The following is a 115,343-nucleotide window of genomic DNA, read 5'->3' on the forward strand; positions in this document are numbered from 1 at the left end:
GGAGAAGCTTAGCAAGCAGCAAGTGAAGAACAACCTTGTCCTAGAGCTAGGTCCCCGGGCCATTGCCCAATACCGCAAATATCACCCGTTCAGGGTGGCGCTGTCCTATACTAACCCCTACCAAACTACCGCTATCCTGAAAATGGAAGTCGAGGTGAACCGCACGGAGGAGCTGAAGGAGTTCACGAATTGGCTGTTATTCCTGGGCGATGACCTTAAGGTGAAGGAAATGCCGGATGAAGTAAGGGAGGAGCTGCAGGCTAGAGTAGATCTTTTTTGTACTTAGGAAGCGCACGGCCCCCTACTGTTGCGTTCGCCGCGACCCATTGTGATCGGTTTTCCGACTACATTTCGCCCGTTCGCCTTCCTGCTGCCCGATGTGATCGGTTTTCCGACTACATTTCGCCCGTTCTTCTTCCTGCTGCCCATTGTGATCGGTTTTCCGACTACATTTAGCCCGTTCTTCTTCCTGCTGCCCAATGTGATCGGTTTTCCGACTACATTTCGCCCGTTCGCCTTCCTGCTGCCCAATGTGATCGGTTCTTCACCTACATGCGGCCCGGCTCCTTCGTAATCGAACTTTCCCATGCCAGTAAAAAGAGCAGCGCCCCCTAACCAGGAGAATCGCTGCTCTACTTCTACTTCTCTCTAATCCTTCGGCTTACAGATTAAGCAGCAAACTCAATACCTTCGCACACTCTGCGCGCGTCGCATTGGCCTGGGGCTTGAGGAATCCGTCCGGAGTCCCCGTGATGAAGCCCAGTGAACCGGCGGCACTCACGGCGTCCTTAGCCCAGCTGTCAATCTTGGCGGCATCGGCAAAAGCAGGCAAGGAACCTGCCGGAGCCTTACTTCCAGAGCGCAGCTCGTAGGCTCTCACAAGCAGCGTTGCCATCTCTTGCCGCGAAATACGCGACTCGGGGGCGAACTTGCCGTTAGAGTCCCCTTTGACGATTCCGGCTGCAAAAGCGGCGGCGACATCGCCCGAATACCACTTGCCGCTGTCTACGTCAGCGAACGAACTCATGCCTTCCTTCAGCCCAAGGGCACGGACGAGCATCGTAACGAATTCGGCCCGGGTCACTTCTCTCTTCGGTGCGAAGCGTCCTTCCCGGTCGCCCTCGATAATATGCTTGGCAGCCATCTCTTTAATCACTGAGTAGGCCCAATCCGCCGGACTCACATCTGCAAAGCTCTTGTCATACTCCAGTACAGCATAATTGCCGGATTGCCGTACCTGTGAAGTCAATACGGACTGTTCTGTGGTTCCGCCTGCATATTCAAGCGTTCCATCGTCTGCGGCCGCATAGACACCTGCAAGCATCGGGTTTCCGTTCTCCTGAACCTTCAAGCGAAGCGTAACAGGTTCAGCGAAGGAGGTCAGCGGAGTCTTCACTCCCTGCTGATTCAGCACAGACAGCCTGAGATTGAACATTTCTCCGGCTGTTCTCAGTTCAGCTTCACTCTTCTTATTAGCCTGAAGTATCCAGGCTGCCTTCTGCTCTGGGGACCTTGGCTCAAGCAGGATAGACATCATCGAGCCCTTCTGCTGCTGTCCTGCCAACGCTTGAAGCTGCTGAGCAACCTTGCCTGGAATCTCTACAGCCACTGTCTTGCCTTCCACCTTCAGTGCGGCTATTCCCTTAAGGGCCGCAGCGTCAGCGGGAATTCTTACTTCGCTCTGCCCTTCAGCTATTGGAATCACAATCTGGTTCTGGGCGTTCACCTTCGGCTCAGTTACAGTCAGAATCTCCGGCTGCGGCGTAGCTTGTGGTGCAGCTGAAGCTTGTGCTGTTGCCAGCGGAGCGGTCCAGCCTGAACCGGAGCCTGTTCCTGGTGCCGTAGTCGGGCTTGGTGCCGGGCTGGCTTCCGCACTTGGTGCAGGATTCTCTTCCGGACTTGTCACCGGCTCCGTTGCCGGAGGCGTTACTGGCTCTGTTACCGGGGGTGTTACAGGCTCCGTTACTGGAGGTGTTACTGGTTCACTCGGTTCACTCGGTTCACTTGGTTCGCTAGGAACCTCAGGTGTAGTTGTGCTATTACGCACGAAGGTCACCTCTTGCAGATAGCCGTAATGATTATCCGAGTCTGTGAGGACTTTGAAGCCCAGCGATGCGCTGCCGTCTTCCCCTATGTGCACATGCTTTAGCGTCAGAGTCCGGGGCTTCAGCCAGGCGCTGCCTGAATAGGTAACCGGCACCGAATACGTCTGCCCCTCGGAGATCACATACATTACCGAACCGGGAGAAGGTTCACCCTTGTCCCCAAAGATTTTGGCCTGGAGGGTATAGGTTCCGGGCGCAAGTCCGGTCATTTCATGAGTAAGGCTGAAGTTAATCGGCTTGTCATCCCCGTAATCGAAGCCGCCTGAAGCATTGCTGTCTCCGAAGGTAGCGGGCTTAGTGCCGCTCAGATACCAGTCGGACTTAGCGCCGTTCACCGTGAGATTATTGGTGCTGACGGCTCCGGCTTTTTTGACAAGCTTGAAATCATCAATATTCCCCCACTTGTCTCCAGCGTATTTCAGATTAGCGCCTAGTGTCAGCGTTCCATCTGTAACTTCAACGGTATCGATGGTTGGATTACTCCATTGCTGCCAGCCTGTGTTGACGAACGGCTGCTTCTGATTGCCCGCAAAAATCTCTGCCGTCTCTTCCCCTCCCCCGCCCGAGACCCAAGCGGATAACTGATAGGTACCATTTTCAAGTCCGATGACCGTCTGGGAGATTTGGAATTCCGCAGCCCCTGAGCTCCAGTAGTGCAGTGCAGCCGAACCGGAATGGGCATCCGACTCCACATTGACCGCCGCGCTATCGCCGCTTACGGTCCAACTATTCAGCCCGTCCTCGAAGCCTGGATTCTGAATGAAGCTTGTGCTTGGCGAGACTGTGATCTCAGTTGAATCTGTAAATCCGCCGTCATACGTAACCGCTGTTACTGTAGAGGTCCCGGCAGCAAGCCCGGAGATGGTTCCTTTATACTTGTCTACCTTGACGATGGCTTCATCAGAGCTGGTGAAGGTTAGCCCCTTATAGGTTGCATTCGCCGGGCTGATCGTTGCCTTAACGCTGCCGGTTCCGCCTACTTCTAGGACAGCGGTCTGCTTCTCTACTTTTACCGACTGAACTGGTACCCGGTTGATTGCCGAAGCACCGTCGATAAAAGCATCCATCGCGAAGGAAGGCTTCCCGTCCGGGTTCCAGGCAGACAGCCCATAGCCGAAATAGACTCCCTCGGGTGCCCAATAGAACACACCTGTTCCCTGGCCTCCAGGTACAGCCTTCACGCCATCCTGCACAGCAACTAGCATGTTGTATACATTATCCACATTCTTGCTCACATCGCCGCCAACCTCGACGACCATGACCTCTTTTCCGTATTTTGCAGCCAGAAGATTCATGTTGGAGGATAGTTCATTAATAGAAGAAGTGTAGATAGAATCCGGGTAATAAGATAACCCGATAATGTCATAATCACTGTCCTTAAGACCCGCCTCGACCAGACCTGCATAGAACGGATCTACACCGGTGTCGGCCCCGTTGGCTCTATGAATAATGATTTTGGTCTCAGGAAAAACAGCCTTGGCCGCATGTGATCCCGCCTGGATCAATTCCACCAGATTCGCAGTATTGCTATAGCTGCCCAGCGGATGCATCATCCCGTTATTAATCTCATTACCAATCTGCACCCACTCGGGGGTTACCCCCGCAGTCTTCAGCGCTTGCATCACCTCTGTGGTATACTCCGAGACATGTGCTTTGAGCTGCTCCAGATTATCACTGGCCCAGGCGGCCGGAGTAACCTGCTTCCCGGGATCGGCCCAGGAATCACTGTAGTGCAGATCAACCATCACCCTGAATCCGAGAGCGCTTACACGGGAGGCCAGCATAACCATCTCTTCAGTGCTGTTATGGCCGTTGATCGGATCATCGGATGGATTGACGAAAGCCCGGAGGCGTATCGAATCGATTCCGTGATCTTTTAGAATCTGGAGCAGGTCCTCTTCGTCTCCCTGATCGTTATAGAATTTGTAGCCCTCAGCTTCCATTTGCGGCAGCCAGCTGACATCTGCGCCCTTGGCGAAGGATTGCGGAATCGGAACCGCTCCAGCTTGTGCCGGTAATCCAAGTGCAGTCAGCGACATGATTAGCATTGTAAAAGTAAGAACCGCTGCAAGCCATCTTGTTCTCTGTTTCAAAATATTACCTCCCTGTGATAGTCTCTCCGTTAGTATAGACGACCGGAAAGGCAACATTGAATTAAGCGAAACAACGAAAACCCATACTTATTCAATTTTTTCACTGAAATGCGCTTACATTTCACTCTGAAAGACGTATAATATTCTCTATGTGAAATGCTATTCACCCTGGAATATAGATAACGGATCATACCAAAGGAGACCTAGAGATGCTGGATTCAAACACTACCCGTCTAATCACCAAAGCGCTGAGCGCAAGCATTGCCAATAAGGAAATCGCCGGTGCGAACTTCATGGTGATTCAGAACGGACAAGAAAGCTGGTATCACGAAGACGGCTATGCCGATATTGAAGCTGGACGCAAAATGTCCAGAGATTCGATCTTCCGCCTCTACTCGATGACGAAGCCGGTTACTGCCGCAGCCGTTATGCTGCTCCTGGAGCGCGGGGAGATCGACCTGTTCGATCCGGTCAGCCAGTACATACCCGGATTTAAAAATCAGAAGGTGGGAAAGAACGGCGAGCTTGTGCCCGTAACTCGTGAGGTTGATATTAACGACCTGCTGAACATGACCTCCGGTCTGGTCTACGGCGGAGCCGACGACCTGGCGGGTCAGTATACGGAGGCGCTGTACCAGGAACTGAACAGCCGCCTGCTTGGCACCAACCCGATGAGCACACTGGAATTCGCCAACAGATTGGGAGAAGGCCCGCTGGCCTTCGAGCCGGGAACCTCCTGGCAGTATGGAACCTCTGCGGATGTTCTAGGTGCATTAGTTGAAGTCGTCAGCGGCATGCGGTACGGCGAATTCCTGCAGCAGGAGATCTTCGGTCCGCTGCAAATGAACGATACCGGCTTTTGGCTGCCCGAAGACAAGAGAGAGCGGCTGGCCTCTGTCTACCAGGATGATGGTGAAGGCGGATTGATACCCTTTTCGGAGAGTCCTCTGGGCGTTAATCATCATATGGACCGGGAGGCAGCTTACGAGGCAGGCGGAGCCGGGCTGGTCTCGACGATTGAGGATGCTGCCAAATTCACCACCATGCTGATCAATCAGGGCAGCTTGAACGGGGTGCAGCTGCTGAAGCCCCGCACCGTTCAGTTTATGACCTCGGCCAGCTTAACCAGCCCGCAGCAGCAAGGCTTCAATCCCTGGCATTCGCTGCAAGGCTACAGCTACGGCAATCAGATGCGCATCCTGACCGATCCGGGTCAAGCCGGAGGGCTCGGCAGCCTGGGAGAATACGGCTGGGACGGCTGGCTGGGCGCTTATTTTGCCAATTGTCCGCTGGAACGCCTAACCATCCTGTTCATGATCCAGAGAAAGGACTCCGGTACCCTGCCCATTACACGCAAGCTGCGGAATATCGTGTTAAGCGCATTTTAAGCGACGAAGCAGTATGGATTCACTAAATTTGAGAAGCTAGAATTAGGTATTTCCAGAAACAGGTGGATTTTCTCCACTTGCTCCTGAACAGAACAGCCCTCTCCAGGGAACAGTTGGAAAAAGGGCACTTAATATACTACGGAGAGTTCAGAATAGAGGGTATGCACCAAATTAGATGGCATTTTTCCACCTAATGCCCTCCAATGCTCAAAAACGTCCAAATTAAGATACGTTTTTCCACCTAAATGTGAGAGATCCACTCCTACCATTTGGCATTTGCCCTGTTGGCGGCAATCACTTCAAGGAAGCGGTCGGGATAATTCGTATGCACTCCGTCTACTCCCCAAGAATAGGCTTTATCCATATTAAGCTGGTAGTTCACCGTGTACGGGATGATCTTGAGCCCCGCCCTCTTCACCTGAGCTACATAAGCGGCGCTGATTCCCTGGAAATTCGGGCTGATTCCTACGGCATAGGTCTTCACGGTATCCAGATAGGACTGAGTCACCCTCGTAGCCGCATAATCATTCCATACCAGCTGGTATAGCGGAATATCCGGGTTAATCGCATGAAGCTTCCGCAGACTGGCTGCGCTGAAGGAGTGAACGGACACCCTTTTGGCGAGATCATATTTCAATATCGTATTATTCAGGATCGCTTCGATCCCGAACTTCGATGCAGGCTCCTTGATTTCGATCATATAGTTGATGTCCTTGCCGAATGTCTCGAATACTTCTTCAAGCGTTGGGACGGTAAGCCCTGTGTATAGATCTCTAGCGAACATCGGGTAGTCCTGATTGAACCAAGAGCCTGCATCGAGCTGCCTGATCTGCTCCAGGGTCATATTTTTCACAAAACCTTTGCCGCTCGTGGTACGGTTAACCGTCTCGTCATGTATCACAACAGGAATCAGGTCCTTGGTCAAATGAATATCGAGCTCAATCGAGTCGGCACCCATCTCACGTGCCAGCTCGAAGGCCGGTATCGTGTTCTCGGGAGCATAACCGGATGCGCCGCGATGGGCAATCGTATAGACTTTGTCCGCCGGCTCGATCATCTCCTTCACCTTCACCCGGATGACCGGAGAATATGCGTACAGTGTGGAGAACAAGGAAATACACAATACAATGTGCACTCCGATAAAATAACCCTTATGTCTGAATATCTTCGTCATGCTGTTGTCCCCATTTGTGTGTGATTATAAAAAGCTCAAGAGAAAAGAACTGGAAAGCGTAATCGTCACTGCGGTGAACGCTCCCAGGCGGGCAGCGGCTCATGCACGAATTCCAGCCAGTATACATGCCGTTCATGCCGCTGCTGTTTATGTTCTGCGTAGTAGAGATATGTCTTCAGATGCTTGACCAGCCGCAACTCCTGCTGCTCAATGCCTGATTCCTCCGCGATCTCTCTATACAGCGCGTCTTCTACACTCTCATCTGGTTCTACCGTTCCTGCGGGGACCTGAACCCCGGCCTCGGCGCATCCCGGTGCGTGAAGACAAGCAGCTTATCGTTATACGTGATGTAGGCCAGGACTTTCCTGTATATCTGCATGATATCCCCCTTCCTGCAAACCCAGACCCTGCCCGGTCAATTATTCTCAAGTCTATCTATCGTATCAGACCTATGTGGTGTAAACAATCCATTGTTCTCGTACCTGAACTAAATACCCGCAGCCGCCATCCAGGCTAGCACACTCTCTCCTCTCGCTTGGTATTCGGAGCAGGAGGAGACGCTCGCTTTTCAGGCCGAAAAAGGCTTACTCTACGGATGGAAAATACCTCCGCAGAGTAAGCCCCAAGGCTGGTACAGATCATAGTAACCGCTAAGCCTGCATACTATCCAGTTCAGCAGATATCCGGTTTCTGGCCGCATCCACCACGCTAAAATCCATCGCGGCAATATAAATTTCCTTTAATTCATCCCGGTGCACCTTGGCCTCTGCCAAAGCGGCTATTGCCGTTTTCATTGTGGCCTTATATTGTGCGCTTATTTCCTCTAGCGGTCCGGCGAGGCGCTCATCCGTTCCCGGTGCAATAACAGCTTCATACGTATCGATGATTACGTCTCCTTCCCGCTCCGGATAATATTCATGCGGGCTGGTGCTGTCAAAGACCGCAAAATCAAGCTCACGCACAATAACCATATCCAGACTGTGGGGATCGAATCCGCAATGATAGATTTCCGTATCAAAGCCCCTCTTCTCTGCCTCAGCAGCGATTTTGCGGAGTATGGTTGATTTGCCTGTTCCGGCCCGGCCTTTGAGGAAGAAGCGTCTGGATAGTCCTTCGGTCAAATTAGGTACAAAGTCAACCGATCCTGCCGGCGTTGCTGCGCCCAAAAACCGGTGCTTCACATCAGCATGCCTCTGAAGCTGCGCTTCGCCAAACAACTGTTCCAGCATCCGGGCCGTTAATTGATCCGCCTGGCCGAAGTCCATATGCTCGAAGTACATCTTTTCCCATTCGTCATGAATGCTCAAGGCCTCCGCAAATCTGCTGTACGCTGCCGCATAGGCATCCGCAGCCTTCCGGTTAAGCTCCTCAATGATCTCCCTTTGACCGATAAGCGCTGCCGAGTCCCACGCTTCCCCCAGGTTCACGTATTCCCGGGCTGCTCCGGGAGCCTTGGGCTCGATCACATGGGGCGCCGTCCCGTCAACAATGCCCACGCCAAGCGCCGGAATAATGACCCCGTCAATGGAATCCTTATCGGATGAACAATGAATCAGCTCAATAGGATATCCCCGCTCCGCCCATTCCGCGCCGATTGCTTTCATCAGCGAGGATTTGCCTGTACCGGGACCGCCTTTCAAGATGAATATCCGCCGGAGTCCTTGAAGATTCGATTCGAACAAACTGAAGTAGCCAAGAGCCGTATTCCCGTCTGCAAAATATCTTAAAATTCCCGCAGCCATACACCCACTTCCTTTCCCGTTGCAGCCTGATAGGCTTATAACCATACAATATGCGTCAGGTATTTGTAAGGTTCCAGCAGCGGCGGAAATTCCGTCCATTCCACGTGAAGATGCTGAAACTAAATGCCCGCAGCCGCCATCCGTGCAAGCACCTTCTCCCCTCTCGCTTCCAGCTCCCCGCCGCTGAACTTTGGAAGTACAAGTTCGGAAACGATATTCCCGTCCCTCGTAAAAAGAACCCTGTCCGCCCTGGCGGCGACTTTCGCATCATGGGTCACAAGCATGATGGCTGTGCCCTCTTGGTTGATGCCTGCCAGCAGCTCCATGATTTCCTCTGCGGTCTTCGAGTTCAGCGCACCGGTTGGCTCATCGGCAAACAGAATCTCCGGCGTATTGATTAGTGCGCGGCAGATCCCGGCCCGCTGGAGCTGCCCGCCAGATACCTCAGTAGTATCCCTGTTTTCCAGCCCGGCAATGCCTGTCTGGATCATTAGGTCTCTCGCTTTTTGCACGAGTTCCACTGTATTCCTCTTGCCGTCCTGCACGGCGGGAAGCATGATATTATCCAGCAGATTCAGATTCCTCAGCATCGTGGGCTGTTGAAAAATAAAGCCCATGCGGGTCCGGCGAAGATCGGCAAGCGCATTTTCCCGGAGCCCGGCTAGTTCCGTATCGCCAAATTTCACGGTTCCCTCAGTAATCTCATCCATGCCGCTGAGTGCGAACAGCAGTGTGGTTTTGCCTGAGCCTGAGGGCCCCATTACGGCAACAAATTCACCTTCTGTTATATCTACGTCTACTCCATTCAATGCCATGGCTTGCTCTGCACCCTTACCGTAAGTTTTCACAATATGGGTACCTGTAATGATGCTGTTCATCTGCTAATCCTCCTTGATATGCCCGGAAATTTGCAAAGCCTGGATGCCGGAACTGCCTAACCTGGTAGCTGCAACGACACAGCCTGCAATCAGCAGGGGCGAAAAAAGATAGACAAACCACGGATTTACCTCGAAATGGAAGGCTGACGCGCCGAAGGACGACACGATCGCCACACCGGCAAGCTCTCCGAGCGTATTTGCCAATAGCGTACCGGTGATGACACCCATCCCCAGCACGGTAACGGAGCGTGTAAGATATTGCCTCCGAATATCCCTGCTAGTTAAGCCTATGGATTTCAAGATGGCAATGCAATAACGGTCCTTCGCCACCAGTAACTTCATGAATAGCGTTGTTACCAGTAGTGTGAGCAGGACGGTTGCCAGAGTTGCGACGATGGATGCCTTTTGTATAGCCTTGCGCATAGGACCAAGCATCTGCCCGATGGTCTCGTCGATCCCGGTAATTTTGGCAAAGGGGAATTGTTCCCGGTACTGTGATATGGCCGCCTGAACACTCTGACGGTCACGGAACGTAACCGCAATTGAGGCGCTTAGAATCTCCCCGTGATTCATCTTGAAATTTGCCTGAGCTGTTCGCCCGCCATTCGTGACATCGGAGTAAATTCCGCACACCTTCAGGTGCTTTTCCGTACCGTCAGCGATAACAACGATTTCATCCCCAACATTCATTTCAAGGTCTTCCGCATTCAGTACCGAGACGGCGATCTCCGCTTCCGCTTGCGGTGCACGGCCTTTGGAGTACGTAACCGGAAAAGCGGAATAGTCCCCGAAGGTCACCCGCAGCTTCTCTGGCGTTCCGTCATCCGTTCTCCTCTCTAGCATCCGGCTGGTGAACATAGCATATTTCTCAACGTTCTTATCTTCCGCCAGCCTGGCTGCAACCTCCGCCGCCTTCCCCGGGACATCCTCCACCTGTGTCCGCAGCACTCCGATATTAAGGTCACTGATGCCCATACCCATATTAGTGATGAAACCGGGTGCAGAGATCGTATTGCTGATATTGTACGGCACAATCATAATGAATGAGGAGATGACGAGCACCATCGTCATGGTGACATACAGCTTCTTACGGGACAGCACATCCTTGATGCCTAGAAAGATATTCCGGGTGAACAGCCTGTTGTAACTCAGCCGGAAGCTTCTGCCCGGTTTCGAGGATTCCCGCGATGCGCCGAACCTCACCGCCTGCGCCGGGGAGATGTTGCGGAAGCGCCGCAGCACACCATTCACATATAGCATGACCACCGCGAAGATGAGCACCGCCCCCGCAAGTCCGCTGAGCAAGCCGGGAAACCGGCTCCCGCTATCACCCATATACAGACGAATATTGTGCATAAAAGGGATCTGGAGCGGCAGAGAAGCCAGAAAACCCAGCACGCAGGCTACACCCGTGATCGCACCGTATTTCGCAAGGTACAGCTTCTTGATCTGTGATACCCGCATCCCGATGGCTTTCAGTACGCCTATTTCCTTGTAATCCTCTTCGATCGTTGCCAGTAGCGTAAAGCGGATACATAAGAAGGCCACGATAATGACCAGCATGCCGATTAACACCAGCACAGCAATCATAATGCCGTCCGTAATGCCGTTAATCATCTTCACCTGATTGTACGTGATCGCAGGCGGACCGTTGGCCGGGAGACCCGCATCCAGATACGCTGTCTCAAAAGCGGGATAGTTAACCCCCTCAGACAGCCGGAATTCAATCAGGTGCTCCAATTGTCCGAACTCACGGACCCTCTCGAAATCCGCCTGGCTGACCAGGAACTTTTTGGAGCTTACCAGTGCCGCGTTCATAGTCGAATCCCGCAAAAACCCCGCAACGTGGAAGGAAATACCGTGGATCGTCAATGTATCTCCTAGTGCTGCGTTCCCTTCCTGCCTGTAATAGACAGGGACATAGATTTCACCGTCTGCCGGATGAATCACCCCGCCGTTTAAGTCCAGCAGATAGTCGAATTTCTTGCCCTGTACGGAAAGACCATTGTCCTGAATGCTTCCTGCAAGCGAATCGTTCCCGATCACTATCTCTGCACCCTCAATATTTAGGAACTCCTGCACCTGATATTCCTCAACACTTCCATTCGTGTCTGCGAAGCGCCGCAACTGGTCCACATCAACGTTTCCTGTATGCATCTGCATGAAATGGAGCGCCTTCGCCGATAGAAGCATGTTATCGATCGCGCCGGACAGATTCACTGTAAGCGATGCGGCGAGCGAGGTTAGCATGGCGGCAACGAGGATGAACGCCATAATCGTGCCGGTAATCAGCTTGCTTTTGCGCAGATCATTTTTAATTAATTTTAGATACATGTCACTCCTCCGTCTATTTGTGACCTTACAGGTTTAACCTTTGGGGAAAATGAGGACGAACTCCTTGGTATAGGGTGAGACTGCGTCTATTACGCTAACTCCCCCGGAATGCTGTTCCATCACCTTGTACACAATAGCCAGTCCTAGCCCAGTTCCACTGCTGGTGGTTCTTGAAGTGTCGCCGGAGACAAACGGATCGAAGAGATTTCCGGTGATGGCCTCCGGGATCGCTGCTCCATTATCGGCAATATGGATTGTAATCCGGCTGGGCTCATCCGCCAGTCCTACGAATAACAGGCTGCCTGACGGGTTATGGCGGATTGCATTAGTCAGCAGATTGCCGATAGCCCGGCTTATTTCCAGCGGGTCTGACATGTAAAACACGGGATGGTCCGGTAATTGCAGCTCTAAGTTCATTTGCTTACTTTCGATTTCACCAAACAGAGTAGCGCAAGATATCCGAAGCAACTCCACAAGGTCAACCATCGTTAAGTTCAACTGGTAACCGGGCGCACCCAGTTTGGAGTAGGCCAGCAGCTGGTCAATCAATTGGTTCATCTGTCCCGATTTCGCTTGGATCGCCAGATGGTATTCCCGCTGTTTGTCCGGTTCCTCAACCAACCCGCCTGCCAAGGCCCCTGCATAGCCTGAAATCGTAGTCATGGGAGTTCTCAGATCATGGGCAATATGCGAGAACAGCTGCATCCGCTCATTCTCCATGCTCATCCGCTGTTCTTCGGCATTCTTCAGCCTTTGGGCCATATAGTTGAACGCATCCCGCATTTCTCCAAATTCCGTTTCCGTCTCAAAATCCAGCCTGGTATTCAAATGGCCCGAGGTCACCGCCTTGAACCCTTCTTCCATCTTCCTTACAGGCTCCATAAGCTTCCTGTTGATCCCGTGCCCGAACAGGACAATCCCTATAAAATACACGGCGGCTGTAATAAGAATCCAGATCACGGACAGCGTGATCTGAAGCGATTCCGTTCCCTTGGCCAGCGGGGAAGAGGCCAGCTCCGCGAAGTTCATCCCGTTCTTCCATGTCAACAGACCGTACAATAGCTCCAGAACCAGGAGCGTCAGCGCAATGCCGAAGGTGTAGCCTATGAATCTGTGCATGATGACTCTTCTGAAGCTGCGCTTGTTCTTCATGGATGCACCTCCAGCCGATACCCTAATCCCCGCACTGTTCCAATGGACACCCTGCTGCCGCCCGGAAGCTTGGCGCGCAGCTTACTGATGGCCACCATCACCGTATTATCATCTACGATAGCCGTCTCCTGCCAGGCCGCTTCATACAGCTGCTGCTTGGTGTATACGCGACCCGGGCTTTGCATAAACAGCTTAATGATGTTAAATTCTGTTGCGGTAAGGTGAATTGTCACGCTGCCCCAGCATAGACCGCAAGCAGAAATATCCAGACACAGCTCCCCTGCCATCAGCATATCCGCTGCGGAATCCGCTGCACCACCGCTATAGCGGCGTAATTGGGCTTTAATTCGTGCCAGTACCTCCAATGGGTCAAACGGCTTAGTCACATAATCATCCGCGCCAAGGTCAAGCCCCAGAATTTTCTCGTGATTCTCTGTCTTGGCACTAACGACGATAATAGGCAGATTGCTGTGCTCTCTCAAGCCCTTAATTAGCTGATAGCCATCAAGCTCAGGCATCATAATGTCGATGACAGCCAGATCAATCCGTGCTGCTTCAGCCTGCTTCAGTGCTTCCCGACCGTTACCGGCCTGGATCACGATATATCCGTCCTTTTCAACATACAGGCGCAACAGCTCCCGGATCTCCTTCTCATCGTCCACAATCAGAATCGTTTGGTTCATCATTTCACCTCTCCTCCCGCCCATCCCTCAGGGCTGTAAGTCCATTATGTTGACCCTACCTTTCAGTTAAACACGGGTAACCTTAACATTGCCTTAAGATTTATCATAGGAAGCGGCTATCCATGCTAAAAAGCGGCATTCCCCATCACCGGATGGTAGAAATGCCGCTTAGCCTATATTCAACTCCCCTTATATTCCCATGAACCGCTCCACACCAGCCGGGTCCATGACGACCATCTGCTTGTTGCCGATCAGCTTGATCAGGCCGGAGTCCTCGAATCGGGAGAACTTCCTGCTGATCGTCTCGCGGGTCACTCCGACATAACTGGCCCGCTCTTCCCGGGACAGCGGGAGGTCGATATGTACGCGTCCGCCGCGCGGCTTGCCGTATTTCTCGCTCAGCTCCATGATCATATACGCGATCCGGATTTCCGGGTCTTTGGTCGCCAGACTTTGCGCCAGATTCTCGGTGTGGGCGAGGCGTTTGGTTACGCTTTTGAGCAGGCGCAGAGAAATGTCGGGATTCTCGGTCATTAGCTGCTCCATATCGCTGCGGGTCAGCAGGCAGATATTGGTGTCTTTCAGCGCATACGCACTGAAGTTGCTAAGCTCGTCGCTGTTGAAGATACTGAGTTCCCCGAAGAAATCCCCGTTCGTCAGGATATGCAGAATCTGTTCCTTCCCTTCGGGCGTAATCTTGGATAACTTCACATGTCCCTGCTGAATAATGTACAGCGTATCGGACGGCGCGCCTTCGAGAATTAGCGGCTGGCCCTTGGTGAATTTGCGGTGCTTAATCATTGCGCTGATCCGGGTAAGATCCTCATCGGTCAGCGCGGCAAAAATCGGTACCTTGCGTGTACAAGGTTCTGCGGCGTGCTGGCAGGAATGCTCTTTCATACCGTTCCCCCTGTAATGTGAAATGTGAAGCCTTAATCCACTAATGAGCAATTGTGTTCTTTTCCTCAACGGGTACGAAATGGCTGGTGTCCTCACCGCAGACCGGACAGACCCAATCTTCCGGCAGATCCTCGAACGCTGTTCCGGCAGCTACATCCTCATCGGGATCGCCTACCGCCGGGTTGTAGATGTAGCCGCAAGGGGTACAGATATACTTTTTCATCATACTCATCTCCTATATTCTTAGTAGTTAATCAGTTCAGAACAGACTGCGTTTCCGCTATAATGTCTTCGATGCTCTTGCCGTCAGCACTCCCGCTCAGCCGGACGCCCTGCTCAACAGCCGCCTTGTAAGCCAGCGAAGCCGCAGCGCCCTGCCAGGACAACGCCCCGACAATGACATGATCCTTCACAAAAATCCGTGTATACGCCCCGTTCTCTTCACCGCATACCGACTCATCGCAATTCCGCTCATCGGTGTTGCCGATGGAGAACAAGGACACCCCAAAAGCATTGAACAAGGTCACTGGAACCGCTCTGCGGTATACACTCCGGGCTTCTGCCATATTGCTCCCTGCAATCCTGCCCTGTTCCATCGCTCCGCCCCACAGTCCTTCCACCAAGCCACCGAACTCGGCAACGTCACCTGCTGCATAGATATCCGGAGCACTTGTCTGCAGATGTTCATCCACAATAATGCCGACGCGGACCTCAATCTCCGATCCGTCAACCAGAGCAGTATTCGGAACGATCCCAATGGAGTAGACCACATGGTCACACGGGAAGCTCGTGCCGTCATTCAGCGTAACCCCGGTGACAACCTCTGTCCCCTCAATGGAAGCCACACCCGCTTGAAGAATCACCTTCACCCCGGATTGTTCAAGGATCTCTTGCAGATGCTTAGAAGAGTAGCTGTCGAGCTGTCTGCCCATCAGGGCAGGTGCGTATTCAACCACAGTTACCTTATACCCTGCTTCGTGAAGCGCCCAGGCGGTCTCAATTCCCTGCACTCCTCCGCCAATGACGGTTACGCGGCTGCCTTCCTTAAGGCTGTTCTTCAGCCGGTCTGCGTCAGCCAGATCCCGGATGCTGTGTACATTGGAAAGTCCGGCACCCTGGATGGTTAATGCGCGGTTCTTCGCCCCCATACAGAGCAGCAGCTTATGGTATTCCACACACTGGCCGCTCTCTGTCTCTATCGTCTGGCGCTCCGGGTGGATAGACACGATGCGGGTGGACGACTGTACGGTGATGCGATTATCGCGGTACCATTTCTCCTTCTTGATCAGAACCTTCTCGCTGTGCAGGTCGGTGAACAGGCCCTTGGTCAGCTTGATCCGGTTATACGGCAGGCCGCTCTCTTCTCCAATGATTGAGATTTCCGAGTCCGCGTCCTGATCGCGGATCGCTTTGGCGGCATGGACGGCGGTTACACCGCCCCCAACGATTACGTAATGCTTCGTCATGTTCGCTTCCTCCTCCCTAGATTGAACTGAGCAGCAGATCCGAGACAAATTCGGTTGCATGCTTAATCTTCTGAACCTTCTCAGGCTCTCTTGGGGAGAATCTTACCCGTACGGGGAACTCCACATGGGTCATGCCGGTGGTTTTGATAACCTCGGAGGTGCTCTGTACAGTCATGTTCGTTCCGTTCAGGTAATCCTGAATCACCTCGATCGCTTCTCCGCTCCAGCCGTAGGAGCCAAACGCCGTGGCAAGCTTACCTTCCAGGTTCATCTCCTGCATGCCCTTCAGCACTTCCTCCAGGTTCCCGATCATATCTGCATACTTCGTGGAGCTGCCGATAAAGACGGCGTCTGCTGATTCGATGCTGTGGAGGATGTCTGCGGTGCTGCTTTTATCTGCGTTCCAGACTTCTGTCTCAATATTGTTCTCCTTCAGGCAATTCTCAATGATCGCGGCCATCTTCTTCGTGCTGTTCTTGATGGTGGTATAGACAATGACAGCCTTCTTGCCCTGGGTGGTCTCCCGGCTCATTGTGGCATACAGCCCGATGAACTTAGGAATGTCCTCGCGGATCAGGAACCCGTGGGAGGGTGCAATCATGCGGATCTCCAGATCCTTCACCGCTTCCAGCAGCGTTCTTACATATCTTCTGTGCGGATGGATAATCGCTGCATAATAGCCTTTGTAATCTTCGGTGATATCGAAGCCTGCTTCATCGCTGAACAGATGCTCAGCTGCCACATGCGTACTGAAAATATCGCAAGGGAACAGGATCTTGTCTTCCACACAGTATGTAATCATCGTCTCTGCGGTGTGGAGGTACGGTGTTTCTTTGAACAGCAGGGTTTTGCCGCCGATATCCAGGGTGTCTCCGTCCTTCACCACCAGGAAGTTGCGGCTGTGCAGCTTATACATCTCCTGCAGCTCCGGTACAGCGATCTCGGTGCAGACAATCGTAGCATTCAGTGCCTGTGCCGCCAGTGCCGCCAGTCCACCGGAGTGGTCAGGCTCAGTATGGTTAATGACGATGTAATGAATATCCATGAGATCAATCATTCCGGCGAGACACTCGGCATATTCGCGGCCGAACTCCATATCTACCGTATCAATGACGGTCGGCTTGCCTGTTTTGAGGAGATAGGAGTTATAGGTGGTGCCTTTGGCGAGAATCAAGCGGTGGAACGGGACTTCACGGTTGTCTATTTTGCCTACCCAGTGGATGCCCTCGGCGATTTGTCTGGTTTGTGTACTCATTTGTGTTAGCCTCCAATATTTGATTGATAATCCTTATCAGCAACCTCATTCTATTACGCCAGCCGCTGCAAAAGGAGGATTCAAATCAAATTTCGGAAGTTTGTGAAAGCTTTCGTTTGGCCTACTTTTAATGTAGCCTAATTCACGGAAGATGTGGTGCGTGTGGTCACAGACGGGGGTAGAAATCTAATTTAAGTGGATTTAAGCAACTGCTATCTAGTTCGTGCTTGTAGGTTTTCGGTTATGGGGACAGCCGTGACTCCAGAGAATGTTTGGCCCTCCGGCCGCTGTTGTCCCAGATTTCTTGATTAAACCGCTAATCGCGGTAGAAATCCGGTGACAAAGGCGGACGATACCGCTCCTACAGTTCCAAAATTCTCCTCCGCCACTTTTCCCTTTTTCGTATATTTTCAAGTTCAATTTATATAGTGTTTGCCTGACAAGGTTGGCATATCAAGTACCTTATCTCCATCGCTATCAAAAAAAAGCCGATCTCTATAAAGATCAGCTCTTTTTGGCTACAAAGGTGATACAATCAGAGGTCAGCTTAACGGGCTGCCCGTTTCTGTTAATCTCAAATGCTAAGGGTTTTACGATCAGCTGCTCTATCTCCCATCCGGCAAACTGCTGTTTCAAAAGGTCAATCATTCTCTCAGTAGACAGATTCACTTCAAACATTGGGTCCAGCTCTTGCTTATTCTCTAGAAGCATTTCCCGGATATTGGACGCGATAATAATGCAATTCGCCCCGCCTGCTCTTGTCCCGGCATTCATTTCACTCAGTTTCTGCTCCAGTACCTGTGCCGACCTCACATGTTCCAATGAAGATACGGCTACGATAATATCATATTCATTTGGTTCAATAGAAAAGTGTTCAATATCAGATAAAATGGGTACAATGTAAGGCTCGACACCGAATTGCTGACTGTAACTCTTCAGCTTGACTATGGCTGATTCCAGCAGGTCTACACATACAACTGTTCCGTTCCTATGCTTAATCGATTCGGCGATCGGAATGCTGTTCCGGCCAACTCCAGCTCCCAGATCCAGTACGTTTATGTATTCTTGATCCTTATATTGATTGATAAGATTAATGACTGTAGTAACGGGTCTATGCAGCCAGGAGCCTGGCTCAAATAAATCGTAAATATCATAACATTGATCATGATATTTCTTCTCTTCGGATCTGATCCTGGCTAATCTGTCCATTTGTCCGCCCCCAAACTTCAAATGCTCCGCCCGAGAAGATTCCAAGGAGCGCAGCCGAGAGAATTGTAACATATCTCTGTAAACTTAGTCAGCAGCAAATCACATCACAACCCTTCATCACCTAGATAGAACAGGTAATAGCATAAAACAAGAGCAGCCCCACATGGGAACTGCTCCTGTCCTTGATAATATTAATTCGCATCAAATTACACTTAATGTCTTATGTTACTTGGCAGGCGCGGGAACACTTTCAGCAGGAACCGGAGCAGGCACTAGCTCCGGAAGCGCCTCTGTGACAGTCCCTTCCTGAGCAGGGACCGGCGCAGGGGCAAGCCCGGAATCAGATTGGACAGCGCTTGCTTTCGGCATCGTTACGGGAGCACTCTCCTCAGGGGCTGCTACAAGCTCAGGCAGCGGCTGGGCAATTATTTCTGCTTGAGCAGATCCTGGAGACTGCTCAGCGGGAACCGTTACAGAATCAGCAGATTCAGCTGGCTCAGCAACAAGTTGTCCTGCTTTATATTCCTGGGCGGGGATGGTGCTGCTCTCGGCAGGCTGGGTTCCAGAACCTTTGGCTGGCTCGGTTATTTTACCTTCGGGCACTTTGGAAGCTGCAATTTCGGAAGCGGCATTGTCAGAAGTAGTATACTCCGAGTCGGCGACTACTTGCGGTGTCATCTTGGAGGCCAATGCCGCCGTAGAGGTGCCGATCCCTGCAATTAACAGGGCTGCGGTAACCGATAGGAAGAGGGTCTGTCTGTTTAGTTTTTTGACGTTAAGCATATGGGTTAATCTCCTTTGTAATTGTTTGCCGTCACCGGATAATGACGCGTAGAACGCTCCGGGTTGGCTGGTTGGGCCTGCCATGACATTCAGTATGGTCCCGCCGTAACGTTTGCGGTCGGCATGAGACATCTCCTGCACCACCTCCTGGTCACAGGTCAGCTCGCTCCAGGTATGAAGCTCATGACGGACCGTATGAACCAGCGGATTGTACCAGTGCAAGGTACGGACGAATAGCAATGCAGCCTTGATCCACAGATCCTTCCGCTTCAGATGAACCAATTCATGGCGCAGGACCATCTCCATATCCAGATTGGCATGACTCTGTATAGGCAAATAGATCGACGGTCTCCATAGACCGGCCAGAAAAGGACTGCGTGCGACAGAACTGTACGCGAGCTTCACGTTACATGTGAGGCCAAGCTCCTCCTTGATGCTCCTTAGCATCTTGGCTGGCTCACTATTCTCCGGTACCATGGTACGGGTACGCTTAAGTACTCTGGTAAACCTGCGGTACGCATATCCTTGCCAGGCGGCAAAAATGATGGCTCCCGTTGCCCAGATCCCTAACAGGATATATGCGGTACTTGCGGTAAGGGCTAGAGCAGGCTGCAGAGATTCCGCTACATACCCGGTTAGCCCCCCATTTTGGGGATTCTGTACACTTGTGGCTACGCGCGGTGCGCTTAGGTGTTGGGATAACCACGGCAGGATCAGAGCGATAGGGATCAAATAAAAGACTAAGGACAGTTTAATGAGTCCGTAACGCCATCGGGCCGGGAAATGTCCGGTGGAGAACCTCCCCAGTGCCTGAATACTGAGTGTAACTACGCTTCCGGCAACGGTTAGCGGGATTAGAATATCGAGTAAGGTCTTCATCGTCATCACCTACTTTTCCGAGAACCATTGCTTCAGCTCGTCAATATCTTGGTCCGACAGCTTGTCGCCGTCATACATGGCAGAGATCAGATTCTTGACCGAACCCTGATACAACCCGTCCAGGACATGCTGAGTCTCCACCAGCTTATAGTCCTCAGGCGAAATGCCGGGCACATATTTGTTCAGCCGCCCATGCCGGGTAGCGGTCAGAAACCTCTTATCTACTAACCGTGACAAAAAGGTAGAGATCGTCTGCGCCTTCCAATCCTTTCCCTTCTGCGCGAACAGGTTCAGCAGCTCCGTTGAAGTAACTGGCGGCGTACTAGCCCAAATGGCTTCCATTAACTCTAATTCTGTATCCGATAGCTTCTGAATCTTGTTCACCGTGAACACCTCTTCATTTCGTTATGCGTCCATAACATTATTACTACACTACGTAGTAGTTATAATCTACTACAAAATGTAGTGGATAGTCAAATGTATAGCTGCAATCCGTCTAGAGATTATCAAATTGAACTGAAGCAGTAAAAGACCGCCGGGAAATCCCGGCAGCCTCCACTAGAATGAAATCACAATCCCATGATTCTGTATATCACTGCTGCGGCTTCTTCACGCGTGGTAAGCCCCTGCGGTTTGTAAGTACCGTCGCCATAACCATTGATAATACCGGTCTGCCGCAGATAGTTCACCGCTTCCAGAGCGTATGCTCCAATTTGTGTATGATCCGCAAAAGCTGCGGTATGGCTGGAAGTCTCCGGCTGCAGTCCGTTCTGACGCATAGCGCGGAACAGCATAACAGCGATCTCCTGGCGGGTAACCGGCTCCATTGCACCGAAGAAGCTCTCGCTTCGCCCGTTAACAACACCTAAAGCCTGAGCCGTAGTAACGGCTTGGTAGTACCAGGCACCTGGAGTGACATCCTTGAACATCCCTTGGTTATTCCCTCCTTGAAGCTCCAGAGCGGATACCAGCAGTTGGATGAATTCTGCCCTGGTGATCTGCCGGTTAGGTTCATATTTGCCCTCTCCTGTACCGCGAACCAGGCCACGGGCAGCCAATGTCTCCAGGATGATGGAGTTACTTGAATCCGTATCGGAGAATTGAATACCTGCATTTGCAGTGCCGTAGAGGCCAAAGTTATGTGTTGTAAATGTAATGCCGCCTGCTCCTGTTACATATTTAGAATGCTTAATCACTTCGGTTTGCCCTCTACCATTGACGGAATAGGCGATAGCTTGATGCTGCGCTTCTCCCGGCTTCAAGTCGTGAGCAACGGATACCTTCATGGATGCAGAACCGCGTAACCTTTCGATTGGCTGTCCATCCACCGTGAGAGAGACCCGGTGCAAGGAATACGTTGTCCATTGCTTATTCATGTCCGCTGGCTGCTGTGAAGCATCTGCAACATGAACGGAAAGTTCCAGTTGCCGGGAATCCTCAGGAATACTATCTACCAGAGAAGCCACGGGAATCGTTAGGGTCACTCCGCCAGCTTGTACTGTAAGCGAGGTTACATGATCCTTCAGCTCTTTAACCGGTAGTTGAAAAGCACTTCCTTTGGTCATAGCATTCTCTGCTGCCAGCTTAAGCACCAGTGCTCCGCTCTGCACACCATCCATGGCTTGCCGGATCTCTCCGTCCCGAAGCTGTGCGTGAATGATTCCATCGGCTCCCGGTTCAGCTTGTACCTGAAGGAGTCCCGGTGAATGAGTAAAGATCTCACTACCTACTGTGCCGGGAGTACCTTCACTGCTTCCGCCGCTGTTATTATTATTGTTGCCGTTATTGCTGCCGGGCGTAGGTTCAGGCGTATCCGTCCCCGCGTTGTCCCCGCTCCGAACCGCATTTACGGTGTAAGTCTTGGAAGTAGTTCCGTCGGCAGCAGTCACTTTGACATCAATCCTGTTGTCTCCTACCTGAAGCCCGCTCCCGCCTGTTACTGTCACGGTGGCCCCGGCATGAGCAGGCGTCCCTGTTACAATCACCTCAGTCTTGGAAAAAGGAAGGTTGATGGTGTAATTCAGCTTATCCTGCTCGAACCCTGAAATATCTGTACCGTCAATACTCAACCGGCTCAAAGCGGCATTGCTGCTCAGCTCCGGCTCTTCTTCCCCGCCGGTATTCATCAGCTGAAAGGTGCGGAAGAGAGTCGGGTCCTTCACACCGCCAATGCCCGAGCCCCATTCGATATAACCCTTGCGGCCTGCTCCGTCATTGTCATTGACCAGCATCGAGAAGCTTAAGACTTCACCCGCCGCTGGCCGGACGGGGCTAACTTCGCTCCAGGGCAGTGCCAGGGCATAGGAGGTTACCTTATTCTGCTCATCTCTGGTCACCTTGAGCGTTCCTGTGGTCAACACTCCGGTGGCTGCCCCCTTCATGGACAACCAGCGGTATATTTGCGGACCCTCCGGCGTCTGAGAGATCCCATATTCATACCAGGACTGGCTGTCTCCTGGCACACCGGGAGCAAGGCTGAACTGGATGCTGTCATTCTGCCAGATATTAATCCCGGAAGCCTTATGAGTGAATACATCATCACGGATATCGGCTGTCAAATATAACTGGTCTTTATCCCAGCGCAGCTGCGCAGTTCCACTGAGATCATCAACACCATTGTAACCCGTCAGTAGAGGCGTTCCGTCCGCAAGATCAATCAGCGCCGGACTGCTTGTATCCGACTGATTCGGCATCCGGTTAATATCTATATTCCGCTTAATGTGGACATCCTCGTAACCCTCCAGATCAACCGTCAGCTCCAGCGGATACTTAACGCCTTCAGCGAATCCCGGCAGTGGAATGGAATAAGGGAATTTGTTGCCCGGTGCGATCCCGGACAACTGCGATTCGCTGCCGCTAATCTGATCTTTGCCTTCACCTACAGTCCAGGTAATCTTCTTAATGACCAGAGGATCTGCGGTGGAACTATTCGTGAATTGAAGCTGAAGCGATAGATCACCGCTGCTTCCATCCTTAATATGCGGTACAATCTTCAGGCCTTCATAATACAGCCGCAGATCATCTACTGGTGCTTCAGGCAGCGTTGCCGGATCAAGTCCGGGACCGTTATATGCTCCGATATTCGGCGGAGCATCCGCTGACACGGCATTGCCCCAGTAATCCAGTCCGCCATTGTCTGCAATAACAGCTCCCGCTCCGAGTGCAGGCGAGTTGTCTCTCAGCTTGTAGCCGTCCACCGTATTCCAGCCGGTGCCGCCGCTGCCTTGGGCGACAAGCAGCGGATTCGCTGTGATGGAATTAGCATTCTCCGGCTCACTTGCAGGATGGTTGCCATACAGCAGATTATGATCGAAGGTACCGTTCACCCCCGGCAGGTTATACCCTCCCTGTCCAAGATTGTAGACCAGATTATTCTTGAAGGAATAGGGAGCATTGATATTGCCGCCGTCATCCCATTCATGGTCGATAATTCGGGTGTTCTGCCCTGCTCCGATATAGATCGTATTATTATAGATTTGTGTATCCGGCGTAACCCCGCCTGCGAAGTTAAAGGTATGCGTCAGATCATTTTGGCTGATGTTGTAGCGTACCACATTATTAGAGGATCCTGTCAGCACCCCCGGAGTCAAGCGCGCATCAACGAAAAGCATGAATCCGCCTTTGTTGCCATGGCTGTAATTGTATTGAACCACACTGTCTATGGTATCAATATCCAGATTGAAGCCCTGCCCGTCGCCCTCCGGCTTGTTCGTGTTGAAGGACTCATTGAACTGTACAACGTTATTCCTGCCCCGGGTCGGCCAGATCGCGGCGGAGCCGTTAAATTCACCCTCCTCGGAATAGTTCCCTCCTTCCTCTGCAATGTTATGTTCAATCAATCCCCCATTCACACCAAAGGTGAGAATGCCGTCGCTGTCCGCCTGCTTGACATAATTCCCGCGGATGGTGACATTGACCGTAGCATAGTCCGTTCCGTTGAACCGCTGATCCCATACCACAATCCCGGTACGACCAATCCGTTCCACCGTGTTGCCTTCGATCCATACCCCGTCGAACTTGTCTGTACCCGTTGTTCCTCCTACATATACGGAGATGCCACCGAACGCATGTGGGCCACCTTCAGCCCCGGATACGGTAGGATAGCGGAAGCTGCTGGATACATCATGAACATAGTTATCCTTAATGTGTATATTTCTTAAGATTCCTCCATTGGCGTTCTCTACCATAATACCTTCACGGTAGACCGTTCCCCTCTCGGAGGCATAGTTGGTAACCTCCAGATCCCGGATCATCCAATTCGAGGCATTGCGTAAATACACGGCCCCGCCGGCCATACCGCCGCCATTAATAACCGGCTTGCTTCCGGTGCCATATGCACCGATAGTGATCAATTTCTCGTCCGTTCCACTGCCTTTGGGATATAATTGTTCGTTCCAGATGCCGCCCTTCTTCAGCAAGATCCGGTCACCGGCCTCAAAGGTAGTCTGATTGACCACGCTAAATGTCTTCCACGCCGTCTCCGGTGTCCGCCCGTCATTACTGTCGCTGCCTGTAAGGGCATCGACGTAATAATCCCCGTCTCCGCCACTGCTTCCGCCGCCTCCCTGCGTTCTATTGGATAAGGAGACCGAGCCTAGCTGCATTTGCCAGGGGGCGGAATCACCGCTTAGTTCGATTTTCAGATAATGAATACCAGGTGGAATAACCTCTGCAGGCGTATAATTGCTCCCTGTCCAAGCTCCATCACCCGTAGACTGGGGAGCATCTTGAACAGCGGGCAGTTCCGCCCAGGCCGAGGCATCCGCTGAACCGTAGAACTTGATGCTTCCGCTGGAGCCGGCAAAGGAATGCAGGCGGGCTTTGAAGGACTGCAGGTTATGCAGATGGTATACGATAAATTCAGCGGCTTCTGCCGTTCTTACCGCCCGGGAAGCATCCCCGCCAAAATAATCGGGATTGCTGGTATCCATGGTCCAGTTATCGCTGTATGCAGAGAGCTGTGAGACATCGTCCAGTTCATCGCTCACCGTTAGCGGAGCTATGGATACATTGGAGAGCTTAAGGCTTCCGAGCTGCGTCATCCAGGTATCGAGATCGCCGCTGACTTCAATCTTCAGGTAATTTACACTATCCGGCAATGCACCTGATGGTGTATACATGGTTCCGTACCAGCCCGAGGCGGTCGCCGCCGGACTGTCATTGACGGCCGGAAGCTCCGTCCAGTCTGCGGCATCCGCTGATCCGTAGAACTTCACTACGGCGGTTGAGCCGGAGAAATAATACGTTTGAAGCGAGAACGACTGGATGCCTGTCATTGGATAGACTGCATATCCGGCATCCATTGAGGTCCTGACCATTCTGTCAGCATCTCCGCTGAAGAACTGAGGGTTGCTGCTGTCAATCACCCAATTCTCCGAGCGTAACTCCTCTGCCGGAAGGGCCGTGAATTCATTGGTCACCGTCTCTTCAGTATGGGCTGAGACGCCCATTGCGGGGAGCATCGCTGTGCAGATCATCACCAGCGCAAGTATGGTTATTGTCAGTTTTTTCAACATTATTGCGTAATTCCTCCTTAGATTGTTATTGAATCGCCTGCTGTGCCAGATCCTCAGCCATTTGCTTATTCCACTCCACGACGGCTTCGGACCGCTTGTGATCCACAAGAGCTCTGAACTTCTGCTGTGCCAGATCCTGTGCAATCTTATCCTTTACCTGATCGAACGGCAGAACTTCAAGGTCAGCTTCGGACAGGCAGTACAGGAGGTGGACAGCCCCGTTCTCTACAATCAAGCTACTCATCTGTCCCTGTGCAAGCTGCTCCGCAGCAAGTAACACCATTGGATTCTCCAGCGCTGCTGTCCGCCGTGAGGTGCTGGTAACGGTTAGCTCGCGGGCATAGACCCCAAGCTTGTCCGCCTGTTCACGGAGAGTTGTTCCGGTAAGTTCGGTTCCGTTCGATTCTGTTCCGGCCAGTACTGTTGCCTGGAGGTCTTTCATTCTGTCCATGGCCCCGCTCTGATCTTTGTATTCGGATTCCGGTCCGTAGGGCAGCGTAACCCATTCCAGACGGATAGTTCCCTGCCTAGAATATTTCGCAGCCAGATTGGCTTCATATTCCAGTCTCTCCTGTTCAGCAGTGATGACGATAGAGCCATTACGGCGCATCGCATCAATCGTTGCATCCTCAAGATTGCTCATGTAATAGCTGTAGTAAGCCTGTCCATCCAGATGCTTAGGACCATACACCACCTCCTTGTTCACTTCCGCCTGACTCCGCCGTATATTCTCGCGCTCCATTCCAATCAGGAATGCCTCAAAGCTGATGTCTGATATCACTCCAGCTTCCTCTGCAAGCTGCAGCTCTGCTTGCTTGGTCAATAGCTGAGTCTGAGCGTCCCTGATCCATCGTTGCAACGGAATCTCGCCGGAATAATCGGTCAACCAGAAGTCCTCAGAATAACCGGCATTATAAGTCTGCATGAAGTAATCGGCAGTAAGCGCCCGGTTCAGCTGAAGATGCCAGTTGAACTCAGCGGTGGTGGCCTCCCGGCCATTGACGATCAGAAGCGGAGGTGCTTCATCGGGCGTTGCCGTGCTTATTGTTCCAATCATCATCAGGCTTCCGGCGATCAATACAGCCAGAGCAGCGGCGAGCATTGTCCTTGTGGAATGAAACCTTTGAGCCATTGCTTGATCTCTCCTCTCTCCGCATTGCTGTTAAGCGCTTTCAACACCTTCGATATTAGACATATTGCTCGTGAAAAGACAGGAGTGAAACCTGCGAAATGGTTTGCCATTTCACGATTTGACAGCAGTGTCTGGTTCTTCCTTCCTTAGCTGGAAGGGTCTATAAGGTAGAACAAAGGCAGCCTGGAAGATCCGGACTGCCTTGACTGGTTCTTATAGCGGGGCAGGCCCCGGAACCATATTGAAGCTTAAGACTCCGCCTCTCATAATCTCGTCATGCGGCAAGGAGTGATGCTCCCATGGCTTACCGTTCCAGTGAACCGATTCACTATATACATTGGCGGGACTATTATTCTCCGCTTCAATGACCCATTGCCGCCCGTTGTCAAGCTGGACGGTAACCTTGTCAAACAGGGGGCTGCCGAGTACGTACTCAGGAATTCCGGGACTTAACGGATACAGGCCGAGGGCACTCCAAATATACCAGGCCCCCATGCTGCCGTTATCCTCATCGCCGGGCAACCCGTCCATCCTGCTGCTGAACTGTCCGGCCATCGTTTTGCGGACCCAGTACTGTGTTGTGGGCAACGCCCCGAGTCTGGAGAATAGATAAGGGATGTGGAAGCTGGGCTGATTGCTGATGGCAAATTGCCCGAGTCCGGCCGAAGCCATCTCCGACATTTCATGAATTTCCTGTCCATAGGAGCCTACTTTGAATACCGGTTCTTCAGCCATTAGCTGGTCCAGCTTGCGGACGAATGCCTGCTCTCCCCCCATCAGTCCGGCCAGCCCTGGGAAGTCATGGGGGACCGCCCAGCTCCCCTGCCAGGCACCGCCCTCACAGAAGGGATCGCCCCATTGCAGAGGATCAAAAGCCTCTTGCCAGGTGCCGTCCTCGTTACGGCCTCTCATGAATCCGACTTCCGGATCAAATAACCGCTTGTAATTCTGCGCACGGCTCATGAAGCGCTCATAGTCGTCCATCTTGCCAAGTGTCCTGGCAATCTGGGCAATACAGAAATCCCCGTATACATAATCGAGTGTATTACTTACACTTTCATGGAACCGGTCATGAGGCAGATAGCCATACTGTAAATATAATTCAAGTCCGCGTCTGCCCAGTCTCTCATCCGCAGCCGGATGGTCTGCGTGCTTCAGCAGGCCCTCATATAGCAGCTCCGCATTGAAGCCCCCGATTCCCTTGACGATGGCATCCGCAGCTGCCGCATCAATCAGTGTCCCGGGCATCGCACTGCGTTCACCCGGAGACAGCCACTTCGGCAGCCAGCCGTTCTCTTCATAAGCCAGCGTCCACGCCTGCATAATCTCGCCCAGTAGAGTTGGGAACAGAACGCTGTACAGCGGGAGGCTCGTACGGTATACATCCCACAGACCGATATCTGAATACATTGGACCTTGGCAAATGCTGCCGTTAAATGGGCTGTAATGGATCTGTTCGCTCTGCTCGTTATATTCATGCCATGTTCTGGGGAACAGGCAGACCCTGTACATGCAGCTGTAAAAGGTGCGGAGATTCTCTTCATCTGCGCTTTCTGCCGTAATCCGGCTGAGCCGCTCTTCCCAGCTTGCCTCTGCTGTGCTTAAGATCTCCCCGAAGCTGCATTCACCAATCTCCCGTTCCAGATTCAGCAGAGCCTGCTCCCCGCTGATGAAGGAGGTACCGCACTTGACCCCTGCAACGCCGGATTCGGGCAGGGCTAATCCTGCATAGGCACCCAGCCGTTCTCCCGTTCCTTCATATGTCCCTAACGGCTGATAATCTCCATTGAAGATGCCCGACTCCTCCATGATCAGGTCTGTATCGAACTGGAAGACGAAATACATGGCGAAGTTATCGGGTACCCCGGCGGTATGGCCTCTGGTATAGCCGGTAATTCTGCGCATCTCCGGCTGGAAGACAAAACGTGACTCCCCCTTCAGGGGCGCTATAATCAGCCTGTTCTGGTGCGGCTCATCATAAGTTATTCTCAGCGCTGCACAGCGTTCGGTGGGCGTCAGCTCCAGCCGGGTCCGGTAACGCTGCAAGTGTACACTGAAATAGTGGGGGGAGACCTGCATCTCCCCCGGTTTGAAGGAGGAGGAGCGTGCGCCAGGGCTGAGCAGCAACGGCCCGCTCTGCGGCAACAGCGTCAGATGTCCATAGTCCCCGATCCAGGGACTGGGCTGATGGGTCAGGCGGATGCCCTCCAGGTGGCGGTGACTGGGATGGAAGAACCAGGTGCCGCCCGCTTCATGGGTTTGCGGGCACCAGGCTGCCATACCGAACGGCATTGCTGTAAGCGGCAGTGTGTTTCCGTTGGAAAACCGGAAATCCGATTCTGTTCCCTGCATGGGATTCACATAATCTAATAACTTCATACCAATACCCTCCTTAAGCCGGATCGCACCGGCCGGCTCTATAATATCTAGCAGTACCTCTGCCGCTCTAAGTTAAGCGGAATACCTGAATATCCCCGGCTTGCATCTGTACAGTCAGGCGGGTTGTTGCAGACTCCTTCCTGTCCGTCGGCCAAATTTCCGCGTGGCCGCCGGTGAACCAGGGTTCGGCTGAGGTATACACAGCACGCAGCTTAATTTCAGTCGTGGTCTCTTCTTGCCCTTCATTGTGCACATATAGAAATGCGCCCCGGTCCGTTCCTTCGCCCCATTCGGATAGATCCGCACGGACTTTACCGCTTGCCTGCACATAAGTCTCCAGCTTCAGCTCCTGCTGCAGCAGATCCCGTACCAGCTGAAGCGTACCGGGATGCTCATCCTTCCAATAGGCAGCCGCAAGCAAGGTGCCTAACCATACAGCGCGTCCGGTGCCGTAATCGGCGCAGGTTAAGGCAGGCATGAGGTCTTCGGTAAATTGGGCCAGCACCTTCACATGTTCTTCCAGCCCGATATCCGATTTGTAATAGGAACCATGAGCCAGATCGCTTGAGGGTAGCTCTCCTTCCCCGATATGCCCCATCACATTCCGCAGCGGGATCGCCGTCCGGGATTCGAAGGCAACCTGATGATAGCTGTGATCCAGATTCTCGGCAGAGTGAATCCAGGTCTCGCGGACGCCGAACACTTGATCGAATCCGTATCCCGGAACGTTATAGCTATGACAGCCATTCTCTGCCTGAAGAGCACCGAAGGAGCATTCCGAGATCAGAATTCCGCCGTTCTCCACCCACACACGCAGGATGGCGCACAAGTTGCGGCTCAGGTAGAGCGGATAAGGCATCCACAGGCAGCGGTATGGCTTCAGTGACTCCTCTGTAACATCAGACTCATGCAGGAACTCAACTTTATAATTAAGCTCATGCAGCAGCTTATGGGCGCCTTGTATGGAGTCGTTGTAGGTATCCAGATGATCATGCGCAGCGAAGTTGGCAATCTGATTCTCCGGGCTGAACAGAATGGCAATCCCGTCCCCGCGGCGTTTGGCCAGCATCAGCTCCCGCTTGTTGCTCTGTACCAGCTTGTTAAGCTGTGCCATGTCCTTGTACCAGGGCGTAGCGCTGCCGTCCAGATAGACACTGCCCCAGGCCGGAGCTTCCTGACCCAATATCTCTGGCCTGTATTGCCAGAACAGATATCCGGTGATGCCGCGGGCAAGCGGGGTCAGAATATGCCGTTTCATCTCCAGAAGATCCGGCTGGCGCGGCTTCATCGCTGTATTGCCCGGCAGCGCGTGAATTTCCGAGTTAATAATCGGTTTGCCCTTGGCAGCCGAGATCAGCAGATCAGCCGACCATGCCGAAGACCCCAGGCTGTTGCCTGTCAGATCACAGGGCTCTGCCAGCTTGAAGTCATCCGAACCGGCCGTAATCATATTGAAGATTGGGGCCGGTACCGTATGAGCCATAACCGGATGCTGCACATCCAGCGACTTCACCACTTGTACCCGCCTCCGCAGCTCCTCCGTCAGGGTGTCCGACATGAACAGCCGCCAATCTATCAGATCGTTGAAGACGCCTTGGCCCCGCGGTGCCTCCACTTCCTCCCAGTCCCCGTAAGTCCGCTGCCACGAATCGTTGAGCGCTTCCAGAGAACCATATTTATGGATCAGCCAGTCGTGAAATGCCGGAATTGAATGTTTGCAATAACAGACCTGGTTGTCAAAAGACAGCTCACGCTTAATCCCCGTGGTCAGCTCCGGCTCATTCCACAAATCCCATACCCAAAGCGCCGGATGATCTTTGAAGGCCTTGACGGTCTCCTCCAGAAAGCGTGCCTTCTCCGCAGCGGCTGGCGCATGATGATAGCAAGGTCCGGGCGCTCCGCCAATCTGGCGGCAGTTAATCGTTCTCGGCTCCAGAATGGAACCGTCGGCCGTGACCATTTTGGAATCCGGATATTTTCTATAGAACCAGGCCGGAGCTACGTCGAAAATCACATTCAAAATGACCTTCAGCCCCTTCCGGTGAGCTATATCCATCAGCTCCTGAATATCATCGAACACGAATGTCCCTTCCCTGGAGACGCTGGACCGCCACTGCACCCAATACTTCACACAATTGAACCCCTGCCCGGCTATATTGCCGAGGTCTTGTTCCCATTGGTCCTTGAAGGGGGTTGGGGAACGGTAATATTGAAACCCGAATGGAATAAATGGATCTTGCATGACGTAACTCCTCCTACAGCGTTCAATTTCGATAGTCTTTCATCTATAAAAGCGCTTACTGCTTATTCACGTTTAAAGTCTATCACAGTGTATTTTACGAAAGTTAGGTTAGAATCCTATGAAACGGTTTGCGATCCTGACCACCTGATTATTTACTGCTACTCTAAAAGACAATTCATGTTTATACTGACTGTAAGACACAGTAAACTACTACGGGGTGAAGCTAATGTTGAAAGCGCTTGTAGTCGATGACGAATACCTGGTACGTATGGGCATCACACAAACTATAGATTGGGCAGAATATGGCGTTGAGATCATTGGAGAGGCCAGCAATGGCGAAGAAGGCCTGGAGCTTGCCCTCCAACACCGCCCGGATGTGATTATTACCGATATTCGCATGCCGTTCATGAATGGTCTGGAGCTTATAGAGCAAATCCGCGAACAGGACATGCTGGTGGGCATTGTCGTCCTTAGCGGCTATGATGAATTTCAATATGCGCAGGCAGCTCTGCGTTATGGCGCTTCCACCTATTTACTGAAGCCCATTAATATAGAAGAACTCGCAGATACGGTACGCTGTGTCGGCACAGAAATTCTGGAGAAGAAGCTGCATTCCAAGCGGTACTCCCAGCTGAACGGGGAAATCGCTTCGATCTCCAAACAATTCTGGCAGGATCTGCTGCACGGCCAATTGCAGGATGAGGCATTCGTCGCCGGTAAGCTGAAGCTGTTGAACCTGGAGCTCGCACATGGAGAAGCTGTCATGCCTCTATCTCTCGCCTTCCCTCCCGACAGTGGCGTGGAGCGGACGGCCGACGCAAAGGGAGCATTGGAGGATGCCGCAGCGGACTTCGTGGAAGCGCATTCTCTGGAGCAGCTCTGCCTCTTCCGGGACAGCCATCTGGAGTGGGTTATGGTACTCAGGACCAGAGATATCAACACTGCCGGTGATTCTGCCCGCAGCTTGGGCAAACAACTGTCCGAATGGAGCCAGCAGCACTTCGGGCAGCCGCTCAGTATAGGTATTGGCAAGCCTGAAGGAGATTGGCACAGGATCTCAGACTCGTACCGGCAGGCTGTTCTTGCCGCACAGCGGGCCTTAACTGGTGTTGAACGCGTGCTGTATGCCGAGGAAGAGGCCGGAATGCGCTGCCGGCGTGAAATCAGGGAAGCGCTCGCTTTTATCCGGGAGCATTATGCCGGGAATATTACTGTTGAGAGAGTTGCTACGGCGGTATTCGTGAGTCCGACCCATCTGATGCATCTGTTCCGCAAGGATCTGAATAAGACCTTCTACGAGTGTCTGACGGAATACCGCATCGAGGAAGCCAAGCGTATGCTGCGTAATCCGATGTACCGGGTCTATGAGGTAGGCAATCAGGTCGGCTTTACCGATTCCAAGTATTTCAGCCAGATCTTCAAAAAAATGACCGGTATCCCGCCAAGTGAATATGCGAAAACCTATGGTTAAGCCGAATTTGGAGAAATGGATGAACTCCCGGCTGCGGCGGTTCAAGATCAAGGGCCGGATTGTGATTGTTCTGTTAGCGGGCTTGTCTCTGCATCTGGTGCTGATGCTGGTTATTTTCAATTTCTACTCCTATACCTATCTGCAAAAAGATTTGTACCGCCATGTCGTTCAGACGCAGCGCCAGATTGGACTGAGTGTGGAGCTGATGGCCGATGACATCCAGATGCTGTTCCTGCGGTTTCTGGTGAACAGCGATATCTATCAGATCATCAATAATGACCACCTCCCGGCGGCAGACAAGGAATTGCGGATTGGAACCATTATTGACGATATGCTGGCCGATAATGACCTGGCAGGCAATGTTATCATCCATACCAATGACAATGTGCTCTATTCTTACCAGACCAAGCAGCAGATGCTGGAGGTACCCGAGGCCTTGTTCATCAAGCGTATTCAGGAGAGCAGCATGCCTGTGGTCGGTGAGATCAAACGCGATGGCGAAGGCAATGCCTACATTCCCTTCGGACAGCAGTTCCGCAACTTCAATACGGGGCAGAATATCGGTGTCGTGATTATTTATGTCAGAGAGTCGGCCTTGGCGGCGCTGTATTCCTCCAGCTTCACAGGCATCGGCTACTCCTTCCTGACGTCCGGCAACCGGATTGTTTCCCATCCGGACAAACGGCTGCTGGGCAATTATCTGGAGGAGAGCGCCCCGCTTCGTCCGGGTAAGGAAGAAGGCTACCGCACCTGGTCGGAGAATGGCAACACTTATATCATTGCGACCTATCCGCTGAATCCCCGGCTGGCGAGCCTTGGGGTCAGCTGGGAATTCACCAGCGTGATCTCCAGCCACAAGCTGTTTGGGGGAATCGTCAAGGGCAACCGCAATGCGCTCCTGTTCGCCAGCGTAACCTTCATTGTGCTCCTCCTGCTGTCCTTCTATCTGGCAGCGCAGATTACCCGCCCGCTGCTGAATTTGAAGAAGAAGCTGGGGCTCTTCGGCAAAAAAGATCTGGCCGCTGTCTATGACCCGCGGGGACAAGTCGATGAGATTAGCCAACTGGAGAACAGCTATTACCAAATGGTGGAGCGGATCAGTCAATTGATGCTGGAGAAGGATGAGGAGAAGGAAAAGCAGCGCAAGGCCGAACTAACTGCGCTTCAGTCGCAGATTAATCCCCATTTTCTATACAACACCTTGGATGCGATTGCCTGGATTGCCCGGCTGAAGAAGCAGCCGGACATTGAACGGCTGATTTCCTCCCTGGCTACCTTTTTTCGGATCAGCCTTCATAAAGGGGACAAGTTCGTCACGGTCGAAGAGGAAATCCGTCTGGTGCAGAGCTTCGTGACGGTCGAACAAATGCGGTTCCCGGATAAGTTCGGAGTTGAATATGAGATGGATGAATCTCTGCAAGGTGTCCGCATATTGAAGCTGATTCTCCAGCCTATTGCCGAGAATGCGATCAAACATGGCATCAGCGAGAAGCGCGGCGCAGGCCGGATCTGGATTAAGGGCGAGCTCCTGGGGGAAGAGATCCGGTTCACGGTGACCGATGACGGCGTCGGATTCGCAAATGGGGCCACACTCAGCCAGGCCAAAGAGGATGTGCTGTTTCAGAGCGGATACGGTCTGCGTAATGTGGACGAACGGATTAAGCTGGAATATGGTCCCCAATACGGACTCAGCATCTCCAGCACTCCCGGGCAAGGCACCACCGTGACCATCCGCTTGAAGAAGGAATTGTCTAAATGATATCAGGGCAGTGCGTTTAAGCGGGATACGAAATCAGATGTCTTTAACGATACGCTTAGAGCGCACTGCTACTTGCTCAGTGATTTTATTGTTTTGAGTTTTGCCCTGCATCATCTGACGAGTGACCGAATGCTGCTCGCTATTCAGGAGATGCGCAGGGTATTGAAACCACACGGACGGATCTGCATCGCGGATTTGATGATTGACGGGGAAGTTAGCACAGTCCATGAAGGTAATGAGGATTATATTCAATTCCCCAAGCTCATTGATTTATTAGAGGATAAAGGTTTAAGAGCCATCCCGCAAAGGATGGCTCTTTTTTAAAAGATATTTTCAAACTACCTTTGTAGATTGCACAATTGCATCAAGACCGCCGAACATTACATGAATATAGCTTCTTGAAACTTAATTTCTAGCTCTGCTAAATGACTTAAAGCTTCACCTATCATAAGCCAATCACTGTTTACCGCCAGCGAGTGGCACCTGCCATACACTTCTGACTGCAACAGCTTAATTTCGGCTAAACCACCATTCTCACCTCGGAAGAATTCGCTAAAGTTCAATGCACGTCTTGCCCCTACCTGAAACGCAAAATGTGTCAAATGACCCAGCAAACTAGGGTTAATATCGCCACCCAGAATATATCTCTTTAACTCTGCTATGGCATCACTTCCTATTAACCAGTTACGTTCCGAGTATTGTCCTTCTATATCGTTATAAACTTGTCTGAAATACCGGATAGCCTCATCGCATATTTCCTGATGATTCGGGTGCTTAACTCGTTTGGGGGCACACCAGTAATGATAGGTCATATCATGTGGATACAATCGGTATTGAAGATGACTTGTTTTACTTGCTTTTATCAAGTCTTCCATTGGAAGCATTGCATAAGGATATCCTGCAGGGTCATGGAGTCTAACCACTCCATTCTCTATCCCAAAAGCCAGCACATAATGATCGCAGCCATGTAGATAACTATGATTAGGCATATATCTTAAATAACCCATATCCAACGGTCCTAGCAATACTGGATGTTGTTTGATTGCAGTTGTAAGTATTCCTTCAATATTTGAACTATCTATGCTTGAATGTTCGGTAATGGTGAATCCCAGTATATCCAGTGCCTTGCTTACTCCGATATGTGGAACTCCGTTCGAAAAGAATACCATGTTGTCCTCTTTGAACCAGAGCGCTCCAAGTCCAACGCCAGACAAGACTTCAATAGATTCCGCGGGTATTCTTTCCCCGACAGTGTCAAGAAGCATGGAAGTGGAATTGGAATAACAATACGCACCATTTCCTATATAGGTAAACATGAATTTATCCTCCTTCCTCAATTGGCAGACAATAATTACATTTCATTTACCGCGTGAAAACATGGAGGAAGATGAAAAAACGCAATAAGCTTATTCGCCAAAGCAAGTAAGCAAATTTGCGTTTCGAAAAATGGAAGTTCTGATATCACTATCATCAAATGAATTAGTGTCCACTAGATTTGTTTCGATATATTCCATGGCACTATTCATCCTAGTCCAACCAATCCATCGTATTCCCTCCCTTCAAGGTAATTTTATCGGAAATAAAAAATGAATACCTTGCAATTTCTGCACGAAAAAGTCAGCAAAAAACTCGCCCCTACTTGCGTTACGGTTCACCGTACTGCATGTGCTTGGATCGAAGCTGAATTTCTTTTGTGTTGCCTACTCCTTCATCGTTGAATTGATCTTCAGGTACAGCTGGTTCAACGGATTCACAATACTGTTGCTCAGCATAGAGATCAGCAGCCAGAACAATATGAATACTGCGATGTTCAATGCCAGCATTATATATTTGAACGCCTGGAGCTCTGCCTTCATGCCGTCCGCAGAGATATAGGTGACAATCTGATCAGCCGAATCGGGCAGCGGGTAGAGCAGAATTAGGCCACCGGCTGTTTCGCGCACCATGAAGTCCGTTTCGTTCAGGCTGCTCTTTCCCGGTGTAGCCAGCGCTGCTCCGATTTCCTGCAGGCGCACCGGAGGCATGTCCGCTGCCATCAGCAGCTTCCCGTCCTCCTTCAGCAGGTAGACCTCATTCTCCCCGTAGATCGAATTCTTGTCTGACAGGTAGAAGCTGTACAGCTTGCCAATCTCCACTTCAAGGGAGAGCAGACCGAGGACCCGTCCTCCCGTTTCCTGAATTTTCACTTCAAGCAGCAGACGGTCACGCAGATCTGTAGGCGCATTCATCAGTTGTTCGCGGTTCAGGACTGTCCAGCGTAAGGTCTGCTCATGATCTCCCAGGAATTGCTGCATTCCCGGGTCCTTCTTGATCTCGGGGAACGGGAGCAGCCCCGACACATTGCTGGAAGAATAAGCCACGCCTGCTTCACCCCAAATGTAAATGCCGAGTATATCACTGCTGGAAGAACGTATCCCTTCCAGTATGGGGGAAATTGCCCCGTCATACGCTGGTTTCTTCAGCGCTTGCTGCACCACCTGATTATTGGAGATCAGCTTGGAGGTCTCTTCCAGCCAGTTCATGAACAGCAGTGTATTCTTATGCTGCTGGCCGGTGTACTGGACAGACAGCTGCCTGAGCATATCCATGCTCCTGTGCTCCATATTGCGGTACAGAATGAAGCTCGAAGCAGAGATATAGACCGTAATGAACAACACCAGGACCAGGCGGATGTTGCGGCCGAACGATCTGAACATAAGGCTTCCCCATCCCCTTCCGGTGTTAGAATAGATCAAGCTGAAATAAGACTAGCAGTTAAAGCCCCTAATGTCGATCTCTATCCGGCCGATGTCACTCTTCTGAACCTCTCCATTGGGCAGAATAACAGTAATGGCTGAGCCGGGTGTCCAGACTGCTTCCATGTGAAACACTTCGATTCCTTCCTCGGTAGTAATCTCCCAGCTCACAGTTATAAGCCCCTGTTCTGTGCTTACGGCTCCGCTGGCGTACTGTAGATCGCCGCAATGAGGCTGCAAAATGATGCCATCTATTTCCTGACGGACCCCCAATATCCCTCTGGTGAATTCAGTAATCGGCAGTGCGCTCCAGGCATGACAGTCGCTTCTGGTGTCCGCAGAGTCGATCTCGGGAAGTGTGGTCAGACCCAGCTCCAGCTGCTTCATCCAGCGTGCCCATAGCCCGAAAGACCGGTCATACATTCCGCTAAGCTCCAGCGCACGGAACAGATAATGGCTCATCGGCAGCGAGAGCTTGGACATCGGCGTATCGGTCAATACCGTTTGCAGCAGAGCCCCTCCCTCCGCAGCAGACACAGTGCCAGCCAGTACTGCCCAGACCTGCGTGTGCTGGCTGAGCTGCACCTTTGGTCCTGCTTCCGGGCTGTCGCGGAAGAACGGACCGTCCGCTTGGCGGCAGTTATCCAATACCGCAGCGTTGACTGCGGCCTTGCGCTGGCGCAGTTCTGCGGCAATCTGTGTCCAGCCGCTCGCTTCCAGCAGCTCGGCCGCTTGTCCCAGTGAAAAAGCATACATTAGACTCATCAGAGTGGCAGGTGCCTCATTCGTGCAATCCGGAGCGCCAAGCGGCCATTCTTCTACCCAGTCGTAATAATTCCAGTACTGGCGCGGAGTCCGATCAACCAGTCCTTCCGGCGTCAAGCGCTGATCGAACCAGTCCAGCACGGACAGCATGGCCGTCCGGTAATGCTTCACCAGCGTCAGATCCCTGAAGACCCTGTAGTGGTCATGAATCATTCCGATCCAGTACAGGGAGAAGGACGGAATGACCTGCGGCAGCACTGAGGGATAGCGGCTTTGCAGCATCCCGTTTGGCAGCTGTGAAGCTCTGTAGTCCTTCATGGCCCTGCGGGCCAGCCTGTCGTCTCCTGACAGCAGGTACGTAAATTCCATCATCAGCCTGGTATCCATTGTGTATTGCAGCTGTTCATAATAGGGAGTGTCCTCATAGGTCTCATGCATACAGCGTTTGAGCGTCCGCACACTCAGCTCCCAGAGACGGTTATAACGTTCATCCGAGCAGTGAAAGCTTCCTTGCAGCTGGAGCGGATATCCGGTCTCCCTGTAGCTGATTCCGGTTATCCTCAGCGGTTCGGTTCCGGCATGAACCTCCAGCCGCATATAACGGAAGGTACGGAACCAGAATGGCTCATACCCTTCGGGCTGGTCTTCTGTACCGTAACCAGCTGGCCGGTAGCTGTCGTAACCACCCCGCAATACCTGCTCCCTCATCTCATCGCGGACGGCTTTGCGGCGGACTTCCTCATCCCCTGTCTCTTCTTCATAGCATTCGGCGTATTGGAGTGTAATGAGACTGCCTCCTCCGCCCTGAAGCTTAAGCTGCAGATAACCTGTGGTCAGCTCGCCTGCATCCAGCTCCAGCCAGAGCTGCTGTCCCGCCTGGACAAGTACACCTTCAGCAGGAGGCCCTTCAATAGAAGGGGCAGTGCTGCTGACTCCATCGCGCAGCTCCAGACGATGCCCGGCCGTGAAGAGGGCCTCTCCCTCCCCGCAGCTGCTGCGCATCAGCTTCCGGAAGCATTGTTCTTGCTCATACAGCAGCGGAACCGGACGCCGTTCCAGCTGCCAGGGGGTCAGTTGACCATAGTCATCCCTTACCGGCTGCACTATCCGGGCAGCACTCCAGGCACTGTCATCATATTCCGGCAGCGTCCAGTCCCGGAGTGCCCTGTCCCCGGCGGCCTCTTCCAATCCGCCCATCCAGCGCATCATCGGGAACGGGCGGAGCCGGTAGCTGAGATCCCGGATAGCTTTCCAGGAAGTATCCGTAGGCAGTTCCTGCACAAGCTGCCCGTCCGCTGTAATCTCCGCTTCTACTAGCAAACCGCCTTGCTCCGAACGCCATACGGATAAAGGACCGTCTTCCCCCATTTCAAAGGGAGCGGTCCCGGCATAATGAACCACTGTAACAGCAATTACATTGATCCCCGGCTGCAGGATACCCTCCAGGCTGAATTCCTCATAATATTGTACATGTTCATGCCCCTTGCAAGGCCCCGCCCATTGGCGCTGGCCATTGACGAACAGCCTGTAGCGGCTGTCTCCGGTAATGGCCACATTCAGACTGTAAGCCTTTCCGGTACCGGCTGGCAGCTCAAACACCCTGCGGAAATATACCCGCTCATGCCGCGCTTCCCTGTCCGTAGTTTCTTGCTCTTCCTGCAGCCAGATCCAGCGGGCGCTCCAGTCTCCCCAATCTTTTGCCGCCATGTTATCCGTATCTCCCTTCACCTTCATATAAACGGCATCGCCGCCCTTCAGAAGGACGGCGCCGGTGCTTGACTGTTTTTTTATTTGACTTTATCGAGATAATCCCGCTGGAATTCTTCCGCCGCCTTATCCAGGATCTTCTGCGGATCTGCATTCTTGTCGGTTAGCACAGATTGCAGCACGACATCCAGCTTCTGATACAATTCCTGGGCATTGATGGGCTCCTCCGCCCGCATCCCCTTACTGCCGTTGTCCATATAATCACGGAACATGTCCAGATTCACGTTGTTGTATTTGTCGAGAATTTTCTGTTCCTCTCCAATACGCTTCTCATCGGTCCAGATCCGCAGCCCGTAAGGGCCGATGATCAGCCCCTGATCGCTGAGTGTCTTCTTCTCGATATCCCAGCCGGTCAGAGCTTCCTCTGAGGATTCGGGTGTGAACCCATAGGTCTTCAGCCATTTGAAGCCGGCATCAATCTGCTCCGGGGTTACATTCGGCGAGAACATATACAGGCCGCCCCCCAGCAGGGTAACAGGTTCTCCGATCGGACCTACAGGAAGTGCTGACATGGCAATATTGTCCTTGGACATCTTGGTCTGCTGCTGGATAACCGGAGGCCAGTCGTTGGTGCCGAAGCTCATCGCAACCTGATCGGTTCCGAGCATACGGAACATGTCATTGGTGACATCCACCAGATTGTTATCGGGCAGCACATTGTATTTCCACTTCAGATCCTTCACATATTGCAGCGCCGCAGCAGCCTCAGGAGAATTGAATACCGCCTGCCATTTGCCGTCAACCTGCTTCTCGAATTCCGCACCGTAAGCCCAGGCAATGTTCATGAACATCCAGCCGCCCTGGCCGCTCTTCGTCGGCAGGAACATTCCGGCTTTGCCGGTCTTTTGCTTGATGATCTGCGCCGTTTCCGCCAGCTCCTCATACGTCTTGGGGAACTTCGGAATCCCCTTGTCATCCAGAAGGCCCGCTTCCTTGAAGAGATTCACATTGTAGAGCATGCCGATGACATAGCCGTCCTTCGGAATCCCGTAATACTTGCCGTCCTTGGTCACCATTTTTAGAAGATCCGGGTTAATGGCCTTGTCATATCCATACTTCTTCATCATGTCCGTGATATCCGCTGCGTAATTAGCTTTGATGATTTTGCTTGTCTCGGTGAAAAAGGTCTCATATACCGTTGGAAGCTGCCCGCTCGCAGCTTTGGGCAGGAACGAGCTGACGTCGTAGCCCCATTCATCCTTGTCCACTGTAATGTTCGGATAATTAGTTTTCATCTTCGCCATGAGCTGTTCATACTGGGCGATCTTGGCTTCCTCATTCGGCTTCGGCCAGTTACTGACCTTAATCGTAACCTGTTTGCCGGCTGCTGCATTTCCGCTCCCGCCTGTTTTCCCTTCATTGGAGCCGCCGCAGCCGGCCAGTCCGGCAGTAAGCAGCAGTGTGAGCGCCAGTGTTGCGGTTAGTTTCTTGGTGTGTGCCATTCTCAATGTAATTCCCCCTAGAATTATTCTTATAGCAATTCTGCATTTTGTAAAGCGCTTTCTTTAATTCTGAAATCATCTTACCATGCGCCCTTTAGAGCGCCCTACGGGGCAAAACTGTGAAATGGTTTGTGATCGGGTGACATTAACCTTTGATGCTGCCGCCGAAGGCTTGCCCATTCATAATGTACCTTTGGAAAAAAATAAACAGCAGAATCGGCGGCAGGATGGCAAACGTCAGGGCAATAAACTGAATGTCCTGCGGTAATGTCGCTTTCAAATTATAGATGGCCACAATGACCGACCAGGTCGATTTATCCTTCAGTACCATGAAGGGCCAAAAGAAATCCTGCCATACACTATTCATTGTAAGGATCGTAATCGTAGCCATGACCGGGCCGCTGAGCGGAAGGATCACCCGGATAAAGATGCCGATGGTGCTCGCCCCGTCTATCTTGGCCGCTTCCAGCAGTGCCTGGGGAATCGAGTCGAAGAAGTTCTTGAAGATCAGTATCACCACCGGATTCACGGCAGCCATGAACCACATCGGCCAGAAGGTATTGGTCAGATTCACATGCAGCAGCGGGAAATCAATCAGGTTCTTGAACAGCGGCACCATTCCCACCGTATTCGGAACCATCATCGTCCATACAATCAGAACGAACAGCAGCGCGCTCCCGCGCGGCTTCAGCTTGGAGAAGAAATACCCGGCCAGCCCGTTAAAGGTAAGACAGAACAGTACAGAACCGGCAGCCAGGTAAGCGGTATTCAGATAGTAACTGAGAAAATTGAACTCCTGCCAGGTCTCCCACAGCTTGCTGAGATCAAAGGTGCGGGGAATCAAGGTAGGCGGAATCGCATAGAACTCCTTAATGTCCTTCAGGCTTGAGACCATAATCCAGACGGGAGGCAGGATACAGACGGCGGCGAGCGCAATCATCAGAAGGAACAAGCTCCAGTACAGCAGGCGCACCCAGGGTGATCTGTATTCAATATTGCCGATAATGCCGTAAGCTTCATTGGTTTTCATGGCTTCTACTCCCTGTTCAATTTCTTATCCAGCCTGAAATAAATAACGGTAAGCACCATCAGGACAAGAAAAGTAATAACCCCCAGCGCCATGGAATGGCCTGCCTCGAAACTGCGGAATGCATAATAGTAGCTTTGCAGCATCAGCGTCATGGAAGCATTATTCGGTCCGCCCTCGGTCATGACCAGCGGTTCGTTGAAGATCTGAAATACCCCGCTGATCTGCAGAATCATCATCAGTCCGATCATGCTGGAAATTTGCGGAAGGGTAATGCTTCTGAAGCGCCGCCATACATTGGCACCGTCGATCGAAGCTGCTTCATACAGATCATGATTGATACTCTGAAGGCTTGCCAGATAGAGCAGCACCGTCCCTCCGAAATTCCGCCAGGTGATCGTGAATATAATCAGCATTATGGTCATCTTCGGGTCCTGAAGCCATTGCTGTACCGGGAAGCCCAAGGCACTCAGCATACTGTTCAGCAAACCGCCCTGCCCGGGCTCAAACAGGAACATCCATAACATGGAAGCCGCAATACCGGGAACCATACTGGGAAAAAAGACGGAGAAGCGGAAAAAGGACTTCCCGTGTCGGAGTTCATTAATCACAACAGCGACTACAATCGGTACGGCAAAGCCGATCAGCAGCGACCAGATCACATACATAAATGAATTGACCAGTGTCTGCTGAAATGCCGAATTCTGAATGACATCCTTGTAGTTCTGCAGTCCGGCAAAGCTTACAGCATTATAACCCTCGGTGTTGAAGAAAGAGAGCACAATCCCCTTGACGAGCGGTTGCCAGGAAAAAAAGAAAAAGACTAACACCGTTGGCACTATTAATATCCAGGAGGACCAATCTCTGAGCAGTCGCCGCAGAGGATTCCCGTTCTTCTTCTTAGCCAATAAAGGCTGTGGTTCAGTGATTCTTCCAATCATGCTCCTGTCCTTCCTTCCTCCCGGAACCGTAATTCACTCCGGTCAGGCGTTGTATAGTTGGTATACCTTCTGTACCGGTTAAGCTGCCTGCTCAGGCTTCAGACAGCCCGGAGCTGATGCACAGCACAGCCGCTTCCGCGCGGAAGGCCTCGCTTGCCGGATTGGGCTGCTCCTCCAGAATGCGGAGAACTGACTGCGGCTCTACACCCGGCTGTGGCACCCGGGAAGGCGAGACCTCGGTCCAGTTCAGTTCGCCCCTCAGCCTGTAGGACAGCCCGTACAGATAATAACCTGCACTTAACGCGTCAGTGGATGGGCTTATCCCCTCCTGCCATGAGCAGACTTCAAGGGGATGCCGCTTGTCCGGCAATCTCCCGGTCGCAAGAGTGATGCGCTTGTTACGGATCACCTGCTTGTTCTGTTCCCATGCCTGCTGGTCCAGGCTCTCCAGCTCCAGCCGGTATTCCATGCCTTGCTCTCCATACAGTGTCCAAGCTACCGGTCTGCCTGCGGGTACTAACTTAGGCGCCTCCAGAAAAACCGGCTGATGGGCCGGGCTAAACCGTTCAGCCTGTTCCCATTCTCCTGCAGCCGGACTGCGTCTGCGGTAATGCACCGTCCCGGTGAAGTCAAGCTCCTGATCCTGCAGCAGAGCCTTCAGGCATAGGGCTGCCTGTTCGTAAAGATCCGTACAGTTGTTATGGCCGTAACGGTAGCCAATCTCATGACGCAGCGGAATGCCATAGCTGCGGACCCGTGCTGCAAAAGCAAAGCTGAACCGGCTTAGAGTGAAGGCATCATGTGTACCGTGATTGATCAGCAGCTTCGTACCGCCCGCCTTCAGCCCTTGCAGGAAGAACCCGGATTCGAGTCCGGCAGTTTCCTTCAGAAGGCCGGAGTCACTTTCACCTGTAAGTGTCCACAGAAGAGTCTCAATTGCTGTGCTTCCTGTCACCGGATGCCGCCAGTTTTGCTTCCAAATATCACGGTAACCGGTGTCCACCTCTGCTACATGCCAGATCAGCGGACAGGCGCCTTCCGCATACTCACGGATAAGTCCGTTTAGGATGAGCGGCGGTGCATAGCACAGTGTGTATCGTACCCGGTAAGGCAGCCGGTGCGGGTTGCCTCCGGCCAGCAGCGCAGTCAATCCGCCGCGCGAACCTCCTACAGCCACTACCTGGTCTGCATCACCGCCATAGAGGTCCTGGGCGCTGGCAATTGCCGCCCCGATCCCTCCATAGATTGAGCCTTGCAGGGAGCGGCTTCCGATGCAGCCTCCGCCGTTCCAGAGAATGCCAACCACGCCTTGTCCCGTGCCGGCCAACGTCTTGCCTATGATCTCCACAAATGAAGGTCCCACGGTACTGAAGGTGTTCTCATTAGCGTCGTAATAACCATTGAACAGCAGCGGATACCTCTTGGCGTTCGCCGGATTCCAATAAGGCGGGAGAATATAGGTAGCCAGGCTATACCGGTTCTCCGAAACCAGCAGCCTGTTGCTGATCAGCTGAAACACAGGTGCATCATATACCAGCGCCCCTTCTTCCCTGGATTCATTAATGAAGACCACAGGATATCCGAAGGTCTTGAGCATACGGTCACTCAAGGATACAGCCACCAAATCATCGACGGCATAGAGACTGTAACGGTCCCCGATGTAATGCTCAAATTGCGGATTTTTCAGTGTTTTCTCCGCTTCTCCATCCCCAAACAGCTCATAATCTTCAGTGTTATATACATAGGGGCTGTCGGCGTCGCTGTTATAGAGCTTTACATGCTCGGAAATAACCTGCTCGCCCGCTTCGTCCATGCGCAGCGTTCCAATGCCGTCTGTTCCTCCATAGCGGAACCTGCCTCCGCCCTCTGCTGAATCGTTATCCCAGTGCGATACTACCGGGAGCATATTGGTAAGCAGCGGGCTGACAAGTACGAACACGCCTTCCGCTGTATTGCTGTTCCCTGCTGCTGATTCAGCTTCAACTTCAACGGTATCTTCATAAAGTGTGGACCACCGTGCATTAAGGTAGGTCACCTCGCCGCTGCGCTGACAGGCCAGCTTTAGAATGGAGCGATGCCGTCTTAGATAGTCCGCCACTGCCCGGCTTACCGGAACGGTAACGGGCTCATGCCCCCTGGCTTGAAGGTACCGGCTTAGCGGTACGAATGGCCCTGGTACAAAACACAATGTTTTACTCACAATTCTCCTGCCCCCCGTCCGGTTTGCTTGTGCCCTGGACAGCCAGGAACGATTTGAACTGAATAACCGGCAGGTCACCGGAGATGCTGTGATTCTCCCCTGCCAGGAATCCTCCCGCCTGTTTCGGCGTACAGGTCATCGTCACCGTTCTTGCCTCACCCGGGAACAAGGTCAGGAACTGCTCGTCTGCTTCCAGCCAGTAGCGGTTCCCCTCCTCTTCCGCATGTACATGCAGCAACGCTTCACTGCCTGTATTAGCTACCATGAAGCAGGCTTGCAGATTCGGCTCTCCAGTAACAGCGGGCAGCCATTTATTCTCCTGGCGCACCTGAAGATGGCCGCCTGTAAGCGCTAACGCTGGTGCGTACAGATGCTCCCTGGCGGTAGAGAATACATATACATTCTGCTGCGGTTCTTCTTCACGATTCATGAAGGACAATCTGACGAAATATAACTGGTCCTCCTGCTCAGGTACTGTGAACTTCAGGGTCCCGGCGCAGACTGCCCGGTCTCTGTCTCCTCGGGTTATGAAGCGCTGCCGGTGCAGGCTCCGGCCTGCCGCATTCAGGACCTCCGCATCAGCTTCACATGATTCCCCTTCCCAGCCATGTACGTATACATCTCCCTGGAAATCAGTGCCGGGTGCGAGCAGCAGACTCCGGTAGTCCAGTGATACATGCAGTGGACGAAAGGCCTGTTTCATCCAGTGGTAAGCCATCTTCGGTTCACCATAATAATCAACCACATTGGTACAGGACACGTTCGGCCAGGGTTCGTTGAGCTGCCAGACAATACTTCCGCTGTTCCGGAACTTGCGCCGCCGGTTGGCCTCCAGCACGAAGCGGATTCCTTCCGCCTGAATCCACTGGCTACAGGCGGAGAATTGTGCCAGGTCTGTCAGACTTCCGAATATTTCTTCATCCCGGCTCAGCGTATCCCACCACTCCCCGTGATGCCTCCAGACTGCACTGTTCTCCATGGAGACCGGCTGGCGGTGCGCTGCGCCCAGGAATTTCTCAAGACTCTTGAGTGAACTCAGACCGTCCACCCCAAATTCACTGTGCAGCAGATTATCGTTGCTGCCATATAGCTCGTAATGATACGGGTTGCCCATGTACTTCCAGTGACCGTGTACATCATGCCCCTGGCCCTTAGTCTCGGTAATATACTCCACCGGACCCGAAGCCGAGGTTGGCAGGAACAGCCGCTGCGGATCATACTGCTCAACGAGTTCCTTCAGCATCGCCAGATTGGAATCGCTTAAGTCCGAAGGCTTATTCGGCTCGCTCATTAATTCATTGCCGCCGCTCCATATCGTCATGGCGACATGATTACGCTTCGCCTTGAGTGCTGAGCGGGCGGACTGGTGCAGCAGCTCAAGGAACTCCGGCTGCTTGGAAGGAATATTGTCAATCCCCGAGCTCGACTGGATGAATTCCTGCCAGACCATAATGCCGTTCGCATCGCATAGGTCGTAGAAGACCTGCTTCTCAATGATCCCGCCGCCCCATACCCGGACAAGATTGACATGAGCCGCCTTCATGAGACGGACCATAAGCTGATACTGTTCGGCAGTTACATTTCCGTAGAGATGATCCAGCGGGGTCATATTCACCCCTTTCATGTAGATCCTGCGGCCGTTGATGACCACTGTATAGGGCAGCGCATTGTCAGGACTGTCAACATTGCGGATATAGTCAAGCTTGCGGATGCCGGTTCTGATAACCCGCGTATCCAGCTCCTTCCCGGCTTCATCCAGCAGCTTCAGTTCAAGACTGTAGAGCGGCTGCGCTCCGTAACCGTTCGGATACCATAGCTCAGGTTCAGGAATATCCAGCGTGGTCTTGAGCACCGCTCCAGCACAGACGGGATGCGTCTGCAGCAGCAGCAGATTACCTCCGGGATCAGAGCAGGTGATATTCGCCGCCAGTGTCCGGGCAGGCTCTGCTCCAGCCGTGGATGGGACGGCTGCCTGTATTTCAATACTGCCAACCACCTGAGTGCTGCCGTCCTCTTCAACCTCAGCATCGGTTGTGATGGACATTTCGCCCCACGAATAATCCTCATGTATCCTTAGCAGCACATCATCCCAGATTCCAACGTTAACCAGCCGGGTAGAGAAATCCCACTTATAATTGAAACGGCTCTTCTGTGTGAAGGTGGCCGATGTTTTGCCGATTTGCCCCATTTCATCGGGCGCCTGCTTCAGAAGCACGGAGATCTCAAGCTTCTCCCGAACGGATAGCAGCTCTGTAACATCGAACACAGCCGGATCAAACATTCCCTTATGCTCTCCAAGCAGGATATGATCAGCGTATACCGCTGCTTCATAATCGAGTCCCAGAAAGACCAGCTCAACTCGGGACCCCTTCAACTCCGGTCGTTTCAAGGTCATACGGTACACCCACCAGCGATTCTCTACCCATTCGCAGCTCAAGCTGTTCAAGTCCTCATAGGGATTGGCAATCCAGCCCTGTCTGTAGAGATCATAATGAACTCCCCCCGGCACCGTTGCCGGCATCCAGCCGGTCACCCCCATTAATTCCTGGCCTAGCTCCATGCTTGTACCCTTCAGCGGCACCCAAGGCCAGTATCCTTTGACTTCCCAGTTCAATTCGTTCAACAGAATTTCTCTCATCGCTTCTTCCGTTCCCCCAGACCCTGGTAATTTGGCGCTGCCTCTAACCAAGAACGGCTCTGGCGCCAGCCCGTTAATGCGCTTACAATCCATAATTCCTGCCGTTTCATTACCAATGATAGCACCGCGCTCCCGAATCCGAAGGCCCCCATATCTGTGAAATCGTTTGTAAATCTGCTCAATTGCGGATGAACCTACAACTTCTTATATTCACACGCAAAAAATGCCCCCAAACTGCATGAGAGCATTTCTCTTTTATCCTTATATCCTTACATTATGAGGTCATTCAGTTAACCGACTTATCATATTGCAAGTAGACGACATGCGTCTGGAGGTATTCGTTCAAGCCGTGCTTGCCGTCAGCGCCGCCGATGCCGGATTTTCTCCAGCCTGCATGGAAGCCCTGCATCGCTTCGAAATTCTCGCGGTTGATGTACGTCTCCCCGTATTTCAGCCGCTTGATTACTTTCATGGCGACATTCAGATTCTGGGTGTACAGCGATGAGGTTAAGCCAAATTCACTGTCATTGGCGAGTGCAATCGCCTCATCCAAGGTTGAGAATGAGATGACAGGAATAACCGGACCGAAAATCTCATCCTGCACAATCTCCATCTCATTCGTAGCGTCTGTGATCACTGTCGGCTCGAAGAAGCTGCCGGTTCCTTCTACCTTTTTACCGCCCAGGGCAATCTTAGCCCCTTCTTGAACAGCCCGGTCCACCTTCTGCTGTACCGATTCCTGCGCGGCCTTGTTGATGAGCGGTCCCATCTGGATGTCGGTGTCCTTGAGCGGGTCTCCGTACTTCACGGCCTTCATCGCTTCAACCAGCCGCGTAGTGAACTCCTCCTTGATATCTTCATGGACATAGACACGCTCCGCACAGTTACAGACCTGGCCTGTATTAATGACCCGGGAAGCCACAATCGCCTGAACAGCCAGCTCCAGATCGGCATCCTTCATGACAATGGCAGGCGCTTTGCCGCCCAGCTCCAAGCTGACCTTGATGATATTCTCAGCCGCCGCCTCCATAACCTTCTGCCCTGCCGGTACGCTGCCTGTAAGACTAACCATGCCTACCTTGGCATTACTGGACAGCTCGTTGCCCACTTCCGCACCTCTGCCAGTAATAAGGTTGAATACCCCCTTAGGCAATCCGGACTGATCCACGATCCGGCTGAACGCCATGGCATTGTTCGGGGATTCCGCGCTGGGCTTCACGACAATCGTGTTGCCGGTGATGAGCGCCGGGGCCATTTTTCTCGCGATCAGGAAGAACGGGAAGTTCCAGGGCAGAATGCCTGTGGTGACGCCAATCGCTCTTTTGAATACAAAAATATGCTCATTATCACGGTCGCTCTGCACGATCTCCCCTTCATAACGCCGTGCCCATTCCGCCATATAGTCCAAATAATCCGCAGTGAAATGAACCTCTACGGTGGATAATTCCAGGGTCTTGCCGACTTCCTCCGAGATCAGCCTGGCGATGCTGTCCGCCTCTGCCCGAATACCGTCAGCAATCGCATGCAAATACTTTCCGCGCTCTACCGCCGGAGTCTCTTCCCACGCTGCCTGGGCCTGCTCTGCTGCATCAATGGCACGTATGACATCATTCCTTGTAGCCTTGGGAACCTGTGAGATCACTTCATCGGTTGCCGGATTGGTAACATCCATCCACTCTTTGCCTTCGGATTCCGTAAATTGGCCGTCGATATACATCAAATGCTTGGTCACTGTTTCTCCCCCTCAAGGTAGATTATTCCATTTTTCCAATTACCCAATCATAGTGTAAACGCTATCAATATTTATTGTCAATAAGTTTCACATTTTTTATTTGTTTTTGTGTTGTTTTTCATTGACTTGTTGAGTTAAGCTGTGAATATAGGTTTTCATTGATGGGAGGGGTAGGAGTGCGAATCAGTATTTTTTCTACTTGTTTGGTAGACCTTATGAGCCCAAATGTCGGGATTGCCATGGTGGAGGTCCTGGAGCGGCTTGGCTGCGAGATCGATTATCCCGCATCACAGGTCTGCTGCGGCCAGCCCACTTACAATAGCGGTTATCTGCAAGAATCCAAGCTTGCTATGCAGAACATGATGCTGGCCTTCGAGGCTTCGGATTATGTTGTAGGTCCCTCCGGCTCCTGCATTGCTATGTTTCATGAATATCCGAAGATCTTCAGCGGTGACCCCGATTGGGAATTGAAAGCGGTTACTCTAAAAGAAAAATCCTATGAACTTACCCAGTTCATTGTCAAAGTACTGGGGGTGACCGATGTGGGTGCAACTCTCGAAGGCACCGCAACCTACCATCGTTCCTGTCATATGACCAGACTTCTCGGAGAGAAGGAAACCCCCTTCCAGCTGCTGGAGCAGGTGAAGGGACTGAAGCTTGAGCCGCTCAAGAACAGCGATAACTGCTGCGGGTTCGGTGGAACCTTTGCGGTGAAGATGCCTGAAATCTCGGAGCAGATGGTGGATGAGAAATGCGGCTGTGTCATGGATACGGGAGCGGATATTCTAATCAGTGCAGACATGGGCTGTCTGCTGAATATCGGGGGACGCCTGTCACGTAAGGGTGAGCCTGTAAGGATCATGCATATTGCAGAGGTATTGAATCAACATCAGCCTGTAGTTAGCAAAGGGGGAAGCCGGACTTGAGCCTGCAGACGGATTCACGTAATTTCAAAGAACGGACGACGGATGGCCTTGGGGATTCCTTCATGCGCAGTGCCGTGGGTTCGGCGCAGGACAGTCTCAAGACAAGACGGCTGTCTGCGGCCACTGCGCTCGGTGACTGGGAGCAGTGGCGGAATGTAGGCCAGCTTATCCGCCAGCACACTCTGGAGAATCTGGATTATTATCTGGAGCAGCTTGCCGCAAATATTGAGCGACAGGGCGGGCATATCTATTTTGCAGCGACCAAAGAAGAAGCCAGCTCTTATATCCGGGATGTTATTGTGCGCAAACAAGCCACGAAGATCGTCAAATCGAAATCCATGGTCACGGAAGAAATAGAGCTGAACCGCGTTCTGCTTGAAGCAGGCTGTGAGCTGACGGAGACGGATCTTGGAGAATATATCCTGCAGATGGATGACTGGGACCCTCCCTCCCATATCGTAGCCCCCGCTCTGCATAAAGACCGGGAGCAGGTCAGGCGCGTCTTCGCGGAGAAGCTCGGATATACAGGCGATGAAACTCCGGAGAATCTGGCCGGATTTGCCCGCACGGTCCTGCGGCAGAAGTTCCTGGAAGCGGAGGTCGGAATTACAGGCTGCAACTTCGCCATAGCCAATCTCGGAGCGATTAATCTCGTCACCAATGAGGGTAATGGCGATCTTACGGCTGCCATTCCCAAGACGCATATCGCGGTAATGGGCATGGAGCGGATTGTGCCGACTCTGGAGGAGATGGAGGTACTGGATAATCTGCTCTGCCGCAGCGCCGTCGGACAGAAACTAACCAGCTATATCACAGTAATGGGACCCTCCTCCGCCGGTGAGACAGACGGCCCTGAGGAATTCCATCTGGTAGTCGTCGATAACGGGCGGTCCGATATTCTCGGAAGTGAATTCAATGAAGCGCTGCAGTGTATCCGCTGCGGTGCCTGCCTGAATGTCTGTCCGGTCTACCGCCATATCGGCGGCCATGCTTACGGATCGATCTATCCGGGGCCGATTGGGGCGGTCATCACCCCGCTGCTTGGCGGTTATGACGATTATAAGGAGCTGCCGTATGCTTCCAGCCTGTGCGGGGCGTGTACAGATGTCTGTCCGGTAAAAATCCCGCTGCATGAGCAGCTAATTATGCACCGCCAGAATATTGTGAAGCAGAAGAGGACCGGCGCTGCCGACCGGATCCAGATGAAGGCCGCCGCCAAGCTACTCTCTTCCCCTGCCCTGTTCGGCAAAACCCTGCGGTTCGCCCACTCTGCAAGCCGGATGATGAGCAAGCAGGGCCGTATTGTAAGAGGACCAGCCTTGCTTCAGGGCTGGATTCGTTCCCGCGACCTGAAGCAGCCCGTCAAGCAGAAGGACAGCTTCCGGGCATGGCTGGAGCAACGGAAAGGAGGCGCAGAGCAATGACAGCAACCACCAACACGAGCACGAACAGAAACACGAATAAGGAGGCTTTTCTGAATACGATTGCCGCCAAGCTGGGCCGGGAACGGAGGACTGAGGTTCAGCGTCCTGCAATCCGGGAGTTCATTCCTGACAGCTACGGCCCGCTTACTACGGACGATCTGGTGGAGATTCTTAAGGAACAGTGCTTCTTCATCCACACCCAGGTAATTGAATCGACACGGGAGCTGTTGCAGAGAACGTTAGATGATCTGATAGAGGCAAATGGCGGCGGGAACGTGATGACTTCCGGTGATCCCCGGTTCAGGGAGTACGGACTGGCTTTCCCGGATGCTGCCGTATGGGAAGAAGCTGCGGGACGGGCGGAGAATATCAGGCGTGCTGAATCGGCGAATACAGCCATAGTCTTCGCCGACTGTGCACTTGCGGAATCTGGAACGGTTGTTCTGGAGAGCCGCCCCGATCAGGGCCGGTCGCTCCATTTCCTGCCCGCCCATTATATTGCGGTGGTTGAACGTGAGAAGCTGGTGCTCCGCTCCACGGATGCCGCCGCAGCGCTTAACTGGAGAATTCAGGACGGGGAACCGGTGGGTTCATCGATTAACTTCATCTCCGGTCCCTCCAATTCCGCCGATATCGAAATGAAGCTTGTCGTCGGGGTGCATGGGCCGCTGAGGGCTACTTATGTGCTTATTTAGAACGAATTCTGTCCCTTAAGGACGGTATAGCAGCGATTCTACACGTAGTCCGTGACGTCAAATTCTCTATCCTTGTAATAGAATTTCCGGTCTTCCTCCGTGATCTCACGGACAATTCTGCACGGGCTGCCTACGGCGATCACATTATCCGGGATATCCTTGGTCACTACGCTCCCCGCTCCGATAACTACATTATTCCCGATGGTTACCCCCGGATTCACAATGACATTGCCGCCGATCCACACATTGTTGCCGATGGTGATGGCAATCCCGTATTCATAGCCTGAATTCCGGGAATCGGGATGGACAGGATGTCCTGCTGTGTAAAGCGATACATTCGGAGCGAACATGACATTCTCGCCGATGACCACCTTGCCTACATCGAGAATCGTACAGTTGAAATTGGCATAGAAATTATTCCCTACAGTGATATTCGATCCATAATCGCAGCGGAAAGGAGTCTCAATATGCACAAGCTCCCCCGTCTTGCCGAAAAGCTTGCGGATCAGCCCGTCTCTCTCCTCATGAGCGTCTGGAGAAAGTGAATTGAGCTGGTGAACCAGCAGCCTGGCGGCTGTCCGTTCTTCGGTTAATCCGTCCAGCCATGCTTTATAGGGTAATCCTGCAAGCATTCTATCTTTTTGATTCATTAGATTCATAGGTGATTCCTGCCTTCTCTTAGTGTTGTGTGTTCATGGGGTAGGTCCAAAAGGCTTCCTGCCCGAAGCGGAGCTGAATCTCCTCCGCCGTCAGCACCTGATTGCCGACAAGCTCCGCCGCCTGGAATTGCGAACGGTGTGCCTGGATAGAAGCCATCTTCTTGTCCAAGTATGCGGTGACATCGACATGCACATCCGATAGTCCGATATGCTCCTCATGGCCGATGGAGAAGGCGCAACAGTGGACAACCGGCCGATCAGCGGCAGGCAGGCGGTGGACTGCCCGGATAACCGCTGCTCCGGTAGCATCGTGATCCGGATGCACGCTGTAGCCGGGATAGAAAGTAATCACTAGGGACGGCGTCAGCTCCCGAAGCAGGGACAGCATCGTATCCTCCAGCAGGCGCGGGTCGTCGAACTCGATCATTTTATCGTGGAAGCCCATCATTCTTAAGTCCTGTATCCCGATAGCTTGACAGGAAGCACGCAGCTCCTCCCGGCGGATCTCCGGCAAGGTTACCCGGTTCGCGAATGGAGGAATCCCCATATTCCGGCCCATCTCGCCCAGCGTCAGGCAGGCATAGGTTACTTCTGAGCCTTGCTCAATATACTTCGCCAGTGTGCCAGCCGCTGTAAAAGCCTCATCGTCAGGATGCGGGAACACCACCAGTATGCGCTTGTGTTCTGTAATCTGTGTGTCGTTCATAGGTTCATTCCTCCCGGTGACATTATAGCTTAGCGAAATATTCGATAACAACCTCGCGGAAAATCAGGCCCGCCTGTGAAATATAGCGGTTCTTATGCCATAACAAGGCGATTTCCCTGACCAGTCCCTCGTCTTCCAGCGGAATCAGACGGATATGATCCTGCGCATTCCTCGCCGTACCCGGGATGAAGGCTAAGCCGATTCCGGCTTCCACCATGTCAATCAAGCGGGCCGGTTCGTCTCCCTCATACACATAGCGTGGCAGGAATCCTGAAGCCTGGCAGACGGAATCCACCAAATCTCGAATCCCGTAACCTTGTTTGACACCCACAAACCACTCATTCTTAAGCTCTATCAAGGCGAGGCTCTTGCGCTCCGCCAGAGGGTGAGCGGCTGGAACGGCAAGGTAGATGTGATCGTTACAGACCACCTGACATTCCAGCTCTTCCCCTCTGACCGGAGGAGAGGACAAGCAGAAATCAACTTCTCCCCTCTGAAGAAGGGGAATCATCTCCTGCATGGGCAGCATTTGTACGTGAAAATGGATATCCGGCAGCTTGAGGCGAAACTCCCGGAGAATACCGGGCAAGGTACTCGCGGTGTTTACCGCTAATTCAAGGTTGCTGGACTCCAGGCTGGACAGGTCCTTAAGCTCCTGCCTCCCCTGCTCCAATTCGAACAGCGCCTTCTCTGCACGCTGCAGAAATCTGCGTCCCGGCTCGTTCAACCGCAGCTTCCTCCCGCTCCGGTCGAACAATGGAACTCCGAGATCCTCCTCAAGCCGCTGAATGGTCTTGCTCAGTGAGGATTGGGTAACATGCAGCCTGTGTGCAGCCTCGGTCATATGCTCCAGGCGGGCAACCGCGATGAAATACTGCAATTGAAGAAGCTCCATATCCCGCCTCCATTCATTCCCTCAAGTCTATGAAATCATAACATGAAATGCGTTGGAGTAAATAACTCATATCCTGTACGATAACTGTACAGCACTTGAGGGGGAATAACAATGAATGCACGCAACTGGTGGTTAATGATATCCGTTGGGCTGGGAATCATGCTTAACCCGCTTAACTCTTCGATGGTAGCTGTGGCAATCCCCAGGTTACAGCATGTGTTCGGGCTTGAGTTCACTGTGGTTTCCTGGATCATTTTCTCGTTCTATATTGGCAGCGCTGTTGCCCAGCCTGTCATGGGCAGAGCCAGCGATATCTTCGGCCGCAGGAGAATATTCCTGGCCGGACTGGTAATCGTCTTCGCAGCCTCCCTGCTCGCCCCTTGGTCTCCGGGCTTCGGGGGACTCGTTGTTCTGCGGATTATCCAATCTATCGGAACCAGTATGGTGGTGGCTGTAGGGATGGCTATCATCCGGGTGAATATTACAGACAAGCAAGCCTCTGCTCTGTCCGTGCTGTCGATGTTTACATCAGGAGCGGCAGCGGCAGGACCGTTCATCGGCGGGGTCTTGATCCATGTGTGGGGCTGGTCTTCCATCTTCTACATCAACCTGCCGTTTGTAATGGCCAGCTTCCTGTTAGCCTGGAGAACCATCCCGCAAGATAAGCCGTCCGCAGCCTTATTACCCAAGCCGTCCTTGCGGCAATGGATGAGCCGGATGGATGTGCCTGGAATCCTGCTGTTCACTGTGGGGCTGGTGGCTGTACTTGGACAGATGCTGTCGGCCAAGTCCTCCGGTCATGTCACCCTATTCAATGTAATCATCGGCCTGTCCGGGTTCATCCTGCTTGCGGTCTTCGTAAGGCATGAGTTAAGAACAGCCATGCCCTTCATTCCTCTGCGTACCTTCGCCGGGTATCCCGGGCTGATCCGTGTCAATGTCGAATTCATGCTGGTTAATCTATTATTTTATTCCGTCTTCTTCGGTCTTCCATCTTATTTGCAGCTCGTTCGTCAGGTCAGTGAATTCCACACCGGGCTTCTGATGTTAAGTCTGGGGCTATGCTCACTCGCCGTTTCTCCAATCGCCGGAAGATGGATCAATGCCTCAGGGCCCCGGCCCGCGCAGGCAGGTTCGGCAATCCTCATGACCATCGGGTCGCTATGGATCGTGATGCTGAATCCGGCATCGCCTGTAATCAGCATCATCCTGGCCCTGGCTGCCTTCGGAATCAGCAACGGACTGAACAACGTCGCCATGCAAGCCGCCTTGTTCAACCACTCGCCAAAAGAGATCATCGGGGTAACCTCCGGCTTATTCAGCACCTCCAGATATTTCGGGACGATCCTCTCCTCCCTGCTCATCGGAATCATTATGGGCGACCAGTTCAGCTTCAGCGGATTCCGGCTGCTGGGAATGATCCTCACCGTGATTGCCCTGTGTCTGCTGTTCATGTCCCGGCGGCGTTCCCGCAAGACCAAAGACTCCCATCACAGTCTTGATGACCGCTAGGGAGCGCTTGGAAGACGAGTCTTACCCCACTGAAAAATCTAGGCTTCGTCCAAAAGCTGCTGCAGCTTGTCTGCAACGGCTTCACTGTCCGGGTATATTGTAGCAGCGCAGGTAAGAATGCGTATTGCTCCCTCCCGGTGACCGCCATAACTTAAGGTATCAGCAATCCGCATAAATTCAAAATCCGCTTCATAATACTTATCCTGCTCTAAGCGCCGGATACGCTGGTATTCGTTAATGGCCTCACCTGCGCCGCTCGTGACAACAGTCTTGGCAAGATGATGTACCATCGACAGCTTAAGCTGGCGTACCTCCATGCCCAGCAGCAGATCCAGAATAGGACGGGTCACACTGCCCAGCCACACATGGTCACAGTTGGTCATTACAGAGATGCCGAGATTCTCATCCGGCAGCAGAATAAGCTCACTAAGGAATCCGGTATCCCAGCCGGAATGCGAGAGTATCCGTGAGCCATTATAGTGGCCCAGGAACCAGCCCAGCCCCACAGCTTCATGCTCCGGCCCCCAGCCTGTAGCCATAGTAGGGTTCCACATCTGATCATAACTGCCGGGCTGTAAGGCGTTATATCTATCCTTAGCTTTGCCCTGACCGAGCTGCATCAGCATATATTGGCACATCTCCTGCGCATTGGTATACAGTGTGGAGCTGGGAGCATGCGCTCTATTGTAAGGGAACACTTCACTAACGTATGGCCCGTACCCTGCAGAGTTCCTCAGCACATGGGGCGCAGCCAGCACCTGTTCAACCTCTATTTTCAGAAAAGAACTCGTGCTCATCCCAGCAGGCTCCAGAAGATGCTGCCGCATATACTCCTCGAAGCTGAGGCCGCTAACCTTGGCAATCAGATCTCCAAGAATTTCATAAGCGATATTACTGTATGCAAAATGAGTACCCGGATCACTCAACAGGCCGAGATGGCAGATTCCTCTGACATACCTCTCAAGACTCTCTTCATCATATTCAGGCCGGTCCCAGGCATAATCCTCCTCATCCGGCATCCCGGAGGTGTGATTCAACAATTGTCTGACCGTAATCTGATGATAGCGTTCATCATTCATTTTGAAATATGGAAGATAGCACACTATAGGTGAGTCCAGCTCTACCTGCCCACGCTCTGCCAATTGCATCACAGCCGTAACTACGAAGGTCTTGGAGACGGATGCCTGGTGAAAAAGAGTGCTGTTAACCACTGGCTCCCCTGTAGACACATTAGCGCTGCCATACTCTCCTGTAAAAAGAATCTTGTCCTCACTAACGATCCCCACCTGCAATCCGGTAAACGGTCCATTCTCTATAAAGCGGGTCAGCATCGTGTGAAGCTCTTGTACTCTGCTCTGATATGTATTCATTCTGGTTCCCCCAGTTCTTATATGTACTGGATCAATATAACATCCGGGGAGCATACAGAATGTGTAAAAAACAGCTTAATCCGAACTTTACTCAGCCTACCCCTCAACCACATCGGCCCGCAGGTCCGTGGCAATCTCAAGGATTACGGGTACAATAGCCTCCGTTGACAAGGCAACGTACAGATCGCCCATATACAGACGGAACGGATACTCCGTCCCCTCATGGCTCCACATGAAAAAATCTCCATCAATCGACATCGTGCTCTCCGCACCTTGTACGGTGTAGACCCCGGAATAGCTGAAGCCCGATTTATCGGCAAAGTATTGCTTGCATTCCTCTAAGGTAAGCGCCTGCTCTGCATTCTCTTCCTGCATGGAACGGGTAATTCGTAAACGCTGGCTCATTGGTGATCCTCCACAATGTTAATATTTAAGCTACTAATCCGTGCGTTAACTCCGTTAACTAATATCGGCCGGGTTGATAATCGCGAGAATCTGGTGGTCCTTCCACACCCCGCGGATCTTCACATTCAGACGGGCAATGCCTTCCTTATGGAAGCCTGCATTCTCCAGCACACGGATGGAGCCGGGATTATCCGGTGAGGCTTCCCCAGTAATCCGGTGGAACTTCAGCTCCTCGAAGGCATAGCGCACGACCTGCTGCACCGCCTCCGTCATATAGCCTTTTCCGTTATAGTCCTTATCCAGACTGTACCCGATCATACAGCTCTGCAGCGGTCCCCGCACCACAAAAGACAGACTGACAGTACCGATAATCCGGCGGTCAGCCTTGTGAATGACCAGGAAGTCGTATCTCTCATCCGCTGCCCTGAACTCTTCATACTGCGCAAGCTTGTCCCGCTGGTACTCCTCTGTATAGAAATCCCCGCTGATCTCCGGAGAATGTTCTTCAAAAAATTCACGGTTACGCAAATACATCGCCGTCAGCTCCGTGGCATCTCCTGCCTCAGGGTAGCGGATGTATACCCGTTGTTCTGTCATCTTTACGCCTCCATTCTTAATTGCAGCACAATGCCGCTTCCTCCGGCTGTTCCTTGCATTCTGGGAACCGGTAGGTCCAGAAGCGTTCCGTACCATACTTGCTGCGGATTGCTGCATCGGTGGGTTTAAGGCTTCCAAGCACCTTCTCCTCCTGGAACTGGGTGCGGTGCGCCAGAATGGAGTTGATTTTGACAGTGATAAAAGGCGTTACATCGATGACTACATCGGCTGCTCCAATCCGCTGCTGATGGCCGTTCGAGAAGGCGACACTATGTACAACGGGACGTTCCGCTGCGGGCAGCCGGGCAATCGTACGGATCACCGCAGCACCAGTAGCATCATGATCCGGATGTACACTGTAGCCGGGGTAGAACGTAATCACCAGCGAAGGGGGAAGCTCCTTTAAGAGCGATTCAATCCTGTGATCCAGAAGCGCCGGGTCTTCGAACTCAATCATTTTGTCATGGAAGCCCAGCATTCTCAGGTCTTGAATTCCAATGGCCTTACAGGAAGCTTCGAGCTCCGCTTGGCGGATGACTGGCAGGGTCGTGCGGTTCGCAATGAGCGGAACGCCCATGTTCCGGCCCATCTCTCCCAGTGTCAGACAGGCATAGGTCACCTCTGCACCTGCTGCAATATACATCGCCAGCGTCCCGGATACGAAGTAGGCTTCATCGTCAGGATGGGGAAGTACCACCAGGATTCTTGCATGGTCTATAGATTTATTATTCATGTCTGCTTACTCCTCCAGTATCATTAAAAAGGGCTCCGGCTAAGCTGCAACGCCACGATCAGCTTGCCCATACTGTCATGTCCGGCCAGAATCAGCCGCTCGTTATCTTGCTCATCCACATGGGTCAGGCCTTCTGCATAGATCCAGCCCTTCTCTGTCTTCAAGCCCACCCGGTAGGGTCCTGTCCCTGAGATGGAGCCGTTCGTGTAACGGATCTCGGCATTGCTGATGAACACCGAGCCCGGGGCACGGGAGCTGTCGAAATGGCTGGCATAGGCTCCGTTTGTAAGTTCAAGATGGATATATAGATCCTCAGAGACGAAATCGTCGATCCGAGTCTGAATAGCTTGGGGTTGAATGAGCTGCATAATGTCCTCCTAGAGTGTAAAAGAATAGCTGGTTCCAGTGCATTTATTATACATGAAAAAAAGAGCCTGCCCAAGGAACTCTAAGAATTCCTTAAGCAAGCCTGGAGATGCTAAGAATTAAAGATTAACTATAGAGAAGACCTTATCATTGATGAAATAGACGTATTGGTCGCCGTACACTACATACCCGTCATAAACTTCGTCCGGGTCTCCCCAGGATAGCAGAAGCTCTGTGATCGTCATGCCGCTGACCGCCCGCTCTTCACGGATGGCTGACCACATTTTATCGCTGATCTTGAACTTCGTTTGCGGATTCTTGAAAAACAGTACCTCTTCGACATACTCACTAGGGTCATCACGAGGTTCAATCTTGAGCGGAACCTCCTGCCCGTTGGCCCGGCGGATGATCATTTCTAAATTACCATTGGCCGGGTTCGGGCGGAAATTGGCGATGGTTGCTTTCTCAAAGTTCTTGAACGGACTATCGCTGATCATGGCGTTCCGGGTCCACACCGTTAGTCCATTATAGTAATACTTCAAATAATCAATATTCTCCATGGTGTACATAGTATTGTCCACAAAATCGTTCAAGTCCAGAACCCACTCGGTTCCGGCTTCATTTTGCATCACAAAGTTCTGGTTGTTGTCATCAACATACTGTACACTTTTCACCCAATGGCTTCCCGGATGTCCATATAAGTAGACCTTTTTGCCAAGCACAATGCCCATCGTTCCAGGCAGCTTGCTGATGGCGTAGAGCATACTGTTGCTCTTATTCTTGCCGTCCTCTGTGCTCCAGACGAACAACGCTATGGCGCTGGAGGCATATTTGCCGTCGATCGCTCCGAGCTTCAGCAGAGTTTTGAAGGCCACGTAATTGGTGCTTTTGTACAAAATAGAGTTATCCTTGTTCAGCTTGGTGCTTCCTTTGCTGCCTGTGAGCGTTACGCCAGTGGCATCTGCCGCCACAGTGAAGCCCGGGATCTGCCCGGCCAGCTTAACCGGCACAAAGGCAGAGCCATTCACAAGTACAGATTTAACTGGCGAAATAAGCAGGTTGCCTTCGACAAACGTAGCAATCTCCGTGTACACCGGTGCGGCTGCGGCCGCTGCCTGTCCGGCGCCTCCCGGATAGACCAGTCCGAGCGCAAGCAGCAGAGTGGTGAGCAGTAATGCAAGTTTTTTCATAGATGTTCTAATTCCTTCCCCCGATGTAAGTTAGGTGTCCCGGCAAGGTGCCGGAATCTTCCAGATCAGTACATTCGACAAGAAGTTAATTATTTCCTCTATATAAAATCACTTATCTGTATTCCTTCAGCCGTTCTCTACTTCGGAATACGGATCACAAATACCGTCGGCTCCCCTTCCCTACTCTCCAGTAGCAGCGTGCCCTCCATCTTCTCTACGTTCTTCTTGGCAATGGACAAGCCCAGACCGGTACCCCCGCTTGCCGTTGTCCGGGATTCATCTCCCCGCACAAACGGATCAAAGATCGTAGTCCACAGCTCCTTCGGAATGCCGACTCCATTGTCCGCAATCTCGATCCTGATCTGTGTATCTTCGGGAATCACGGATACCCGGATGCGCGTCCCTTCGGGATTATAGGCCAGAGCATTAGAAATTAGATTATTAATGACACTGGCGAACAGCTCGGGATCATAACGGGCATAGACCTCTTCTTCGGGCACCTGCACGTGAAGCTCGAATTCTTTTTGCTCAATCTCGCCATAGGTATCAGCAATAATCTCCCGCAGATGGTCGCCCAGCTCAAGGCGCTCTATCCGCAGGATGAAATCCGGTGAGTCTAGCTTAAGCAGATCCAGCATATGCGTAATGAGCTTCGTGACCTGCACGGACTTGGTGTAGATGTAATTCAAATATTTCGTCTGCCGCTCCGGGTCGGTAACGCGTCCTTCGATAAGGGCCTGCGCGTATCCCTGGATGCTGGTAATCGGGGTCTTCAGGTCATGCGACAGATCGACCATCAGACGCTGCTTGCTTTTCTCGGCGAGACGCTTCTCCTCGGTGGTCTTCTCAATCACATCAGCCATGTAGTTGAAGCTGTGGCCGATCCGCAGGAACTCGGTCTCTGCATACAGAGCGATCCGCGTGTTATAATGCCCTTCCATCATACGGTTCAAGCCTAGATTCAGCACCCGCAGCGGCTTCTTGATCCGTCTGGAGACCCAATAGCTGTACACAAAAATCAGCAGCAGAATCAACCCGCTGACCAGGAATACATAAAAGAACACCGAATGATTCAGATAGGAGACCAGAAACTCGTTGTTAATGGAGACATTGATTACATCGCGGGGAATCTTAAGCAACATCCAGGCTGCCCCGCTATCCTGCTCCGTTACGCTCGTAATAGAATAATAAAAGGGCTGGTCGCTGCGGTTCTCCAGTCCCTGAAACAGGCTGTCCTCGTCATAAACCTGAATCTCATCCTGCTTCTCGCCAACAACACGGATCACCCGCTTGCCGGAATCCAGCAGCTCCAGCCAGCCTCCGCTCTTCAGCAGACGTTCGCTCTCCGGTCCTTGGCCCAGCTCCTCCCGGTACGTCCCGGCCTCCACAGATAGATTGGGATCAGGCGTCATCCGCTCCCGGATGACTTGGGCGATATCCTTTTGTACGAACAGGTAGACCACTAACACCAGCATCAGCAGCATACAGTTGAACAGCAGGAAGTCGATGGTCAGCGACGTCTGCAGCGGGCGGTTATCTCTACTTTTCCACGGGTGCTTCAATTTTGTACCCCAATCCCCTGATCGTCTTCAGGTATTCCGGTCTCTTGGAATCTCGTTCGATCTTGTCGCGGATGTTGCTGATGTGCACCATAATGCTGTTGTCCTCGTAGACATAGAAATCTTCCCAGACAGTCTCATAGATCTTCTTGCGTGTAAAAACACGGCCCGGCTGCTGCATCAGCAGCTCCAGGATTTTATATTCGGTTGATGTCAGAGCGACAGCCACCCCGGCCACTTCAACCTGACAGGTACTCCGGTCCAGCGTCAGCCTGCCGAGCACGATCTGCTCACTTGGCTTCTCCTCCTCCGGTGCCTTGGCATCAAACTGATGCACCCGCCGCAGCATGGCCCCGGCACGCGCCACAATCTCCAGCGGATTAAAAGGCTTAGCGATGTAGTCATCCGCTCCAAGCTCCAGCCCCAGGATTTTGTCATGATACTGGCTCTTGGCGGACAGGAACAGTACAGGGAAATGCTCGTGCTCCCGAATCCGCTTCAGCAGCTGCAGCCCGTCCATCCCCGGCATCATAATATCCAGAATTGCCAGGTCAATCTTGTTATTCTGCATCAGCTTCAAGGCTTCAATTCCGTTCTCTGCCGTCAAAATGTTATATTCCTTCTCCAGATACAGCTGCAGAAGCTCAACAATCTCCGATTCGTCATCGGCTATGAGAATGGTATACATGGTGAATCCCCCTCTATCTTGTCATGCAAGCCGCGCTCTTTGTAACTATAGCCTGCCATTCTTAATCCAGTCTAAACCAAATCTAAAGAAAAGATAAAGAATTATTACAACTCAAAGCTTGGCCGTCGCTGCGGTGAACATTTGGACTTCCGGCCGCTGTTGTGTTTGGATTTCCTGAATATAATCGCTACTCGCGGTAGAAATCCAAACACAAAGGCGATCGCATTCGCTCCTCCAGTTCCAAATTTCCCCTCCGCTTCTTTTTGCTTTTCGTTTGTAAAACCTTCTTAATAGTTCCAAAACAAATAAAAGAAAAAGGAACAGCCCGCTCAGCCAATGAATGGCTTAACGGACTGTCCTAATAGTAGAGGTTAGTTTAGGCAGAGCTTAACCGTGAAGCTTCACCTTACACCGTAGGTACGGTTCCCCCGTCAATCACGTACTCAGCACCCGTAATGGATGCTGCCCGGTCGGAAGCGAGGAAGGCTACCAGCTCACCCACCTCCTCAGGGAAGCCGGGACGTCCGATGGGAATGCCGCCCAGCGCGTCCATTACCGACTGCAGTGCACTTTCCACACTGCCTGTTACCTCCGCAATGTTCTCCATCATGGCATCAGCTGCTGTTGTCTGAATGAAGCCCGGTGCGACCCGGTTCACCCGGATGCCCTTCGGAGAGAATTCCTTAGATAAGCTCTTGCTGTAATTGCTTAACGCAGCTTTGGCGGCTGCATAGGGGATGGTCGATTCGATCAGCGGCAGCACTCTTTGAATGGAGGAGATGTGGATGATGACTCCCTTGCCCTGCTCCAGCATGAGCGGGATCAGCCCCCGGTCCAGCCGCACAGCTGCGAGCAGGTTCAGATTCAGCGCATCCATCCAGTGTTCATCGGTCGCGGCCAGGAATCCTCCGGCAGGTGTCGAGCTTCCTCCAATGTTATTCACTAAGATATCAATGCGGCCGAAACGCTCCTTAACCGCAGCAATTACCCGGTCCACTCCTTCTTGCTTGGACAGATCTGCCTGGACGAACAAATCAGAAGCGGGCCCTTCCGTCGGAAGTGTCCGGGCAGTAGTCATAACTTCAGCGCCTGCCGCTGTGAATCGGGCAGCGATAGCCTGTCCCATGCCCTTGGTACCGCCTGTTACCAGGACTCTTTTACCCTCGTATTCTGTCAGCGGGCTAGCATAAGTTATAGCCATCGTTACAGCCTCATTTCATTAGGGATTCCTCAGGTTAGGCTGGAAGTCCAGCCGTCTAAGGTTTATAAGTATATCTTAGACTTGATTAATATGAGCGTCTAATTTATTATTTTCATTAAATTCATTAATAATATTAATATATAAAGGAGGCTGCCTACATGGAGCTTACACAATTGGAGTACTTTCTGACCGTAGCCCGGCTTGAGCATATGACCTCAGCGTCCAAAGCGCTGCGAATTACGCAGCCTGCCTTGAGCCATGCGATATCCAAATTGGAAAGTGAGCTGGGGGTTCCTTTATTCGAGCGTAAGGGCCGCAATGTCCAGTTGAACCGCTATGGGGTTATGTTCAGTTCACGGGTCGAAGAAGCGCTGCGCAGTATCGGGAATGGGGTGCGGGAGATTGAGGAGTCGGCCAATGCGGAGAGCGGAACCGTTCATCTGTCTTATCTGAATATTCTTGGCGTGGACCTGATCCCCTCGCTTATCAGAGACTATCAGGCAGACCATCCGAAGGTACGGTTTGATCTGTATCAGGGGAATCACGGGGATATCGACGAATCGCTGGATAACGGGACCTCGGATATGTTGATTACGTCCAGAGAGACTACGGCGGAGAATAAGGAATGGATGGTAATTCGCAAATTGCCGATTTATATTGTGGTCTCCAGTTCCCACCGGTTCGCCTCGCGTTCCTCGCTGAGTCTGTTCGAGCTGTCGGGTGAGCCGTTTGTAGGACTGAAGACGAATTGCGGACTCAAGAACACCATCACCTCCCTCTTCCAAAATACTAATTTCGAGCTGGCCTCTACCTATTATGCTGAGGATCTGATTACTGTGGCCGGCTTCATCAAAGCCGGGCTCGGCGTATCCGTGCTTCCGCAGACGCTGGGACTGATGCTTGACGGGCTGGTCTGGATTCCCATCCAGGAACCGGGCTGGGAATGGGAGGTGGGCCTGCAATGGCGCCGGGACCATTATCTGTCTCCCGCCTCCAGAAGGTTCATGGAGTATATTCGGCAGAATAGAGAAGTATAAAGAGCTGCCCCAACTAGCCGCTTCACGGCTTTGGGACAGCTCTATTAGGTCATTTTAACGAATCAAAGTCTGAATCTCTTCAATGGTTGCCTGGTACTGGGGCTGGAAATCAGCAGAATTCATATAACCGGCTATGCTGGTCAAGAATTGTCTGCCTTCAGTGGTCCGGCTCACCTTAGCGGCATCCAGTACACACAGCAGCAGATTACCGTTACCTACGCTGCACTCTGTGAGGAAACTTAGCTTGTGATTACGCTCGAAATTATCGATGGTCTGTACGATGGGATTCCAGCTGCGGTCCGCCTCATCCATGATAAGCGATTTGGAATGCTGGGCGATAGTCCACCACGGGTAGGTGGAATGCGCTTCACTCGGGAAATCGCGCAGCACCGGATGCCCGTTATCGATCAGCAGGCCCATCGTACCGATGGGAACCGGCCGGTTCATGCTCTCCGAGATCGAGCGGAACATCGGGTAGCACCAGAAATCCGTGCAATAATAGCCTTCGATTCCGTTCTGAACCGACTCCGGCTCCGGCATCAGCAGCACGTTGCCTCCTTGCTCCAGCAGGGAGACTGCCTCCTCAGACAGCTCTGTGAACACATGGATGCCTTCAACTTCAAGCGGATTATCGCTCTGCTCAGGATATATCCACAAGTCGTAGCTCTTACGGATATCAGTTCCTTGGACCCGGAGCGACAGCTCCGTACGGCTCATCCGGTCAACCGCCGGAAGCTCAATCGCCAGATCACAAATGTCTATGTAGTGGGTTCCGGCAGGAATAAAGGCTCCGGCTGAGCCCGTTGTCCGAACACCCCCTTCAACCGCAAGCTCCCAGTGAAGCTCGATGGCATCCGGCATTCCGCTGCGGAAGCAGCTCAGCTCCACATGGGCCTCGAAGGTCTCACCAGCGCCGTAGTTATACTTGGGGAATCTTGCCAGCAGCACGGCATCATTACAGAAGGTCCGCCACTCTTCCGGGCTAATCAGCCCCTTGGAATCCATGAAGGCATCCAGAACACCTACCAGTGCTGTGCCTTGGCCGCTGAAGTCCTGGAGATCCAGAAGCTGGAATCCGGCAAGCCGGCGGGAACGGAAGGCAGCCTCAAGCTCTTCCTTGTAGCAAGCGACAGCGAGCTGGCCTGAGCTTTTGAAGTATGCATCGGCCAGATGTCCAAGCCCCTTACTCTCCAGCCGTTCGCGGAAGATGACGAAGTTCCCGGCCTTTAGCGGGCCTGTGTATTTGCCGATTTCCTGGAAATCCGGAAACGTAGCATATTGTCCAATCTCATGCGAGATTACCGGAACCTGTGGTATCCATTCGCCGGACTCACTGCCGGATTGTACGGCCTTGGCTTCGGTACCGTACTGGATCAGGATCTCGCCGCCTGCCTCGACGGACACTCCTTCACCATTCCCGAAGCCCGGCGGAACAATCTGATCGTCGTAATCCTTCATTGTACTTGGCAGCGAAGTCTGGACATGGCCAAGCGGAGCATCGCACATGGCATAGGAGCCTCTGAACAGCCTGTCCCGGGTGAAGCGCACACCGCTGAAGAAATCGTCATGCTCCAGCACCTCCGGCACCCATTGATGGTTATTTGAACCTTGGGTGTAGAGCGGACGGTCATCGAACGCTTTATAATCTGCAAGGAAAGAATCAATCCGCTCTTTGCTGCCCCATAACTCATTGCCTAGCGACATCATGACGAAGGAAGGATGATTGCCGAATTCCCGCAGGATGGCGTATCCTTCGCTGATCAGATAGTCCTGCTCAGCCTGATTATGCCCTTCATCGGTATCTACAGTAATGGTTCCCCAGAACGGCAGCTCCGGCTGCATGTAGATCCCGAGCAGATCGGCAGCGGTGAACGCAGCCTCCGGGGGGCAGCAGGTGTGGAAGCGGTAATGATTGATCCCGTAAGACTTGGAGATCCCCAGGATTCGTACCCATTCCTCCACATCGGTCGGAGCATAGCCGGTGAGCGGGAAGATCAGGCCGTCATGCTTGCCGCGCAGAAAAGTCTTTTCCCCATTAATGGTGAACTTGTCCCCCTCAGCCCGGAATGACTTAAGCCCAAAGATCACCTCCTGCCGGTCCACGGTAATTCCATCGCTGCCCTTGAGAACAAGGCTGACAGTATACAGATGGGGAGCGAATTCACTCCACAGCAGCGCATCGGGACCCAGTGCATAGTCTATAGTGAACGGACCCGGTGCGATGATATATTCCTGTTCCTCTGCGGAATGTGTTATCTCACTATTGAAGCTATTAGCAGATACCGCGAGTGTAGCACCTTGCATGCTCTCCAGCGTTGCCGAGATCTGCACCGAACGTGCAGACAGATCAGTCTTCAGCCGGATGCCGCTAATCCGGGCTTCCCCATAGAACTGCAGCTCCATCCGGCCGGTAATTCCGTTCCAGTTGGTCTGGGTGTCCGGCGAGGTCATATGCCCGCCTTTGGTCGGATAGCCGGTGTTGTCCACCCGGATAGTAAGCGTATGACTCCCGGGCTGCAGCTGCGGCAGCTCATATACATGCGGAGTATTCAAGCTGTCGCGGCTACCGATCTCCTGACCGTCCAGCCAGAGGGTGGTAAGCCTTGTACGTTCCAGATATAAGCAGCAGTGCTTACCTGTGAGCTCTTCCGGAATCACAACTTCACTGGAGTACCAGACCGGTCCTTCATAACGGAATTCATCCGTCAGAGCGCCTACCAGAATCTCCTCATTCTTCGGCCCTTTACGGGCGAAGGAGGTAGTTCCCGGCAGCATAATTACATCGGTAAAAGGTAGCACCAGTCCTTGCCCCTTCTCTTCCAGCTGCAGCTTCCATTCGCCTTCAAGGCTGATCTTTGACAGCACAATTATCACTCCTAATCATGGTAATCTCTATACTCTTGCGGCCAGATGCCGCCATGAATCCAGCAGTTCATCACTGTGCATCCAGCCTCCGGCCAAATCCTTAATCAAACGCTCCGGCAGCATTTCCCGGCTTCCTGTTAGTTTCTCCTTAAGCAGGGCTGTTTCCTGCTCCAGCAAAAAGCGCATGCCGGATCATACCGGCACGCGCTCAATGGATGAAGCTGATTCAGTTGTCTACTGAATGGAAATTTTCAAAGCGCACCAACGATAGCATGCGGCACGTAGTGCTCTTCCAGCCGGGCAATCTCTTCAGCTGTCAGCTGAAGGGATAACGCTCCCACCGCATCGGTAATATGCGACAGCTTCGTCGCCCCGATAATCGGCGCAGTGACCGGCTGTTTCTGCAGCAGCCAGGCCAGTGCAACATGGATGCGCGGAACTCCGCGCTCCGCCGCAATGGCAGCTACCTGCTCGACAATCAGGCGGTCCTTATCGGCTGTAGCATCGTATTTGGATCTCTGTACCTGATCCGTTTCCGAGCGCAGCGTAGATTCCGCCCAGTCCCGGGTTAGCCGGCCGGAAGCCAAGGGGCTGTAAGGGATGACCGCAATGCCCTCTTCCTTACAGAGCGGGAGCATCTCACGTTCCTCTTCACGATAGATGAGATTCAGGTGGTTCTGCATGGAGACGAACCGGGTCCAGCCGTTCATATCAGCAACATGCAGCGCCTTCTGGAACTGCCAGGCATACATGGCGGAAGCGCCAATATAGCGGGCTTTTCCCGCCTTCACCACATCATGCAGGGCTTCCATCGTTTCTTCAATCGGCGTAGTATAATCCCAGCGGTGAATCTGGTACAGATCAATGTAATCAGTTCCAAGCCGCTTCAGGCTGTGGTCGATCTCGCTCATAATTGCTTTGCGGGACAAGCCCCCGCCGTTCGGTCCGGTTCGCATAGGGAAGAATACTTTGGTCGCAATCACCACCTCATCCCTGGTAGTCATGTCCTTCAAAGCCCGTCCGAGCATTTCTTCACTCGTGCCGTCAGAATAGACATTGGCCGTATCGAAGAAATTAATGCCCAGGTCCAGTGCAGCACGGATCATCGTCCGGCTCTGCTCTTCATCCAGCACCCAAGGGTGCACCCAGCGCTTGGCATCGCCAAAGCTCATACAGCCCAGGCACAGTCTGGAGACATCAAGGCCGGTGTTGCCCATTTTTGTATATTCCATTCGCTTGTTCCCTGCTTTCCTGAGAATAGTGTAGATTACAGTCTCTCTTATTGTGCAACAGATAATGGATTGGCGTTATCACAATAGTCGCGAATGATTGCCTAATCCTACCGTTCTCATTAACACTCCCGCCGGATATGCCCTATAATGAAACCATATGAAACTAAGGAGGATCTCAAGTGACCGAAGCAATCGCAACGCAAAAGCTTGAGCTGTGCCGGCTGATTGAGCGGCATACCGGCCGGGACGGCGCTCATGAAACGGCCGTGCCTGCACTGCAATTCATCCGTTACTCCCAGGCGAGTGAGCCTGCTTACAGAGTGTATAACCCGTGTTTCTGCTTCATTACCCAAGGCGTGAAGGAGATTATGCTGGCTCAGGAGCATTTTGTATATACCTCTTCTGATTTCCTGGTGGCTTCAATGAACCTGCCGGTAGTGGGACAAGTGATTAAGGCGTCCCCGGAGGTTCCCTATTTAAGCTTCAAAATGGAATTCACGCAAAACCAGATTCTGGAGGTCCTCCATGAATCGCAGCTGCAGATTCTCCCGCGGGAGAATGCCCGGCTTGCCTTATTCGTCGGACACATCGACACGGATCTGCTGGATGCGCTTCTCCGTCTGGCGCGGTTGCTCGATACTCCCAAAGACATCCCGTTCCTTGCCCCTCTATATACTAAGGAAATTCTGTATAAACTGCTGCAGGGACCGTATGGAGTAACGCTGGCCCAGATTGCCATGGAAGGCAGCAGCACTTACCGGATCAGGGAAGCAATTGAACAGATTGTCAGCCATAGCGAACAGGCTCTGCGGATTGACGAGCTGGCCGATATCGCCAATATGAGCGTCTCCGCATTCCACCGCAACTTCAAGGAAGTTACGGCTATGAGCCCGATCCAGTTCCAGAAGCAGCTGCGCCTGCAGGAGGCTCGCCGCCTGTTATTAGCCGAGTCTGCAGATGCAGCCGATGTTGCCTTCCGGGTCGGCTACGAGAGCGCCTCACAGTTCAGCCGGGAATATTCCCGTATGTTTGGCGCTCCCCCGCGGGCCGACATCAAGCGGTTGAAGGAACAATTTGAGCTTCCGGTACAGATTTGATACCTGCTTAGTCGAGTACAACCTGCTTAGTCGCGATATTCGCGCAGAATTCGCGGTCATGCTCCACGAACAGGATCGTCGGGGTATATTCCAGCAGCAGCTCCTCGATCTGCATCCGGGAGATGACATCGATGAAGTTCAGAGGCTCATCCCAGATGTGCAGATGCACCTGCTCGCTGAGGCTGGCGGCAATCAGCACCTTTTTCTTCTGCCCGCCGCTGTACGTGGACAACTCCTTCTCGAATTGCAGCCGCGAGAAATCTAGCTTCCGCAGAATCGATTTGAACAGGCTCTCGTCGATCCCCTGCTCTCTCGCATATTCACTTAGGCTGCCCTTGAGCTGCGAAGTATCCTGGGATACATAAGAGATAGACAACTGGCTGTCCCGCGCGAAGTGGCCGGTATAGCTTATGTCCTCCCCGCAGATCAGCTTCAGAATGCTTGATTTGCCTGAGCCGTTGCTGCCGGAGAGGGAGATCCGGTCCCCCTGTTCCAGAGCGAAGCTAACGCCGGAGCATACTGTTTTGTCCTCATAGCGGATCGAGAGATCCTCCAGCTCCACCAATTGCTGCTTATGATAGGGAAGCTGTGCAATCTTCAGACTGTCCGCGCTCTCCAGATTCCGCAGCAGCTTCGACTTCTCGGCGATGGCGGATTCCTGCCGCTGCTGAATCGACTTGGAACGCTTCATCATCTTGGCGGCCTTGTGGCCGACATAGCCCTTATCCAATTTGTTGCCGGAGCTTCGGGTGCCATTCTTGGATTTCTCGACTTCATGCGCCCAGCCGCCCGTTCTTTTGGCAGAGTCCGACAAGCGCTTGATGTCCTTCCGCAGCTTCTCATCCTCCGCCAACTCGAACTGATCCTGTCTGGACTTGTTCTCCCACCAGCTGCTGAAGTTGCCCTTCTGGATCTCAATATTGGTCTTGTTAATCGACAAGATATGGTCCACACAGTTATCGAGAAAAGCACGGTCATGCGACACCAGAATATACCCGCTCTTCGTACGCAGATAGTCACTGACCAGCTTCCGGCCCTTCGCATCCAGATGGTTCGTCGGCTCGTCTATGAGCAGGAACTGGTTCTCGCGCGCGAACAGAGCGGCCAGCAGCACCTTCGTCTGCTCCCCGTTCGACAGCGATTCAAACGGCCGGTACAGCGTATCCTCGGACACCCGCAGCAGCGACAGCTCGCGCATCAGCTTCCAGTGCTCCATCTCCGGGTCAATCTCCTGCATGACATCCACGGTCAGAGCCGCAGGGTCAGCCACCGCAAACGGGAAATACTCGAAGCCTACCTGTGCGGATATCATCCCGCTGCATTCATATTTGCCGAGCAGCAGATTCAGGAAGGTGGTTTTGCCGCGGCCGTTGCGTCCGGTGAAGCCCAGTTTCCAATCTGTATCCAGCTGAAAGCTAACATTCTCAAAAATATGTTCGTAAGTGCCCTCATAGGCAAAAGTCAGCTTGCTCACATTAATCAAAGACATACACGTATCCTCCTGTATTTACAAAAATAAAAGCTGCAAGAAGGTTCTCCTCCCGCAGCTCAAATAAACACAGCAAATCTGTTCCCCCGGACACTTACCTCCAGGCAGACTTGAATAAGGATATTTGGACCAGAGTGAAAAGAGGCAGACCCTTCCTGCATATCAACCATAAATTGCGCGCCACAAATAACGCTTGTTTATTGGTCACATTACGCAAGAAATGTCCGCACGATACTCTTCAACTCCAATCGCTTAATTAAGTGCATTCTAACACGAGTCTTCCCGGAGATCAACCCGTTAGTCAGATCAGTCCGTGCTTCAGGAAGCAATTATACAGTCCATCGTTCTCAATAGAATCGGTGATATCATCGGCAATTGCTTTGAGCGGCTCGCGGGCATTGCCCATGGCAACCCCCACCTGGACATATTCCAGCATCTCCAGATCATTAAGTCCGTCGCCAATCGCCATACTGTCTTCAAGAGGGATATTCAAATGATGCAGGACATCGGCAATAGCCGCAGCTTTATGAACGCCAGGCATCATCAGCTCCCCGCTGTTCTCCCCGAAGATCGGGATGGAGCACTGAATCGCCGTGAACCGGTCCTGTAATTCCTCCTGAATCTGCTGAAAGGGCAGGCTGCTCTCCAAGAAGCATACTTTGTTGACGTCATCCAGATATAATTCCTCGTCCCCATAAGTAAGTGTTGCGATATAGGGATGGGGCGACAGTCGTTTTCTCTCCCGCGCCTCGGGGTCATTCAGCAAGTCTCCATAGATTCTGCGTTCCAGATGAGGCTGTAAATAGCGGCTGCCGTGAAGCGCCGTATTGGATTCCAGAATGAAATCGACCCCGTTCGCGTTAAAATAATCGATCAAATGCTTCGCATCCTCCGGGGTCACTTTTTTATGATAAAGCATTTCGCCACAGCTCTCCACATATCCGCCAGCCGCTCCAATCAACCCGTCGAACCCGATCTCCCAGATATAATCATAGATTTCAGCCTTGGAGCGTCCGGTGCACAGGTACAGCAAATGCCCGTTCTTCCGTGCCTGCTGGCATGCCTGCACTGCCGATTCCGGGACTATTCCATTCTCCATGAGAAGCGTTCCGTCAATATCGATGAAAATAATCTTGCTGCTGGTCTGATTCATATCCTCTTCTCCCCTTTGTCTAGTCTTCCACTGAACTATAGGTTATGAAATGCGTTCCAAGTCAAGCGTTATTTCATAAGTCCCACCCGATTCATTCAATCCAGATCTGTCCAAATAGATAGGATAGATTGAGCTAATGGGTTTTATGTTTTGGGATGTGCCGTGACTCCAGAGAAGTTTTGGACTTCCGGCCGCTGTTGTCAGCAGATTTCATGATTTATCCCGTTTTTAACGGTAGAAATCCGCAGACAAAGGCGGGCGCTACCGCTCCTCCAGTTCCAAAATTCCCCTCCGCCACTTTTCCCTTAACTTAAATCCTTAAGTTCAATTTATATAGGCGTTGCAGAAAGCATCTTATCCCATTAGGAGGTACATAATGAGAACATTACCAGAAACCTTAGCAAAAACAGCAAGAGCGGTGCTGCTAGGTACAGCTCTGACTCTGGCAGGCGGTACAGTGATTGCAGGCGTTGGTGGACAGCCCGTAGCTGCAGCGTCGGCATCCACAGCTGATGCTCAGGCCGTCTATAACCAATTCCGCAAATATGTCGGCAATCCCGCAAGCCTCGCGCAGGCACGCAAATATCTTATGAACCATATCTCCAAAGTTGGCTCCTGGTACGGCACGGTAATGACCCTTCAATTGGAGAATGCCCAGAAAGCAGAGCTGGAGCGGTTCTCCGAGAAGCTATATACAGATGCTGTGCAAAAGACATTAATGGATGCCGAAATTAACAACGACATGACCTATACGGAGATCCTGAAGCGGGTTAAAGCACCTGCGGTCCGCAAGCTGATTGAAGAGATTTGGGATAAAGGCTATAAGCTGGAGTCCAGCGAAGGCATGTATTATCCGGTTATGCATTATGAAGGCTTCAAGGTCTTCAAGCCCTATGTCAGCAAGGATATCGCCGCGTATATTGATATCATGGCAACGGAGAGCAACAAGCCTTCCACCTTCGATGCGGGTATCGTGATCACTTGGGACGAATTGATCGGCAGAGCTGCCATCATGAGTGATTACGTCCAGGATTATCCGAAGTCGAACCGGACCGCGGCCATCCGCAATGAAATGTCCTATACCGTTCCCTTAGTGCTGCTCGGCTCGGATAAAACCCCAGCCTACGATTATGACACGAATGAACTCGACCCCGAGCTGCGCAGCGCCTACGACCATGCCCTGATGGAGGGTGCAGATGATAACAAAGTGCTGAACATCCTGGTCAAGCTGGTAACGCTTCTGAATACTTTTGGTAATCAAAAGACGCCTGCGGTTGAATCCTACCTGGATCAAGTGGTTAAGCAGTATACCGAGCTGTGAATGGTTACAATTTGAATTGAATGATGCTGGCGGGAGAAAAGCTGGGAGGCTCAACGGGGCACAATGTGATCGGTTTTTCGATTACATTTGGTCACATGCCTACGTAGCGCCCCAATGTGATCGGTTTTTCGATTACATTCGGCCATACGACTACGCAGCGCCCCAATGTGATCGGTTTTTCGATTACATTCGGCCATACGACTACGCAGCGCCCCAATGTGATCGGTTTTTCGATTACATTTGGTCACACGCCTACGCAGCGCCCCAATGTGATCGGTTTTTCGATTACATTCGGCACACGTGCCCTCCAGCGCTCCATTGTAATCGGTTTTTCGCATACATTTGGCCTCGGGCCATCAGACCGCAAAAAGGCTGTCCTTCATCAGAAAGGACAGCCTCTTTGCACATCCGTTACACCAAATCCTCTTCCTGCGCTCCGGTAATTACCGTAACAATGCTTGTGCGCAGTTGATCCGCATTCTTGGCCTGATACGGATCGGCGGCGTAGATTACGGCATCGGCAATATAGCCTTCCGCAATCCGGCCCAGCTCATGGCCGCTTCCGAGAATCCCCGCCGCGTCTTCTGTAGCTGACCGCCAGACCTCCGACCGGCTCAGGCCATAGTCCAGCAGGGTGTCGAATTCCTGCAGGTTGTAGCCATGCAGCGCAGGCGTAGCGTAATCAGTGCCGAAGCCCAGCCGCACCCCTGCCTCTCTGGCATATCCAAGCGCGATGGCGTGTGCATCGGCTGCCCGGGCTGCGCGTTCACAGATGACCGGCGGCAGCCCCAGGACTCCCTGCGGATCGGCGGCGATCCGGTAGATGGAAGTGGTCGGCACGTAAGCTACGCCGGATTCGGCCAGTCTCCCGGCCTGATCCCAGGTCATGAACATCCCGTGCTCAATAGATTCCACACCGGCCTGAATGGACCAGTCAATCGTCACTCCGCCCCAGGTATGCACCAATACCTTCTTCCCGTTCGCATGGGCATGACGGACGATGAAGGCGAAATCCTCCCTAGAGAAGTTCGGCTCCGTAACCTGCTCGGTAGGTGCGCCAAGACCGCCGGTTGCCATGATTTTGACCCAGCCTGCCCCGGTCGCGTAGATCTCCGTCAGGCGGCTCTCCAGATGCTTGATCCCCTTGGCATCGGCAGCTCCCAGCATTTCACTGCTGGTCTCTACCCGCAGCGGCTGCTGGTAATACTTCACGAGATGCCGGATCGTGGCTGGCAGAATACCGCCGGCATCGCGGGCTGTAGTTACCCCCGTCCGCAAGGTAGCGGCGAAGGCCTCCGCCTGCATGACCTCAATCTCGCGGGGGTCCCGGCGGAGCTGGTCGTCATGGTCGAAGTCGGTCCAGGCCAGATGGGTGTGCAGATCCAGAATGCCCGGACTGATCCATAGCTGCTGCTGCCTGGAGCCTTCCGCCTGTTCCGGCTGTGGACCCGCTTCTGCCACTGAGGTGAACCGCCCGTTCGTAATCTCGATATCAAAGCGTTTCTCCGGGGTACCCGCAATATGGATTCCAGTGTACGCCTGAAATTGCGGCTGCTTGAGGATCATTCCGCTTCCCTCCAGATCTGGCGGACGGCCTGCACTGCCGGTTCAGCATCCAGCTTCAGCAGTCTGGCCAGCGTCTGCACCGCTGCTTCGACACTCTCCCGGCTGGCATTCGTTCCGAAATGATTGATCCGCAGCAATTGACCGAATAATTCCCCGTCCCCGGGAGCTACGATACCGACAGGCTGCTTGATCAGCAGAAGCGGCTGCTCGTCAATCCGAACAGTCGTAGTCAGCGTGGAATAATGACTGCTGTCCTTCTGCCAAGGCGCAAGCCCAAGCTCCGTGACCCCTGCGACAGCAGAGGCCGCCGCACGTTCATGCCGCTGGATAACCTGTGACAGTCCCTCTTCGGCAACAGCCTCCAGGGCTTCGATTAGAGCTCTGGCTTCCAGGACCGGGATATTCGGCGGGACGCGGAGTGGCGCTGCTCCGTCCGGGGACGGCTGCAGATCCAGCAAGGACAGAATAGAATTGCGCGGAGCCCGTTCGTTCGACTCCAGGAAGGCCCAGCCGCGGGGAGAAATACTGACCGCGCTGATTCCGTTAGGACCGGCGAGCGCTTTTTGCGCACCCATTACAGCGAAATCCACCGCCCACTCATCCACAGACAGCGCCTCTCCCCCGACAGCCGACACGGAATCCGTTACCGTAATCAGGTCATGCCTGCGGGCCAGCTTGAAGATCTCCTCCGCAGGGTTCGAGCCGCCTGTAACCACCTCTGCCTGCACCAAAGAAATCGCAACCGGCTGATGCTGCTCAATCGCTGCAGCAACCTCCTCTACTGTAACCACCTGGTCGAAGGGAACCTTCACTTCCTTAACGGTAGCCCCGCCGCGCGTAAGCCACTCTCCGAACAAGCTTCCGTAAGGTCCGGTTACTACGTTCAGAATCGTACGTCCCGGCGCTGCAATTCCTGCTGCTACCGCCTCAATGCCTAGAATCGCCTCCCCCGGAATGATTACCGGAGGATGCTGTGTCCCTAATAGCCGGGATAGCTGCTGTGTTAATGTGTCCAGCTCAGATAACGTGAGTGGTACGAATCCTGTAATTTGACGGTTCATATAATCCTCCTGATGGTATGAATGTTCAATATTGCGGCATCTTGGGCACCGCAGTCAATAGCTCCCGGCTGTATTCATGCTGGGGCCGGACGAAGAATTCATCCTTCGAATTCACCTCGACCAGCTGCCCCTGACGCATCACAGCGACGGTATCGCTGACGGCATGAATGACTCCCAGATCATGGGAGATGAACAGCATCGTCAGATTAAGCTCGGCTTGCAGCGTATAGAATAGCTCCAGCACGCTGCGCTGCACCGAGACATCCAGTGCGCTTGTGGGCTCATCAGCGATCAGCAGGCTAGGCTCCACACTAAGCGCGCGGGCAATGGCGATCCGCTGGCGCTGGCCGCCGGAGAATTCATGCGGATATCTGTCCAGAGACTTGGCATCCAGCTGCACCCGGCTAAGCAGCTCCTTACTTCTGCGCTCAACCTGCGACCGCTCTACAATCCGGTGGAACAGCAAGGCTTCCGCCAGAATCTGCCTGACGGTATGCCGGGGATTCAGCGAAGAATCCGGGTTCTGAAAGATCATCTGAATCTGTCTATGCTGTGCCTTACTCCGCTTCTTGCCTAACGGCTCCGCACCCAGCAGAAGCTGTCCTTCATCCGGAGTGATCAGTCCGGCAATGACCCGGGCCAGCGTAGACTTCCCGGAGCCGGACTCGCCGACAAGCCCCAGCGTGGTATGCTGCGCAAGCTCCAGCCGGATCTGATCAAGGGCGGTGAATCCGCCATAACGGACGGTTACATCCTGCACCTGTAGTGCTACTTCCATGAGATCCCGTCTCCTTCCAGCTCCGGCAGAGGGAGCACCGAATCCATTAGCATCTGTGTATACGCCTCAGCCGGATGCCGCAGCAGGCTATGCGTCTCGCCTTGCTCAATGATCCGGCCCTGCTTCATTACAACCAGTCTGGAGCAGAGATTGGCGGCAATCGCCAGGTTGTGGGTCACAAAGACCATAGCGAAGCCCAACTCCTGCTGCAGACTCGTAATCGTATCTATAATCTGGCGCTGAACCGTCACATCCAGCGCCGTAGTCGGCTCATCGCAGAGCAGAATGCCCGGCTTGCAGGCCAGCGCCAGAGCAATGACCACACGCTGGCACTGGCCGCCGGACAGCTGCCCCGGGTAGCGGTCTGTTGTCTTCAGTGAAGCTGGCAGACCGAGCCGTTCAAGCAGCTCCAGGGCGATGCGCCGCGCAGCCTTCAGACTGGTTCTCTGTCTGTAATAGACAACCTCGGTCAGCTGCTTCACTACCGGACAGAGCGGGTCCAGTGCCCCTCTGGGGTCCTGGAACACCATGGCACTGCTTACCTTGCTGCGGACCACTCCCCCGGTCTGCTCCACACCACGCGGAAGCAGGCCGAGAATCGCCCGCAGCGTCAGCGATTTACCGGAGCCGGATTCGCCCACTAGTCCGAGGCTTTCGCCGCGTTCAAGGGAGAAGCTGACGCTGTTCACCAGGATTTCTTTGGAGAGGGCCGCGAGTGTCAACGCTTCAAGTTCAAGTACAGGTTGTGTTGTCATCCTTTTCTCCTCCAGATATCGGCCAGTCCGTCTCCCAGGAGAGACAACGCAATTCCCGTATACACAACTGCGAAGCCGGGAACCGCCGACAGCCACCAGGCTGTAGTAATGAAGGGCTGTCCGTCTGCGATCATCGTTCCCCAATCCGGCGTAGGCGGGGCAATCCCTATTCCCAGATAACCCAGCGTAACAATGGCTACCAGGAGTCCGATCATATCCGTCATCAGCACGACAACGGCTTGCGGCAATACATTCGGCAGAAGATGGCGCAGAAGGATGCGGTATCCGGGCAGACCGAGCGTCTGCGCAGAAGCAATCCATTCCTGCTTCCGGAAGGACGCGCTGAGTCCTCTGACCACACGGGCGAATACAATCCAGCCTACCAGAATGAAGGTAATATAGATTCCGCGCTCCCCTGCTCCGCTGGCGAAGGCCACGATAATGACGATCAGATAGAACGGGAAGGCAATAAAAGTGTCCGTGATCAGCGATATAATTCTATCGGTCCATTTGCCATAGTACCCCGAAATCATGCCCAGCATGACGCCCGTGCAGAACGGAATCATCTCAGCCAGCACCATGATCGTCAGATCCGTCCGTGCGGCATAGATCAATCTGGTAAACAAATCACGGCCAAGCTGGTCGGTACCGAGCCAGTGGGCTGCGGAAGGCGGCTGCAGGAAGGCGCTCAGATTCTGCTCTGTCGGATTGTAGGGACTTAAGTAAGGGATGAATATGGCGAGCAGTATAAGTATAGCGAACATAATGATCCCGATCAGCAAGGACGGGGTGTGAAGTACTCTTCGGAGTCCGCTTGCGGGCTTCCCGAGGTCCGGCAGGGTTGTATCTATCTGTGTAGTATTCATGATTTCCCCTTCGTTCTGGGATCAAGCCACCCGGAGATCATTTCGATTAGCAGACTGATAATTACAACAGCCAGTGCACAATAGAGCGCAATCCCCTGAATCACCGGAAAATCTCTATTCGAGATGGAGGTGAACAGCAGGCTGCCGATGCCCTTGATCCCGAAGACCTGCTCCACAACGAGCGTTCCCCCGATCAGGTAGGACACATTCACTCCCAGCAGCATCAGGGTCGGCAATGCTGAATTGCGCAGCACATGCTTGAACAGGATCACCCTGGACGGGATTCCTGCTGCACGGAGAGTGACAACGAATTCGGATTCCAGCACCTCCAGCATTTGCGCACGCAACGAGCGGACCAGCGTAGGAATCTGTGAAAAAGCAATCGTGACCGCCGGAAGCACCAGACTATGGAGCGTACCCGACCATCCCTCGCCGATTCCCCCTACGGGGAACCAGCCCAGCCGCACACTAAAGAACAGAATGAACAGAATCCCAACCCAGAAGACCGGCATCCCGAGGGTGACCGCTGGAATAATGCGGATCAGATGATCGAGCAGCTTGTCCTTCTGGGTGGCAGCAACCGTTGCCAGCAGAAGGGCTACAATTATCGCAAGCACCGAAGCAATTACAATCAGCAGTAGTGTGACCGGAGCACGCTCTGCAATCAGCTCTCTGGACGAGGTGCCGGCAATAATAGAGTTTCCGGTATCTCCCTGAGTGAACAGCAGCTTCACGAACCGGGTGAACTGATCCCATAAGGAGAGATCCAGTCCCAGTGTGTGGTGCATATTCTTAAGCGCTTCAGGTGTGCTGTATTCACCGAGAATCATTTTGGCGGGGTCGCCGGGTACAATTCGAATCAGGAAAAAGACCGCCGTCATTACGCAGAGGATAACAAGTAAGGCTCTTACAAGGGCTAAGGCCAGCCACTTGTAAGAACCGTTGTTTCCAGCTGCACCGCTCAGGGTCAGCTTGGATTTCATCATTTAGCTAGTCGGACATCTTCCAGACGGATGCTGCCGTTAGGCAGAACCACAAGTCCGTCTACAGAAGACCGCGCGCCGATCAGGATATCCGGATAGTACAGCGGAATGTAAGGAACTTCATCGGCAAGCGTCTGTAAAAGCTCGGTGTAGATGGTAGCCCGTCCTTCACCGTCTGCTGTCTTCTGGCCTTCATATAGCAGCTTGGTTACCTTCTCATTCGTGTAATGCGTCCAGTACGATTTGCTGAAGCCTTCCGGGTCAGTCTGGAACGCCAGGATCGAGTTCGCTTCCGGGGAATCCGCCTGACCGCTGTTCAGCATCGCCGCGAAATCATAAGCGAAGAAGCGTTCACGGAAGGTGGCCAGCTCCACCGATTCAATCTCAATTTTGATCCCGATCGCCTGGCCGGCTGCCTGGATAATCTGGGCTTCCTGGGCCCGGGTGCTGTTGCCGGAAGCCACCAGCAGCTTGGTGGAGAATCCGTCAGGGAAGGCCGATTTGGCCAGCTCTGCCTTGGCAGCCGCCGGATCGAAGCTCAGGGCCTTGATCTTGTCATTGGCATTGTAAGGGATCGTTGACGGCAGCAGCGAAGTCGCCGTCTGCGCATAGCCGAAGGTCAGGGCCTTGGTCAGTCCCTCACGGTCAAGCGCCAGTGCCAGTGCCCGGCGGACATGCACATCGGAGAAGTGCTTATCCAGTGTATTGAAGAAGAGCTGCTCTGTCACCCAGCTGCCGTTCGTTACCACTGTTGTGTCTGCACCATCCTTAATCTCACCCGCATTCTGTAGCGACAGGGCTTCAACTGCATTCACTGCTCCCGCCTTAAGCTGGTTGATGGCTTGGCTGTCGTCCTGGATCAGCTTATAGACAAGCTTGTCAATATAAGGCTGGCCTTCCTTCCAGTAGTTGGTATTCTTGGTGAAGGTGACATCACCTGCCGGGTCCCAGGTCTCAATCACGAACGGCCCGGTGCCTACCGGCTTCTTGAAGAATTCCTCTTCGGTCACTCCGCCGAAGTTATTCGGGATGATCCCGTTCGAGAAGTTCGACAACTCCGAGATGAACGGAGTGTAGGGTTCTTTTAGCGTGATTACAAGTGTCTTCTCATCCTGTGCCTTCACCGTATCCACCTTGGCCGAGATGGCCAGGGGACCGCCAACCTTCAGATGCCGCTGGAGGGAGAATACCGCATCCTCTGCGGTCACCGGCGTACCGTTCGAGAACTTCAGGCCGTCACGGAGTACGAACGTATAAGTTAAGCCGTCTTCGCTAATTGTATGTGAGGCTGCGAGCTGATCCGTAATTTCACCCTTGCTGTCAAAAGCAACCAGTGACTCAAACACTTTATCAATCGCGAATGCGTTATTCGATGTAATCTGGTTATGCAGATCAAACGACGTTACGGAAGCCGGGCGGCCATACACGAAGGTGCCTCCAGTTGCAGGCTCTGTTGTGCTTGCACTTTCTGTTGCCGCTGGAGCCGTACTGGCCTTAGCCCCATTATTGGAATCCGCAGGATTGGCAGACCCGGAGCAGCCGGCAAGCAGCGATACGAACAATACCGCAAGTGTGCCCAGCCCTGCTGTTTTTCTCATAGAAGCTTTTAAATTAATCACGTGTGATCCACCCTTCCTATAAATCATATATGTTTAGTATGGATTGTATTATGGATCAGACCTTCACTTCTGTCAAACAAAAATTCATCCGGCAAGCCGAATTGAATCATAATGTTCCAATGAAGGAAATGTATTCGTAATCATCCGCCCGTTATGGCTCTCTGAAGGCTATAATCATCCAGCTCCAGATCAGGCTCTCTGCCGAGTGCCAGCTTCGCCAGCTGATAAGCGATATACGGCCCCATCGTAAGTCCTGAAGCTCCCAGACCATTGGCCGCAAGGACTCCGCTCCACCCGGGGACAGCCCCTATGACCGGCAGAAATCCCGGAGTGAACGGACGGAAGCCGACCCTCACTTCACTATAGGTACCATCCGCCAGTCCAGGCGCAACTTCCAGCCCTTTAGCCAGAATCTCCTGCATCCCGCCGGCGGTCACTCTGGTATTATATCCTTCTACGTCATTCTCATGAGTAGCTCCGATAACAATCTGCTGCCGGGCAAAAGCGAGCAGATATTGATCGCTTGGCGGGATCACCACCGGCCAGACTTCCGTATCTTGTTGGTCAGATACCTGCAAATGCATGATCTGCCCCTTCTGGTAGCTCACCTTAAAGTCCATGCCCAGCGGCCGGAGCAGCGGGTTCGCCCATGCGCCTGCGCAGATAAGCACTTCATCCGCCGGATAATAGCGTCCCCCTGCGTTGACTCCGGTGACCCGGCCCGGTTCAAAGGCAAGCGCAGCGTCACCGGTAACCATTACCGCACCCTGCTGCTGTGCAGAATGTAGCAGAGCATCCCGCAAAGCGCGGCCATCCACTCTGGCAGCACCGCTGATATGTACCGAGGCGTATCCTTCCGCCAGCAGCGGGAACCGTTCATGGGTCTCCTGAGGGTTAAGCCGCGTAATGACTCCGATCTCCGGGGCATCCGCCAGCCGCAACCGTGCCCGCTCTTCTATTTTGTCGAGCTTGCTCTCATCCGTATGTATACTAAGCGCTCCAACCCGGGCATAACCGGTATTCGCTTCTCCGCCTTGCTCCAGCTGCTGAATCAGCTCAGGGTAGAACCGCGCCCCCGCCTTCGCCAGCCGGTACCAGGCCTGATTGCGCCGCTGCGACAGCCAGGGACAGATGATGCCTGCCGCTGCATCCGTAGCTTGTCCAGGGTCTTGACGGTCTATAATCAGCACCTCTGCGCCCATCACTGCTAACTGGTAGGCTGCCGAGGCTCCGAGAATCCCTGCTCCGATCACGATGACTTTCTTCATCTGTACGTCCTTTCTGGATGTGTACATCCCCTTGTGTTAGTGGATAGGGTTCTGTGCAAGGAATTCAAGAATCGTATCGTTCACCAGGATGGGCTGTTCCCTTAACATATGCGGGCGGTGCCCCGCTCCCTGAACGATCAGCGTCCTTGCATCCGTAAGCAGGGAAGCGAGCTTCACCGTTCTGTCCTCTCCCGCGAACGGATCATGTTCCCCTGAAATTAGCAGTGCCGGGCAGGTTATACTGCCCAGTTGCTCCTCCGTGAGATCCGGGTATCTGATCCAGTCTTGCACCGTTTGCCGCAGATAGTATTGCCAATTCCCCCGATGGGCCTCCTGATGCCTCTCGATCATCTGATTAATGAAGGCTTGCTGCTGATTCGCCAGCAGCTGTTCAGGCTCGTATTCTCCGGCTCCAGCCGGTTCACAGAATCCGCTGGTTCCAATCGTAGTAAGCGTAGCAATCCGTCCCGGATGATTCACCGCCAGGTACAGCCCTACGCCCGCGCCCATACTGTATCCAATAAGATGTGCCTGTTCAATGTTCATCCTATCCATGAATCCGGCGACATCCTCAGCTATTCGTGGAGTAGACCAGTCCAGATCCCGGCAGCGGGTCCTGCCATGCCCTCTAAGATCAGGGAAGTAACAACTGTAATGGCTCTGGAAGTCCAGAACCTGGCTGCTGAAAGCCAGCATGCTGCGGGAATAATGACTGTGCAGGAAGATTACCGGTTCTCCGGTGCCCATCTGTTCATAGAACATTTCAAGATCATGTACCTGTATGTATGGCATAATACCCGCCTCCCTTTGTGAATATGACCATTACCGGACCTTAACGAGCCAGCTTCTCATTCGCACAGCAGTCATTCGGATGCTGTAGGCACTTGAACGATAGTAACTGCACTTTGTACAATAGATTGCTGTAAAAAAGGCTTCGAAATAGCATCTACTGTATTCCGTACAATTGAATGTTGAAAAAAGGCCATTTTTCACCCAAAACACAACATTCCACTGTATGAAATACATTAGAATCTCATTTTACGGTCAGCTCTGCCTTTTCTATTGTAGGAAATACAATCACTTACAGTGTTAAAGCTGATGCAGTACTACTCTCAGCTTACCACAGGTCGTCCATCAGAAGTAGTAACCCTCCCCCCACTCAACAAGTGGAAACGAAACTAAAAACCCCCGGAATACCATTCCGGGGGAAGTTTGCAGCCCATCTCACTACAGATTCAGTTCTTTGATCCGCTCCGCAAGCTTAGGGAATACGCAGAGTGCGTTTTTATAAAAGACGTCTTCATGATAAGCCTCCGGCACCAGGTGCTTCACGAAGGTAATATAAGCGTCCAGCGGGACCAGCGGCCAGTCGGTGCCGAAGACCAGCCGGTCGTATTTCTCGGCGAACACCAGCGCCCGGCGGAAATGGTCGGTATAGGTCTGCTCGGTCAGCAGCCGGTCCACCTTGGCCTGATCGCCGACAATCCAGCCGGATAGATCTGTGTACAGGTTAGGGTTCTTCTCCAGCAGGGCTGCGGTGTCCATCACCCAAGGATCGCCCAGGTGGCAGAGCATGAAGGTAATCTCCCGGTGCTTCAGGAAGGTCTCCTCCATGGACAGCGGATGGGAATACTTCAGCAATCCCTGGTCCGCATAAGTCAATCCGCCATGAATGACCACCGGGAGGCCGTAAGCGGCAGCCAGCTTATAGACCGGATCATAGATCTCATCCCCCACATTGAAGTGGTAATACCCGGCGTACAGCTTGATGCCAACGACATCGGAGCGCTGCAGCGATTGCTCCAGTGCTTCAAGCTGCCCCTCCAGATGAAGGGTGAGCGGGTTAATGCCTACGCAGGTGAACAGATTGTCCGGCAGTGTCTCGCTCAGGTCAAGCAGCATAGGATTCAGCGCAGCGGAATCGGGAAAAGCTCCGGCAACCGTCTCGGTCACTCCCATGCCGACCCCGGCAATGACACCGCTGCGGCGGAACTCCTCCTGGAGTCCCTTGCCGGTATAATCGATATGTGCCAGGGTCTGCGCTGTTTCGTGGAAGGCTGCAATATTGGAATAATGCACATGTGCGTCAATGATTTTCATAGAAGTTTCCTTTCTCTGACTCACTTCTTGAACCGGATGGACAGCAGATCGCCATAAGCCTGCTCAGGTACCTGGAGATCCGAGATCAGATAGAATTGCGGCTTGCTGAACTGCTCTTTGCCATCCTGCAGATGCAGGTACTCTTCCGCATAAGACGTCAATGCGACGGAATTGACTAACAAGGAAGGTGACGGATGCTTAAATGATGTAACTAATGACAGACGCTGCTGGCGTTCCATGGAACCCACTTGCAGGATCCCGTTATGGCTTGCATCCTCTGCCTGTCCCCGGCCTGACTTGTAGGTGAGCTCTTGACCTCTGCTGTTCTTAAGATACGCCCTGCCATCCTGTATGCCGGAGGCGGCAGTATAGAAGGTTGAAGTCTCAAGCTTCAATGGGCATAGCGGGCCGCCTGTATTCTGCTCCACATGTACCGTAGAGGCAAGCACCGGAACGCCCGGCAGCAGCATGTAATATTGATGCAGTACGAGTCCTTTGTATTTATCATTCTTCTGAATGGTGACGCTCATCCGGATACCCGACCAGCGGTTCCCCTTATTATCGGTCAGTTCGGCGAAATCAGCCGTTAACGGCTCCTCCATGAAGCTGCGCAAGGCAATGTCGCCCACACTGGTTACGATTCCGCCTACCCATGGATTCCACCAAGACTTTGCAATCGGCTGCGGAAAAGAAGCTTCAAGCCATTCCTCGCCCTGATGGACCAGCGAGAATAGTCCCGGCGCAAAGTCAGGGCTGGCCTGTATCCGCAGTACCCCGTTGTCTACAGCCAGTACCTGCGCCCCTTCTGCTACAAGTCTCTCCTGCCGGACACGTTCATCCGCGACAGGCAAGACCAGGAAGGATTGATCCTGCACATAACTGTCCATATCCAGATGCAGGGTCAGCACATCCGGGGCAGCGCCTGCCGGTACTGTCAGCGGCAGAGCCGCTTCTCTGAGCTTCTCTTCCTCTTGAACCGTTAACCGCGCTTCCTCCATGCTGCCTGCTTCGGAAGAGATCCGAATCTCACCCACCAGATAGCTCTTCTTCTGCTCCTGAAGGAGAAGCTTAGCCTCTCCAGCCATGAACGGATTCCCGTTATTCAGGCTCAGCTCCAGCTGCTCTGTAGTGGTCAGTTCCTCAGCATTGCTATTACCGCTTTGCAGCGCATAAGCACGGAAATCCTGCCAATGGTCCCAGGTTCCCAGAGCGATCCGCAGCGGCTGCGTTTCCTTCCGCCCGCCGGCGGGAATCCGCCCCAGAGAATGCTCCACAGCATGCATCCACGAGTCCTGAATCAGCTTAAGCTCTGACGGCCAGCTAATCCCTCTGGAGAAGCCTTCATCCGCAGCGAACATCCAGTTCTCCGTGAATTCCTGCGCTTCCCAGTAATCCATGCCGGAGGCTTCAGCCCCTGCGCTCAGATCTATATATTTGCCGCGGTAAGGGATGACGCCTCCATGCAGGTTGAAGCGGAAGCTGTCCCTGAGGAACAGCTCTTCCTCCTGAACGGTAGCCTGCGGGTTGTCGATTCTGAAATAACGGGAGACTATACCGTTGCTGAACAGCTTCACAACCATCGTCAGCAGCAAGCCCTTCCGGATGCCGATCTCATAAGTGGCCTCAAGCACGATAGCCTCTTGATCCCTGGAGATCTTCACATCCAGCGCCGAGAATTTGTTGAATTCATTCGTATACGGCAGTCCAAGCTTCGGATAAGGCAGGTTCATCAGATATTTACGGTTCTGGAAAAAAGTAAGCCAATGGTTCGTTTTGTTCAGAACGGCGGAATAGCGGCCATTGCTGATGATCCAGTCCTTGTCGGTCGGGCCGCCGAAGACCGTCTCTGCTCCGGTGAAGACCAGGCTCAGCTCCTGCTCCAGTATAGCTGAATCCGCTCCTTCTTCTGCACTGCGGATGCTCACCGAATGGTGCCAAATCCCGTACCCGAGCAGCCGGGCCGCTGCGGTAACGGTCCTCCGGCTCTTGGCAGGAACCTCAACGGTGTAATGCTTTTGACTGAACGACAGAATCTCGTCCTCCGGCAGCTCGAAGCTGAACACGGTGTCTGTGCTGTACTCATTCTCCACCGTCACATCCAGCTCCACCTCTTCGCCCGCGAAAAGCGTTCTGTCCGGTACCTGGAGCTTTACCTTGACCGGGAACTTTGGCTTAATGCCCAGCTTGAATACGGCAGGCAGGCCGTTAATGAGCAGTTCTGCCTCCACCACAGGATGGGTCTGATAGAGATCCTGCTCCTCCTCCACCGGATGGATGAAGAAGCGGCCTTCGATCCGCGCCTCGGATTCGATATCCTGAGCAGCCTCCAGCTCCAAGCGGATTTGCGCATTGCTTTTACCGCTAATCTGGAGCGACAAGGGCTTCCCGCTTTTATTAACGGCTTCATAAATGACAGGATATTCCGCTCCAAACGGCAGCTCATGCTGCGCAGGAATCGTTACCTGTATCCGGTAATCCTCCGTCTCAATGAGGCGCAGGCCGCGGCCGGTCCGCTCATATTCCATTTTCAGCGACAGACCGTCCTTCAGCCATTCATATGTAAAATAGTCAAAGCCGTTTTCCCCATGACCGTCAGGCTCCACCTTGATCTCACGGATGCTGTCGTTATACCAGTCTATCTTCTCGAAAAAAGACTTCACCGCTCCGGTCTGAAGCACCGAGGGAATGAAGTTCATCAGATGAGTCGTGTCATCCCGGTTCTCCCAGAAGAACCCGCTTTTCTTATACGTAGGCACCGCCTTGACATTACCGGGCCACGTATAGAGATCCAGCCGCGGCCAGCCCAGCTTAATCGTCTCTTCAATCGAACGCCTTACCAGCCGCTTGCCCACCTTGCGTCCATGGTAATCCGGTCTCACGTTGAGCAGAGCGATATAGAGCGCCCCGGTATCCTCTTTATAGTGAGAGAAGCTGCAATATCCGATGACCTCTGAGCCGCTTACCGCCAGGAACAACTTGAGCATGGGGCTGTTCTCGTGTTCCCGCAGCACGCTTTCCTCTGTCCGGTACGCTCCGTCTCCGCCCCAGCTCTCTGCGCTTCTGTTCCACATCTCGGCAATGGAAGCGGCATGCTTAGCCGGCACATATTCTTCAATCTCGATCTCTTGTAATTCGGGCATTACAGTCATACCTCCTCGGATCGCTATAATTCCTAGCTTCATAGCAATAAATACTACTTGCAGTATATAACAGAACGTTAAGCCGCTGTAAGTTCCTGTTTGATTATAAAAGATTATTACTTAACTCAAGCAAAGGTTAGCCTCGAACCGATCAGATAACCGATCGAGACAAACAGGAGTGACCAGATAAAGGCACCTGCCAGGGTGACCATTAAGTATTTTCGGAAGGACATGGCACTGATGCCCGAGATGTAGCTTGTCACATGCCGGATGCCCGGAACAAAATAAGCGATGAATATCGTCCAGTTGCCGAACCGGAAAAACCAGCGTTTGACATAGGCGAATCTTTTGGGCGTCAGGCCTACCCATTTCCCGTACCGGTCCACGACAGGCTGCCCCACTCTGAGACCGATGGTATAGCTGATCAGCATGCCTGTAATCGAACCTATGAAACAGACCAGAACCGAAAGCGAGAAATCCAGCACCATGGTAGAGGATAGATAGCCAACGAACAGCGTCAGCAGCTCATCGGGAACGGGAAGCCCCACAAGCCCCAGCGCCAGCAGCGCGAATATAGCTATATAACCGTATTGTGAGATCATCTCGATGACCCATGGCATGAACAATCACTTCCTGTTAACGAATTTTTTGAACGAAGGGAACGGAACCCTGCTTATCATCAGTATGGACAACAGTCCCATAATTAAAATGACCATTTCCGGCTTCAGCCGCTCACCTATAAGTGTGGTCATCGACAGAAGCAATCCGGCTGCCGTAATCGGCATGCCCACGAAGCCCTTGGAAGGAGCCGAGATATTGAATCTGGCCAGCCGCAGCGCCCCGCAGATCAGGAATGCGACCGCAGCGACAGGTCCGACCCACTGCACGTTCTCCAGCCGGTATAACAGAATTAGGAAGGCGGGAGCGATGCCAAAAGAAATAATATCCGCCAAAGAGTCCAGTTGTTTGCCGAAATCACTGGTGCAATGCAGCATACGGGCGAGCAGTCCGTCCATTACATCGCATATCGCAGCCAGCAGTATCATTAATAAAGCAAGATCATAACGTTCTTCAATCGTGAATAGCAGGGAAATTGATCCGAAGCCCAGGTTTCCCAGTGTGCACATTGAAGGCAGCCAGCTCCATTTCATGCTGTTCACTCCTTTCCTGACAAGTTAGTAATGGGCGGCTCAGCCTCCAAAGGTTACACTAAAACAGACGCCGTCCGAGGTGTTCATCACTGCATACCGGCAGCCATGCATATCTAAAATCTGCTTCGCAATGGATAATCCGAGTCCGGTCCCGCCCGTCAGACGGCTGCGTGAAGCCTCGATCCGGTAGAACCGCTCCCAGATATGCGCCAGCTGATCCTCGGGGATTCGCTCCCCTTTGTTGTGTATGGTGAACAGCAGCTTCTTGGGTGAACTCTCCAAGGTGACGGTTATCGTACTGCCCTCTTCCGCATGACGGATTGCGTTGGTCAGCAGATTGCTGAGCACCTGTTCAATCCATGTAGCATCCGCATATACGGGCAATTCATTCGCCGGAATAATGACCACATCCAGCTGCTTATTCTGGAGGGAATGCACCAGTTTATCGGTCACCTTCTCCGTCATTTCGCTCAGCATGAAGGAGCTTTTGCGCAGCTTGATCGTGCCGGACTCCAGCCGGGCCAGGTCCAGCATATCTTTTACCAGGAACTCCATCTTGTCGGCCTCTTCGATAATGACCTTGATGTAATGATCCTGCTTGCCGGCGCTCACCCCATCCTCCAGACCCTCGGCGAAGCCCTTGATGATGCTAAGCGGCGTCTTCAGCTCATGGGAGGCACTGGCAAAAAAGTCCTGCTGCATCTGCTCCAGCTTCTTCTTCTGCTCCATCTCCTCCACCAGCTGCTGATTCGTCTCCCGAAGCTCGCCCAGTGCAGTGTCCAGACTTTGGGACAAGGTGAACATGCTTCTGGACAGATTGCCCAGCTCATCCTTCTGGCGGATGGAGGCATGGCCGGTGAAATCGAGCGCTACCATCCGTTTGGCCGTATTATTGAGCTTGATCAAGGGCCGGGTCACCATCTTGGAATAGAACAGCGAGAGGACCAGAATCAGCACGAACCCTCCAAGCCCTAAGTATAAAAAGAACCAGCGCAGCGCTTCATTGGAATCCTTAACATCCTGCAGCGAGGTCACTGAGAACAACAGCTCAATCTCCCCGCTGGCCTGTTTCACGGGCAGAATCATCACGGAATTGCGGATACCGCTCCAGGGAGCCGTCCACTCTTCCTTGACCATATTCAGCTTGCCCAGGCTCTCCAGCTGCCCCGTATTTAACGGGAACCAGTCCTCGATGGCCTCAAAAAGGATGCCCTGGCGCGGGTTCCATATTTTCAGATCCGGCAGGACCAGCTCCGTAATCGTCCCGGTAATGCTTGTGTTGCCCAGCTCCGCCTCTTCGCCTACCGGCTGGAACCCCTGTTTGGTAATCGTGAGCGGGAAATACTGATTGCCGAGGTCATTCTCCCCAGTGACAAGCTCTCCCTGGATGGTAACCCGGTCATTCTCTTTCAAATGGGCCGACCGGAGCATATCCCCGAACTGATTCATGAACAAGGACATGGGGATCACCTGAGTCTGGCCTTTATCGTCAATCAGCTTCATGCGGAACGGATCTTCCGACTTCATACGGCCGTCCAGCTTCAGAATAACCATCTGTGTCTTATTGCGCAGCATGAACCGGACCAGCTCGCGGGAAGTCCGGGTTTTGCCCCAGGCTTCTTTGGTGTAGCTTGTCCCGAAGCTCTTAAGATGCTTCTCCACACGGGACTCTTTCTGCGTCTGGTAGAAGCGGTCGAACAGCAGGAACTGGCTGAGGATTACCATCCCGTAGAAACAGACGAAGAAGATCACGGTCATCACGAACAGCTTGAAGGTAATTCCCCATCTTTTCATTCTTCATCCTCGAATCTGTAGCCGGTTCCAATGACTGTGCGGATGTGGCGGGATTCATACCCCAGCTTGCTGCGCAGTTTCTTGATATGGCTGTCCACGACCCGTGAGTCCCCCTCGAATTCAATTCCCCACACCCGGCTGAGGATGGTATCCCGCGAGACCACATGGCCCTTGTTGCGGATCAGCAGCCACAGGAGATCATATTCCTTCGGGGTTAGCTCGACATCGGCGCCTTCCACCTCTAGACGGTGCGCCATGGTGTTGAAGATGGCCGAGCCGAATCTCACTACACCGGATTCTGGCTGATGTGCGCCTTCCACCCGTTTCATCAACGCGGCAGCCCGGGCCACCAGCACCTTGGGACTGAACGGCTTGGTTACATAATCATCGGCGCCCAGCTCGAAGCCGTGTATTTTGTCATCATCGGCGGATTTGGCGGTCAGCAGAATGATCGGGGTCGCCGATTTCTTACGGATCTCCCGGCATACCTGAAATCCGTCCATTTTGGGCATCATAATATCCAGAATCAGCAGATCCGGCTCCAGCGAATCGAACCACAGGAGCGCGTCCTGCCCATTATCGGCTTCGCGTACCTCCCAGCCGTCCTGTATGAAGTAATCCGACACCAGCTCACGGATACGCAGCTCGTCTTCGACAAGCAATAGCTTTTTGTTCAATGTACTCCCTGCTTTCAACCCGTTTATACCTCTCAGCATAGTCGAGTGTTATGTCCTTTATGTGTCCTGTTGTGAAATTGATTGAAAAATGAGTGATGGAGTATGCGAAATGTTAGCGCTCGGGTGAACGCTGCGCAAACGGAACGTTGTTCCAATCGCTGTTGTGTCCAGATTTTTTCCATTCCCCTTAGCGGTGAAAATCCGGACACAAAGGCGAACGCTCCGCTTTTCCACAATCGTTCCGCCCGCTCCGCTGTTTGAGAGTAGGGTGCGAATGCACCTAAAACATACTGAGAGAGAAAGTGGTCCCACTGAATACAAATCTGAAAGAGAAAGCCTCACTGGACGCCCCACTGAACACCTCGCTTGATACAAATGTTGTATTTTTTGCATGAACTTGATCCGTTTTATCTCAGATAGTGCACATTGTTGTACTTATTGCAGGAATTCGGTTAGATTCACAGCTAAAGAGCACGCATTGTTGTAATTAGTGCAGGAATTTCATCAGCGCGGTGCTGGATCATGCACATTGTTGCATTCTGTGCAGGAATTCCCTCAGACTAATAGCGGCTGAAGCCAAAACGCAAAACAGCGATTCTCTATTAAACGGAGGATCGCTGTCTGCTATTTAATCATCGTACCTTAATCGGCGTGCCTTGGTTACCCGGCTTCAAAGGCTTGCTTGAACTGACTGTTATACAGCTCGGAATATATCCCTTGCAGCGCAAGGAGCTGGCTGTGGCTTCCCTGCTCGGCGATCTGCCCGCCTTGAATGACCAGAATCCGGTCAGCATCCTGAATGGTGCTGAGCCGGTGGGCGATCACGAAGCTGGTGCGGCCCTTCATCAGCGTCCGCATGGCCTGCTGGATATGCATCTCTGTCCGGGTATCCACGCTACTCGTTGCCTCATCCAGAATGAGGATGGCCGGATCGGCCAGGATGGCGCGGGCAATGGTCAATAGCTGGCGCTGGCCGTGGCTCAAGGTGGTCCCGTCCGTGCCCAGCAGCGTATCGAACCCCTGCGGCATCCGCGCAATGAAGCCGCTGACGTTGGCGAGATTTGCGGCCTCTTCCACCTCACGGTCTGTGGCCTCCAGGCGGCCGAACCGGATATTCTCGCGGATGGTTCCCGAGAAGACATGGGCGTCCTGCAGCACCATACCGAGCTGGCGGCGCAGCCCGTTTTTACCCAGCTCCCGGATATCCCTGCCGTCGATCAGCACCTCACCGCCGCTCACTTCATAGAAGCGCGTCAGCAGGTTGACAATGGTCGTCTTCCCCGCTCCGGTCGGCCCGACCAGGGCGATCGTCTCGCCTGGCTGCGCAGTGAAGCTTACACCGTTCAGAATAGGCTCGCCCGGCTTATAGCCGAACACTACATCCCGGAAAACAACTTCCCCGCGAATCCGCTCCAGCTCCTGCGGCTGCTCCCCGCTGTACTCGGATGGCATATCCATCACTTCAAATACGCGCTCCGCTCCGGCGATTGCCGATTGGATCAGATTATACTGGTTCGCAAGGTCGGAGATGGGGCGGCCGAACTGCTTGGCATAATTCAGCATACTGACGATGACTCCCACGGTAACCAGCTCATGATAAGCCATCCAGCCGCCAATGCCGGCAATCAGCGCAAAGTTCAGATTGTTAATCAGGTTCATTACTGGTCCTACCAGACCGGATACAATCTGCGCTTTGATGCTCGCTTTGTTAAGCTTCCCGCTTATTCCGCGGAATCTGGTGACCTCCGCCTGTTCTCTGCGGTATTGCTTAATCACCTTCTGGCCGCTGACCGCTTCTTCAATGAAGCCGTTCAGCTCACCCAGATGCTGCTGCTGATCCTTGAAGTAGATCCGGCTTAAGCCGGTAATCCGGCGGCTCGCCAGTACGACCAGCGGAATGGTTACCAGAGCAACTCCAGTCAACGGCACATTCAGCATCAGCATAATGACCAATGAGCCGCTAAGTGTAATCAGACTGTTCAGCAGCTGGGTTACACTCTGATTCAGCGAGTTCGAGACGTTGTCGATGTCATTAGTTGCACGGCTCATTAGCTCACCGTTAGCATGGGTATCGAAGAAGCTGACCGGCAGCTCCTGGTATTTTGCGAACAGGTCCCGCCGCAACTCATACACCGTGCGCTGCGAGACGGAGGTCATCACATAAGCCTGGACCCAAGAGACGGCGCTGCCCAGCAGATAAATGCCGCCCAGAAGGAGACAGAACCGGACCAGCAGACTATAATCCTGCGGGAGGATCGCGGTATCAATAGCTTTTCCTAGCAGGTAGGGTCCGATCAGGGCGAGAACAGCATTCAGAATCGTGAATACATAGACCATAATCAACCCTGTCCGCTGACGGTTCAGATAGGACCAGATGCGGAGGATGGTTGCCTTGCTATTCTTAGGACGTACCTTGGGGGTTACGCCAACACGGCCGGGAGGCCCGCCGCCTAACACTCCAGGTCCGCTGGGAGCCTGCTCCCTTTTACGTTGACTGGACATAGGGCTCCTCCTCTTCCTTCAGCTGGGAGTGACGGATGTCCCGGTAGATCTCGCTGCCTGCCATCAGCTCGGTATGCGTACCCTGTGCGGCGATCCGGCCGTTCTCCAGAATCAGAATCCGGTCGGCATCCATAATGGAAGACACCCGTTGGGCAATCATAACGACAGTACAATCCTGAAGCTCCGTCTTCAGCAGCAGGCGGATGCTCGCTTCAGTAACCGCATCCAGAGCACTGGTGCTGTCATCCAGGATCAGAATGGCCGGCTTAATTAACAGCGCGCGTGCAATGGACAGACGCTGCTTTTGTCCGCCTGACAGGTTCACCCCGCGTTGTCCGAGCTGCGTGTCGTAGCCTTGCGGCATAGCTGTAATGAATCCATGTGCTTCTGCGGCCACAGCCGCCTGCTCCACTTCTTCATCTGTTGCTTCCGGCCGTCCGTAACGGATATTATCCCTGATACTGCCGCTGAACAGCAGGGACTGCTGCATTACGAAGCCGATCCGGCTCCGCAGATGCTCTAGGCTAATCTCCCGGATGTCTGTTCCGTCGATCAGAACGGCACCGGACAAGACCTCATAGAATCTTGGAATCAGACTAACCAGGGTAGACTTTCCTGCTCCGGTAGCCCCCAGAATAGCGATCGTCTCCCCGGGGCTGGCTGCAAAGCTGATATCCTCCAGCACAAGATTCTCATCCGCGCGGTTATAGGCGAAGGAGACCTTGCTGAATTCAATCCGTCCGAGTGTAATGGCTGCTTGGTCCGCCGCAGGCGCTTCGGTAATTTCACTTGTGGCGGCGAACACTTCGTTCACTCGGTCCCCCGATACCTTGGCCCGTGATACGAAGGCAAGCATCGTGCTCAGCATCATCATCGACATGAGCAATTGAGTAACATAGTTAATGAAAGCAATTAGTTCACCAACGGGCAGCGCCCCGTTCCAGTTCTGTATGCCTCCGAACCAGAGCACGGCAATAATGCTGGCATTCAGAATCAGCATCATCAGCGGCATATTCAGCGCCATCAGGCGGATCGCCCGGATTCCGGTGTCGGTATAGCCTGTATTGGCTGTATTAAACCGCTTCTGCTCATGGTCTCCACGGACGAAGGCCTTGATTACACGAATGCCGGTGAGATTCTCCTGTAGTACATTGCTCACCCCATCCAGCTTCTCCTGCATCCGGGCAAATAACGGAAAAGAGAGCCGGATCAGCACAAATAGCAGGATGAACAGCAGCGGAACCGCAGCGAGCAGGATCAACGCCAGGGACGGGCTGATCCGCACCGCCATGATCAGACTGCCGATCAGCAGCAGCGGTGACCGCACGAAGCTCCGCAGAATCATCTGCACGAAGGTCTGGAGCTGCACCACATCGTTAGTCAGCCGGGTGATCAGCGAGCCGGTCTTCAGCCGGTCCAAATTGCGGTTCGAGAAGGTCTGGATATGCTCAAACAGCTTGATGCGCAGATCATTCCCGAAATTCTGTGAGGCGATACTTGCACATATCGCACAGCCCACACCCCCAATCATCCCGATGACAGCGATTCCAATCATAATGCCGCCTGTTGAAAGGATATGCGATAAATCATTCTTCATCAGGCCTTTATCCACAATGCTGGCCATAAGTGCAGGCTGCAGCAGGTCCATCACTACTTCAACTACCATTAACAGCGGGGCAAGCACGCTCCAGAGGGCGTACGGCTTCATGAAGCCCCTGAGCTTCCACATTCAGTTCACCTTCATCTCATCAGTCGTCGCATCCGTTCGTCCGTTTAGGGTAAATATGTGATTTTATCAGTCATTGGTGTTCTCTGTTTGACAGCAGGCACTTCCGAAGGATACCCTACGGCAAGCACCGCAATAACATCCTGCTCTTCAGGAACGCTTAGCACCTCACGGCCCTTGGCTGTACCGCCGAGTGACGACCAGAACACGCCAGCTCCTGCCTCATGGGCTGCCAGCATGAAATTCTGGATAAAGCAGGACACGGCCATGATGTTCTCTTCACGTTCCATTGTGGTAGCGGCAGATTTGGATAAGACTCCAATCAGCACCGGAGCGCCGCCAAAATCAGTCTTATGGTTCATCGCTGCACGGGTCTGCGGCCCAATGAACAACAGCTCCCACGGCTCATTCATCCGGTGGTTCGGAGCATAGCTGGCAGCCTCCAGCCAAGTATTCAGCTCCTCCTCTTTGATCGGGTCCGGCCGGAAGGCTTTGATCGTTCTTCTCGTTTGAATAGTATCGATGATAGTCATAGGTAGTCCACTCCTTCTGTTGTATTTGTATCCACATGGTAATAAGCATATCTCTTTAGCACGTTAAATTACAATACTTTATAAGTAGATTGGAACATTATGTATATGGTGTTAATGATTTTTTATGCTGAAAGTGAATTGGCTCCTGGGCAAAAACAGCCTTACCCATCTGTCCACTTTTAGCGGCATCCGGTACACGCACGCTGATGCCAGCCCATTGTGTTTGTTTTTCGCCTTCTGCCCTCTCACGAGCGCATTGTAATCGGTTTTTCGATTACATTTGACCATCCGCCCCCTAACCAGCGCAATGTAATCGGTTTTTCGATTACATCTGGCCATCTGCCATCTCACGAGCACATTGTAATCGGTTTTTCGATTACATTTGCCCATCCGCCCCCTAACCAGCGCAATGTAATCGGTTTTTCGATTACATCTGGCCATCTGCCATCTCACGAGCACATTGTAATCGGTTTTTCGATTACATTTGCCCATCCGCCCTCTAACCAGCGCAATGTAATCGGTTTTTCGATTACATCTGGCCATCTGCCATCTCACGAGCACATTGTAATCGGTTTTCCGCATACATTGTGCCTTCACCGGTAGCGTCAAGAAGTTTGTGTAAAAGAGTAGAAGTGCCTCCCCCGGGTTACGGGTTGGGATGTAGTGTTTCTGGGGGAAGGGGGAACCCCGACCCCCAGAAACTGGATTTCTCTGTTACGCCTCTTCCGGTGTGGGCAAAGAGGGGTAGCGTGTTTCGAATAGCACTTTTAGCTTCTTTTTAACGGCATCCACTCCAAAGCCTTGGGCGACCCGCCCTGCATGACGTTCATTGTATTCCAGCATCTCCAGGTACACGATTTTCTCTGCGGCATCCATGTTTGTCAGACTGTTCATCGGTTTCAGACGCTTGCGGATTTCCTTGTTCATCCGCTCGATGGGGTTCGACGTGTAGATCGCTTTACGGATCGACAGCGGATAGTTGTAGAACGTCAGGAGTGTGGATAACTGTTCCTCCCAGGACCTCATTTCCTTCGGATACAGCTTGTTCCACTTCGCTTTGACCGTATCAAAGTTAGCCCGGGCTACCACTTCATCCGGTGCCGTATATATGGTTTTCAACGCCTCCATGACATCGGTTTTGTGCTCCAACCGGATTTTATGGAACGTGGCCCGCACTTTGTGCACTACGCAATGCTGTACATCCGCCTGAGGATAGGTCTCTTTAAACGCCGCATCCAGCCCCGGCAGTCCGTCAAACACACCCAGCAGGACTTCCTGCGCTCCGCGGTCGTACAGGTCTTTGAGTACCTCCCGCCAGCCATTCGAACTCTCTTGGCCACCCACGTAGAACCCGAGAATTTGACGCTGTCCCTCCTCGTCAATTCCCATCGCAAAGTAGACCACTTCACCACGAACCGTGCCCCGTTTCAGCTTCACGTACAGCCCATCTAAATAGATCACAGAGTACCGTTTGCTCAGTGGCCGCTTTTGCCACTGGTGGATATCGTCCAGCACTGTAGCCGTAATATTGCTGACCGTGGTGGGGGAGTAGTGGCTGCCAAACATACTTTCAATGAACCGGGCCACATCCCGCGTACCCATGCCCGATTTATACATTTGGATGACGGCCTCTTCTAACCATCCGTCCCGCCGCTGGTACGGCTCAAACATCTGCGTCTGGAAAAGGCTTTGGCGGTCCCGGGGCACCTGAAGATCCTCGATATGGCCATATTTCGTGTGTAAGTCTCGCGTATAGTAGCCATTGCGACTATTGCTGGCGCCGGCTTCTTCACTCTCCATAAACCCCTGGATTTCGGCGCGCAACAGGCGTTCCATGTTGTCTTTCACAAAATCTTTAACAAGTTTTTCAAATAGATTATTCAGAGAACTTTCGGGTAAAATATTCATTGGTAGGGTTCCTCCTTGGTGGTTTCGCAATCCCGAGGATACCCTACTTTTTTGGTGCCTGACTAGGCTCCAAATCTTGGTACACAACTTACTTTACGCCATCCCTTCACCTACTCGCAGGAGCAAAAACAGCCCAGCAAACTCCGCCTTAGCGGAGCTTCCTGAGCTGTTCTTTTGGAGGAGTTGATCTGTTCATATGTTCATCTGTACTCCGTGCATCCGTTCATCCTAAGCCTGCTCCAGCGCATATTTCCTCATCGTCTGCTGCTTGAAATCATCCCAGGCCGGTGTGGACAGACGGGCTTGCTGCATCAGAGGTTCAAAGGCTTGATAGAGCGCTGCAATCTCGCTGAATGAGCCATCAATCAGCTTCATGAAGGGCAGCTTTTGGACCAGTCTCAACCCTTGGGCGAGCAGTGCCGGGTGCTTCTTCGCCCCGTTAACCAGAGAGGCGGGGTTAACGGGTAAGCCCAGCGTGGAGAGCACGCGGAACCCTTCATCCATTACAGCAACTGCCTGTTTCCAGCGGGCGGAGTCTTTGCTTGCTTTTGCCAAATCAAAATCATAGAGATAAATGACCGACATAACCGGAATAATTGAAACAATGTGACTCAGGAGCCAGGCGTTAATATCCAGCGAATAATCCAGCTTATACTTCGTCTTATGGAAGGCTTCTGCAAGCTTCGTCTTGAACGGAACCTCACCCTCCAGACTGCCCAGTACCATCTTGCCGCCACCGCTTACAACGATCACACGCCCGTCTTCCTCACGCGTCCCGCCGTTTATCTGGAAGCCAAACGCAATATTCTGCGGAATCCGGCTATTCTCCTTGAAGAACTGCTGCATCCCGCGGGTATCCCCGTTATTGCCGACAAGCACAATATTCGTACTTCCGTTGTCCGCCAGAGCCGGCAGCACCGCCGGGAAGTCATTGTATTTCATCACTACGAAGATCAGGTCATAGACATCATCCCTCCGCAGCTCGGATATCACCTTCACCTGATCTACAGTCGTTTTGCGCTGAAAATAATGCCGGAGGACCAGTCCGTCCTTCTGCAATTGGCCCGCCCGCTTCGTTCTGGCCAGCATCGTAACCTCATTCCCGCCCCGCACCAGCACATGTGCCAGATAACTGCCTATCACCCCTGCACCCATCACTAATATTCGCATCCAGTATCCCCTCTCCGCTTCAAACAGTTGTATTGAAATGAACATCTGTTCATTAGGTTAGCAGCGGGGACCCTACTAGCGCAATTGCCAATGGTGCCAAGGATGTCAATTACTGAACAAACCCGTGTAAATTGTACATTACCCGTATCGCTCCTATGCCGCAGAGCCGCTTCATTCCGTGATCTGCGTATGAACGGCCACGATCAGCATATCCATATGCCGGGCATGCCGCAGCAGATATTGGACGAAGCTCGTTATGAACAGGCTGCGCAGGAAGGGTCTGCGGGACTGGCCGATAATCACCTGCGTAGTCTGCATATCATTCATCCGCTGGAGCAGATGCCTGTAGAGATGCTTGCGGCTTCCCGCCTCCGTAATGTCCATTACCCCGCCCAGCCGTTCGGTCAGAGCCCTCAGCGTATCCAGCCGCTTCTGCTCCTCCGCTGTCTTCATGCGGGCACAGTGTACGTAATGTACATGCCACTCCGCCTTCAGGCGGTGTGCAATGCGGAAGCCGCGGCGGACCAGCCGTTCAGCCTGTGGTCCCGTGTCTACACAGACGAAGATCACTTCCCGTCTGCTCCACGGCCCGCGTAAGGCAGGCTCACGCTCCCAGGCCTCCAGCCGCTCATCCACATCATCGGCAATCTCGCGCAGGGCCAATTCACGCAGCGCGATCAGATTGCCGATTCTGAAAAAAGACTCCAGCGCCTGATTAACCTTCTCCTGCGCATAGATCTTCCCTTCCCGCATCCGCTGCTGCAGCATCTGCGGAGTCACATCAATCAGCTCCACCTCACTCGCCATCCGCAGGATGGCATCCGGCACCGTCTCGCGCACACGCACACCGGTTAACTGCTCCACCGCATCGTTCAGGCTCTCCAGATGCTGTACATTAACCGTGGTAATGACAGAGATCCCGTTCTCCAGCAGCTTGATCACATCCTCATACCGCTTCTTGGTGAGGCTGCCGGGGACATTGGTGTGGGCCAGCTCATCCACCAGCACCACCTCGGGATGGCGGGCGATAATAGCCGCTGTATCCATCTCCGTAAGCTCGGTGGACGAGTAGGCAATCCGCGCTCTAGGAATCATCGTTAACTTGCCCACCTGCTTGCCGGTTTCCTCTCTCCCATGGGTCTCCAGCAGTCCGATAACCACATCGATGCCCCTACCCAGCAGCAGATTGCCTTCCTGGAGCATCTTGTAGGTTTTGCCTACGCCGGGGGCTGCGCCGATGTACACCTTGAAGGTGCCCCGGCGGATATCCTCGATCCGCCGCTCCAGCTCCCGGCCGGTCAGCCGGTGGAACGGTTCCGCCGCCATCTTCACGGCGGGACGGACCGGCAGAACCCGCTCTCCCTCCTGCTCGGCACGGTCAGCCATCAGGAACACATCAATATTACGCGTCCGCCGCAGGACACGGCTGGCAATGGAACCCTGCCACTTCTCCTGCCAGCGGCTTTTCTGCGAATGCCCCATCACAATTCGGGTGACATTGTTCTGAATGGCATAGCGCACAAGCATGGTAGGCAGCATCCGCAGACGCAGCAGCTCCAGCTCCTCGAACCGGGCCTGAATCCGTTCAGTCAGCTTGCGGATGGAGCGCTTGAATACCTGCTGATCCTTGGTCAGCGGATGGCCGCGCAGGAGGAAGGTAACGATAAGCAGGTCTCCGTTCAGCCGTTTGGCAATCTGCTGTCCTCTTCTAATATAGAGGGAACCATTCCAGTGATACTGCGCGGATACCAGAATACGCTCTGTCGCGCCTGATGGGCCGATCAGTCCCTCGGCCTCGCGGTGCTTTTCCAGGGAATCATTGACCCCTTCCGCCATCAGCCGCAGCGACACCTCACGGAGAACGCCAAGGTTACCCCTGAGGGACAGTGCCGGATGCGCACCTTCTCCAAGCACCCCCTCCTCCAGCCGCTTGAGAATCGTCTCCGGCGACACATCGATCAGCCGTACCTCATCGGCGAGCTCCAGTGTATTGAGCGGCACGGTGCACTCCGCACGGATGCCGGTCATTTCATAGATCTGCTCGCCCACTCCGGCCAGCTCATAGACATTAATAGTCGTAATTACGCTGATGCCCTGATCCATCAGATAACGGATGTCCGCAAGCCTGGTCGGGAAGCGGGCCTCCGGACGGTTGCGGTGGGCCAGACCATCGACCAGCAGCACCTCAGGATTGCGCTCCACCAGCGCTTCAAGCGGCAGATCCTTCTCCTCCTTGCCGTCCTTCAGCCAGTGGATACTGGGCACGCGCTCCAGATCGCCAAGCTGCTGAACCGTCTCCGCACGGCCCATAGTGGAGACGGCACTGATCACCACATCAATTCCCTGTTGCTTCAGCAGCTTGCCTTCCTCCAGCATATGATAGGTTTTGCCGGAGCCGCTGACCGAGCCGATGATGATTTTCAGCCGCCCCCGCTGGAGCTGGTAGATAGAATATAGAATCTCCTCAGGAGACTTGCGTTTGTAGGGCGCCACGGACTCACCTTCTTTCTATTCGCACAACTCACAACTGGAGGAAGCAGTCTATATGAACTCAGCTTACTTCGCTACCTCTGTCAGTGCCAGATTCAGCTTCAGCACATTCACCCGTTTCTCTCCGAAAAGGCCCAGATCACGCCCTTCGGTATGCTCTTTCACCAGCGCCTCAAGGGTATCTGCCGGAATGCCGGTCAGCTTGCTGATCCGGGGAACCTGCACGAGCGCCGCAGCCGGAGAAATATGCGGATCAAGACCCGATCCGGAATTCGTAATCAGATCCACAGGGAGCTGACTTACAGGGACGCCGGGATTGTCCAGCTTCCACTGGGCAATCGAATCCTTCGTGCGCTGAAGCATATCAGGATTTGACGGCCCGTAGTTATTCGAGCCCGAAGCTTCGGCCTTGTACCCGATACTGGACACACGGCTCTGGAACATTGCCTGGTTCGTGAAGCTCTGCCCGATCAGCGCAGAACCGACGACCTTCCCGGAAGCGTCCTTCAGCAGGCTGCCGTTCGCCTGGGCAGGCATCAGCACCTGGGCAAGCGCGGTGGAAGCCAGCGGATAGATCATTCCGCAGAGAATAATGAATACGATGCTTAACCTCACTGTAGTAAAGACAAAAGCTGCTGGTGAAGCGGAGACCTGCTCTCCGGTTGTCTCATGTGTAGATTGTGTCATGATGATTACGCCCTCCTTGTATATTCAATCGTCTGCCGGACCCCTAGATCCATATACTGACGAGCATATCAATCAGCTTGATGCCGGCGAATGGAACAGCGACTCCGCCCAGACCATAGATGACAATGTTGCGCGTCAGTAGTCTGGTCGAACTCATCGGCTTATAGGAGACCCCGCGCATAGCGAGCGGAATCAGCAGCGGGATGATAATCGCGTTGAAGATCAGCGCCGAAATAATAGCGGAGCTTGGGGACCCTAGACCCATGATGTTCAGGGCTTCCATCTCAGGAATTGCGAGCGTGAACATCGCCGGAATGATGGCGAAATACTTGGCAATATCGTTAGCGATGCTGAAGGTGGTCAGCGCCCCGCGCGTCATAAGGAGCTGCTTCCCGATGGCTACAACCTCGATGATCTTGGACGGATCAGAATCCAGATCCACCATATTGGCCGCTTCCTTGGCAGCAGTTGTCCCGCTGTTCATCGCCAGCCCCACATCGGCCTGGGCCAGCGCGGGAGCGTCGTTCGTTCCATCCCCGGTCATGGCGACCAGCTTGCCCTCGTTCTGCTCCCGGCGGATCACCGCAATTTTATCCTCCGGAGTACTCTCAGCTATAAAATCATCGACCCCGGCTTCACGGGCAATCGTGGCGGCGGTCAGCGGGTTATCCCCGGTACACATAATCGTCTTGATCCCCATGCTGCGCAGCTCGTCGAAGCGCTCCTTCATCCCGGGCTTAACGGTATCTTTCAGATAGATTAGCCCGAAGATCCGGTTATCTACAGCAACCGCGAGCGGAGTGCCGCCCAGCCGGGCGATAGCATCCGAGTTGCTGTCCAGATCGGTCGGTACGGCACCGCCTTGCGACAGCACCCACTTCTTCACGGAGTCGACCGCTCCCTTGCGCACAGAGCGTCCGTCCCGCAGATCCATCCCGCTCATCCGGGTCTCTGCCTTGAACTCAATGAACTCCCCGCCGTCCGCGAGGCTGCTGTCATACTGAAGCTCCAGCTTCTTCGCCAGCTCCAGGACAGAGCGTCCTTCGGGCGTCTCATCCTTCAGTGAGCTGACCGCCGCCCAGGCCGCCAGCTCGGCTACAGTTACTTCGCCTACCGCTACGAACTCACTGGCCATCCGGTTGCCGAAGGTAATCGTCCCCGTCTTATCCAGAATCATCGTGTTGATATCCCCGGCAGCTTCCACCGCCTTCCCGGACATCGCCAGGACGTTGAACTGCGTCACCCGGTCCATTCCCGCAATCCCGATGGCCGACAGCAGCCCGCCGATGGTGGTCGGAATCAGGCAGACGAGCAGTGCAATCATGACCGGAATCTCCAGCTTCACCCCGATATAATCCGCGATGGGACGCAGGGTGACGACGACAATCAGGAAAATAATCGTGAGGCTGATCAGCAGCGTGTTCAGAGCAATCTCATTCGGTGTCTTCTGGCGCTTCGCCCCTTCGACCAGCGAGATCATCCGGTCCAGGAACGATTCCCCCGGATCACTGGTGATCCGCACCTTGATCTGGTCGCTGACTACCCGGGTACCGCCGGTCACGGAGCCGAAGTCGCCTCCGGCTTCCTTAATGACCGGAGCCGACTCCCCGGTGATGGCCGATTCGTCCACAGAAGCCAGCCCCTCGGTCACTTCCCCGTCGCCGGGAATCAGTTCGCCCTGGCTGACGACCACGATATCGCCTTTGCGCAGCTCAGAGGCCGGCACCTGCTTGACCACTGATCCCGTCAGCTTATTGGCGGTGATGTCCTGCTTGGTTTTTTTGAGCGAATCGGCTTGTGCCTTGCCCCGGCCCTCCGCCAGCGCTTCTGCGAAGTTAGCAAACAGCACGGTAAACAGCAGGATGAAGAACACGGTAATATTGAAGCCTACCGCATGCTCCGCATGGAAATACCCCGGCGCCAGCACCATAAGCAATACGATAACCGTCCCTACCTCCACGACGAACATGACCGGATTCTTCATTAGCGTCACCGGGTTCAGCTTCACCAGACTATCCTTGGCAGCACTTAGCAGGATGGGACCCGTCAGCAGCTTCTTTCTGTGTATAGTACTCATTCTCTTCTCTCCCTCTCCCTACCGTAAAGTCAAATATTCTGCAACCGGACCGAGGACAATCACCGGCAGGAAGGTCAGCGCGCCGATAATCAGCACCGTACCGATCAGAATACCAGTGAACAGCCCGTTATCCGTGCGGAAGGTTCCAATGGTCTCCGGCACCGGCTTCTTGCGCAGCAGGGAACCGGCAACCGCCAGCATGGCGATCATTGAGACATACCGGCCCAGCAGCATGACCACACCGGTGGTGATATTCCAGAAGGAGGTATTATCCGCCAGCCCTTCGAAGCCCGAGCCGTTATTCGCCGCAGACGATACGTATTCATACAGCACCTGGGTCATTCCATGGAAGCCGGGGTTGCTGATACTTCCTTTACCGAGCTCCGTCAGAAAAGCCCCCGCCGTCGGCACCAGAATAATCAGCGGATGAATCAGAATCGCGATGGCGATCAGCTTCATCTCCCGCGCTTCAATCTTGCGGCCCAGGAACTCCGGCGTCCGGCCCACCATCAGCCCGCAGAGGAACACGCCGAGGATCGCATACATGAGCATATTGATCAGCCCGACACCTTTGCCGCCGAACACGTTATTCAGCATCATGAGGGTCAGCGGGGTAATACTGCCAAGCGGCGTCAGCGTATCATGCATATTGTTCACACTGCCGGTGGTGGCCGCCGTTGTAACGGTGGTGAACAGCGCCGACTGTGCGATGCCGAACCGGACCTCTTTTCCCTCCATACTGCCCTGTGAAGCATCTATCCCCATGGCATTAATCGCCGGGTTGCCCGCCCTTTCCGCAGCGTAATTCACTCCCAGCAACACCACGAACAGCGTCATCATCGCGCCAAAAATCATCCAGCCCTGCCGCTTATTCCCGGCGAACTTCCCGTACATATACGGCAGAGATGCGGGCAGCAGCCACATGGAGAGGATCTCGAGCACATTGCTCAGCGGACCCGGATTCTCAAAAGGATGGGCCGAGTTTGCTCCGAAGAAGCCCCCGCCGTTCGTGCCGATGTGCTTAATGGACTCTAGGGAGGCCACCGGACCGATAGCAATCTGCTGGGTCTGCCCTTCAAGCGTGGTGACTTCCAGCGTAGGCTTCAGGGTCTGTGGCACATGAAGCGCTACAAGCGTCATTGTTACAAGCAGCGCCAGCGGAATGAAGATCCGGATATGCGCTTTGACGAAGTCCTCGAAGAAGTTCCCTACCGAGCGGCGGCCCGTAATCCCTCTGACAAAAGCAACCGCGACCGAGAAGCCGCTGGCCGCCGAGGTGAACATCAGCATCGTTATGACCGCCATCTGTGAGAAGTAGGACACGCCGCTCTCCCCGCTGTAATGCTGGAGGTTCGTATTAGTCATGAAGCTGATTACCGTATTGAAGGTGAGCGTCTCTTCCATATTGCCGATCCCGTTCGGGTTGAGCGGAAGCCCCTTTTGCAGCCGCAGAAAGAGATAACTGAATACCACCAATACAATGTTCGTTACAATGAAGCTGAGCGCATATTTCTTCCAGGACATCCCGCCCCGCTGCTTCAGCCCGATCAGACGATAAATCCCTTTCTCCGCTGCGCCGAATACCCGGTCTGTCCGGTTCGGTTCATTCGAGAATACATGATATAGATAAGTGCCCACCGGCTTCACCAGCAGTACGAGTATTAAGATGACGACTATAATCTGCACAATCCCCACGGATGGCCCTCCTAAGTAGTTAGAATTTTTCAGGATGAATCAAAGCATAGCCCAAATACAGAAACAGCAGCGCAGTAGCTGCGAGGACAACTGCCATTACTCCGTCCCCCCTTGCTCATCGGTCACACGGCTGCACCATTGTACAAACGCATAGAATACCGTGAATATCGCTGCCAGCATTGCCGTCATATACACATCCATCATCGTCTTTGCCACTCCTCACCTTATGGTAATCTCTCTCTCTTGTAACTTCCGGTCTAGCGTATCATTTCTCCCATTAGTTCAGGGTAAGGGTTTCCTCAGGCGCATTAAGATTGTATTAAGACTTCAGAAGGAATGGTAAATCTCTTCACCCAGCACCCTGTTGACCGCCCCGATAAAAGCACCATAACCCCCGTCCGTTTCCATCCGGTGCGGGAGCGCCCAGGCAAGGATCACTTCCGTCTCCTGACGATCGAACTCGAAGCTGGTCACAAGCAGCTCACTGACCTCACGGGCCGAAGCCCCGCAGGCAAACTGGTATGCCGCAGCGTACACCCCGCTATTCTCATAGGTCCACTCTTGCAGCAGATCGATCCGGTCATAATGCCGCTTGATCAGCACCAGCAGCGCCGTCAGCACCGTCACCCATCCGATATTTCTCATCCACACATCCATCTCCATGCCTTCTCTCCAGTATGTTAACTTCAGAATTCAGCGTACCACTCCCGCCATTAGTTCAGGATTAGGGTTTGGTTCTACAGATTAAGATTACGTTAAAATACCGCCGGAACGCCGCTCCAGCCGCGCTCGCACCAGCCGCCGGAAAGGCAAAAAAACCATGCCCGCACAGGCATGGTTAGGAACACTATGATACACTCTATACGGCTTCCGTAAGCCGTTTCAAATCACTCGGCTGTCGTCTCCCGCCTGCAGCATCCGGTAGCCCACACCGATATGGGTCTGGATCACCTTGGGCTGGGAAGGGCTGCGCTCAATCTTCTTGCGGAGCGTAGCCATGAACACACGGAGCGCCGGAATATCATACGTAGGACTGCCCCAGATTTCATGCAGGATATAATTATGGGTCAGGACCTTGCCGACATTCTTCGCCAGCAGACACAGCAGCTTATATTCAATCGGCGTCAGGTGGATCTCATCATTGTCCAGCCAGACACAGCCCGCAGCATAGTCAATCCGCAGATTTCCGTTCGCAAAAAAGGCCGAATCCTTCATCAGCTTCTCGCTGTCCCCCCGGATTCGCCGCAGACTGACCCGCAGCCGGGCGAGCAGCTCCTCCACGCTGAAGGGCTTGGTCAGATAATCATCGGCTCCGGCATCCAGCGCTTCGATCTTGTCGCGGTCCTCGCTGCGGGCACTGACCACGATGATCGGAAGGTTCGACCAGGCACGAATCTTCTTGATAATATCAACGCCGTCCATATCAGGCAGACCGAGATCCAGAATCATCAGATCCGGCTGACTGGATACCGCCTCCAGGATAGAAGCCTCCCCCGTCTCCGCCGTATGGTATTTATAGCCCTGAGTCTCCAGTGTTGTGGTAATCAGCTTGCGGATCGGCTTGTCATCTTCGACGACCAGAATCATGGGTTTATTCATGGACATTCACCTCCTCTGCCAGCAGGGTGAAGCGGAAGACCGTTCCCTGCGGTGCATGATCTTGTACTTCAATATGCCCGCCATGGGCATGAATAATTGATTTGCAGAGCGCAAGGCCCAGGCCCAGACCGCGCCTGCCATCTCCCCGCACATTGTCCGCCGTATAGAACATTTCGAACACCTTGGCCTTCGCTTCTGGGGATATTCCCGGCCCATCGTCAGCAACCTCGACCACTACAAGCCCCTTCTCCTGTCTGGCGGATAGGGTAATATGTGAACCCGACCCGCTGTACTTAATCGCATTATCCACCAGGTTGATGATCACCTGAATGATCAGCCGTGAATCCATCCGGGCCATCAGCAGTTCCTCTTCGAGCACCACCCGGATCACATGATCCTCCTTGTTGCGGTTCACATGCAGCAGCGCTTCCGCGATCACTTCCTCCAGCAGCTCCGCCTGAAAGTTCAAATGAAGCGCACCGTTATCAATCCGCGTAATCGACAGCAGATTCTCCACCAGATTGATCAGCCAGATCGAATCGTCATAAATATCGCTGTACAGCTCCTGCTTCTGCTCCTCGCTCAGCACCGCCGAATTGCCGATCAGGATACCCGCGTTACCGGATATACTCGTAAGCGGCGTGCGCAGATCATGCGAGATGCCGCGCAGCAGATTGGCGCGCAGCTGTTCCTGCCGGATTTGCAGGGAGCTTTCTTTTTGCAGCTCATTCAGCTTGTCTTTCTCCAGCGCGAGGGCGCATTCGCCTAGCATGGCAATCATCAGACTTGACTCGAATACTTCCAGCGGCTCTTCCTGCTGCATCACAATACCTGCCACCGCAAACACTGTATCACCACTCCTTACCGCATGATACAGACATTGGGCCGCCGAGAAGGTATCGGTAGACGCTCCGGCCCGTTTATTGTTCCTCAGCACCCATTCCGCTACCTCGCGTTCCGCTTCCAGCTTAGCCTTTTGAGCGTCAATCGTACTTCCATCCTTGTTGTACAGCAGCGGCTCCGAGAGCCCATCGTCCACAACCTCATAGATGATGATGCTCCGGTCCAGCAGCTTGAGCATTTGCAGCGCGGTCTCGCTCAGAATGGCGGGCGTGTCTTTGGCCTGCTGCAGCTTCCGGCTGGTCTCCAGGAGCACCTCGGTGCGGTAGGCTTTTTGCGCCGATTCTCTGGCCTGCTCCTTCACCCGCAACGTCAACGTACTGGTGATGAACGAGGCGGCCAGCATGACGAGGAAGGTCACCGGATACCCCGAGTCATAGGCCTGAAGCGAGAAATATGGCTCAGTGAAAAAATAGTTAAAGACCAGCACGCTCAAAATCGATGTCACCGCGCTGTACAGCCGTCCTTTTGTAACCATCGCATCCAATAGAACACCCAGAATATAGACGGTGATAATGTTCGCTTCACTGAAGCCGAGCACCTTGAACCACAACCCGATGATCGTGCAGACCAGCAGAATCCCCAGAGTTTTGCCCGTATCAGCCAGGGTGAGAAGCGGAGGTCTGGCATATTGCGGAATTTTGGATTGCAAGGCAGACTCTTGATCCGGGATGATATAGATGTCGATATTCGGGGCAGCAGCCGTCAGTTTATCTACGAAACCCGAACCGACGGACCAGCGGCTGCGATTCTGCGACCGGCCCAGGATGATTTTGGAGACCCGGCTGGTTTTGGCATATTCGGCGATCTGTGCCGGCACATCCTCCCCGTAGACAGTGGCAACCTGCGCATTAAGCTGTTCGGCCAGCCGCAGATTCTCCCGCAGCTCCGACTTGTTCCTTGCCGTTAACTCTTTCGTTCGAGAGGTCTCCACGTAGAGAGCAGTGAATTCCCCCTGTAAATCTTCGGCCATTCTCGCCGCTGTGCGGATAACCTTCTTGTTGGATATTGCCGACGACAGGCAGACCAAGATATGTTCTCTGCTGTACAAGTTGGCTTCCACTGCCCGTTCTCCTAACTTGCCCTCATAACGTTTGAATTGATCCGCCCTGTACCGTTGAGCCAATTCCCGCAAAGCGATCAGCTTCTGGGGAGTGTACAGATCACCGGCCTCCTGCCGGAGCTGCTCCGTGGAAAAGATTCGCCCCTCATGCAGACGCTTCAGCCAAATGTCCGGACTGATATCAATGAACTCGACCTGGTCCGCACGCTCGAACACACTGTCGGGAATACGCGCTGGCTCAGCCATTCCGGTCGTGGATGCTACAACATCGGTCATACTTTCCAGCTGTTCTATACTAACCGTAGTGTAGACATCTATTCCCGCGCGCAGCAGCTCCTCCATATCCTGAACCCGCCGCTTGTGGCGTACACCCGGAGCATTGATGTGGGCCAACTCATCCAGTAAAATCAAGTCCGGCCTCCTGCGGATCGCCTGGTCCAGATCGAATTCCCGCCGGATGGTCCCGTTTACAGGAATGTCCAGCGGCGGCAACAGCTCCAGTCCGTTAATAAGCTCCGCTATATCTGCTCTGTCATGGGCTTCAATGTAGCCCGCCAGCACCTGTTGGCCGTTCTTCTGCTCCACATGGGCAGCCTCCAGCATCGCCCGGGTCTTCCCTGCTCCCGGTACATATCCGAAGAATATTTTCAGCCGGCCGCGCCGTTTCTCTGCCGTAATCTGCCCTGTCATCCGAAGGTTTCCTTTCCTCTTATGAACCTCATGGTTCCATGGATTTCTCCCAGCCATTATACACTCTAGCGTCAGTATAGCATGTGCATAATGAGCATAGTATTATGGATTCGGCTGTGGCATTAAGATTGCATTAAGATGATCGACCATGCAGCAGCGCTGTATCACATTGCCCATACGCATTACTCCCCGCCGTAACCACTGTGCCATCCTTCTGTAGACCGAGCGTGTGGGTGCAGCCTGCCGCAATGGCAACAATATCCGTCCAGCCGCTTACCTCACATTGGCCGTAATCATTCCAGCCTGTAGCCGTCACCGTACCATCCCATTGAAGGCCTACCGTATGATGACTGCCAGCCGCGATGGCCTTAATCTTGCGCCAGCCGCCTACTTCACCTTGTCCGCGCTTATTCAGACCTGTAGCTTCTACTGTGCCGTCTGCTCTAAGACCGGTCGTATGAAGATAACCCGCTGCGATCATCGTCAGCTCCTGCCAGCCATTCACATTCCGCTGCCCATAGCGGTTGTTCCCCGCTGTAATAGCCGTACCATCGGCCTTGAGTCCAACTGTGTGCCAGTCTCCTGCGGTAACCGCAACGATATCCGACCAGCCACTGACTTCACATTGACCCTCGTTGTTTCTTCCCGCCGCAACCACCGTCCCGTCTGCCTTCAGCCCAACCGTACGCCGCCAGCCTGCCGCAACCGCAACGATATTGTACCAATCGCCCACGTTGCATTGATCATGCTTATTCCAGCCTGCAGCGATCACCGTTCCATCCGATCTTAGCCCTACTGTATGCGAATTCCCTGTATGAGCATTGCCCGCTGCAACCGCAATTATATTACGCCAGCCGCTTACCTCGCATTGCCCGTATGTATTTTCGCCGCAAGCCCGCGCGGTTCCGTCCGGCAAGAGCAGAACAGAATGGCGGTATCCCGCCGCGATGGCGGATAATGAGTCAGTATGCATATGGATGTTGCTCCTTTGGTTTCTTTTTCGCGTAAGGATCACATAATGGTATTGCTAGTATTGCAAAATATTTGTTACATTTCAACGCTCTTGTGAAGGGCATTCTCTATGGCCTTGAGATAGGCTTTGCTTGTAAGCGTGGCACCGCTGATGCTGTCTACCTGAAGCGATTGAGCCTGGATCACTCTGTCAAATAATTCATCTGCAGACACGGTAGACTGATTCTCCGCATGCTCCAGGAGCTGGATCGCTGTAACTTTGTGCGCCGTGACGGTAACTAGCACCTTATTCGCCCTCCATTTATACATTCCGCCAGCATATTCACCTGCAAACTCACCTGCATGCAGCTTGTTGAAGTTCACTTGATCAATCTCTACATTCCGCGCTTCACGGCGCTCTTTCTCTGTATAGAGCAAGGCCGCGCCTGAACCGATTAGTCCCACGAGAATCGCGGTTAGGCACAGCAGCAACAGGTTGCGTTTCCACTTCTTTTTCATGTTGACCCTCCTCTTAAACCCCTCGTCGTGAATGAATATATTTGTGTTCATTCATTATTAAGCGCGTTTAGCCATTCTTTTACCGATTCTGTCGAACAGATGCCCGGCCAAGCTCTTGACAGGACTGAGTGAGACCGGATAATAATACGCCGCTTCAAACCAGCCGTTAGCCCGGTAATGCCGGTAATCCTTCGACCGCTCATCCAGCATATGCTGAATACTGGTCCGGGACAGCCGGAACATCAGCAAGCGGAACAATGTGGGAGCCGGCGGTGCCGGACGCATCAGTCCTTTGTAGAAGCGGGCCGCAGACTTGCGGATTCTCACTGCATTTTTCTGCGCGGCTGCTGTGGTCACTGGCTCCATCGTACTAAGCACACACCCTTTGGTAACCTGGAAACCCAGATTCTCTCCCATACGGCTAAGATATTTGACAATCGCATTCCCGCCGTGAATCCCCTGATTGACGATCGACGTATAGGTCTTGCCGAAGAACTGGGGCCGATGGAACACATACGCCAGCCGGTCCAGCAGATTCTTCATCGATGCCGAGACATGGAACGCATAATTGGGAGTCGCCATAATCACACCGTCCGCACGCTCCAGTTTCTCGATCAGCACATCCCGGTCATCTTTGAGCGGACAATATTCTTCGCCCTTACTGAAACAGGTTTTGCAGCCCCGGCAGAACTTCAACCTATAGTCCTTGAGGAAAATGTATTCAAACTCAATCTCCCCGTAGGTTCGGAGCTGTGCTTCAAACTCACGGACCGCTCTGTACGTATTGTTCTTTTGCTGATTGCCGATGATTGCGATGACCTTCTTCATGATTGTCCCTCCAGAATAGAATACAAAATAGTGACTCCACTTGATACCTGAGCAGTTCATGAATGAATATTTTATAATTCATTCATAATGTATATTAACATAGATATGCGCTGTTGTCTGTACGGACACGGCTTGATTTTGAACGATTGGTGAAGAGCTTCCGGGCCAAAAGAAAGAAGCCACAAGCAGCAATCTGCTCATGGCCTCCTGATCCTTGTATTCTAAACGTTTTTCACCGCCACGAGCCTCTTGTGAAAGCTATGGACCCGTCATAGTCAACATATACATTTTTGATATTAGGATGACTCAAATAATCAGTCACAGTGTAAAACAGCGGAATAACTGCCATTTGATTCATGAGCAGCTGTTCGGCCGTGGCATAGATCTGCATACGCGTGCCGGGGTCGGCCGCCTGCCGGGCTTGCTGCATATAACGGTCATACGCTGTATTGCTCCACCCTGTATCATTGGAGACATTCTGTGAACTGAACAGCTCCAGCATCGAGGCCGGATCATTGAAATCAGCGCTCCATCCCGCTCTTGCTATAGCATAGTTCTGATGTATACGATTATCCAGCAGTTCCTCGAAGCTTTGGATTTCTACACTTGCTTCAATGCCTAAGTTCTTTTGCCAGTCCTTGATCACTTTACTTGCGATAACGTCATGATTGATATATTCATTCACAATAATAGTGAAGCTGGGGATCTTGGTGAGTCCCGCTTCTCTCATGCCTTCCTTCAGTAATTGCTTGGCCGCCGCCACATCCTCATGAAAGTACATCTTGTCCGACATCTCTGTGCGGAAATTCAACTGGGTCCCATGAATACTTGGCGGCACAAATCCAAACGCCGGATTGCCGTAACGCAAGGCTTCACGGTCAATCGCCATCGCCAATGCCTGGCGGATCTTCAGATTGTCAAACGGCGGCTTAGTCAGATTGAATTGATAAAAATAGTTGGAAGCATACGGCCCTTCATGCAGGTCGCGGTAAGATGCGCTATCTAAAGATGTATAATCCACTGATTCCACCCCTCCGCCTCCAACCCAGTCAACCTCCTTGTCCATATAAGCGACTGTCGGATTCTCAGGCAGCAGCAGACGTACCTCCGGCAGCTTAATTTCTTGGGCCGCATAATAAGCAGGGTTTTTAACTATAGAAATCTCATTATTCTTCCATGTCTTGAGCTTGAAGGGACCATTGGTTACCATAGACTTAAGGTCTGTTGCCCATTGGTTGTTGGCCTTCGCAGTCTTAGCGTACACCGGATAATAGATGCTCTCTGCGAGCAGTTGGATGAAATAGGAAGTTTTCTCCTTTAATGTGACCTGTAGTGTGGTG

General features: G+C 53.1%; 89 protein-coding genes (2 of these 89 running past the window's edge). 13 read left to right on the forward strand and 76 right to left on the reverse strand.

All coding sequences use genetic code 11. From position 1 onward, the window contains the following. Positions 1-286 carry the 3' portion of a helix-turn-helix transcriptional regulator gene (locus MHH78_RS20140; RefSeq protein ID WP_076075471.1) on the forward strand. 677 nt of this gene lie to the left of the window's left edge, so only the last 286 of its 963 coding nucleotides appear in the window; the start codon falls outside the window, past its left edge; its stop codon occupies positions 284-286. 42 nt (positions 287-328) lie between these two features. After that, positions 329-574: a hypothetical protein gene (locus MHH78_RS20145; RefSeq protein ID WP_341168580.1), complete on the forward strand. Its 246-nt coding sequence runs from the start codon at positions 329-331 to the stop codon at positions 572-574. Positions 575-661: 87 nt separating this feature from the next. On the opposite strand, the gene MHH78_RS20150 is transcribed toward MHH78_RS20145, so the two are convergent. Further along, a complete protein-coding gene (locus MHH78_RS20150; RefSeq protein ID WP_341168581.1) occupies positions 662-4,198 on the reverse strand; it encodes a glycosyl hydrolase 53 family protein in 3,537 nt (1,178 codons plus the stop codon). Positions 4,199-4,407: 209 nt separating this feature from the next. Between MHH78_RS20150 and MHH78_RS20155 the strand changes: the two genes are divergently transcribed. After that, complete coding sequence (locus MHH78_RS20155) at positions 4,408-5,586, forward strand: serine hydrolase domain-containing protein (protein ID WP_341168582.1); 1,179 nt, start codon at positions 4,408-4,410, stop codon at positions 5,584-5,586. Positions 5,587-5,848: 262 nt separating this feature from the next. Here the strand turns inward: MHH78_RS20155 and MHH78_RS20160 are convergent, their stop codons facing one another. The 18 genes from MHH78_RS20160 to MHH78_RS20245 form a co-directional block, all read right to left on the reverse strand. Continuing rightward, positions 5,849-6,760, reverse strand: coding sequence for a glycerophosphodiester phosphodiesterase (locus MHH78_RS20160; protein WP_341168583.1), 912 nt, complete (start codon positions 6,758-6,760; stop codon positions 5,849-5,851). Positions 6,761-6,825: 65 nt separating this feature from the next. Further along, on the reverse strand, positions 6,826-7,002 hold the full coding sequence (locus MHH78_RS20165; protein WP_341170352.1) for a hypothetical protein: 177 nt from the start codon (positions 7,000-7,002) through the stop codon (positions 6,826-6,828). A 408-nt stretch (positions 7,003-7,410) separates the two neighbouring features. After that, positions 7,411-8,502, reverse strand: coding sequence for a PRK06851 family protein (locus MHH78_RS20170; RefSeq protein WP_341168584.1), 1,092 nt, complete (start codon positions 8,500-8,502; stop codon positions 7,411-7,413). 119 nt (positions 8,503-8,621) lie between these two features. Beyond that, positions 8,622-9,380, reverse strand: coding sequence for an ABC transporter ATP-binding protein (locus MHH78_RS20175; protein WP_341168585.1), 759 nt, complete (start codon positions 9,378-9,380; stop codon positions 8,622-8,624). Positions 9,381-9,383: 3 nt separating this feature from the next. Beyond that, complete coding sequence (locus tag MHH78_RS20180; RefSeq protein ID WP_341168586.1) at positions 9,384-11,714, reverse strand: ABC transporter permease; 2,331 nt, start codon at positions 11,712-11,714, stop codon at positions 9,384-9,386. Positions 11,715-11,747: 33 nt separating this feature from the next. Beyond that, on the reverse strand, positions 11,748-12,866 hold the full coding sequence (locus tag MHH78_RS20185) for a sensor histidine kinase (RefSeq protein WP_341168587.1): 1,119 nt from the start codon (positions 12,864-12,866) through the stop codon (positions 11,748-11,750). Then, positions 12,863-13,552, reverse strand: coding sequence for a response regulator transcription factor (locus MHH78_RS20190; protein ID WP_341168588.1), 690 nt, complete (start codon positions 13,550-13,552; stop codon positions 12,863-12,865). The genes MHH78_RS20185 and MHH78_RS20190 overlap by 4 nt, the downstream gene beginning before the upstream one ends. Before the next feature lie 186 nt (positions 13,553-13,738). Beyond that, positions 13,739-14,449 (reverse strand): Crp/Fnr family transcriptional regulator, encoded by a 711-nt coding sequence (locus tag MHH78_RS20195; protein WP_341168589.1) that lies wholly within the window; start codon positions 14,447-14,449, stop codon positions 13,739-13,741. Between the two features lie 40 nt (positions 14,450-14,489). Beyond that, positions 14,490-14,672 (reverse strand): rubredoxin, encoded by a 183-nt coding sequence (rd, locus tag MHH78_RS20200; protein WP_076075525.1) that lies wholly within the window; start codon positions 14,670-14,672, stop codon positions 14,490-14,492. Between the two features lie 31 nt (positions 14,673-14,703). Continuing rightward, the gene (locus tag MHH78_RS20205; RefSeq protein WP_076075528.1) at positions 14,704-15,915 is read right to left on the reverse strand and encodes an NAD(P)/FAD-dependent oxidoreductase; all 1,212 of its coding nucleotides are present in this window, start codon (positions 15,913-15,915) and stop codon (positions 14,704-14,706) included. 16 nt (positions 15,916-15,931) lie between these two features. After that, the gene (locus MHH78_RS20210; protein ID WP_076075530.1) at positions 15,932-17,170 is read right to left on the reverse strand and encodes an FprA family A-type flavoprotein; all 1,239 of its coding nucleotides are present in this window, start codon (positions 17,168-17,170) and stop codon (positions 15,932-15,934) included. 504 nt (positions 17,171-17,674) lie between these two features. Next, the gene (locus MHH78_RS20215; protein WP_076075533.1) at positions 17,675-18,379 is read right to left on the reverse strand and encodes a class I SAM-dependent methyltransferase; all 705 of its coding nucleotides are present in this window, start codon (positions 18,377-18,379) and stop codon (positions 17,675-17,677) included. Between the two features lie 225 nt (positions 18,380-18,604). Further along, positions 18,605-20,041, reverse strand: a complete 1,437-nt coding sequence (locus MHH78_RS20220) for a M56 family metallopeptidase (RefSeq protein ID WP_341168590.1) — start codon at positions 20,039-20,041, stop codon at positions 18,605-18,607. A 9-nt stretch (positions 20,042-20,050) separates the two neighbouring features. Continuing rightward, positions 20,051-20,425, reverse strand: a complete 375-nt coding sequence (locus MHH78_RS20225; RefSeq protein ID WP_076075535.1) for a BlaI/MecI/CopY family transcriptional regulator — start codon at positions 20,423-20,425, stop codon at positions 20,051-20,053. A 185-nt stretch (positions 20,426-20,610) separates the two neighbouring features. Then, a complete protein-coding gene (locus MHH78_RS20230; protein WP_341168591.1) occupies positions 20,611-25,557 on the reverse strand; it encodes an S-layer homology domain-containing protein in 4,947 nt (1,648 codons plus the stop codon). A 25-nt stretch (positions 25,558-25,582) separates the two neighbouring features. After that, a complete protein-coding gene (locus tag MHH78_RS20235; protein WP_341168592.1) occupies positions 25,583-26,689 on the reverse strand; it encodes a peptidylprolyl isomerase in 1,107 nt (368 codons plus the stop codon). Positions 26,690-26,902: 213 nt separating this feature from the next. Beyond that, positions 26,903-29,068 carry a GH92 family glycosyl hydrolase gene (locus tag MHH78_RS20240; protein WP_341168593.1) on the reverse strand — a complete coding sequence of 722 codons (2,166 nt, stop codon included), beginning with the start codon at positions 29,066-29,068 and terminating at the stop codon, positions 26,903-26,905. A gap of 67 nt (positions 29,069-29,135) precedes the next feature. After that, positions 29,136-31,310 (reverse strand): beta-galactosidase, encoded by a 2,175-nt coding sequence (locus MHH78_RS20245; RefSeq protein ID WP_341168594.1) that lies wholly within the window; start codon positions 31,308-31,310, stop codon positions 29,136-29,138. Between the two features lie 226 nt (positions 31,311-31,536). On the opposite strand from MHH78_RS20245, the gene MHH78_RS20250 reads away from it, so the two are divergent. The 3 genes from MHH78_RS20250 to MHH78_RS33960 all read left to right on the forward strand — a co-directional run bounded on the left by MHH78_RS20250 (position 31,537) and on the right by MHH78_RS33960 (position 34,864). After that, positions 31,537-32,781, forward strand: a complete 1,245-nt coding sequence (locus MHH78_RS20250) for a response regulator (RefSeq protein ID WP_341168595.1) — start codon at positions 31,537-31,539, stop codon at positions 32,779-32,781. 19 nt (positions 32,782-32,800) lie between these two features. Further along, positions 32,801-34,540, forward strand: a complete 1,740-nt coding sequence (locus MHH78_RS20255; RefSeq protein ID WP_341168596.1) for a cache domain-containing sensor histidine kinase — start codon at positions 32,801-32,803, stop codon at positions 34,538-34,540. Between the two features lie 72 nt (positions 34,541-34,612). Beyond that, entirely contained in the window at positions 34,613-34,864 is a 252-nt protein-coding gene (locus tag MHH78_RS33960; protein ID WP_445668056.1) for a class I SAM-dependent methyltransferase, read from the forward strand. A gap of 56 nt (positions 34,865-34,920) precedes the next feature. Here MHH78_RS33960 and MHH78_RS20265 read toward each other — a convergent pair whose 3' ends face one another. The 9 genes from MHH78_RS20265 to aldA all read right to left on the reverse strand — a co-directional run bounded on the left by MHH78_RS20265 (position 34,921) and on the right by aldA (position 49,787). Further along, the gene (locus tag MHH78_RS20265) at positions 34,921-35,856 is read right to left on the reverse strand and encodes a hypothetical protein (protein WP_341168597.1); all 936 of its coding nucleotides are present in this window, start codon (positions 35,854-35,856) and stop codon (positions 34,921-34,923) included. A 384-nt stretch (positions 35,857-36,240) separates the two neighbouring features. After that, positions 36,241-37,236: a hypothetical protein gene (locus MHH78_RS20270; protein ID WP_076075570.1), complete on the reverse strand. Its 996-nt coding sequence runs from the start codon at positions 37,234-37,236 to the stop codon at positions 36,241-36,243. A gap of 51 nt (positions 37,237-37,287) precedes the next feature. Further along, positions 37,288-39,747 carry an alpha-L-rhamnosidase-related protein gene (locus MHH78_RS20275; RefSeq protein ID WP_341168598.1) on the reverse strand — a complete coding sequence of 820 codons (2,460 nt, stop codon included), beginning with the start codon at positions 39,745-39,747 and terminating at the stop codon, positions 37,288-37,290. An 80-nt stretch (positions 39,748-39,827) separates the two neighbouring features. After that, on the reverse strand, positions 39,828-41,255 hold the full coding sequence (locus MHH78_RS20280) for an ABC transporter substrate-binding protein (protein ID WP_341168599.1): 1,428 nt from the start codon (positions 41,253-41,255) through the stop codon (positions 39,828-39,830). 139 nt (positions 41,256-41,394) lie between these two features. After that, positions 41,395-42,279: a carbohydrate ABC transporter permease gene (locus MHH78_RS20285; RefSeq protein ID WP_076075575.1), complete on the reverse strand. Its 885-nt coding sequence runs from the start codon at positions 42,277-42,279 to the stop codon at positions 41,395-41,397. A 5-nt stretch (positions 42,280-42,284) separates the two neighbouring features. Beyond that, positions 42,285-43,217 carry an ABC transporter permease subunit gene (locus MHH78_RS20290; RefSeq protein WP_083684482.1) on the reverse strand — a complete coding sequence of 311 codons (933 nt, stop codon included), beginning with the start codon at positions 43,215-43,217 and terminating at the stop codon, positions 42,285-42,287. Between the two features lie 91 nt (positions 43,218-43,308). Beyond that, positions 43,309-45,417: a hypothetical protein gene (locus tag MHH78_RS20295; protein WP_143803567.1), complete on the reverse strand. Its 2,109-nt coding sequence runs from the start codon at positions 45,415-45,417 to the stop codon at positions 43,309-43,311. Then, positions 45,410-48,055: a glycoside hydrolase family 2 protein gene (locus MHH78_RS20300; protein WP_341168600.1), complete on the reverse strand. Its 2,646-nt coding sequence runs from the start codon at positions 48,053-48,055 to the stop codon at positions 45,410-45,412. The genes MHH78_RS20295 and MHH78_RS20300 overlap by 8 nt, the downstream gene beginning before the upstream one ends. A 286-nt stretch (positions 48,056-48,341) precedes the next feature. Beyond that, positions 48,342-49,787, reverse strand: coding sequence for an aldehyde dehydrogenase (gene aldA, locus MHH78_RS20305; protein WP_340953001.1), 1,446 nt, complete (start codon positions 49,785-49,787; stop codon positions 48,342-48,344). A gap of 161 nt (positions 49,788-49,948) precedes the next feature. On the opposite strand from aldA, the gene MHH78_RS20310 reads away from it, so the two are divergent. Genes MHH78_RS20310 through MHH78_RS20320 form a run of 3 tightly spaced genes read left to right on the forward strand, consistent with a single transcriptional unit; the run spans position 49,949 to position 52,832 of the window. After that, the gene (locus MHH78_RS20310; protein WP_445668057.1) at positions 49,949-50,713 is read left to right on the forward strand and encodes a (Fe-S)-binding protein; all 765 of its coding nucleotides are present in this window, start codon (positions 49,949-49,951) and stop codon (positions 50,711-50,713) included. Further along, the gene (locus MHH78_RS20315; RefSeq protein WP_341168602.1) at positions 50,710-52,137 is read left to right on the forward strand and encodes a LutB/LldF family L-lactate oxidation iron-sulfur protein; all 1,428 of its coding nucleotides are present in this window, start codon (positions 50,710-50,712) and stop codon (positions 52,135-52,137) included. Before MHH78_RS20310 ends, MHH78_RS20315 begins: the two co-directional genes overlap by 4 nt. Beyond that, complete coding sequence (locus MHH78_RS20320; protein WP_341168603.1) at positions 52,134-52,832, forward strand: LutC/YkgG family protein; 699 nt, start codon at positions 52,134-52,136, stop codon at positions 52,830-52,832. Before MHH78_RS20315 ends, MHH78_RS20320 begins: the two co-directional genes overlap by 4 nt. Before the next feature lie 38 nt (positions 52,833-52,870). On the opposite strand, the gene MHH78_RS20325 is transcribed toward MHH78_RS20320, so the two are convergent. The 3 genes from MHH78_RS20325 to MHH78_RS20335 are packed head-to-tail and all read right to left on the reverse strand — an operon-like array spanning position 52,871 to position 55,092. Next, on the reverse strand, positions 52,871-53,482 hold the full coding sequence (locus MHH78_RS20325; RefSeq protein WP_339256690.1) for a sugar O-acetyltransferase: 612 nt from the start codon (positions 53,480-53,482) through the stop codon (positions 52,871-52,873). Positions 53,483-53,510: 28 nt separating this feature from the next. After that, complete coding sequence (gene bshB2, locus MHH78_RS20330; protein WP_341168604.1) at positions 53,511-54,197, reverse strand: bacillithiol biosynthesis deacetylase BshB2; 687 nt, start codon at positions 54,195-54,197, stop codon at positions 53,511-53,513. A gap of 22 nt (positions 54,198-54,219) precedes the next feature. Next, complete coding sequence (locus tag MHH78_RS20335; protein ID WP_341168605.1) at positions 54,220-55,092, reverse strand: LysR family transcriptional regulator; 873 nt, start codon at positions 55,090-55,092, stop codon at positions 54,220-54,222. A gap of 111 nt (positions 55,093-55,203) precedes the next feature. Here MHH78_RS20335 and MHH78_RS20340 point away from each other — a divergent pair, with 111 nt between their 5' ends. Continuing rightward, complete coding sequence (locus tag MHH78_RS20340; protein ID WP_341168606.1) at positions 55,204-56,604, forward strand: MFS transporter; 1,401 nt, start codon at positions 55,204-55,206, stop codon at positions 56,602-56,604. Between the two features lie 38 nt (positions 56,605-56,642). Here MHH78_RS20340 and MHH78_RS20345 read toward each other — a convergent pair whose 3' ends face one another. From MHH78_RS20345 to MHH78_RS20385, 9 genes are all read right to left on the reverse strand, one after another. Further along, positions 56,643-57,974: a serine hydrolase domain-containing protein gene (locus MHH78_RS20345; protein ID WP_341168607.1), complete on the reverse strand. Its 1,332-nt coding sequence runs from the start codon at positions 57,972-57,974 to the stop codon at positions 56,643-56,645. Between the two features lie 96 nt (positions 57,975-58,070). Then, complete coding sequence (locus MHH78_RS20350) at positions 58,071-58,379, reverse strand: hypothetical protein (protein ID WP_036728430.1); 309 nt, start codon at positions 58,377-58,379, stop codon at positions 58,071-58,073. 54 nt (positions 58,380-58,433) lie between these two features. Beyond that, complete coding sequence (locus MHH78_RS20355) at positions 58,434-58,976, reverse strand: GNAT family N-acetyltransferase (RefSeq protein ID WP_341168608.1); 543 nt, start codon at positions 58,974-58,976, stop codon at positions 58,434-58,436. Between the two features lie 16 nt (positions 58,977-58,992). Then, positions 58,993-59,709: a bacillithiol biosynthesis deacetylase BshB2 gene (gene bshB2, locus MHH78_RS20360; protein WP_341168609.1), complete on the reverse strand. Its 717-nt coding sequence runs from the start codon at positions 59,707-59,709 to the stop codon at positions 58,993-58,995. A gap of 23 nt (positions 59,710-59,732) precedes the next feature. Continuing rightward, a complete protein-coding gene (locus tag MHH78_RS20365; RefSeq protein WP_076075603.1) occupies positions 59,733-60,077 on the reverse strand; it encodes a YojF family protein in 345 nt (114 codons plus the stop codon). 117 nt (positions 60,078-60,194) lie between these two features. After that, positions 60,195-61,265, reverse strand: coding sequence for a hypothetical protein (locus MHH78_RS20370; RefSeq protein WP_341168610.1), 1,071 nt, complete (start codon positions 61,263-61,265; stop codon positions 60,195-60,197). A gap of 137 nt (positions 61,266-61,402) precedes the next feature. Then, a complete protein-coding gene (locus tag MHH78_RS20375; RefSeq protein ID WP_341168611.1) occupies positions 61,403-62,827 on the reverse strand; it encodes a sensor histidine kinase in 1,425 nt (474 codons plus the stop codon). Continuing rightward, complete coding sequence (locus tag MHH78_RS20380; RefSeq protein WP_341168612.1) at positions 62,805-63,512, reverse strand: response regulator transcription factor; 708 nt, start codon at positions 63,510-63,512, stop codon at positions 62,805-62,807. The genes MHH78_RS20375 and MHH78_RS20380 overlap by 23 nt, the downstream gene beginning before the upstream one ends. A gap of 406 nt (positions 63,513-63,918) precedes the next feature. Continuing rightward, positions 63,919-64,713 carry an SDR family oxidoreductase gene (locus MHH78_RS20385; RefSeq protein WP_341168613.1) on the reverse strand — a complete coding sequence of 265 codons (795 nt, stop codon included), beginning with the start codon at positions 64,711-64,713 and terminating at the stop codon, positions 63,919-63,921. A gap of 158 nt (positions 64,714-64,871) precedes the next feature. Here MHH78_RS20385 and MHH78_RS20390 point away from each other — a divergent pair, with 158 nt between their 5' ends. Then, positions 64,872-65,750: a LysR family transcriptional regulator gene (locus MHH78_RS20390; protein WP_341168614.1), complete on the forward strand. Its 879-nt coding sequence runs from the start codon at positions 64,872-64,874 to the stop codon at positions 65,748-65,750. A gap of 54 nt (positions 65,751-65,804) precedes the next feature. Here MHH78_RS20390 and MHH78_RS20395 read toward each other — a convergent pair whose 3' ends face one another. Together MHH78_RS20395 and MHH78_RS20400 are read right to left on the reverse strand one after the other, a co-directional pair. Next, positions 65,805-68,615 carry a glycoside hydrolase family 2 TIM barrel-domain containing protein gene (locus MHH78_RS20395; protein WP_341168615.1) on the reverse strand — a complete coding sequence of 937 codons (2,811 nt, stop codon included), beginning with the start codon at positions 68,613-68,615 and terminating at the stop codon, positions 65,805-65,807. 251 nt (positions 68,616-68,866) lie between these two features. Then, the gene (locus MHH78_RS20400; protein WP_341168616.1) at positions 68,867-69,847 is read right to left on the reverse strand and encodes an aldo/keto reductase; all 981 of its coding nucleotides are present in this window, start codon (positions 69,845-69,847) and stop codon (positions 68,867-68,869) included. A gap of 179 nt (positions 69,848-70,026) precedes the next feature. Here MHH78_RS20400 and MHH78_RS20405 point away from each other — a divergent pair, with 179 nt between their 5' ends. Beyond that, a complete protein-coding gene (locus MHH78_RS20405) occupies positions 70,027-70,944 on the forward strand; it encodes an AraC family transcriptional regulator (protein WP_341168617.1) in 918 nt (305 codons plus the stop codon). A 7-nt stretch (positions 70,945-70,951) separates the two neighbouring features. On the opposite strand, the gene MHH78_RS20410 is transcribed toward MHH78_RS20405, so the two are convergent. Further along, a complete protein-coding gene (locus tag MHH78_RS20410; protein WP_341168618.1) occupies positions 70,952-72,433 on the reverse strand; it encodes an Lsa family ABC-F type ribosomal protection protein in 1,482 nt (493 codons plus the stop codon). Between the two features lie 301 nt (positions 72,434-72,734). Next, on the reverse strand, positions 72,735-73,586 hold the full coding sequence (locus tag MHH78_RS20415) for an HAD family hydrolase (protein WP_341168619.1): 852 nt from the start codon (positions 73,584-73,586) through the stop codon (positions 72,735-72,737). A gap of 376 nt (positions 73,587-73,962) precedes the next feature. Between MHH78_RS20415 and MHH78_RS20420 the strand changes: the two genes are divergently transcribed. Beyond that, entirely contained in the window at positions 73,963-74,907 is a 945-nt protein-coding gene (locus tag MHH78_RS20420) for a hypothetical protein (RefSeq protein ID WP_341168620.1), read from the forward strand. 411 nt (positions 74,908-75,318) lie between these two features. Here MHH78_RS20420 and MHH78_RS20425 read toward each other — a convergent pair whose 3' ends face one another. The 32 genes from MHH78_RS20425 to MHH78_RS20575 all read right to left on the reverse strand — a co-directional run. Further along, a complete protein-coding gene (locus tag MHH78_RS20425) occupies positions 75,319-76,473 on the reverse strand; it encodes an amidohydrolase family protein (protein ID WP_341168621.1) in 1,155 nt (384 codons plus the stop codon). Then, positions 76,470-77,534 (reverse strand): pyridoxal-phosphate-dependent aminotransferase family protein, encoded by a 1,065-nt coding sequence (locus tag MHH78_RS20430; RefSeq protein ID WP_076075632.1) that lies wholly within the window; start codon positions 77,532-77,534, stop codon positions 76,470-76,472. Before MHH78_RS20430 ends, MHH78_RS20425 begins: the two co-directional genes overlap by 4 nt. Before the next feature lie 25 nt (positions 77,535-77,559). Further along, entirely contained in the window at positions 77,560-78,312 is a 753-nt protein-coding gene (locus MHH78_RS20435) for an ABC transporter ATP-binding protein (RefSeq protein ID WP_341168622.1), read from the reverse strand. Next, positions 78,303-79,067, reverse strand: coding sequence for an ABC transporter ATP-binding protein (locus MHH78_RS20440; protein ID WP_341168623.1), 765 nt, complete (start codon positions 79,065-79,067; stop codon positions 78,303-78,305). The genes MHH78_RS20435 and MHH78_RS20440 overlap by 10 nt, the downstream gene beginning before the upstream one ends. Further along, the gene (locus MHH78_RS20445; protein ID WP_341168624.1) at positions 79,064-79,933 is read right to left on the reverse strand and encodes an ABC transporter permease; all 870 of its coding nucleotides are present in this window, start codon (positions 79,931-79,933) and stop codon (positions 79,064-79,066) included. Before MHH78_RS20445 ends, MHH78_RS20440 begins: the two co-directional genes overlap by 4 nt. Continuing rightward, positions 79,930-80,919, reverse strand: coding sequence for an ABC transporter permease (locus MHH78_RS20450; RefSeq protein WP_076075640.1), 990 nt, complete (start codon positions 80,917-80,919; stop codon positions 79,930-79,932). Before MHH78_RS20450 ends, MHH78_RS20445 begins: the two co-directional genes overlap by 4 nt. Continuing rightward, positions 80,916-82,535, reverse strand: a complete 1,620-nt coding sequence (locus MHH78_RS20455) for an ABC transporter substrate-binding protein (RefSeq protein WP_341168625.1) — start codon at positions 82,533-82,535, stop codon at positions 80,916-80,918. Before MHH78_RS20455 ends, MHH78_RS20450 begins: the two co-directional genes overlap by 4 nt. 140 nt (positions 82,536-82,675) lie before the next feature. Next, complete coding sequence (locus MHH78_RS20460; protein WP_341168626.1) at positions 82,676-83,803, reverse strand: NAD(P)/FAD-dependent oxidoreductase; 1,128 nt, start codon at positions 83,801-83,803, stop codon at positions 82,676-82,678. A gap of 36 nt (positions 83,804-83,839) precedes the next feature. Beyond that, entirely contained in the window at positions 83,840-84,595 is a 756-nt protein-coding gene (locus MHH78_RS20465) for an alpha/beta fold hydrolase (RefSeq protein ID WP_341168627.1), read from the reverse strand. A 435-nt stretch (positions 84,596-85,030) separates the two neighbouring features. Beyond that, positions 85,031-85,903: an amidohydrolase family protein gene (locus MHH78_RS20470; RefSeq protein WP_341168628.1), complete on the reverse strand. Its 873-nt coding sequence runs from the start codon at positions 85,901-85,903 to the stop codon at positions 85,031-85,033. Between the two features lie 20 nt (positions 85,904-85,923). Beyond that, positions 85,924-89,043 carry a GNAT family N-acetyltransferase gene (locus MHH78_RS20475; RefSeq protein ID WP_341168629.1) on the reverse strand — a complete coding sequence of 1,040 codons (3,120 nt, stop codon included), beginning with the start codon at positions 89,041-89,043 and terminating at the stop codon, positions 85,924-85,926. Positions 89,044-89,168: 125 nt separating this feature from the next. Continuing rightward, entirely contained in the window at positions 89,169-89,663 is a 495-nt protein-coding gene (locus MHH78_RS20480) for a DedA family protein (RefSeq protein ID WP_036728489.1), read from the reverse strand. Positions 89,664-89,669: 6 nt separating this feature from the next. Next, the gene (gene pssA, locus MHH78_RS20485) at positions 89,670-90,194 is read right to left on the reverse strand and encodes a CDP-diacylglycerol--serine O-phosphatidyltransferase (protein ID WP_341168630.1); all 525 of its coding nucleotides are present in this window, start codon (positions 90,192-90,194) and stop codon (positions 89,670-89,672) included. A 39-nt stretch (positions 90,195-90,233) separates the two neighbouring features. Next, positions 90,234-91,988, reverse strand: a complete 1,755-nt coding sequence (locus MHH78_RS20490; RefSeq protein ID WP_076075656.1) for a sensor histidine kinase — start codon at positions 91,986-91,988, stop codon at positions 90,234-90,236. Next, positions 91,985-92,665, reverse strand: a complete 681-nt coding sequence (locus tag MHH78_RS20495) for a response regulator transcription factor (RefSeq protein ID WP_076075658.1) — start codon at positions 92,663-92,665, stop codon at positions 91,985-91,987. Before MHH78_RS20495 ends, MHH78_RS20490 begins: the two co-directional genes overlap by 4 nt. Positions 92,666-93,325: 660 nt before the next feature. Then, a complete protein-coding gene (locus MHH78_RS20500) occupies positions 93,326-95,167 on the reverse strand; it encodes an ABC transporter ATP-binding protein (protein ID WP_341168631.1) in 1,842 nt (613 codons plus the stop codon). After that, positions 95,151-96,896, reverse strand: coding sequence for an ABC transporter ATP-binding protein (locus tag MHH78_RS20505; RefSeq protein ID WP_341168632.1), 1,746 nt, complete (start codon positions 96,894-96,896; stop codon positions 95,151-95,153). The genes MHH78_RS20500 and MHH78_RS20505 overlap by 17 nt, the downstream gene beginning before the upstream one ends. Positions 96,897-96,940: 44 nt before the next feature. After that, positions 96,941-97,426: a nitroreductase family protein gene (locus tag MHH78_RS20510; RefSeq protein WP_341168633.1), complete on the reverse strand. Its 486-nt coding sequence runs from the start codon at positions 97,424-97,426 to the stop codon at positions 96,941-96,943. Positions 97,427-98,140: 714 nt separating this feature from the next. Next, a complete protein-coding gene (locus MHH78_RS20515; RefSeq protein ID WP_341166367.1) occupies positions 98,141-99,334 on the reverse strand; it encodes an IS256 family transposase in 1,194 nt (397 codons plus the stop codon). A gap of 228 nt (positions 99,335-99,562) precedes the next feature. After that, entirely contained in the window at positions 99,563-100,504 is a 942-nt protein-coding gene (locus MHH78_RS20520) for a ketopantoate reductase family protein (protein ID WP_341168634.1), read from the reverse strand. Positions 100,505-100,675: 171 nt separating this feature from the next. Beyond that, positions 100,676-102,997 (reverse strand): universal stress protein, encoded by a 2,322-nt coding sequence (locus MHH78_RS20525; protein ID WP_341168635.1) that lies wholly within the window; start codon positions 102,995-102,997, stop codon positions 100,676-100,678. A gap of 63 nt (positions 102,998-103,060) precedes the next feature. Further along, the gene (gene kdpC, locus MHH78_RS20530; protein WP_209870564.1) at positions 103,061-103,681 is read right to left on the reverse strand and encodes a potassium-transporting ATPase subunit KdpC; all 621 of its coding nucleotides are present in this window, start codon (positions 103,679-103,681) and stop codon (positions 103,061-103,063) included. 43 nt (positions 103,682-103,724) lie between these two features. Continuing rightward, the gene (kdpB, locus tag MHH78_RS20535) at positions 103,725-105,758 is read right to left on the reverse strand and encodes a potassium-transporting ATPase subunit KdpB (protein ID WP_341168636.1); all 2,034 of its coding nucleotides are present in this window, start codon (positions 105,756-105,758) and stop codon (positions 103,725-103,727) included. A gap of 18 nt (positions 105,759-105,776) precedes the next feature. Continuing rightward, positions 105,777-107,453, reverse strand: a complete 1,677-nt coding sequence (kdpA, locus tag MHH78_RS20540; protein ID WP_341168637.1) for a potassium-transporting ATPase subunit KdpA — start codon at positions 107,451-107,453, stop codon at positions 105,777-105,779. Positions 107,454-107,472: 19 nt separating this feature from the next. Further along, positions 107,473-107,550 carry a potassium-transporting ATPase subunit F gene (locus MHH78_RS33965; protein WP_076154139.1) on the reverse strand — a complete coding sequence of 26 codons (78 nt, stop codon included), beginning with the start codon at positions 107,548-107,550 and terminating at the stop codon, positions 107,473-107,475. Between the two features lie 230 nt (positions 107,551-107,780). Further along, positions 107,781-108,116, reverse strand: coding sequence for a hypothetical protein (locus MHH78_RS20545; protein ID WP_341168638.1), 336 nt, complete (start codon positions 108,114-108,116; stop codon positions 107,781-107,783). Positions 108,117-108,335: 219 nt separating this feature from the next. Further along, a complete protein-coding gene (locus MHH78_RS20550; RefSeq protein WP_076075684.1) occupies positions 108,336-109,052 on the reverse strand; it encodes a response regulator in 717 nt (238 codons plus the stop codon). Beyond that, positions 109,045-111,705: a sensor histidine kinase KdpD gene (locus MHH78_RS20555; protein WP_341168639.1), complete on the reverse strand. Its 2,661-nt coding sequence runs from the start codon at positions 111,703-111,705 to the stop codon at positions 109,045-109,047. Before MHH78_RS20555 ends, MHH78_RS20550 begins: the two co-directional genes overlap by 8 nt. Positions 111,706-111,838: 133 nt before the next feature. After that, positions 111,839-112,678: an RCC1 domain-containing protein gene (locus MHH78_RS20560; protein ID WP_341168640.1), complete on the reverse strand. Its 840-nt coding sequence runs from the start codon at positions 112,676-112,678 to the stop codon at positions 111,839-111,841. A 74-nt stretch (positions 112,679-112,752) separates the two neighbouring features. Then, positions 112,753-113,175 (reverse strand): FMN-binding protein, encoded by a 423-nt coding sequence (locus tag MHH78_RS20565; protein WP_076075709.1) that lies wholly within the window; start codon positions 113,173-113,175, stop codon positions 112,753-112,755. A gap of 57 nt (positions 113,176-113,232) precedes the next feature. Next, complete coding sequence (locus MHH78_RS20570; protein WP_341168641.1) at positions 113,233-114,003, reverse strand: flavodoxin family protein; 771 nt, start codon at positions 114,001-114,003, stop codon at positions 113,233-113,235. Positions 114,004-114,235: 232 nt separating this feature from the next. Beyond that, positions 114,236-115,343, reverse strand: partial view of a peptide ABC transporter substrate-binding protein gene (locus MHH78_RS20575; protein WP_341168642.1) — the 3' portion only. It continues 482 nt past the right edge of the window; the window shows 1,108 of its 1,590 coding nt (coding positions 483-1,590); its start codon lies off the right edge, out of view; the stop codon is at positions 114,236-114,238.

The organism is Paenibacillus sp. FSL H3-0333 (genome assembly GCF_038002805.1).
GTDB classification, from domain to species: domain Bacteria; phylum Bacillota; class Bacilli; order Paenibacillales; family Paenibacillaceae; genus Paenibacillus_AQ; species Paenibacillus_AQ silagei.

Bases quoted from the DNA above. Each gene is read 5' to 3' on its own strand.
- MHH78_RS20155 (WP_341168582.1), top strand. From the start codon at position 4,408: ATGCTGGATTCAAACACTACCCGTCTAATCACCAAAGCGCTGAGCGCA.
- MHH78_RS20160 (WP_341168583.1), bottom strand. From the start codon at position 6,760: ATGACGAAGATATTCAGACATAAGGGTTATTTTATCGGAGTGCACATT.
- MHH78_RS20170 (WP_341168584.1), bottom strand. From the start codon at position 8,502: ATGGCTGCGGGAATTTTAAGATATTTTGCAGACGGGAATACGGCTCTT.
- MHH78_RS20175 (WP_341168585.1), bottom strand. From the start codon at position 9,380: ATGAACAGCATCATTACAGGTACCCATATTGTGAAAACTTACGGTAAG.
- MHH78_RS20180 (WP_341168586.1), bottom strand. From the start codon at position 11,714: ATGTATCTAAAATTAATTAAAAATGATCTGCGCAAAAGCAAGCTGATT.
- MHH78_RS20185 (WP_341168587.1), bottom strand. From the start codon at position 12,866: ATGAAGAACAAGCGCAGCTTCAGAAGAGTCATCATGCACAGATTCATA.
- MHH78_RS20190 (WP_341168588.1), bottom strand. From the start codon at position 13,552: ATGATGAACCAAACGATTCTGATTGTGGACGATGAGAAGGAGATCCGG.
- MHH78_RS20195 (WP_341168589.1), bottom strand. From the start codon at position 14,449: ATGAAAGAGCATTCCTGCCAGCACGCCGCAGAACCTTGTACACGCAAG.
- rd (WP_076075525.1), bottom strand. From the start codon at position 14,672: ATGAAAAAGTATATCTGTACCCCTTGCGGCTACATCTACAACCCGGCG.
- MHH78_RS20205 (WP_076075528.1), bottom strand. From the start codon at position 15,915: ATGACGAAGCATTACGTAATCGTTGGGGGCGGTGTAACCGCCGTCCAT.
- MHH78_RS20210 (WP_076075530.1), bottom strand. From the start codon at position 17,170: ATGAGTACACAAACCAGACAAATCGCCGAGGGCATCCACTGGGTAGGC.
- MHH78_RS20215 (WP_076075533.1), bottom strand. From the start codon at position 18,379: ATGGACAGATTAGCCAGGATCAGATCCGAAGAGAAGAAATATCATGAT.
- MHH78_RS20220 (WP_341168590.1), bottom strand. From the start codon at position 20,041: ATGAAGACCTTACTCGATATTCTAATCCCGCTAACCGTTGCCGGAAGC.
- MHH78_RS20230 (WP_341168591.1), bottom strand. From the start codon at position 25,557: ATGTTGAAAAAACTGACAATAACCATACTTGCGCTGGTGATGATCTGC.
- MHH78_RS20235 (WP_341168592.1), bottom strand. From the start codon at position 26,689: ATGGCTCAAAGGTTTCATTCCACAAGGACAATGCTCGCCGCTGCTCTG.
- MHH78_RS20240 (WP_341168593.1), bottom strand. From the start codon at position 29,068: ATGAAGTTATTAGATTATGTGAATCCCATGCAGGGAACAGAATCGGAT.
- MHH78_RS20245 (WP_341168594.1), bottom strand. From the start codon at position 31,310: ATGCAAGATCCATTTATTCCATTCGGGTTTCAATATTACCGTTCCCCA.
- MHH78_RS20250 (WP_341168595.1), top strand. From the start codon at position 31,537: ATGTTGAAAGCGCTTGTAGTCGATGACGAATACCTGGTACGTATGGGC.
- MHH78_RS20255 (WP_341168596.1), top strand. From the start codon at position 32,801: ATGAACTCCCGGCTGCGGCGGTTCAAGATCAAGGGCCGGATTGTGATT.
- MHH78_RS20265 (WP_341168597.1), bottom strand. From the start codon at position 35,856: ATGTTTACCTATATAGGAAATGGTGCGTATTGTTATTCCAATTCCACT.
- MHH78_RS20270 (WP_076075570.1), bottom strand. From the start codon at position 37,236: ATGTTCAGATCGTTCGGCCGCAACATCCGCCTGGTCCTGGTGTTGTTC.
- MHH78_RS20275 (WP_341168598.1), bottom strand. From the start codon at position 39,747: ATGGCGGCAAAAGATTGGGGAGACTGGAGCGCCCGCTGGATCTGGCTG.
- MHH78_RS20285 (WP_076075575.1), bottom strand. From the start codon at position 42,279: ATGAAAACCAATGAAGCTTACGGCATTATCGGCAATATTGAATACAGA.
- MHH78_RS20290 (WP_083684482.1), bottom strand. From the start codon at position 43,217: ATGATTGGAAGAATCACTGAACCACAGCCTTTATTGGCTAAGAAGAAG.
- MHH78_RS20300 (WP_341168600.1), bottom strand. From the start codon at position 48,055: ATGAGAGAAATTCTGTTGAACGAATTGAACTGGGAAGTCAAAGGATAC.
- MHH78_RS20310 (WP_445668057.1), top strand. From the start codon at position 49,949: ATGGGAGGGGTAGGAGTGCGAATCAGTATTTTTTCTACTTGTTTGGTA.
- MHH78_RS20320 (WP_341168603.1), top strand. From the start codon at position 52,134: ATGACAGCAACCACCAACACGAGCACGAACAGAAACACGAATAAGGAG.
- MHH78_RS20325 (WP_339256690.1), bottom strand. From the start codon at position 53,482: ATGAATCAAAAAGATAGAATGCTTGCAGGATTACCCTATAAAGCATGG.
- bshB2 (WP_341168604.1), bottom strand. From the start codon at position 54,197: ATGAACGACACACAGATTACAGAACACAAGCGCATACTGGTGGTGTTC.
- MHH78_RS20335 (WP_341168605.1), bottom strand. From the start codon at position 55,092: ATGGAGCTTCTTCAATTGCAGTATTTCATCGCGGTTGCCCGCCTGGAG.
- MHH78_RS20340 (WP_341168606.1), top strand. From the start codon at position 55,204: ATGAATGCACGCAACTGGTGGTTAATGATATCCGTTGGGCTGGGAATC.
- MHH78_RS20345 (WP_341168607.1), bottom strand. From the start codon at position 57,974: ATGAATACATATCAGAGCAGAGTACAAGAGCTTCACACGATGCTGACC.
- MHH78_RS20350 (WP_036728430.1), bottom strand. From the start codon at position 58,379: ATGAGCCAGCGTTTACGAATTACCCGTTCCATGCAGGAAGAGAATGCA.
- MHH78_RS20355 (WP_341168608.1), bottom strand. From the start codon at position 58,976: ATGACAGAACAACGGGTATACATCCGCTACCCTGAGGCAGGAGATGCC.
- bshB2 (WP_341168609.1), bottom strand. From the start codon at position 59,709: ATGAATAATAAATCTATAGACCATGCAAGAATCCTGGTGGTACTTCCC.
- MHH78_RS20365 (WP_076075603.1), bottom strand. From the start codon at position 60,077: ATGCAGCTCATTCAACCCCAAGCTATTCAGACTCGGATCGACGATTTC.
- MHH78_RS20370 (WP_341168610.1), bottom strand. From the start codon at position 61,265: ATGAAAAAACTTGCATTACTGCTCACCACTCTGCTGCTTGCGCTCGGA.
- MHH78_RS20380 (WP_341168612.1), bottom strand. From the start codon at position 63,512: ATGTATACCATTCTCATAGCCGATGACGAATCGGAGATTGTTGAGCTT.
- MHH78_RS20385 (WP_341168613.1), bottom strand. From the start codon at position 64,713: ATGGCTATAACTTATGCTAGCCCGCTGACAGAATACGAGGGTAAAAGA.
- MHH78_RS20390 (WP_341168614.1), top strand. From the start codon at position 64,872: ATGGAGCTTACACAATTGGAGTACTTTCTGACCGTAGCCCGGCTTGAG.
- MHH78_RS20400 (WP_341168616.1), bottom strand. From the start codon at position 69,847: ATGGAATATACAAAAATGGGCAACACCGGCCTTGATGTCTCCAGACTG.
- MHH78_RS20410 (WP_341168618.1), bottom strand. From the start codon at position 72,433: ATGTCTTTGATTAATGTGAGCAAGCTGACTTTTGCCTATGAGGGCACT.
- MHH78_RS20415 (WP_341168619.1), bottom strand. From the start codon at position 73,586: ATGAATCAGACCAGCAGCAAGATTATTTTCATCGATATTGACGGAACG.
- MHH78_RS20420 (WP_341168620.1), top strand. From the start codon at position 73,963: ATGAGAACATTACCAGAAACCTTAGCAAAAACAGCAAGAGCGGTGCTG.
- MHH78_RS20425 (WP_341168621.1), bottom strand. From the start codon at position 76,473: ATGATCCTCAAGCAGCCGCAATTTCAGGCGTACACTGGAATCCATATT.
- MHH78_RS20430 (WP_076075632.1), bottom strand. From the start codon at position 77,534: ATGAACCGTCAAATTACAGGATTCGTACCACTCACGTTATCTGAGCTG.
- MHH78_RS20435 (WP_341168622.1), bottom strand. From the start codon at position 78,312: ATGGAAGTAGCACTACAGGTGCAGGATGTAACCGTCCGTTATGGCGGA.
- MHH78_RS20440 (WP_341168623.1), bottom strand. From the start codon at position 79,067: ATGACAACACAACCTGTACTTGAACTTGAAGCGTTGACACTCGCGGCC.
- MHH78_RS20445 (WP_341168624.1), bottom strand. From the start codon at position 79,933: ATGAATACTACACAGATAGATACAACCCTGCCGGACCTCGGGAAGCCC.
- MHH78_RS20450 (WP_076075640.1), bottom strand. From the start codon at position 80,919: ATGATGAAATCCAAGCTGACCCTGAGCGGTGCAGCTGGAAACAACGGT.
- MHH78_RS20460 (WP_341168626.1), bottom strand. From the start codon at position 83,803: ATGAAGAAAGTCATCGTGATCGGAGCAGGGATTCTCGGAGCCTCGGCA.
- MHH78_RS20465 (WP_341168627.1), bottom strand. From the start codon at position 84,595: ATGCCATACATACAGGTACATGATCTTGAAATGTTCTATGAACAGATG.
- MHH78_RS20470 (WP_341168628.1), bottom strand. From the start codon at position 85,903: ATGAAAATCATTGACGCACATGTGCATTATTCCAATATTGCAGCCTTC.
- MHH78_RS20475 (WP_341168629.1), bottom strand. From the start codon at position 89,043: ATGCCCGAATTACAAGAGATCGAGATTGAAGAATATGTGCCGGCTAAG.
- MHH78_RS20480 (WP_036728489.1), bottom strand. From the start codon at position 89,663: ATGCCATGGGTCATCGAGATGATCTCACAATACGGTTATATAGCTATA.
- pssA (WP_341168630.1), bottom strand. From the start codon at position 90,194: ATGAAATGGAGCTGGCTGCCTTCAATGTGCACACTGGGAAACCTGGGC.
- MHH78_RS20490 (WP_076075656.1), bottom strand. From the start codon at position 91,988: ATGAAAAGATGGGGAATTACCTTCAAGCTGTTCGTGATGACCGTGATC.
- MHH78_RS20500 (WP_341168631.1), bottom strand. From the start codon at position 95,167: ATGTCCAGTCAACGTAAAAGGGAGCAGGCTCCCAGCGGACCTGGAGTG.
- MHH78_RS20505 (WP_341168632.1), bottom strand. From the start codon at position 96,896: ATGTGGAAGCTCAGGGGCTTCATGAAGCCGTACGCCCTCTGGAGCGTG.
- MHH78_RS20510 (WP_341168633.1), bottom strand. From the start codon at position 97,426: ATGACTATCATCGATACTATTCAAACGAGAAGAACGATCAAAGCCTTC.
- MHH78_RS20515 (WP_341166367.1), bottom strand. From the start codon at position 99,334: ATGAATATTTTACCCGAAAGTTCTCTGAATAATCTATTTGAAAAACTT.
- MHH78_RS20520 (WP_341168634.1), bottom strand. From the start codon at position 100,504: ATGCGAATATTAGTGATGGGTGCAGGGGTGATAGGCAGTTATCTGGCA.
- kdpC (WP_209870564.1), bottom strand. From the start codon at position 103,681: ATGACACAATCTACACATGAGACAACCGGAGAGCAGGTCTCCGCTTCA.
- kdpB (WP_341168636.1), bottom strand. From the start codon at position 105,758: ATGAGTACTATACACAGAAAGAAGCTGCTGACGGGTCCCATCCTGCTA.
- MHH78_RS33965 (WP_076154139.1), bottom strand. From the start codon at position 107,550: ATGGCAGTTGTCCTCGCAGCTACTGCGCTGCTGTTTCTGTATTTGGGC.
- MHH78_RS20545 (WP_341168638.1), bottom strand. From the start codon at position 108,116: ATGGAGATGGATGTGTGGATGAGAAATATCGGATGGGTGACGGTGCTG.
- MHH78_RS20550 (WP_076075684.1), bottom strand. From the start codon at position 109,052: ATGAATAAACCCATGATTCTGGTCGTCGAAGATGACAAGCCGATCCGC.
- MHH78_RS20555 (WP_341168639.1), bottom strand. From the start codon at position 111,705: ATGACAGGGCAGATTACGGCAGAGAAACGGCGCGGCCGGCTGAAAATA.
- MHH78_RS20560 (WP_341168640.1), bottom strand. From the start codon at position 112,678: ATGCATACTGACTCATTATCCGCCATCGCGGCGGGATACCGCCATTCT.
- MHH78_RS20565 (WP_076075709.1), bottom strand. From the start codon at position 113,175: ATGAAAAAGAAGTGGAAACGCAACCTGTTGCTGCTGTGCCTAACCGCG.
- MHH78_RS20570 (WP_341168641.1), bottom strand. From the start codon at position 114,003: ATGAAGAAGGTCATCGCAATCATCGGCAATCAGCAAAAGAACAATACG.